Raw genomic sequence first — 115,343 nt, 5'->3', positions numbered from 1 at the left:
CACCCCGGTCGCCGGCCGGTGCGGGCGATCCAGACCGTCGCAGTAGCCGTGCTGGCGGTGCTGATCATCGCGGTGACGCTGTCGCTGACAGGATCGTTCCTGCTGGCGGCGGCGTTCGGGGTGGCGTGTGCGCTCGGCGTCGCCGCCGTCCTGCTGCTGTGGCAGGTGCTGCCGCCCACCGACGAGTGAGGCGGGGTGTCGCCCGCCCCACCGTCTACGCCGCAGCGGTCGCCGCCTCCTCGCGGCGTCGCGGCTGCAGCCGGGTGGCGGTCGCCAGGCCCGCGGCGAGGAAGCCGGCGGCGACGAACAGCGACCAGCGGGTCGCGTCGGCGAAGCCCTCGGACAGCGCGTCGGCGGTCTCGGGTCCGGCCGGCCCGAGCTTGCCGTGGTCGCCCTGTTCCCGGATCGGCGGGATGGTGCCGCCTGCCGAGTCGCGGGTGCTGTCGACCAGGCCCGACTCCACCTGCGGCGGCAGCGCGACCGGCTCGAGCCGGTCGGTGAGAGCGTGCGCGAGGCCGAGCGAGAGCACGGTGCCGAGGATCGCGGTGCCCAGCGCGGCACCGAGTTGGCGGACGGTGCTCTGCGTCGCCGACCCCTGCCCGGACTCCGACGTCGGGATGTCGACGAGAACAGTTCCGGTGAGCTGCGCCGATGCGAGACCCAGCCCCAGGCCGTAGATCGCGAGGAGCAGTGCCAGCAGCCACGCCGCCGACGACGGCCGCAGGTACAGCGCGAACGCGAGGACACCGATCACTTCGAGCGCCAGGCCGAGCATCACGGTGCGCGGGGCGCCGAACCGGGCGGTGACGTGGCGGGCCGCCGCACCGGACGCGAACGCGCCGAGCGCCATCACCGCGAGCACGTAGCCGGCACCGAGAGTGCTGAGCCCGTACGCGTTGACGAGGAACAGCGGCAGCACCAGCAGCAGACCGAACTCGCCGATCGCGACGGCCATCGCGGTGCAGTTCCCCCAGCTGAAGGTGCGGAAGCGGAACAGCGTCAGGTCCAGGATGGCCGAGTACCCGACCTGCGCCCGGTGCCGCTCCCACACCACGAATCCGGCGAGCGCGATCACCCCGACGGCGGCGACGACCGGGGTCGCCGAGACCGGTGCCGACGCGGGCCATGTCGCCCCGAAGACGTCAAGATCCGCGATGGGCTTCCACCAGCCGATGGTCTGGCCCTCGATGAGCGCGAAGATCAACGCGCCGAACCCGATTGCGCTCAGCAACAGGCCCACCACGTCGAGTCCGGGCACGGTGATCTTCGCCCGCGTCTCGGGCACGGTGAGGAAGGCGCCGATGATCACCAGGATGCCGATCGGCACGTTCACCAGGAAGATCCACGGCCACGTGAACGACGTGGTGAGCCACCCGCCCAGCAGCGGACCGACGGCCGCCATGCCCGAGATGACCGCGCCCCACACGCCGAACGCGATGGCGCGGTCGCGTCCCCGGAACGTGGCGTTGACGGTCGACAGCGTGCACGGCAGCACGAGGGCGCCACCGACGCCCTGCACCACGCGGGCGACGATCAGCGCCGTCGACGAGTCCGACGCCGCCGCCATGAGGCTGCCGCCGATGAAGACGACGACACCGGCGACGAACAGCCTCCGGCGGCCCAACCGGTCGCCGAGGCGTCCGGCGGTGAGCAGCAACGCCGCGAACACCACCGAGTAGATGCTGTTGATCCACTGGGCGTCGGTGAGGTCGAGTCCCAGTTCGTCGATGATCACCGGCAGCGAGACATTCACGATGGTGCCGTCGACGACGATGAGCGAGAGTCCGGCGGCGAGCACCCCGAGTCCGACCCACTCCCGGCGGCCCACCCGCGGTTCGTTCTCGGGCGATTCCACGGTCATTGCTGCGCCTCTCGTCCGGTGGCGCGTCTCGTACCGACGCTACCGCGATTCCACCAGAGTCGACGAGCCGTCGCCGCGCGAATCCGTTGGCGATCCGGTCATTTCCAACTTTCGGACGATTTTTCCGACGGGGCGGGGGCGGCGCTCAGGTGAACGCGATGACCTGCTCGCCCCAGGCCGCACGCAGCGGTCCGTCCAGATCCGGAACCACCGTGTCGTGCTTGTCGATCAGCAGCGTCGAGCGGCCGTCCCGGTCGTAGGCCCTCCACTCCGGCTCCCCGTCGAGGCCGTCGGGCGTTCCGGCCTTGGCGAAGGCCAGCCACCGGTGCTGCATCCGCTCCGACACCCTTCGCCCGGTGGACAATCCGCCCAACAGGTAGGTGATCTCCCTGGGCCCGTGCGCGATGTTGCCGAACACGTAGGGCAGTTCGGTAGCGTGGGTGGCGCCGATCTCCAGCGCCTTCAGCATCGGGGTCGCATAGTCGAACCGGTAGAGCCAGGTCGGGGCATAACGGCTGTGCGCCTCCACGATCCACAGCGTGGGCAACCGGAAGCCGAAGTCCCGGGTCAGTCCCATCGCGTCACTCTTGCTGGTCAGTCCCGAGTACGCCGACTCGATGCGGGCCTGGTCGGGGAACTCGACGTCCGGGTGCTCGGCCGCGATCTCCGCGAACATGCCACGGATGACGTCCGGGTCGAGCGGCATCAGCGGCGACTTCATCAGCTTGAACAGCGATGCCTCGTCCTTGTTGGTGCCGATCAGCAGCGGGACGCGGAGGGCGGTGCCGTTCCAGTACGAGTTGACCGGGTAGTCGGGCAGCAGGTCGCCGTCGACCACCGGGCCGAACGCGAGTGTCCCGGGCGTGTCGGTGGGGATCCGCGAGAACAGCGTGTCCGACGCCGCCAGCAGTTCGTCGGTGGTCGCGGTGAGCAGGCGTTCGACGGGATCGTCTGCTCCACCCAGGATTTCGAGGAAGAGCTGCGATACGTGCGCCGCCCGGTCCTGGTTGTACACCGACGTGGCCGGCGAGCTCTCCGCTATCGCCCGGTGGAACAGTCCCTGCGCCGACGGCATCGTCATCAGGGTGGTGACCGCGCCGCCGCCGGCCGACTCCCCGAACACCGTCACACGATCGGGGTCACCACCGAACGCCGCGATGTCGGCCCGCACCCAGCGCAGCGCAGCGATCATGTCCTGCAGAGCGACGTTGGTGTCGAAGCGGTGGCGATCGCTGCTCAGCGACGAGAAGTCGACGAACCCGAATGCGCCGAGGCGGTAGTTGATCGTGACGACCACGACGTCACCGTTCTCCGCCAGCGCGCGACCGTCGTACACCCGCTGGCTCGACGCACCACGGAAGTACGCTCCGCCGTGGATCCACACCATCACCGGCTTGTTCCCCGCACCCCTCGTGGGCGCCCACACGTTGAGCGAAAGACAGTCCTCGTCCTGCCGGACGTCGTCGCCGAGGGACATGCCGGGCATCGCGCTCTGCGGCCCCGCCGGGCCGAACCGGTCGGCGTCGAACACCTCGGTCCACGGCTCCGGCGGCACCGGTGCCCGGAAACGGCGGCCACCGGTCGGCGCGGCCGCGTAACGGATTCCCTTCCACACCGCGACCGGGCCGTCGTGGGTGCCGCGCACCGGTCCGTAGGTGGTCTGGATGATGGCCGTATCGATCTGGAGTGCAACGTTGGTCATGTCTCTCCTCCTTCGGTTCGATGTGCTCACGCGGTGAGCGCGGTGACGACGTGCGAGACCTGGAGGCCCGCGAGTAGAACGAACAGAACGGTCATGATGGCGGCGTTGTGCTGGATCAGTTCCTCCTTGACCACGCCCAGCGCCGCAGTGACCCGCTTCGAGGGAACGGCGGCGAGGACGGCGAGGACGATCAGGCCCGTGCCGCCGAGGACGGCGAACAGTGCCGTCAAGGCGGCCGCGTGGATCGGCGGCAAATGCCCTTCCGCGATGAGGGCGCCGGCCCTGAGCTCGAGGGGCAGGTTCTTGGCGTTCGGCACGGTGAGCAGCAGGCTCAGCACCGCGGCACGACCGGGTCCCATGGTGTCGATCTGCGCCATCCAGCTCGGCATCACCGCGGGCGCGCCGTTCCGGGGGCGTCCCCGCCAGGTGAGGACGGCCAGCACCAGGAAGGCCAGCCCGAACGTCGTGGCGAAGATCAGCTGGGTCGGGTGGGCGGCGTCGCCGGCGTGGGCGGCTCCGGTCTTGGTGGTCGCGGCGGTGACACCCACGACGACGGCCGATCCGACCACGGCGGTGGCGGTGAAGGCGAACGCGTTGGTCCTGGCGCGCGCGGACAGCAGGACCGCGATCAGGGCGGCCACCGGGATGGGGCTGACGATCAGGCCGAGTGCGAGTGGAATGATCTGCGCCGCTGCGTGTCCCATGTCGGTTGCCGTCCCTTCGCCGTGCGGGATGCGGGAACTGTCCGTCAGTTCGTCGGTCCGTTCCGGCCGGCATCCGAGAGGAACGTTAGGAGCGCCGATTCGGTGGTACGGCCGGACGTTCGGGTATTGCGACATCACGCCATGACGGCGGACACAACCGGTGCGAGGCGGTCAGTTCAGGCGAACGGAGAGCAGCACCGATCCACGCTCCTGGACCAGTTCGGCGGTGCCGACCTTCTCCGCCAGAGCGGTGAGCCCCACCCCGTCCCCGACATCGCGGGCGATCCTTCCCGGCGATCGAATCCCGATGCAGATCACCGAGGTCCGCGGATCGACGACCATCGTCAGGTGCAGCGTCCCGCCGGTGCCGTGCCGGATCGCGTTGGTGAAACCCTCGGACAGGACGTCGATCGCGTGCTCGAGCCGCACCGGGCTCGCCGACAGCAGCGGCCAGACATCGGGATCGATGTCGGTGTGCACCGGCACCGCGGACGCCCACATCGCCACCAGTTCGGTGATCTGCTGCTCGGCGTCGGAAGAGGGGATCCGGGGCCGTGTCTCCTCGCGGGCCACCTCGTCCAGCACCCGGTCGAGGATCTCCGACACCGTCGTCTCCACCGACGGGCGTCCGGACGAGCGATCCGACACCGTTGTGGCGCTGTGCATCATGAGCGCCGCGGCCACCAGTTCACCCTGCACCGACGAGTGCAGGACGTGAGCGAGCCGGCGACGCGCCGCCACCACCCGCCCGTGCACCTCCGCCGACAGGTGACTCTGTTCGGCGAGCGCCGTGGCGAGCTGCTGCTCTTCCAGCGCGCGTTGGTCGTTCGCCGCCCGGATCAGACATATCGCGAGCGCGGCGAACGGATAGAAGGCGATACCCGGGACGACGAACGCCGGGGGGAAGCCGACGCCGCCGAGGATCAGCCAGAACGCCACCGCGGTGACCGCCGCGACGGCACAGTACGCGATCGTCAGGAACAGGATCCGCGTGCTCGCGCCGCCGATCCGCACCGCCGCCATCCGCACCACCCAGTTGCCGGACACGCACACGACCAGTCCGGCGAGCACCTGCAGGACCGTCTCCCGCACGCCGTAACTACTGACGAGGTACGTGAAGACGACCACGGTGTACAGCAGCACCGGCAGCGCGAGCGGCGCGGGGCGCACCGCCTGCAGCACCCCGTGCATGCGTTCCCGAACGGTGAGCGCCGGTGGTTCGACGGCGCGTTGCGGCAGCGGGGTGACGTCGTCGAACAGGGCGTGACTCATGGGCCGGACGATGTCCTCGGAGATTCCCCGCAGCAGACGCGCGCCGCCCACGGGGTCGATGCCGGCCCGGTTCGACGTCGCGAGCGCCGAATCGATCTGCGCCGCCAGGTCGTCGGCGTAGCGCCGCCCCAGCCCGGCCAGGTAGTCCTCGTCGACGCGCCGCTGCTCGTCGAGGGCCGTGCGGGCGGCGCGCAGCCGTTGCATCATCGCGTTGTGTTCGCGAACCGAGTCCACGAGGATCGCGATCAGCGACAGCGCCACCACCGCCGTCGTCATGTTGATGAACAGCCGGACCGGGATCGGCCTGTCATCGGTGGCGAATCCGTTGAACACCAGCAGCGCATCGAGCAGGAAGGGTCGGCACGCACCCAGTCCCGCGAACACCAGCAGCGACACCACCGCGCTCCGTCGCGGGCGGTCCGGACGCAGCACCGTGAGCCACACGATCAGCAGCGCGATACCCATGATCAGATGCACCATGACCGCGACGCCGAAGTAGGCCGGCCAGTCCCGCGGGCTGCGTGCGGTGATGTAGCTACCCATCACCGTGACGGCGAACGGGGCCGTGAGTATCCACGACCAGCGGGTGACGGCGGAGCTGCCGCCGATTCGCGCCAGCCAGGGAAACTGACGGCTCAACCGGTCTCCGTCGGCAGTCCGAAGCGGCGGATGTACAGCTGCGCCGCCGCGACCCGCGGGTTCAGATCGGGGTTGTGGTTGACCCCGAGTGCGTCGAAGGTGCGGGTGACCATCTTCTCGACACTGCGCAGGCTCGATTCGCGCCGCCTGGCGATCTCCGCGTTGGACCACCCGAGCGCGATGCAGCGCAACACGTCGAGCTGGGTGCGCGTGAGGTGACCGAGGGCGGCGTCCGGACCGTCGGGCAGGCGCCGGGGTGGCAACGGTTTCTCCGCGAGCGCGGATTCCACCGCCGCCACCAGTTGCTCGACGGACTCGAGGGCCACCTTGTCGAGGAACACGGAGCCCACCGGAACGCCCTCCCCCGGAGCGATTCCCGCCCGCGGATAGTTCGTGAGGAACACCGTGGCGCAGTGCGGGGCCCGGGCCTGGACGATCGTCGCCATCTCCATCCCGTTGGGCCGGGATCCGAGGTCGATGTCGGTGACCAGGACGTCCGGGTCGATCTCGTCGAGATCGGCGAGCGCGGTCGACGCGGACGGCCGGTCGTGGACCTCGAATCCCGCGTGCCGGAGCGCATCGGCCACGAGGGAACGCATGAGCGGCTGGTCCTCGACGACCAGTGCTCGGCGCACCCACGCGGTCTCTTTCACAGGAAAGAGACTAATGGGTCGTATCGGAATGGACGAGGTAGTGCGCCTATCTAACGAACAGCGGGCGACGCCTCCCCGTGCCGACTCGGCCGAGCGGGGCGGGTCAGCGTCCCGGCACGAACTTCAGCGCCTTGATGAACGGCGGCAGGAGCTTGGCCCACACCTTGGCGGGAAGCCAGCGCGGGCCTCCGAGATTGACGACCCGCGTGGTCGCCACGGTCTGCGCCTCCGTGTACTTGAGCAGGCCCTCGGAGCCGTGCCGGCGTCCGACGCCGGACACCCCCATGCCACCCATCGGGGCCGCGGTGCTGCCCCACGTGGGGCCGTACCCCTCGTCGACGTTGACGGTTCCCGCCATGACCCGCGCCGCGATGGCCTCGCCCTCGGCGTGGCTGCCCGCCCACACGCTCGCGTTGAGTCCGTAGTCGGTGTCGTTGGCGCGCGCGATCGCCTCCTCGACGTCGGCGACCGGGTAGACCGAGACGAGCGGCCCGAACGTCTCGTTCGCGTAGCACTCCATCTCGGGCGTGACCCCGGTCAGCACGGTGGGCTCGTAGAACAGCGGACCCAGGTCGGGACGCGCCTTGCCGCCCGCGACCACGGTGGCACCCTTGGCCACCGCGTCGTCGACGTGACCCGACACGGTCTTGACCTGGTCCTCGGACACGAGGCTGCCCATCTCGATGCCGAATTCGTAGCCGGGCGCCAGGCTCATGTTCCGGACCCGCTCGCCGAACATGCGCGTGAACTCGGGCGCGACGGCCTCCTCGACGTAGATGCGCTCGACCGAGATGCACAGCTGGCCGGAGTTCGAGAAGCAGGCGCGGACCGCGGCATCGGTGACCTCGCGCAGGTCGGCGCCCTTCGCGACGATCATCGGGTTCTTGCCGCCCAGTTCGGCCGAGAAACCGATCAGCCGCCGGCCGGCCTGCTCGGCGAGCAGGCGCCCGGTCGCGGTGGAACCGGTGAACATCAGGTAGTCGGTGTTCTCGACGAGCGCCGTGCCGACGACGGAACCGGGGCCGGGCACCACCGCGAAGAGGTCGCGGGGCAGCCCCGCCCGGTACAGCAGTTCGGCGCACGCGAGCGCGCAGTACGGCGTCTGGCTGTCCGGCTTGATCACGACGGCGTTGCCGGCGAGCAGTGCCGCGATCGCGTCGGACACGGCGAGGGTCATCGGGTAGTTCCACGGCGAGATGACGCCGACGACGCCCTTCGCGTGGTGCCGGACGACGGTCTTGGTGAGCCCCGGAAGCATGCCCTGTACGCGGCTGGGGCGCAGCAACTTCGGCGCGAGCCGCGCGTAGTACCGCGAGGTCATCGCGATGTCGAGGACCTCCTCCTGCGCGGAGGCCCGGGACTTGCCGGTCTCGGCCTGCGCCATGTCCATCAACGAATCCTTGTGCGCGAGCACCAGGTCGCGGTAGCGGAGGAACACCTCGGCACGCTCCACCGGGGAACGCTTCTCCCACGCCTTCTGCGCCACCCGGGCGCGCTCGATCGCGGCGAGCGCATCGGCCGCGGTGCCGACCGGCACGGTCGCGAGTTCACGACCGCTGAACGCCTCGACGACCGGACGCGTCGGGCGGTCCGCAGCATCCGGGATGGCAATGAGATCGGCGAGGCGGGCGAACGTCGCCGCGGACGGAGCAGGCATTTTCGTACTCCTACTGGTGAGTAGATTTCGAGTTACACACAACCTACCCCGTCCGTGGTCATCGTCACAGGGATCAGGGCGCGATCCACGTTCCCGTCGGGTGGGGGTCTGGAAAAGCGACCGTCAGCGGACCGCCGGCGGATTCTGCTGCTGCAGCACGGTCCACCCGATCGCACCGATGGCCGCCGCGGCAGCGCCGGCCACGCCGACCCACATCAGCGGGGACTGCGTCGATCCGGCACCGGACGATCCGAGGCTGCCGAGCGACCCGTTGCCACCGGACTCCGGCGTCGGGAAGGTGATCTCGCCGTCGCGCCCACGCTCGACCGCGCCACTCTCGAGCGCGACGTGCGCCTGCCACGGCCCGGAGGCCAGATCACGGCTGTTCGGGATGCGGAACCGAACCTTCCCGGCGGCTCCGGCGGCGACGATCACCTCGCCCGCGTACAGCGGACCGAGGGCCCGGCCGCCGGGCCCGTCGGTCAACGTGAGTTCGCCGCCGACCTCGGCGGCCCAGCCGCCGGTGTTGCGAATGTCGGCGACCACCACGGCCTGACCGTCCGAGTCACGTTCGGTTGCCAGCCCTTCGATCGCGAAGTCCGCGGTCGTACCGGCTGCGGGTCCCACCCGCAGATTCATCCGGACGCCGACCCGGGCGGCGGTCACGATCCCACCGCCCGCGCCGGCCGCGCCCTGTGCCCAGACCACAGCATGCCGGTCGCCGGTGGGCGCGTCCGCCGGAATACGAACGGTCACCACCACGTCCTCGCTCCGGCCGGGCGCCAGGGAGATGCTCTTCGTGCTCAGGCTCGTCCACGACGTGAGCGCGTTGACGCTGCCGCGGTCCTGGACCTCGAACTCGCCGCCCCTCATCGACGCGGCGCCCGCATAGACGTCGACCGCCTTCGTCGTGGCGGCGGTGTTCGAGATCCGCACCCGGCGCACCACGGGTTCTCCGGGTGCGAAAGTGCCGACGATCTCGGTCGATCCCGCGAGTTCGATACCGATCCCACCCGAAGCAGTGTCGGCGTGGACGACCGTCGTCGACGCCGCAACGAACGACGCGACGAGGGCCAGCAGGGCGAGGAGGTTCCGCAACATGAAACGCATGGACACGCTTTCGTGAGATGCCGGTGGTGGCGGGATGCGGACTACACCGCTGAGTGGGTCAGGGTCGCGCTGTAACTGCCGAGGGTCACGCCGTCGGAGACGTCGATCCGGAGCGACGGCGTCCAGTGGAAGGTCACGTCAGGCCAGTTGTGGCGGGCGATTCCCACTACGGCCTTGGTGGAGTCCAGCGTCTGGGGACCGGTGCTCACGAACCCCATGGTTCCGCCGCTCGCCGTGTACGTCACGGCAGACCTCGGGATGACTGTCGAGCCGTTCGTGACGTCCGAGATCGAGGCGGTCACGGTGACCGATCGGCCTGTGCCGCTGCGCCGGTCACGGACGCCGGACATCGCCACGGTGCCGGTGACGTCACCCTGCCCGTTCGCCCAGATCATGGGAGCGGTTCGCGGAACCGCCAATTCGAGAGGACCGTCCTGGCCGCCCACGGTGAACGTCACATCGGTGGCGCCGTTGGTCGCCGCCTCCGCCGTTCCCGCCACCACGCCGGGCACGACCGCCCCCGCGAGGACGACGACAGCACCCGCGCCGAGCACTGCTGCCGTGCTGCGCATCCCGCTCCTCCACTGGCCTCGTACGGACGTCGAATGCTTCCGAGACGACCGTCGAGATGCGCTTCGAAGCGACTCATTTCAACAAACAATTGGACGCTTGTCCACAACGAGGTCCTTCGGGCGTGCGGGCACCCGGATCGTCCACGGCCTCAGCCCGCCGAGACGACCTCCTTGGCCCAGCGGTAGTCGGCCTTGCCGGTCGGCGACCGCCGGATGGCGGGGACGAGCACCACGGACCGCGGAATCTTGTAGCCGGCGACGTGGATCCGGCAGTGTTCGGCGATCTCGTTCGGATCGGTGTCGTCGAAGCCCGGCCGGAGCTGGACCACGGCGGCGACCTTCTCACCGAACCGGATGTCGGGCGCGCCGGCGACCAGGGCGTCCATGACTGCCGGATGGGTCTTGATCGCGGACTCCACCTCTTCCGGATACACCTTCTCGCCGCCCGAGTTGATACACGTCGAGCCGCGGCCGAGGAGGAAGATGGCGCCGTCCTCCTCCACCCGTCCCATGTCACCCAGGACGGCCAGACGCACCCCGTCGACCTCGGTGAAGGTGGCGGCGGTCTTCTCGGCGTCGTTGTAGTACGCGAGCGGCACGTGACCCTTGCGGGCGAGGAAGCCGATCCGGTCGGAGCCCGGAGCGATGGGTCGGCTGTCCTCGTCGACGAGAATCAGGTTGGGGTTGAACCGGATCCGCTTGGTGCCGTCCTCGGCGAACTCGATGATGCCGTCGTTGCCGGTCTCGGAGGCTCCGAAAGCGTCCTTGATCGTCAGGCCCGGAACCAACTCGCGCAGTTCGTCCTTGAGCGCGGGCGAGAACAGCGCACCGCCGGAGCCCATCAGCTTCAGGGTGCCGAGGTCGTAGCGATCACCGTGCTCCTTGATCGCCTCCGCGATGGGCCGGGCGATGGCGTCACCGATGACCGTGATCCCGGTGATCTTCTCGGCCTCGATCAACCGCAGCACGTCGACGGGGTCGAACGTCCGGCAGAACACGCGCGGCGCGCCCATCAGGAGTGCGGTGAGCAGCGAGTAGATGGCGCCGCCGTGCATGAGCGGCGGGATGACGAGGTAGGTCTGCGGGTCGGTGTTCGCGACGGCGCCGGCCACCACCTCCTCGACCGACCGCCGCGGCGCGCCGCCGATGTTGCCGCCGGACAGGGCCGCGAAGTAGAAGTCCTCCTGACGCCACACGACACCCTTCGGCATCCCCGTGGTGCCACCGGTGTAGATCACGAAGTGGTCGTCGTCGCTGCGGGGGCCGAACCCGCGTGCGTCGGACTGCGCGCCCAGGGCACTCTCGTAGTCGATGACGGTGGCGCCCTCGTAGCCGCCCGGCAGTCCGTCGTGGTCGCCGACCACCACGACATGGCCGACGTTCGGGCTCTTCGACAGCGCGGCCCCGGCCGCTTCGAGGTACTCGTTCTCCACGATCAGGGCGACGCTGTCGGAGTTGGTGTAGAGGTACACCAACTCGGCATCGGTGTAACGGAAGTTGATGTTGATCGAGACGGCACGGATCTTCATGCAGGCCAGCAACGCCTCGACGTACTCGATGCGGTTGCGCATGTGGATCGCAACGTGCTGGCCGGGGCGCACGCCGGCCGACTCGAGGTGGTGGGCGAGCTGGTTGGCCCGACGATCGAGCTCGGCGTAACTGCGGCGCTGGTCGTCGCACACCACGGGCACCCGATCGGGGATCGCGTCGGCGACAGCTTCGTACAGGTCGGCGATGTTCAGCGTCACGTAATTCCGTCCTCGTTCCGTAGTGACCCGCGCCACCACCCCGTTTCTTCGGGAAGCTAACACAATCGAACGCTTGATCGGGTCAAAATCGTTGTGTCGGTACTGCCGTCAAGATTCCGTCAGGATCCCGACGCAACGCTTGCCCACGCTGAACATGCGAGCAACGCTTTGAACATGTGTTCAGCCATGGCTGTTCCGGCGGATCGGGACCTGAACACCCGCGCCCGCATCCGCGACGCGGCGATCCGGGTGTTCGGTGCGCAGGGCTTCGATGCCGGCGTCCGCGCCGTCGCCACCGCCGCCGGGGTGTCACCGGGCCTGGTCAATCACCACTTCGGCTCCAAGCAGGGCCTGCGGTCGGTATGCGACGAGCACGTGCTCGCCGTCATCGTCGCCGAGAAGCGCGATGTGCTCACCGCGAGCGGTCCCGCGCGGATGCTCGCGTCGCTCGGCGAGATCGAACGGTACGCACCACTGGTCGCCTACCTCGTCCGGTCCTTCCAGGCCGGCGGGGACCTCGCCGCCGCGCTGTTCGAGCACATGGTCGCGGGCGTCGAGAGCTATCTCGAGGCGGCAGTCGTCGAGGGCCGGATCCGGCCGAGCCGCACCCCGTCGGCCCGGGCCCGATACCTCGCGATGAACAGCCTGGGCTCGACACTGCTGTACCTGCAGATGCACACCGCACCCGACGGATCGGTGGACGTCGCGAGTGCGATCCGGGAGATGACGGCCGAGATCATGCTCCCCGCCCTCGAGCTCTACACCGACGGGCTGTTCACCGACTCGACGTTGCTCGACGGATATACCCATCACGCACCCCCGGAGGAGCGGGCATGACCACGATCATCGAAGTCGCCCGGCTGGAGAAGATGTTCGGCACCACCCGCGCCCTCGACGGTCTGGACCTGACGGTCGGCGAGGGCGAGGTCCACGGGTTCCTCGGCCCCAACGGTGCCGGCAAGTCCACGACCATCCGGGTACTGCTCGGCATGCTGCGGGCGAGCGGCGGCACCGCAACGCTGTTCGGCCACGACGCGTGGCGCGACGCCGTCGCCCTGCACCGCGAGATCGCCTACGTACCCGGCGATGTCACGCTGTGGCCGTCGCTCACGGGTGGCGAGATCATCGATCTGCTGGCACGGATGCGCGGCGGGCTCGACACTGCGCGTCGTGCCGACCTGATCGAGCGCTTCGATCTCGACCCCCGCAAGAAGGCGCGGTCGTACTCGAAGGGCAACCGGCAGAAGGTGGCGGTGATCTCGGCGTTCTCGTCGCACGCCCGGCTACTTCTGCTGGACGAACCCACATCCGGCCTGGATCCGCTGATGGAGAAGGTGTTCCGCGACTGCATCGCCGAGGCGCGCGGCCGTGGGGTGACGGTACTGCTGTCGAGCCACATCCTGTCCGAGGTCGACGCCCTGTGCGAGAAGGTCACGATCATCCGGGCCGGCAAGGCGGTCGAGAGCGGCTCGATCGCGTCGATGCGCCACCTGAGCCGCACGTCCATCACGGCCGAACTCACCGGTGATCCAGGTGATCTCCGCCGGATCCCGGGTGTCGAGGACATCCGGTTCGACGGCCGGACACTGCACTGTCAGGTGGACGCCGACAGCCTCGGCACGCTCATCCGGACGCTCGGCGACACCGGCGTCCGGAGTCTGGTCAGCACCCCACCGACGCTCGAAGAACTGTTTCTGCGGCACTACGAACTCACCGAGGAGGTCCGGGTATGACCGCCACCGCGGCAACGACGTTCGCCGACGCGGCCGCACCGGTGCAGTCCCCGTTCGCCGGGACCACCGCCCTGGTACGCCTGGCCCTGCGGCGCGACCGGATCATCCTGCCGCTGTGGTCGATCGTCATCGGGGTCCTCCCGATCGTCTACGGCAGGGCGATCATGGGCCTGTACACCACCCAGAGTCAGCTCGACGCGTTCGCGACCTCGACCGCCGCCCTGAAATCCGAAATTGCCTTGGTGGGGCCGATCTTCGGCTCCAGCGTGGGAGCGCTGACGACGTGGCGCGCCGGCTATCTGTTCACTTTCCTCGCGGTCGCGGTGATCCTGACCGTCGTCCGGCACACGCGGACCGAGGAGGAGACCGGCCGCACCGAACTGCTCACCTCGACGTCGGTGGGGTGTTACGCGGAGCTGACGGCGGCGCTCGCCGTGGCCGGGTCGGGAGCCGTCGTCAGCGCGGTCGTCGCCACGGCCGGACTGACGTCGATCGGCCTCGGCGGGGCCGGTGCGGTCGCGTTCGGTGCCGCGGTGCTCGCCGCCGGTGCCGTCTTCGCCGCCGTCGCGGCCGTCGCGGCGCAGGTCAGCACGTCGGCCCGTCTCGCGCGGGGCATCTCGTTCGGGGTGCTCGCGGTCGCGTTCCTGCTGCGCGCCGTGGGCGACGCCGGATCGGGGGCGCTGTCGTGGCTGTCCCCCATCGGCTGGTCCCAGCAGTTACGCCCCTACGCCGACGAACGCTGGTGGGTGCTGCTGCTGCCGGCCGTCGTCGCCGTCGTGCTCGTCGCACTCGCGTACCGCCTGCTCGCCCGACGGGACCTCGGCGCCGGTCTCGTCGCGGAACGCCCGGGCCCCGGGTCGTCGCCACCGTCGCTGTCCGGACCGGTCGGGCTGGCGTGGCACGCACAGCGCGGACCGCTCGTGGCGTGGACGGTGGGACTGGCTGTGTTCGCACTCGTGATCGGCGGGGCCGCACACGGGGTCAGCGATCAGCTGGGGAGCAGCGAGGCGGTCCTCCAGGCGCTCGCCCGGGTCGGCGGCGCGCAGGCGATCGAGGACTCGTTCATCGCGTTGGGGTTCACCATCTTCGGACTGGTCGCCGGGGCCTACTCCATCTCCGCGACACTGCAACTGCACGACGAGGAGGAGGCGGGCCGCGGCGAGTCGGTGCTCGCCGCGGCGATCTCCCGGACCCGCTGGGCGTCGAGCCACCTCCTGTTCGCGCTGACCGGGCCGGCCGTCGCGCTCACCGTCGCCGGCGTGGCGGCCGGCATCGCCTACGGGGCGTCGATCGGCGACGTCGGCGGCCAGGTGCCGCGCATCCTCGCCGCCGCGCTGGTGCAACTGCCGGGTGTGTGGCTGCTGACCGGGATCACCGTCGCGATGTTCGGTCTCGTGCCGCGCTTCGCCCCCGCGGCGTGGGGCGTGTTCGCGGCGATGATGGCGCTCTACGTGTTCGGGATGGTCGCGGACCTGCCGCAACCGCTGCTCGACCTCGTGCCGTTCCTGCACCTGCCCCGGCTCCCCGGCGGCGAGTTCCAGCCGGCGCCGATCCTGTGGTTGCTGGCGATCGCGGCGGCGCTGCTGGCCGGCGGGCTCGCGGCACTTCGCCGGCGGGACCTGCGCTGATCGCCGGACAGGTCCGACCCTCCCCACCAGCCACGCGAACGGGAATCGACGGTACGCATTCGAGACCGAACCGTGCCGTGGATTCCCGTTCAGGGGTTGCCGTGGGGTTCCTAAACTCGGGACCATGACAGCTTCGCGCGCGTCAGACGAGGTCGTGGACTGGTCCAGGGTCGAGAACCGGGCGCCGACGGTCGCTCGGATGTTCGTCGATCGGGTGACGGCGTCACCGGGGTCCGAGGCGTTCCGCCATCCCGGGCCGGACGGCGAGGGCTGGGTGAGCGTGACGTGGTCGGAGGTGGGCGAGCGCGTCAGACGACTCGCGGCCGGCCTGATCGCGCTGGGCGTGCAGTCCGAGCAGCGGGTGGCGCTCGCCTCTGCGACCCGCTACGAATGGGTGCTCGCGGACCTCGCGGTGATGTGCGCGGGTGCCGCCACCACCACCGTCTACCCGACGACCACCGCGTCCGACGTCGCGTTCATCGTCGCGAACTCCGGCAGCCGTGTCGTCGTCGCCGAGGACGAGGCGCAGCTCGCCAAGCTGCGCGAACACCGCGACGAGATCCCCGACGTCGCTCGCGTGGTGCTCGTCGACGGTGCCGTCCCGGACGACGAATGGGTGATCGGGTTCGACGAGCTCGCCGCCCTCGGCGAGCGTCTGCTGTCCGAGCGGCCCGACGCGGTCGACGAACGGATCGCCGGTATATCCCCCGACAGCCTCGCCACGCTGATCTACACGTCGGGCACCACCGGACGGCCGAAGGGGGTGCGGCTGCCGCACTCGGCATGGACGTACGAGGCCGCGGCGATCGACGCCACCGGCATCCTCGACGCCGACGATCTCCAGTACCTGTGGCTGCCCCTGTCGCACGTGTTCGGCAAGGTGCTGCTCACGCTGCCGCTGCAGATCGGGTTCGCGACCGCGGTCGACGGCCGGGTCGACCGGATCGTCGACAACCTGGCCGTCGTCAGGCCGACCTTCATGGGTGCGGCGCCGCGGATCTTCGAGAAGGCGCACGCCCGGATCGAGAGCACGGTGCGGGCCGACGGCGGCGTCAAGGAAAAGATCTTCGACTGGGCGATCGGCGTCGGGCTGGCCGCATCCAAGGCCCGCCAGTCCGGAAAGTCCCTGTCCCGCATGCAGAAGGCGCAGTACGCGGTCGCCGGTCGTCTGGTGTTCCAGAAGATCCGGGACCGGTTCGGTGGGCGGCTGAAGTTCTTCATCTCGGGTTCGGCCGCCCTGGACCGCGATGTGGCGCAATGGTTCGACGCCGTCGGCATCGTGGTCCTCGAGGGCTACGGACTGTCCGAGACCAGTGCGGCGTCGCTCGTGAACCGGCCCTCCGCCTACCGGTTCGGCACCGTCGGCTGGCCCATCCCGGGCACGGAGGTCAAGATCGCGGAGGACGGTGAGATCCTGATCAAGGGCCCCGGCGTGATGAGCGGCTACCACGAGAACCCGCAGGCCACCGCCGACGCGCTGGAGCCGGACGGCTGGTTCCACACCGGCGACATCGGGACCGTCGACGCGAACGGGTTCCTGCGGATCACCGACCGCAAGAAGGACATGTTCAAGACGTCCAACGGGAAGTACGTGGCGCCGTCGGCGATCGCGGCGACGTTCAAGGGAATCTGCCCGTACGTCGGCGAGATCATCGTGCACGGCGAGGGAAAGTCGTACTGCGTCGCGCTCATCAGTCTCGACGGGGAGTCCATCGCCGAGTGGGCCGTCGACAACGGGATGGGCGACAGGCCGCTGCGCGAAATCGCCTCGGCGGGACCGACGGTCGCGATGATGAGCGCGTACGTCGATCAACTCAACGCCGGACTCAACCGGTGGGAGCAGATCAAGCGCTTCTCGATCCTCGAACGCGAACTCACCGTGGAGAACGGCGAGATCACCCCCAGCATGAAGCTCAAGCGCAAGAAGGTGGTCGACAACTTCTCGGACCGGATCACCGAACTGTACGGCTGAGCCACTCCACCGCGACCGCCTTCGCGGCGCGGCGATCGGTCTTGCCGCCCGGTCCGACCTCGAGCCGGTCCACGGTGACCACGTACTCCGGCAGGTACTCCGGGGTCACACCGCGGGCGCGCAGCCACCACGCGAGCGTCCCGGTATCGAGGTGACCGCCGGCGTCGGTCACGACGACGGCGCAGACACGCTCACCGAAGATCTCGTCGGGGACGCCGACGACGGCGACATCCGACACCGCCGGGTGCTCGCCGACGAGTTCCTCGATCTCGACGATCGAGATGTTCTTGCCGCCGCGGATGACGAAATCGGCTGTGCGGCCGACCACCCGGACCCGGTCCTGCTCATCGATCTCCACGATGTCGCCGAGCAACATCCAGCCGTCCTGGGTGTACAGCTCGGCGTTCGCCGCCGGATCCGCCCAGTACCCGGCGGACATCAGCGGCCCGCGGACGGCGGGCCGGCCGCGCCGCGGACGCTCCGGGGAGTCGGCCCCGGACTCGTCGAGTACCCGCACGTGCGCCGACCCGAGTACGTGACCGCACGTCCGCAGCCTCGTCTCGACGTCGTCGTCCAGAGTGGTCCGGCTGACCACCCCGGCCTCGTTGGATCCGTAGAACTGCAGCACCTTGGCACCGGTGCGTTCCTCGAACGCCCGGGCATCGCGGTAGGGCACCGGCTCACCCCCGGTGTACAGGACACGCAGGCTCGACAGGTCCCGGTGCCGGACGGCCTCCGAACGCAGCAGCATCCTGAACTGTGTACTGACACAGCACAGTACGGTGACGCGTTCGCGTTCGATCATCATCGCCATCTCGTCCACGTCGAACTTGGCGGTCACCACCACCGGGACGCCGAGCAGGGCCGGCAGGAAGTGCGCCGACCACAGTCCGAAGCCGAACGGTGCCGGGACGACGGAACAGACGACGTCGTCCGGACCGATCCGGCCGCCCAGCATCGCCTCCCGCGCGAAGGCGACCCACTTGCGTTCGTCGTGGGCCACCACCTTCGGCAGCCCCGTCGTCCCTGACGTCGAGTTGAGAATCGTCACCTCGGACGTGGTGAACGGTGTACCCGGCAGAGCCGCGTCGCCGTGCTCGACGCCACCGAGACGATGCCGACCAACGGCACCGCCGTCCTCGTCGACGACGACGACATCCGACGGGAACACCCCCTGCACACGCAACTCCTCGACGAGGCCCCGCCACGACCGGCCGCGGATCTCCGGCGCGGTCACCAGAACCGTTGCGCCGGTGCGCCGCATGATGTGCGCGATCTCCCGCACCCCGGACCGCACGCCGATCGCCGCCGCCACCCGGCCGGCACGGTAGCAACCGCACAGCGCCGCGTGGACACCCGTCGTGTCGGGCAGCAGCAGCGCTGCCCGGGAGCGGAGCCCTCCGACGGTCGCGCGAAGTTCGCGGGCCACCGCATCGGCGAGGCGGTCGTACTCGATCCACGTCGTCGTGCGGGCCGGCGTCACGAACGCCGGTCGGTCAGGGATCTGCCGCGCCCACGTCCGGATCACGTCGCTGATCGGCACGTGGGAGTACCGTTCCGGGTGGGTAGCGAACGTGCCCGAAACCAGATCATCGAGCGAATCAACGCTGTTCGTCGTCATAGGTACCTCACTCATGCAGTGCCGCGTCGATGATCGCCTCGGTCACACCCATCGACCGGCGGTACTGTCGGTCCAGTTCGTCCGCACCCGCGCAGTCGGCGACGACTCGTCCGCGTTGCATGACGTACCCGCGGTCGACGATCGGCTTCAGCGCGGTCAGCGCTGGCTCGGCGATGAGTACCGCGACTCCGGACGCCGCCAGTCCACGGACCGTCTCACGCAGGCCTGCAACGATCTTCGGCGCCAGTCCCGTGGTCATTTCGTCGAGCAGCAACACCTTCGGTTCGACAAGAAGGGCACGCGCCAGAACCAGCATCTGCTGCTCGCCTCCGCTGAGGACGCCGGCATAGCGACCGGCCCGCTCCCGCAGTACCGGGAACCTGTCCATCGCGGAATCGACAGCCGACTTCGGGGCGCCGAGCAGATCGGCTCCGACAGTGAGGTTCTCGACGACCGACATCTTCATGAACAGTTGCCGGCCCTGCGGCACGTAGGCGAAGCCCTGCCTGCCACGGGACATGGCGGACGCCCGGCTGACGTCCACGGTCTCCAAGTGGACGGTCCCCGTCGAGCGAACGGCACCGAACACGGCCGAGAACAGACTGCTCTTCCCAGCTCCGTTCGGCCCGACAACCGCCGTCACGGAACCGGATTCGGCGTTCATCGACACCGACGACACGGCCACCGCCGAGCCGTAACGCACCGTCATGTCACGCACCTGCAGTACCACGTCAGGTCTCCTCTCCGAAATACACCTCGCGCATCGCGGGGCTGCTCATGCACTCGTCCGGTGGGCCCGCGAACGCGACCTCGCCGAAGTTCAGGAGCACGACGTTGGTCGCCAGTTCCCGCACGAGATCCACGTTGTGATCGACGAGCACAACGCCGTTGCCCGATTGCTGAATGGTGCGGACCGCGCCCGCGATAGCCTCGATACTCTCCGGGTCACCACTGGCGAAGGGTTCGTCGAGAAGCAACACGGCCGGCTCACTCGCCATCGCACGGGCCACCTCCACGAGCCTCCGGGTGCCCAGGCTCGCGTCACCGCAGGGCGCCGTGACGTCAGCGATCCCGTACCGCGCCGCGATCTCGGTGGCCGCGGCGACCGCCGCGTCCGGGGTGCAGGACAGGCCCCTCCAAGCCCACTTCCACGCTGCACGGAACGAGCCGATCTCACGACCGAACAACCCCGGCACGATGTTCTCGAGGGCTGTCAGTTCCAGCGCCACCTGCGGATGCTGGAACGTGCGGGCCAGACCTTGCCGGGCACGCCGCTCGCTCGATCCGGTCAGAGTTCGACCACGGAGACGAACCTCGCCGGCGTCCGCACGCTGCGTCCCGAAAACGATGTCGATCAGCGTCGTCTTGCCCGCCCCGTTCGGACCGACCAGTGCCACCACGTCCCCCGGACGGACGTCGAACGAAATGTCCTGGACAGCTTTGACACCGCCGTAGGACTTGGACAGACCACGCACTTCGAGGAGTGGCTCGGTTGCTGTCGATGTCGTCATCGTGCACCCCCTTGGCCCGCGGAGTTCCCGCGGTTCGCTCCCATCGCGGCCCGCAACCGGGCCCAGCACCACTGCGCGTACCCGATCAGACCCCCGGGGGCGACGATGATGATCAGAAGTACGGCCAGTGCCAGCAGGAGCTCACCACTGCCCTGGTAGCCGGGCATGTTGAGCGTCACCACGACGACAACGACCGCGCCCAGGGGCGCTCCCCAGGCCGTGCCCCGGCCGCCGATGATCGGCATGAAGATCGCCAGGAAGACCAGGTTCAGGGTGAGCGTTTCCGGCGTCACTGCCTGAACGGAGCCCACGAAGAGCGACCCTCCGAATGCCGCAATGGCTGCGCCGATCGCGAGCGCGACCATGCGGAGATGCGCGGGCTTGACGCCTGCTGCCCTCACGGCGTCCTCACTTTCCCGCGACGCCTGCAAAGTGATGCCCCACACCGACTTCCGCAGCCTGTCTACCAGGACCGCGATCGCGCAGACGAAGACGACTGCCGCTGCCACGAGTGCATGTCCCGGCGGTTCCCAGCCGAACACCGAGATCGGGGGAATACGGGTGATCCCACCGGCTCCGCCGGTAATCGACCGCGCATCGATGATCCAGTACTTGAAGGCGAGACTGAACAGCAAGGTCACGGCTGCCAGGTAGAACCCGGACAGCCGCTGCGTCACCAGCCCGAGGACGAGTGCCACGAGAGCGGACAGCACCGCGCCCGCGATCCACCCCCACCACATCGACCAGTCGGTGTGTTTGGCAACGAGGGCCACCGCGTAGGCGCCGATCGCCGCGTACGCGCTGTAGGCCATCGAGAGCGATCCGGCCAGGACGAACGGAACGTACATGCCGAGCGCCACGAGGCCGTACATCGCAGCGAGGAAGACGAGATCCTGGCGATACAGGCTCGGGCCCACCCACAGCAGGACCGCCATGACGACGACCACGGTGATACCCAGCTCGCGCAGAGTCCGCGCGCCGCGGACCGGGCGTATCCGTGGCCGGTGCGAACCCAGCGCGGTATCGGTTGTCGCAACAGCCATCACACACGCACCTTTCGGGTGATCAGGCCTTCCGGCCGGAATGCGAAGAACGCCAGCGCAATGACCAGGATTGCGGTCTGCGCCGCGCTTGCCCCGAAGTAGTAGGGGGCGAAGACTTGAGCGAACCCCAGGATGAGACCACCGACCAGCGGCGCCCAGGCCCGCCCGGTCCCACCGATGACCAGAGCCAGGAACGCGGTGAGTGTCCACGACAGTCCACTGGTGAACTGAACGCCGGATTTGGGTGCGAACAGGATTCCGGCGAGCGCGGCGATGACACCGGCCACGGCGAAGGCCACCAGGCGGATACGCGCGACAGGCAGTCCGAGGATGCGCGCCGCCTCGGGATTGTCCCCGACCGCACGCAGCAACCGACCCGACGACGACAACCTCAGCCAGCCCACGGTGAGTGCGAAGACGATCAGTGCGCCGGACACGAGAGTCACCGTCGTGCCGCTCACGGTGACCCCCAGGATGTTGAACGGGCCGATGTCGAACAGACTGGTTCCGGGCATCGGTGTCCGCCCGAAGATCGTGCCGGCGAGTTGCTGGACGGCGAAGAGCACCGCCGTGACGGCCACCAGCGCCGGCAGTTCTCCGCGCCCGGATCTGCGCTGCACCGGACGGATGACTAGGAGTTCGGTGGCGACCGAAAGGACTGTTGCCAGGAGGATTCCGGCGGTCACCGCAACCCAGATCGCTGCCCCCTTCTCCACCACCAACCAACTCGTCGAGATGGCGGCAGCCATCGCATACGGCCCCATCGCGAAGTTGAAGAAGTCGGTGCCGATCACGACGAGATACATCGCCAGCGCGAGGAGCGCGAAGAAGGCACCGATCTCGACCGCGGCGATCCACAGTTGCGCGTTGCTCACTGGGCCTCCCCTGCACAGGATGGTTGGTACGAGCGCCATGGCCCCTGCGGCACGTTGTCCGGACCGAACTCCATGAGGACGAGCCCGCACAGGCTGTCCGCGGCGAGATGGTCAGTGGGGCTGTACGAGAGCGTCAGGGCCGACTGGCCGAACGACGCGGGAAGGCTCCGAACGTTCTCGAGCGCGTTTCGGACGGCCTCGCGGTCCTGTGGGTCGGCCACCGAACCGAGCGCCTCCTGCAGCAGCCGCACGGCATCGAGCGCCTGCGCATCGTAGGCGGTGGGCTGATAGCCCGAACCCTTCGCCGGCTTCAGCATCTCCGCGAGTTCGACCGTCCGCGGGTTCTCCTCCGTCAGGCTGCCCATGAACACCATCCCGTCCAGCGCCCCGCGGTCCGCGAGCGCCCACGACTTGGGTTGATTTCCGATGGACGCCAACGAGAACCGCGGTAGGTCCGGCGCGTTCTTGTGAAAGGTATCGTGCGCAAGGATCTCGAAGTGGCCGCCGACGCTCGCGACCAGGATGGCGTCCGGTTTCGTCTCGAGGAGCCGGGACACCTGCGCCGTCATGTCCGCGGCATCGACGTCGGCCTTCTCGACCTTGGTGATCTCGATGCACTCGCGCAACGGAGGCTCGAGGGTCGCCATCACGCCGTCGATGGCGGCGCTCGAATCGGCGAGTACCGCCAACCTGGTGTACTTCTCCGCCGCGAACGCCCCGCAGTAGACCTCGGCATACTGCGACAACGAATTCGCGACCATGAAGGCATACTGCTCGTCGGGTGGACGAGCGAAGCTGTCCACCAGAACGTTCGGCGACACTCCGGGAAGTCCGGAGCGTTGCAGGACCGCCTTGGCCTGCATCACCGAGCCGCTGCCCGTGGCGAGAATGACGGCGCTGGCCCCCTTGTCGACCATGCGCCGGATCACCGACGGGGTCTTCGTGGGGTCGCTCTCGTCGTTTCCCACTTCGAGGACGATCCGGCGCCCGTTGATACCGCCGTTCGCATTGATGTCCGCCACGGCTGCGCGCACCGTGTCGCCCACGATGATGCTGTAGGACGCGCCCGGACCGGTCGAGTCCTCGTCCATACCGATCACGATCGTGTCGGGGGCCGGCTCGGATACGGCCGAGCATCCCGCCACCAGAATCATTCCGGTCGCGACGATCGCGACCTGCGCACTACGTTTCTTCCGCATCGTCAACCTCTCGGTCGGGCATCAAACGTTTGCTACTGAGTGATAGGACCCACGGTCCCGGCCTTTCGGAAGAAGTTTCCGAAATAGACTGTCCGACAGTACTTTCAGTCCTCTTGCGCTCTACCTGTACTTGCGCAACTCGTGTCGCGCGACGCTCCGGATGTGCACTTCGTCCGGGCCGTCCGCGATGCCGAGGATGCGTGCGCTCGCCCACATGCGTGCGATCGGGAAGTCGTCGGTGACACCACCGCCGCCGTGGCACTGGATCGCCCGGTTCAGCACGGAGCGGGCCACCCGCGGGCCGATCACCTTCACCGCGGCGATCTCGATCTGTGCACCCTTGGCGCCGACCCGGTCGATCATCCACGCCGTCTTGAGTACCAGCAGGCGCGCCTGCTCGATCTCCATGCGGGACTCCGCGATCCAGGTGCGTACCACGCCCTGGTCGGAGATCGGACCGCCGAAGGCGTTGCGCGCCATCGTGCGTCGCACCATCAGTTCCAGCCCGCGCTCGGCCATGCCGATGCACCGCATCGCGTGGTGGATGCGGCCCGGGCCGAGGCGCGCCTGGGCGATCGCGAACCCCTCACCCTCGCCGGAGAGCATGTTGGTGGCCGGTACCCGGACGTCGGTGAACTGGATCTCGGCATGCCCCTGCTGGTCGTGATACCCGAAGATCGGCAGCGAGCGGACGATCTCGACACCGGGAGTCGCGACCGGGACGAGAATCATCGACTGCTGCCGGTGCGGTGGGGCGTCCGGGTCGGTCTTGCCCATCACCACGAGGATCTCGCAGCGCGGGTCCGCGGCGCCGGTGGTCCACCACTTCCGTCCGTTGATCACGTACTCGTCGCCGTCGCGCACGATCGACGTCGAGATGTTGCGGGCGTCCGACGACGCGACGTCCGGCTCGGTCATCGAGAAGCCCGATCGGATGCGGCCGTCGAGCAGCGGTTCGAGCCACCGCTGCTTCTGTTCGGGCGTACCGAACATGTGCAGGATCTCCATGTTGCCGGTCGACGGCGCGGAGCAATTGAGGGCCTCCGGCGCGATGTACGGCGACCGGCCGGTCACCTCGGCGATGTGGGCGTAGTCCAGGTGCGTCAATCCGGACAGCGCGGGCAGGAAGAGGTTCCACATGCCCTGCCGGCGCGCCTCGGCCTTGAGTTTCTCCACCACGGGAGGCAGCACGTGGCTGCGGGGTCCGGACGCCTCGAGTTGCTCGGCGTAGACCGGTTCGGCCGGGTACACGTACTCGTCCATGAACGCCTCGAGGCGTTTGATGATGTCCCGGGCTTCCGGGCTCGGCGACAGATCCATCCGTCAGTTCCTCCCGCTCGTGAGAATGACCTTGCCGCGCGCACGTCGACCCATCACCACGTCCAGCGCCGCGGACGCCTCCGCCAACGGGTAGGTCTCGCTCACGTGCGGACGCAGCGCGCCGCGGTCGTACCAGTCGAACAGCCGTCGCATGTTCTCGGCGTTGCGCTCCGGGTTGCGTTTGGCCCACACGCCCCACAGGACTCCGTGCAGGGCGCCGCCGCTGACCAGCAGCCGGTTCATGCCCACCTTGGGGATGTCGCCGGACGCGTACCCGATGGTGAGATAGCGCCCGCCCCACGCCAACGCGCGGACCGCGGTCTGCGCGTACTCGCCGCCGACCGGGTCGTACACGACGTCGACTCCGGCCGGCGCCACCTCCGCCAGCCGCGTCTTCAGGTCGTCGGCGGAGTAGTCGATCAGCTCGTCGGCACCGTGATCGCGACAGAGCGCCAGCTTGTCCGGGCTGGACGCCGCCGCGATCACGCGGGCGCCCAACGCCTTTCCGATCTCGACGGCGGTCAGACCGACACCACCCGACGCGCCCAGCACCAGCAGGGTCTCGCCCGCCGTGAGATCGGCTCGGTCGACGAGGCCGTGGTAGGACGTCCCGTAGGTCACCACGAAACCCGCGGCGTCGACGTACGACATCGAGTCCGGGATCGGGAACACCATCGTCGCCGGGACCGTCACCAACTCCGCGTAGCCGCCCATCCCGCAGAACGCCAGCATCCGGGCGCCGATTGCGAGGCCGGAGACGTTCGCACCGACGGCCCGGACGACGCCGGCGACCTCGGAGCCCGGCACGAACGGCAGAGCCGGTTTGGTCTGGTAGTTCCCGGACACGACGAGCCCGTCGGGGAAGTTGACGCCCGCGGCGTGCACCTCGACGAGGACCTCGCCCGGACCGGGCTGCGGATCGGCGATGTCCGTGTACTGCAACACCTCCGGGTCGCCGAGCACTTCACACAGCTGCACCTTCACGTCGCTGCCCCCGTCACGAATGTCGCCCACGCCTTGACCGCGAGCCCGCCGGTCTGACGGGCACAGTCGAGTTCGAGGTCGACCTTGGTCTCTCCGTCCTCCCCGTACTCGCGCAGGATCTGCGCGGTGCAGGTGAGTACGTCGTCGGGCCACACCTGCTCGAGAAAGCGCACGCGGAACGAGCGGACGTTCTCGGCGCCGAGCCAATCGGTGGCGTAGGTGGCCAGCAGCCCGGCCTGGAACATGCCCACCGAGAAGGGACTCTTGTAACCGGCCGCCTCCGCGTAGGTCTGGTCGTGATGGATGGGGTTCATGTCCCCGGACGCCCCCTGGTAGCGGACGAAGTCGGTGCGGGTCACCGGTCCGACGGACCAGGGCTGGGGCACGGTCAGGGTCGCGGTCATCATGCCTCCGTGGCGGGTCGGGCGGTCTCGACACCGGTCATGGTCGCGCGGGCCACGAGTGTGCCTGTGGGATCGACGAAGTCGGTGACCATCACCGCGAACGTCATCTCGCCGCCACGCCGACCCTGCTTGGTGTAGACGTCGGTGATCCGGGACGTGCACCGCAGACGCGTGCCGGCCCTCGGCGGGGGGCCGAAGAACTCGTACTGTTGCTCGGCGTGCAAGCCGCGTTTGCCGTCGAGTTCCACCGCCTTCCAGGGGTTTCCCTCCGGCGGCTGCCAGTGCAGCGTGGTGGTGAGGAAGGTCGGCGGGGACACCGCGTCCTCACGCTCGAGGTAGTCGGGATTGGTCGAGTGTGTCGCTCGTGCGAACTCGCGGACCTTGCCCCGCTCGACGTCGAGGTCGAACGGCACGCCCTCGACTCCGACGGCATCTGCATTTGCCATGTTCTCTCCAGGAAGGTTGTGTCGACGGGTACGGACTCAGACGAGTCCGCTCATCTCCTGCACCAGCTCGTCGACGGTCCAGCGGGCGCCCTTGTCGAGGACCTTCCCGTACTGCCAGCCCAGGAACTGCCGGATCTCGCCGCCCTTGGCGTAGAACACCGACCCGTTGGCCGGGCACTGTTCGGTGAGCAGGTAGGCGACGACGGGCGAGACGTTCCCGGGGTGGTAGACGTCGAACTCGTTCGGGTCGGCGGGTTTCGCGACCATGTCCTTGATGCCGGGCACGTTCTCGGTCATGCGGGTCCGGGCCACCGGCGTGATGGCATTGGCACGAATCCCGTAGCGCTCCAATTCCTGCGCCAGAATCACCGTGAGCGACGCGATGCCGGCCTTGGCCGCGCCGTAGTTGCTCTGCCCCACTGCACCGAGCAGCCCGGACGTGCTCGACACGTTCACGATCGACGCCTTCACGTCGTCTCCGGCCTTCGACCGGTCGCGCCAGTGCGCGCCGAACACGCGACACGGGGCGAACGTGGCCCGCAGCTGCCCGGTGATGACGTCGTCCCACTCGTCCTCACTCATGTTGACGAACATGCGATCTCGCAGGACGCCGGCATTGTTCACGAGCCCGTGCACCTCGCCGAAGCTGCCGAGTGCGGTGTCGAGCAGACTCTGCGCGCCCTCGATGGTCGTGACGTCCGCGGTGTTCGCGACCGCGGCCCCACCCGCCGCGGTGATCTCGTCCGCGACCTGTCGGGCGAGCGACGGATCCGATCCGGAGCCGTCGGGCCCGGCGCCGGTGTCGTTGACGACCACCCGGGCGTCCTCGGCGGCGGCCAGCAGCGCGTGCTCGCGACCGATACCGCGACCGGCGCCGGTCACCACGATCACTCGATCCTTCAGCTGGTTCATCTGATGCCTCCTCGTAGAAGTGTGGGTTCGGTTGTGCGCTAGACGCGCTCGTCGGTGGCGGCGAGCCGGTCCAGGACCGACGCCGCCTCCCGCACGATCCGGTCGATCAGTTCGGCGCAGGTCGGGACGTCGTCGATGAGCCCCACCACCTGGCCGGTGGCCATGACGCCGATGTCGGCGTTGCCATCGACCAGCGCCGACCGGTAGAGCATCGGCGCGTTCGCGGCCATGACGACCTGCCGCCAGCCGAGTTCGTGGCTCTTCTTCATCTCGAGTCCCTCGCGGATCATGTCCTTCCAGGGGGTGCCCGACAACCGCTGGAACGCAACGGCATTGCGCACGGCGCGCAGGACTCGCCGGGGACCGCGGGTGGACTCGAGCTGGTCGATCGTCCCGGCCCGCAGCACCCGCTGCGGAACCCCGTCGATCTCCAGGGTCACGACGGTGTCGTTGACCGACTTCGACAGGTAGACGTCCTTGACCGCCTGCGCCACCGGGGAATCGCTGGTCAGCATGAACCGGGTGCCCATCGCGATGCCGTCGGCACCGTACGCGAGGGCCGAGACCAGGCCGCGGCCGTCGAAGAAGCCGCCCGCGGCGATCACCGGGATGTCGACCGCATCCACCACCTGCGGCAGCAGCAGACTGGTCGGGACGGCGCCGGTGTGGCCGCCGCCCTCGCCGCCCTGCACGACGACGGCGTCGACGCCCCACTCGGCGACCTTCTCCGCGTGCCGGCGGGCACCGATCGACGGCACGACCACCAGCCCGGCGTCCTTGAGTTTCGCGATCAGGTCCCGTTTGGGAGCCAGCGCGAACGACGCCACCTTGACCCCGGACCGGATCAGCAGATCGAGTCGCTTGTCGATGTCCTCCTGGTTGGCGCGCAGATTGACGCCGAAGGGCGCGTCGGTGCGGTCCTTGACGTAGTTGATCGCCCGCTCGAGCTCGTCGTAGCTCAGCATGCCGCCGGCGATGATCCCGAGGCCGCCCGCCGCCGCCGTGGCCGCGGTGAGCCGGGCGTCGGAGACGTAGCCCATGCCGGTCTGCACGATCGGGTACTGCACCCCGAACAGGTCGCACACCCGGGTGTGCAGCGCGCTGCGGTTCGATTCGACGGTGGTCACGCCGGTACCTCCTTGTCGCGCAGGCCGCGGGGATCGATCACGGTGCGGATCAGTTCCAGTTCCTCGGTACTCGGGGTGCGCGTCTGCGACACCGAGTCCGGGATCACCAGGTCGAACCCGGTGGCCGCGACGACGTCGTCGACGGTGACGCCCGGGTGCACGGAGACCAGACGTAGCTGCCCGGTGTCCGGCGTGAAGTCGAGGACCGCGAGATCCGTGACGACCCGGCGCAATTCGTGGTACCGAGTGGCGGCCGGGCCCGCCTTGCGGGCATTGTCGTTGCCGACGCCGGACACCATGTCCACCTTCGGCACGAACACGCGGGTGCTGTGCTTGGGCACCCAGTAGCTGGTCGGGTGGTAGACGGTGTTGCCCGGCGCACCGCGGACCCCGAGCAGCTGCACGGTCGGTCGATCGTGGTCGCCGATCGCGGAGATGTTGCAGTTGCCGTACGTATCGAGCTGGGTGGGAATCATCATGATGTGGCGCTTGCCGTTCCACACCAGATCGAAGATCTGGTTGAACGGCAGCCATGCCTCGACGTCCCCGTCTGCGGCGCCCCCGACGGCCCACGTTCCCCGCACCGCACCGGCCTCGCCGTCCGAGATCACCAGGTCCGGTTCGAATGTGTGCCGCGCCAGTCGGACGCCGATCGCCGGGATGGTGCCGAACGCGCTGGCGATCACCTCGCCGTTGCCGCGATACGCCTCGGCGCACGCCACCGCACACACTTCCGCTCGCGTCGCTGCACTCATGCCGAAGCCTCCTCGCGCTCGCCGCGCACCGCGCGCTGGTACTCCGCCTCCGGGACCGCCAGGTAGCGGTCGACGAAGTCCTGCCACCGCTCCGGATCCTTTGCCGCCCCGACGTACTCGCGCTGGAAGGCCTCGTCGCGGTCATAGTCCGGCACGCACGACGTGAAGTGCGCACCACCGGGCGCGGCCACCACTCCGGATACCAGCAGACGCGGGATCCGGATGGTCGACGGATGCGCCTCGGCGGTGAGTTCGGCCGTCGGAACGACGCGTTCACACGAGACGTACACCTGGTCGGCGGCCATGCAGAACAGGTCGTCGAAGTAGAGGTCCGGTCCCAGGTACTGCGCATTGCCGTGCATGTCGGCGCGGTTCATGTGGACGAGTGCCGCGTCGAGGGGAAGGGCCGGCATCGCGACGAGGGTCTCGTCGCCGTAGGGGTCGGTGACGGTGCGCAGTCCGGGGTTGACACGCATCACGTCCGAGCCGAGGCCCGCCCGCGTCGGCAGGTACGGCAGCCTGATCCCGGCGGCGTACAGCCCCCACTGCAGCATGCCCTCGTCGTACTCGGCGACCTCGATGCGTCCGCTCTGACGGGCCGCGCGGAAGTGCGGGTCGAGCGGGATCGAGTCCAACGACACGAACCCGAAGATCACCTTGCGCACCTTGCCCGCGGCGCACAACAGCCCCACGTCGGGCCCGCCGTAGGACACGACGGTGAGATCGTCGAGGTCCGAGCGCAAGATCTCCCGCACGAGCGACATGGGTTTACGCCGCGATCCCCAGCCGCCGATTCCGATGGTCATACCGGACCGCAACCGGCTGACCACCTCTTTCTCCGACATTCTCTTGTCCGACAATTCGATCCATCCTTCTTCTACGTCCCGACCGCGCGCTTTCGTCCCTTCGGGTCCGCGCGTATCAAACATTTGCTACATACCGCCGCAGGGTCACTGCACGTACTTCCGCATCCACTCCAGTCCACGCCCCATCGCGCTCTCGGCACCCTCCGCATCGATCGCCGGACCGAGCAGTTCGAGGTCGACCAGCCCGGAATAGCCGAGCGCGCCCACCTCGGACACCATCCGGTCGAGGGGAATGCTCCCCTCCCCCGGCACCCGGCGGTTCGGCACCGACGTCGCGTCGACGTGTCGATCCCCGATCTGCACGATTCGGATCGAGTCCAGGTTGTCGCCGATCGTCTGCATCAAATCTCTCTCCTGCCACGCCGAACACAGATCGACCATGAGCCCGACCCCCAGGCGCCGGCCCAGAGCCGCGATGTCCGCGACACTGTGGGTGAAGCTCATTGCCGATCGGATCGACATCGTGTTCTCGAGCGCGAGACCGATGCCCCTCGCCCGCGCGTACTCGACGAGCGGACCGAACCTGTCCACCGCCATGTCCGCGGCCTCCTCCCAGGTGAGGCGACCGGATCCACCCGAGGTGAAAGACACCGTGGGGGCTCCGATCTCGGCCGCGGCATCGACCGCCCGCTCGAGCGAGGACAGCACGCGCTCCCATCCGTCGCCGTCGTGCATGGCACGGCACCCGCCGGCGATGAACTCCGGCCGCAGCCCGGACGACCGGATCGCGTCGACCGACGCGTCGCGGCCCGGACCTGCCATGGTCGCTGCCAACAGCCCGAAGTGGTCCGCGCCGATGCGATGCAGCATCGCCAGCGATTCCCCGAGTGGACGGTCGGCGGTCGCCGCAAGACAGACACTGAGGGTGGACCGGCGGTCCACGTCCGTGTTCTGGGGAGTGTGTTGCACGAATCCTCCTGTCGCAGTGCAGGTGACGATGTCGATATCGTGGTGCAGTCGCAATGTAGCAAATGTTTGATGCGCCGTATAGTCTCGCTCTCGTACCGGCGATTCGTGCACGACGAGCGCCGGCCTGCCCCTATCGGAAAGGCAGCCGATGACCAGCACCACCGACACCGGGATCCGCGACGACGCGCTCTCCCGGTGGTTCACCGACCACGTCGACGACGCGGCGGGACCATTCCGTTTCGAGCGCATCGCCGGCGGCCGGTCGAACCTCACCTACCTGGTCCAGGGCCCGAGCGCCCGGTGGGTCCTGCGACGTCCGCCCCTGGGGATGGCGCACTCCCGCGCCCACGACGTCCTCCGCGAAGCGGAAGTACTCGCGCGGCTCCGGAACACCCCCGTGCCGACGCCGGTCGTCGTCGGTACCTGCGCCGACGACGCCGTGACCGGCGCACCGTTCTTCGTCATGAACCACATCGACGGCGTCGTGCTCCGCGACCCCGACACCGTGACGGCCACGGTGCCCGTCGAGCGCCGCCCGGCCGTCGCGGACGAACTGGTGCGGGCCCTGGGCGCCCTGCACTCCGTCGATCCCCGCGACGTCGGCTGGGGCGGCCTCGCCGACCGGGACGACTATCTCGCCCGGCAGCTGCGACGGTGGTCGACGAACTGGGCACAGGACCGCGTCCGTGTCCTCGACGACATCGGACGCGCCCACGACCGCCTGCTCGAGCGCCTGCCCCGGCAGGGCTCCGCGCGGATCGTCCACGGCGACTTCCGCCTCGACAACTGCCTCTTCACACCCGACGGCACGATCGGCGGGATCCTCGACTGGGAGCTCACCACCGTCGGCGACCCGCTCGCCGATCTCGGCCAACTGCTGGCGTACTGGGCGCAACCGGACGACGAGGTGTGCGCGCTCGAGAACCCGCCCACCCGCGTACCGGGGTTTCCCACGCGCGAGGACCTGGTGGAGCACTACCTAGCCGCCGTCCGGCCGGACACGGTGCCCGACATCGACTTCTACATCGCGTACAACTGGTGGAAGATCGCGTGCATCGTCGAAGGCGTCTACACCCGCACATTGCGCGGCGCGATGGGCGCGAGCGACCGCTCCCCGGAGAGCTTCGGCGCCCAGGCCGAGCGGCTCGCGGCGCAGGCCTGGTGGTACGCGAGCCGACTCTGAAGGTATCCGTGCCGACCGCGCGCGGTAGCAAATGTTTGCTGCCGATAGAGTCCACGTCGACAACACGACCGCCCGGCGCGCCGGGCTGTTTCGATTTCGGAGGTAGGCATGGAGTGGTCGGAGCGCCACACCTTGATCATGGAGCAGGCCGCTGTCCTGTTCGCCACGAAGGGCATCGCCGGCACCAAGGTGCGCGACATCGCCGACGGCGTGGGCATCCTCTCCGGCAGTCTCTATCACTACTTCCCGTCCAAGGACGCGATAGCCGAACTGATCGTCACCCAGTATCTCGACGCCCTCGTCGACGAGTACAAGGCCATCCTGGCGTCGTCTAGCGATCCACGCGGACGTCTCGACGACCTTGTCAAGGCGTCCTTCCGGGTCAGCCAGGCGCATCCGCACGCATCCGAGATCTACCAGAACAATGGCGCCTACCTGCGTAAGTTGAAGTCGCACAGCAAGATTCGCGACGCCGCTCGAACCACGAAGGACGCGTGGATGACGGTCATCGAATCCGGCATCGCGTCGGGGGAGTTCCGTTCCGATCTGCCGGCCGAGGTGCTGTACGGCCTCATCCGTGACGCCGTCTGGCTGTCGTTGCGGTGGTTCTCACCCACCCGCGACTTCGGTATCGATCAGCTCGCCGACTCCGTCGTATCGGTGTTCCTGGAGGGCGTCCGAGCCCGGACCTGACCGGCCCGCCGCCCACCCGGCGCACGGGCCGAGTGGGCGGAGGTACTCGAATCAGTGGGTGGCGCGGGCGATCCGCGCGAGCTCCTGCTGTTCCTGTGGGGGACGTGGACCCTCGACATCGATCCGGACATGGTGCAGCCGGCCGTCGAACGCGAAACCGCCGAGCGAGATCTCGTCGGTGACCGGCGTGCCCCGGCTGACACCGACGTCGAGGCACTCGTTGAGGCTGAACTGGAACGGCGAGGTGGCGTCGATCCGCTGCTTGTCCACCGGCACACCGTCGACCAGCAAGGTGAGCGTGCCCCCGCTCCCCGGCCTGCCGCCGTCGTAAGCGAAGTCCGCCGTCACCTCTCGCCCACCGGGTGCGAGCGGCTCGGGAGACCTGACATAGGTCAGATCCCGACCGAACAGGTTGTAGCAGAACACGGGAATCGAATCGAGGACGTAGAGCGCGAACCCGCCGAACCGACCGCCGATACTCGTCAGCACACCGTTCGCGGGGCCGGCGCCGATCTCGACCTTCGCCGTGATCGTGTACGAGCAGCTGAAGACACGCGGCGCGGCCTTCTCCCCGATCCCGTCCATGTGCGGATACAGCGTCAGTCCGGTGCGACCGCGCAACACGTGCGGCGCCCGCGTGTCCGGGTCGAGGTTGCGGGTGTTCGTCCGGTCGTCGAGGGGAAACACCTGGTACCGGCTGCCCACGAGCAGGAACTTCTCCTGCAACTCGGCGAGCTTCTCGGGATACCGTGCCGCCAGGTCGCGCGACTGGGACCAGTCGACCGAGGTGTCGTACAGCTCCCAGACGTCGTCCGCGTAGTCCGGCGGCGGCGCCATCAACTCCCACGGCCTGCGGTGCACCGCCACCGCCGTCCAGCCACGGTCGTAGATCCCACGGTTGCCGAAGATCTCGAAGTACTGGGTCACGTGCTGGTCCGCGGCGGACGCGTCGTCGAACGAGTAGTTCATCGCGACACCCTCGAGCGGCTGCTGCGCCACACCGTCCACGGTCGTCGGGCTGGGCACCCCGACCGCCGCGAGGATGGTCGGAGTGATGTCGACGCAGTGGTGCCACTGGTTGCGCACCTCGCCGCGCGCCTCGATCCCGTCGGGCCAGTGGACCACCAGACCGTTCCGGGTGCCGCCGTAGTGCGACGCGACCTGCTTGGCCCACTGGTACGGGGTGTCCATGGCGACCGCCCACCCCGCCGGGTAGTGCGCGTAGCTGTTCTCGGTGCCGATCTCGTCGAGCCGCGCGAACATCTCCCCCGGCGTCTGCGGTGTCCCACAGAGCGTCGCGAGATAGTTGAACGATCCGTCGAGACCACCCTCGGTCGAGGCACCGTTGTCACCGACCATGTAGATGATCAGCGTGTTGTCCAGCATGCCACGGTTCTCGAGGTAGCCCACCACCCGGCCGACCTGGTCGTCGGTGTGCTCGAGGAAGGCCGCATAGGTCTCCATCAGACGTGCCGCGACAGCCTTCTGGACGTCGGACAGCGTGTCCCAGTGCGGAACACCGGGGGTCCACGGCGCCAGTGCGGTGTCCTCCGCGACCACACCGAGCTCCTTCTGCCGAGCCAGCGTGATCTCGCGTTGCGCGTCCCACCCGTGGTCGAACTCGCCGCGGTACCGGCCCTGGTACGAATCCGGGATCTGCAACGGGGCGTGGACGGCGCCGAACGGCAGATAACAGAACCAGGGCTTGTCCGGATCCATCGCATCGACGCCCTCGATCCACCGGATCGCCTGGTCGACGAGGTCCTCGGAGAGGTGATAGCCCTCCGCCGCCGTCCGCGGCGGGTCCACCATCGTGAAACCGTCGTGGAGGACCGGCGCGAACTGGTCCGCCTCCGCCCCCAGGACCCGTAGAACTTGTCGAATCCCTCGCGTAGCGGCCAGTGGTCGAACGGACCGGCCGCCGTGGTCTCCCACGGCGGTGTCTGATGCATCTTCCCGAAAGCCGCCGTCGCGTAACCGTTTCCCTGCAGCACCCGCGCGACGGTGGCGGCACTCGCCGGCCGCATGCCGTTGTATCCCGGCGAGGACGTGGAGACCTCGGCGATGTTCCCCATCCCGACACTGTGGTGATTTCGACCCGTGAGGGTGGCCGCCCGCGTCGGCGAGCACAGCGCGGTCGTATGGAACCTGCTGTACTTCAACCCATCCGACGCCAACCGATCGGCCGTCGGCGTCCGGCACGGGCCACCGAACGTGGACGAGGCACCGAAACCGACGTCGTCGAGCATCACCAGGAGGACGTTCGGAGCGCCCGCCGGGGGCCGGACCGGCTCGACCGGACGGAACTTCTCCGCCTGATCCTGGATGTGGACGGCCGGGGCGGGGTGCACCGTCTCGGGGACGATGGGTATCGAGAAACGGTCGAATGTCATACGGAGAGCCTTTCAGGTGAGATCACTTGCTCGATCCGAAACGGACAGCCGGTCACACCGGCACGTCACCGTCGATCACGACCCGATGCATCCGGCGCCGCTGCGCGTAGTCCGCGACCGCATAATGCTGTGTACATCTGTTGTCCCACAGAGCTATCGATCCCGGCTCCCACCGGAAGCGGACCTGGAAGTCCGGCGATCCGACGTGCTCGGTCAACATCGGCAGAAGTGTGCTGTTCTCGCGTTCGGTGAGGCCCTCGAGACGGGTCGTGAAGATCTTGTTGACGAACAGCGCCTTGCGCCCCGTGACCGGATGCGTTCGGACAACCGGATGTACCGAGGGTTCGAAGTGGGCGTTCGCCGCGTTTCGCGCGTGCGACGCCGAGTTCGACGAATCATGGACTGCGGTCATGCCGTCCAGCAGGCGTTGCACCCGTGACGAGAGTGCGTCGTAGGCCGCATACGTCGACGCCCAGACCGTGTCGCCACCGACATCGGGCAGTGTCACCGCCCGTAGCAGCGACCCCAGTGGCGGGCGGCGCAGGAACGTCGCGTCCGAGTGCCAGATGTCCGAGTTCGCCGTCTTCGGCCTGGAGGGATCGATGTCGATCGCGTGCACCTCGGGAACGTCCTCCGACACCGGTTGCAGGAAGGCGAAGCGTTGCAGAGGGCCGAAGTGTGCCGCGAAGTCTCGTTGTGCGACATCGTCGATGTGCTGGTCACGGAAGAACAGCACCTGGTGTTCGTGGAAGTGATCCACGACCTCCTTCACCACGGCGGGGTCGAGGGGACGGGACAGATCGACACCGGTGACCTCGGCTCCGAGAGCGTGAGTCGAGCGTCGTGCCTTCAGCGCGGATTGCGGCATCGGCACTCCCTTCTAAGACGAAGCGTCTTAACGGAGGTTAGGTGCTGCGCCTGTCCGCGTCAAGGCTCGAGACGCACTCGGGCACAATGGCTCACATGACCGAGGATGTCCGCACGAAGATCCTGCTCGCCGCAGAACGCCTGTTCGCCGAACGCGGCGTCGAGCACGTGTCGATGCGCCAGATCGGCGAACGCGCCGGACAGCGCAACAACTCGGCCGTCCAATACCATTTCGGCGACAAGAGCAACCTCATCCAAGCCCTCTACGACCTGCGGCTGCTCCCCCTCAACGCGGCACGCCACCGCATGATCGAGGACCTCGACGAGTACGGCCCCCGCGAACTGGCCGGCGCGTACGTTCTCCCGCTGGCCACCGCTGTCGTCTCGGGCGCCGGATCATCCTGTTACGCGCGGTTTCTCGACAGGTATCTGGGGCGCGGGCGCGACTTCGAGCCGTTCGACGACCGACACGGCAGCGGCTCCCGCGAGGTGGTCCGGAGAATGTCGGAACTCATGGACGGCATCGGTCCCGGGGTCCGCGAGGAGCGTCTCAGGATGGTCCAGGTACTCACGATTCGCACGCTGGCCGACCTCGAGTACCGGCTGGAGACCCGGCAAATCGACTCCACCGCAGCCGATCTGACCGTCTCCGCTCTGGTCGAGGCCGTTTCCGCACTACTCGAGGCGCCCACCTCCCTGCGTGACTGATCGTATTCCGAACCGGATACGACGAAACGTCCCGCTCAGTGGGCCGCCGCCCGCAAACCCTTCCCTGCGCAACACCGGCTTGCTACTGTCCACCGCATTGGTCGGCCCAACGTTCGTTCGACTCGAACACCTGCCCGACGCAGAACGCATAGTTCTGTCCCTCAATGCTTTCCGTAGCCCTGGTTCCGCGGTCCGTCGCAGACGCGTCGTTCCCCGGTCCCCTCCCGACAGCTGGATCTCCTCCACCCAGATTGGAGTTGTTCGGCCATGGCCGAGTTCGCGCATCCCTCCCCCACCCAGAAGTCCTCGGACACCGAATCCCGTTCCAAAGGACAATCGATCCTGATCATCGTGCTGATCGCATTGATGACCGAGATCGTCGCCTTCGAGTTCACACTCGTGGCTCCAGGGCTCACCGACATGGCGCTCGCCTTCGAGACCAATCGCATCACGCTGGTGATGACCATCCCGCTACTGGTCGGTGGCGTGGTCGTTCCCATCATCGGCAAACTCGCCGACGTGTACGGCATGAAGAAGGTTCTGCTGTCCGCCGGAACCACGTTCCTGGTGGGCACGGTCCTGTGTGCGACCGCCACGGCCTACCCGCTGTTCCTCGCCGGCCGCGGACTGCAGGCCTGCGGCCTCGCCTCCTCCGTCGTCTGCTACGGACTGATCCGTGACCTCATTCCGTCCCGCTGGGTTCCGCTCGGCGTCGGTGGCGTGGGCGTGGGTATCGGCGCATCGGCACTCATCGGCCCCATCCTCGGCGGCTGGCTCATCGAGACCTTCGGCTTCCGCAGCGCCTTCTGGTTCCTGCTCGTGTACTCGGCGATCGTCCTCGCCGCGATCGCGATCCTCATCCCCGAGACCACCGTCCGGCTCGCCCACCGGATCGACTACGTCGGCGCGGCCCTGCTCGGCCTGGGCGCGAGTGCCCTCATCCTGGGCGCCAACAACGAAGATGTGCGCGGTGTGGCGATCCTCGTCGGTGTGCTCCTGCTCGTCGTCTTCTTCCTCGCCGAACGTCGGATCGCGCAGCCGCTGATCTCCATCTCGCTCCTGGGCCGCCCCGGCGTGTGGATGACGCTGCTGATCGCCGCCGCGTACGGCGTCGTCAACGGGGCGAACGGTGCGCTCCTGCCGCAGATGCTGCGGGCGCCGTCCATCCCCGGCAACGACCAGTCCGGGCTCGGCCTGTCCGCCATCGGGTATGCCCTCCACTACGGCCTGCCCAGTGGGCTGGCATCCGCGGCGTGCGGTCTGCTCGCGGGCTGGGTCTCGCGCAAGCACTCGCCCCGGCTCGCGATGCTGATCGGCATGGTCGGCGCCTTCCTCGGGTCCCTCCTGATCGGCTTCGGCGCGGTCACCGGCCTCGGAACGACCATCCTGCTCGCGGTCTTCATGGGTATCGCCGGCGGCTGCTTCTACTCGGCCTCCCAGAATCTGCTCATCGAAGCGGTGCCCGCCGACACTCAGGCGGTCACCGGTTCGATGAAGTTCACGTCGGAGCAGGTCTCCGGCGCCCTGTCGAGTGCGTTCCTCGGAGCGCTCGTCGGCAGCTACGTGCTGATGCTCAATCCCAATACCGGCCAACCCATCCCGTCGATGCAGGGCTACCACTACGCCTATCTGGTCTGTGCTGCCGCCGCCGTCGTCGCCGCCGTCGTGACGCTGGCCATGCGGCACGGACGTACCCCGGCCACCGGCGGTGTCGTGTCCGGACAGAGCATCGCCGAATCCGACCCGCCGGCGCTACCCGTGCCCTGACCGCCCGCGCGACCGACGACGCCCGGGGAGCCGGTAGCGAAGTCGAGGAAGTTGTAGCGGTGCACCGCCACCCGACCCGAGAGGAAACCGACATGACCGAATCGACCGCGACGAGACGCACTGCCGCACCGAACGTGCTGGTGGTCCTCGTCGACGACATGGGGTTCGGTGCATCCTCCGCCTTCGGCGGGCCGATCGACATGCCCACAGCCGAACGACTGGCGGCCGGCGGAGTGCGGTTCAACCGATTCCACACCACCGCCCTGTGCTCACCGACGCGGGCGTCACTGCTGACCGGACGAAATCCCCATGCGGTGGGATTCGGCACGGTCACCAATTTCGTCAGCTCCGACCCCGGCTACAACTGTGTCCGCCCGGACAGCGCCGCGACCGTCGCGACGATCCTGAAGGACAACGGATACAACACGGCCGCGTTCGGGAAGTGGCATCAGACTCCCGGCGCGGAGACCGGGCCCACCGGGCCGTTCGACCGCTGGCCGACGGGTGAGGGTTTCGAACGCTTCTACGGATTCCTCGGCGGTTCCACCGACCAGTACCACCCGGCCCTGTACGACGGGGTGACCCCGATCGACTGCCCGAGCACCCCCGAGGAGGGCTATCACCTCTCCGAGGACCTCGCCGACAGGATGATCGACTGGATGGCCTGTCAGCACGCGACGGCGCCCGACAAGCCGTTCTTCGCGTATCTGGCGCTCGGGGCCACCCACTCCCCGCTGCAGGTCCCGAAACAGTGGCGCGACAAGTATTCCGGGAAGTTCGCCCACGGATGGAACCGGCAACGCGACATCACGCTGGACCGACAGAAGGAACTCGGGGTGGTCCCGGAGGACGGCGAGATGACGGCGTGGCTCGACCTGGTGCCCGAATGGGACACGCTGAGCGAGGAGGACCGCCGCGCGGCGGAGCTGCTGATGGAGCTGTATGCGGGCTTCGCCGAACACACCGACGCCCAGGTGGGCCGGGTCGTCGACGCGTTGGAGCGCCTGGAGTTGCTCGACGACACGCTGATCTTCTACATCCTCGGCGACAACGGCGCGTCGGCCGAGGGCGGTGTGCAGGGCACCGCCAACGAGGGCATCCTGTTCAACGGATTGCGCGACAGTTCCGCCCGGATCGTCGCGCGGGCGAACGAACTGGGTTCCCCCACAACGGCTCCCCAGTACCCCTTCGGATGGGCACTGGCCATGGACACGCCGTACCAGTGGGTCAAGCAGGTGGCGTCCCACTACGGCGGTACCCGGAACCCGCTGATCGTGCACTGGCCGGACGGGGTCGCGGCACGAGGAGGGATCCGCCCACAGTGGCACTTCGTCTCCGACATCGCGCCGACCATCCTCGAGGCCGCGGGTATTCCGGCACCGGCGAGCGTGGGTGGCGTGGAACAGCAACCCCTGGACGGTGTCTCGATGCTCTACAGTTTCGACGACGCGGACGCGGCCGACCGTCGCACGACCCAGTACTTCGAGGTGTTCGGCAACCGCGGCATCTATCACGAGGGGTGGGTCGCGTGCACCGCACACCGCGTCCCCATGCAGGCGGCGTCGACGGACGTGCCGTTCGAGGACGACGTCTGGGAGTTGTACGACACGACCGTCGACTGGACCGAGGCACGGAACCTCGCCGGTACACACCCGGACAAGCTGGCCCGGATGCAGGAGCTGTTCGACCGGGAGGCACGACGTAACCAGGTGCTGCTCGACAACACTCGGATGCAACGCATGCGTGAAGGGGTTCCCGCCCGGGACCCGGCGCGGGTGGTGACGTATCCGGGCACGATGCCGCCGCTGCTACCGGATGCCGCGGTGAAGGTGCTCAACCGTTCCCACACCATCACCGTGCAGGTGACGCTCGACGTCGCCGGCAGCAGCGGGGCGCTGGTGGCCCAGGGCGCGCGGGCCGACGGCGGGTGGTCCCTCCATCTGGACGAGGGCCGGCTCGCCTACTGCCACAACGTGGCGGACCTGCACTCGTGGCACGTCCGCAGTGATGCGGTGGTGGCGACCGGCACACACGCGATCCGCCTGGAGTCGATCTACGACGGCGGCGGGATGGGCAAGGGCGCCGTGCTCCGCCTCTTCGTGGACGGCGGACCGGTCGGCCACGGGCGGATCGAGAGTTCGACGGCGTTCTACATCGGCGGTACGGGTCTGCTGACCATCGGCCGCAGCCACGGTGTGCCGGTGACGGCGGACTACACCCGGGACAACCGGATCTCCGGCACGGTCCATTCGGTCCGTTTCGAACTCGGCGTCGAGGGGTCGCCGGCGGGGGACGCCGACCTGGCGCGGGTGGCGCTGGCGACGCAGTGACCGGGGCCCGGCCGCCCCCGGTTCCCCCGGTTCTACGCTGGACCCATGTCGGCACCTTCGCGCCCCACCTTCGGCCAGTACGTGGGCTACCAGTTCGGACGGACGCTGCCGGACTCGCTGCAGGACTGGGTCCGACAGGACCTGGTGGGTCCGGGGGCGTCGGCGCGGTACCTGATCCGCTTCACGGTCCCGGTGCTCCCGATCCTCGCGCTCTTCCTGCTCATCCCGGGGCCGATCTGGATTCCGCTCGCGATGATGGCGCTGCTGTTCATCCCGCTCGTGTACTTCGCGGTGGCCCTGATGCGGGTGTACCGGCGGCATCGCCTGCACAGCCACGGACTCGATCCGGACCTGGTGGCCGAGAAGGCGCAGCGTCGCGCCGACCGGGTACGCGACGACTACGAACGCCGGCACGGGCGCGCCTGACCGGCACAAGTTACCGGCCAGTCAACTATGGTGGACGGGCGAACCGACGAAGGGAAGAAACCATGAGTGAGCAGGTAGCGACCGCCGATCTGGCCGACGAGATCGGGCCCGACATTCGCAGCTGCGACACCCAGTTCATCCAGTTCGGGGCCCGGGCGGCCTTCTCGGGCCCGATCACCACCATCAAGTGCTTCCAGGACAACCTGCTGGTCAAGCAGACCCTCAGCGAGCCGGGCAACGGCGGCGTCCTGGTCGTGGACGGCGACGCGAGCGTCCACACCGCCCTCGTCGGCGACATCATCGCCGGGCGCGGCGTCTCCAACGGCTGGGCCGGCGTCATCGTCAACGGCGCGGTCCGCGACTCGGCGATCCTCCGCACGCTCGACATCGGCATCAAGGCGCTCGGCACCAACCCGCGCAAGAGCACCCAGACCGGCTCCGGCGAGAAGAACGTGCCGGTTTCCTTCGGCGGCATCACCTTCAACCCGGGCGAGACGGTCTACAGCGACGACGACGGCGTCGTCGTCCGCTGAGTCACACGCGTCGCAGGTGGCCGGCGGTCCAGTCGGCCACCAACGACAGCACCTTCGGATCCACCGGTTCACGCACCAGTCGCCGATAGGCGCGCAGCGACGGCGGGGCGGTGTCGCGCCGCACCAGGTGCGTCAGATCGGGCACCCGGACGGTGTCGACCTCCTCCGGCACGAGGTCGGCGATCGCCGTCAGATCGTCCGGATCCACCTGCAGGTCCTTCGCCCCGGTGATCGCAAGGACGGGTGCACGGTTCTTCTGCAGCAGCGGTTTCGGGTCGAAGTCGAGGAACTCCCGGAACCAACGGGCGTTCACCCGGCGCAGACCCACTCGAGCGGTGTCGCCGGATGTCCGGTAGAGCCTGTCGATCGTCTTGCGCTGCTTCGCCTTCACATCGATGCGCAGAAGATGCAGCACAGCGCGGACGGGCGCGGGGAGAGCATCGACGCCCTTCGCGGTCTGCCACAACAGCACCTCGCGTCCGGTCGCCGCAGGACACGCGATCAGCACGACGGCGGCGGGGTCGACCTCGCGATCGGCGCCCAGCGCCGCGGCCAGGCACGCGCCCTCACTGTGTCCGATCACCGCCACCGCGTCCCGCACGAATCCCCCTGTCGTCCGGACCCATTCGACCGCGGCCGCAGCGTCGGCCAGGTTGTCGGTCATTCCCGTCGACAGGTAGTCGCCGCCCGATGGCGGGACCCCCCGTTTGTCGTAGCGCAGCGACGCGGTCCCGTTGCGCGCCAACGCCTCCGCGAGCGCCCGGCTGATCCCGATCGGCAGCTTCGCGTGATCGCCGTCGCGGTTCATCTCCCCCGACCCGGTGAGGATCACCGCCACCGGACCCGCCTCCGCGCCCGCCGGCACCGTCAGGGTGCCCGCCAGCACCGTGCCGTCGCCGGACCGGAACGTCACCTCGCGTTCGGACATCCCCGGACGGCCGGCGTCGAGGATCCCGCGGATCCGGCCGGCGACCTCGACGGCGTCCGGGTGGGTCACGATCAGCTCGTCGAACTCCGCGCCCGCGGCCCGGCCGCCGGTGCGCACCCGAACCGCGGGCGCCCCGGCGTGCGCGACGACGAACGTGCGCACTCCCCCGCCGCGCCACGTCCCGATGCGCAGGCGTCGCCGAACCGCGAGCCCGGGCGCCCGCAGGCCCCGGGTGTTCGCGAACGCGTCGGCGACGACATCGACGTCACGGATCTGGTCGACGGGGATCGCGACATCACCGTGGAGTCCGGCGATCTTCTCGAAACGAGACAATCGCAGCACCAATCGGTCGCCCTGCACGCTCAGCTCGCCCACCGCAGCACCTCCCAGCACCGAGTATCCCGTGCGCGCACGGATCCGGCGAGAGCCGTCAGAAGCCGCGCCCCGGATTGAGGATGCCCGAGGGGTCGAAGACCGACTTGATGCCCGCCATGAGTTCGCGTTCGGTCGCCCCGACCATCGACTCCATGTACGGGGTCTTGAGCGCGCCCACGCCGTGTTCGCCGGTGATGGAACCGCCGAGCGCGAGACACGCAGCGACGAGGTCGTCGAAGGCTGCCCGGGCGCGGGCCGTCATCGCGGCGTCGGACACGTCGAACACGATGGTGGGGTGCAGGTTTCCGTCGGCGGCGTGTCCGAACGTCCCGATGAGGACGTCGTGCCGGTCCGCCGTCTCCTCGATCGCGGCCAGCATGCGCGGAAGGTGCGGGACCGGGACGGCGAGATCGTCCAGCAGGGTGCTGCCCCTTCGCTCGAGCGCGGTGAGCGCGGCCCGGCGGGCCTGCATGAACTCCTCACCCTCGACGGGGTCGGCGGTGTCGTAGACCTCCGTGGCGCCGGCCGCCGCGCACGCCGCCGCACAGCGCGCGGCCTCGGCGGCGGCATCCCCGCCGTCGCACTGCACCAGAAGCAGCGCGCCCGCCGTGTCGTCGAGGCCCATCCTCGTCATGTCGTTGACGGCGGAGATGGTGGTGCGGTCCATGAGCTCGAGCAGGCACGGATCGGCCACCTGCCGAATCGTGAGGACGGCGTCGATCGCCTGCGCGGTGGTCGGGAAACTCGCGACGACGGTGGAGGCTGCCGACGGCTGCGCCCGCAGCCGCACGGTCGCCTCCACGATCACCGCGAGCGTGCCCTCCGAACCGACAAGTACCTGCGTGAGGTTGAGTCCGGCAACGTTCTTGCGGGTGTCGGCGCCGGTGTGGATGATCCGGCCGTCCGGGAGGACGGCCTTGATGCGCGCGACGTGGTCGGCGGTGACGCCGTACTTGGCGCAGCACGTGCCGCCGGCGTTGGTGGCGAGGTTGCCTCCGATCGACGAGATGGCCCGGCTGCCCGGATCGGGGACGTACCAGAGGCCACGCTCGGCGACCGCCGCGGCAAGGTCGCCGTTGATGACGCCCGGTTGCACGGTTGCGGTGCGGGCGGCCTCGTCGATGCGCAGGATCTCGTTCATCCGTTCGAGGCTCAGCACGATGCACCCGTCGATCGCGTTGGCGCCGCCGGCCAGGCCGGTCCCCGCCCCGCGGGTGACGACGGGGACCCCGTGTCGGTGCGCGATCTGCAGCGTCACGACGACGTCGTCGGTGCTGCGCGCCCGGACGAGCGTCGACGGTTCGCCGTCCGGTGTCAGCAGGGACTGGTCGCGGCGGTACGCAAGCATCCGATCGGGGTCGGTGACGACCGCGGATCCGAGCCGCGCGACCAGCTCGGCAGCAGCGGAAGAGGTGACTTCGAGGGTCATGGAGAACCGTCCATCCGAGAACAAGACCCTTCGATTGTCAGACAAGTATTCATGCGAGTCAAGGATGGTGGATGGACACGTGTGCACGACCGACGCACCGTGGGAGGATCGACCGGAATCGAGCGAGCGGAGGATCCGGTGGGCAGAGTCGAGGCGTTGTCGATCGTCGACGCACTGGCCGCCGAACTGCGGCAACGCGTGTTCGCCGGCGACCTCACGCACGCCGCCGCCCTCACCGAGACCGAGATCGCGCGCGCCTACGAGGTCGCCCGGCCCACCGCGAAGGCCGCGATCGAGAAGCTCGTCGGCGAGGGACTGCTGCAGCGCAGCGCCCACAAGACCGCACGGGTGCTGCACCTGGGGCCGGACGACGTGCGCGACATCTACCGCACCCGGGCCGGGCTCGAATCCCAGGTGCTGCGGGAACTCGCCCGCAACCGCGTGGTGCCCCCCGACGCGGTGACCGCGAACGCCGAGATCGCCGCGCTCACCGACGGCGCTCCGCTGTCCGTCGTCGAACCGGACATGCGTTTCCACACGTCACTCGTCGACGCCGTCGGCAGCCCCCGCACCAGCCGGATCTTCCGGACGCTGGTGTCCGAGGTGCGCCTGTGCATGGTCCAGGTGCAGGGCAAACACCTGCTGACCACGTCGAGCATCGTCGCCGAGCACCAACAGATCCTCGACGCCCTCTCCGCCGGCGACGGCGGACGCGCGGTGGCGGTGCTGACGGAGCACCTGGGCCGCGCCCGGGAGCGCCTGGCCGCGGTCCTCGGCGGTGAGTCCGGCCCGGAGGCAGCGCTGCCCGACCCCGACTAGGAACCCGGCCGGCCTGTCAGGTGGTGGGCGAGACCGCAGCAGCACCGTCGGGTCCGCTGACCCGGTTCACGACACCGTCACCGTGCGCGAGTGCCATCCGCTGGCGCCGTCCGGAATCGGCGCCGCCCGCTCCTCGGTCTGGGTGTTCCCGTCGAGATCGGTGGCACGCACCTGGAGGCTGTGCACACCGGGGGGCGCGTCCCACTGCCACGTCCACTGCCGCCACGTGTCGATCGAGTACTGCGGCGCGAGGGTCGCGGTCCGCCACACGCCGGTGTCCACCCGCACCTCGACCGTCGCGATGCCGCGGTGCTGCGCCCACGCGGTGCCGGCGACGATCGTGGGACCGGCGGGGATCTTCCCGAAGGCGGCGGGCACGTCGATGCGCGACGCGGTCTTGATCGGCGCCCGCTCCGCCCAGCCGCGTCGGGTCCAGTACGCCTCGGCGCGGTCGAAGCGGGTCAGTTCCCAGTCGACCACCCACTTCGTCGCGGACACGAACCCGTACAGCCCGGGCACCACCTGGCGCACCGGGTAGCCGTGCTCGAACGGCAGCGGTTCGCCGTTCATCGCGACGGCGAGGATCGCGTCGCGGCCGTCGCGGAGCACCTCGACCGGGGTGCCGACCGTGAAACCGTCGGCGCTGGTGGACAGCAGCATGTCGGCGTCGGGCGCGACGCCCACCTCGTCGAGCAGATCCTTGATCCGATAGCCGATCCAGGTGGCATTGCCCGCGAGGTCGCCGCCGACCTCGTTGGAGACACAGGTGAGCGTGATCGCCCGTTCGATCGGCGTCCGCGCCGTCAGATCGTCCCAGCCCAGGGTGATCTCGCGGTCCACCATGCCGTGGATCCGCAGGCTCCAGTCGTCCGTCGTGAGCATCGGCACCTGGAGCGCAGTGTCGATGCGGTAGAAGTCGCCGTTGCGCGTCACGAACGGGGTGGCGCCCGGGACGGAGACGTCGGTGCCGGCCGCGATCGTCGGCGCCTGCTCGGCGGCGGTCACCGCCGGCAGCCTGAGACCGTCGCGGTTGCGGACCGCCCCCGCGACCCGGTCGGCGAGATAACGGCCGGCGGCCCCCGCTGCGGCCGCCACCGCGGCGGCCGACGCGGCCAGCACCAGGAACCGGCGACGCGGCAGCCCCGACGGGTCGCCCCCGGACCCGGCCGCGACCGGCGCGCGAGCGGTGAGCACCCGCAGCGTGACGACTCCGGCCGCGACCCCGACGAGCGTCGGTAGGGCGTACAGCGCCGAGGCGCCCGGCCGGTTCACGGCCGCGTACACCCCGACCACCCCGAGCGCCAGCAGAATCGCGCTGCCGTACGGGCGGCGCGGCCGCTCGACGATGCCCGCCACGGCGGCCAGCACCACGATCAGCACGGTCATGCCGAGGAACAGGGCGGGTTTGTCGTTGGTGCCGAACGTCGTGATCGCGAACTCGCGCGCCCACGCCGGGCTGCGGTCGACGGTGGTGGATCCGACCGCGAAGAACGGCGACGCCGCGCGGGCGATCGGCACCGACACCAGTTCGCCCACCCCGAGCGCGACGGCTGCCGCGAGAACGCCCGACAGTGCTCGCGCCGGAACGCTGCGCCGCGGCGTCCCGGTCGTATCCTCGCGCGCCGTCATCTCGTCCCCGCTTCCTTCCGGCTACGTCCGAGTATTCGGCGCCGGCGGGGGCCGCGGATGGGTTCGGTTCGGAGACCGCGCGGACCGCTAGGACACGGGGGCGCTCACCCGCGCCGACATCCCACCGATCTCGACGACGTCGCCGTCCCGCAACTGCCGTCCCCGTCGGATCTCCACCTCGCCGTTGACGTTGACGAGACCGTCGGCGACGACGACCTTCGCCTCGGCGCCGGACTCGATGAGATTGGCGAGCTTGAGGAATTGACCCAGACGGATCGATTCGTCGCGGATCGGGACCTCGTGGGCAGCGTCAGACATGCCTCCATCTTCCTCCTTCACCCCAAACGGCCCTTCGACGCCTCACACTGGACTCGGAGAGGCGACAGTCACTGGAAGGACGTCGATGGCCACGAGTACCGGTAGCCCTGTGGACACCACGGACAAGCGGGAACACCACCCCACCCGGGTCACGCCGAAACGCGGACGGCTGTCGGAGGTTCCGCACATCGCGGGCCTCGTTCTCGGCGTCTTCTCGGTGCTGGTGTTCCTGTGGAGCCTGTCGCCCGCGCTGCGCTACCTGGTGCACACACCACGCCTGTACGTCGAGAACTACTACTTCGACGCCCCCGACACGAGCCTGTCCTGGGCCGTCGTGGTCGGTCTGGTCGCGGCCGCCCTCGCGAGCCGCAAACGGATCGCGTGGTGGCTGCTGACGATCTATCTGATTCTGTTCGCGATCGTCAACGCCGTCGAAGCGGTGGCCGACAAGAACATCAACGCCGCGGTCGCCTTCGTGGTCCACCTCGTCGTGGTCGGCGTTCTCGTCGCCGCGCGCAAGGAGTTCTACACCCGGGTCCGTCGCGGCGCCGCATGGAAGGCGTTGGGCGTCCTCGTCTCCGGTCTCGTGGTGGGCACGCTGCTGGGCTGGGCGCTGGTGGAACTCTTCCCCGGAACACTGCCGTCGGGCCAGCGGTTCCTGTGGGCACTCAACCGCGTCACCGCGCTCGTCGTGGTCGAGAACGAACAGTTCGACGGTCACCCGCACGTCTTCGTCAACACCATGCTCGGCCTGTTCGGCGCGCTCGCGCTGCTGGCCGCGGTGATCACGCTGTTCCGCTCGCAGCGGGCGTCGAACGCGCTGACCGGTGACGACGAATCCGCGCTGCGCGGTCTGCTCGACAACTTCGGCGCCGACGATTCGCTCGGCTACTTCGCGACCCGTCGCGACAAGGCCGTCGTGTTCGCACCCAGCGGCAAGGCCGCCGTCACGTACCGCGTGGAGATCGGCGTGTGCCTGGCCAGCAGCGACCCGATCGGCAACCCGGAGGCGTGGCCGCACGCGATCGACGCGTGGCTCGACCTGTGCTCGAAGTACGGCTGGGCGCCCGCCGTGATGGGGGCGAGCGAGGCCGGGGCCACCGCGTACAAGCGGGCCGGTCTGTCGGTGCTGCAACTCGGCGACGAGGCGATCCTCGAGACCCGCGACTTCAACCTGAACGGCCGCGAGATGCGCCAGGTCCGCCAGGCGGTCCACCGGGTCCGCAAGCAGGGCGTGACCGTCCGGATCCGGCGTCACCGCGACATACCGCCCACCGAGATGGCCGAGGTCATCGCCCGCGCCGAGGCGTGGCGCGACACCGAGACCGAACGCGGATTCTCGATGGCGCTCGGGCGGCTCGGCGATCCGCTCGACGGCGACTGCCTGTTGGTCGAGGCACTCGGCGGGGACGGAACGGGCGGGAACGGCGCCGAGGTGATGGGCATGCTGTCGCTGGTGCCGTGGGGGCCCAACGGGGCATCGCTGGACCTGATGCGCCGGAACCCGCAGGCCCCCAACGGCGTCGTCGAGCTGATGGTGACCGAGCTGATGACGCGCGCCGACGAGTTCGGCGTCGTCCGGGTGTCGCTCAACTTCGCGGTGTTCCGCTCCACGTTCGAGGAGGGGGCGCGCATCGGCGCCGGCCCGATCCTCCGGGTGTGGCGATCGATGCTGTTGTTCTTCTCCCGGTGGTGGCAGCTCGAGGCCCTGTACCGCTCGAACGTGAAGTACCAGCCCGAATGGGCGCCGCGGTACCTGTGTTTCGACGACAACCGGCAGCTGCCACGCGTGGGCATCGCCTCGGCCATCGCCGAGGGATTCCTGACGCTGCCCACGTTCGGGCACCGCGCCCAGGCCCCCACCCACACCGGGACCCGCACCGCGGTGCCGGAGGCGCTCGCCGTGTCCGGCGTCCTGCATGCGGACGGCAGCGCCCCGGATTCCGCCCCGGCCGCCGACGCCGCCACGAGCGGAACCGGCACGGTGGCCCCGGGATCGGTGGGACCGCGTCGACCCGAACAGGTTCGCGTGCGCATGGACAAGCTCACGCGCCTCGCCGACGAGGGCATCGATCCGTACCCGGTCGCGTATCCGCCCACGCACACCGTCGCCGCAGCGGCAGCCTCCCCCGAGGGCACCCGCGTGCGAATCGCGGGGCGGCTGTTACGGATCCGCACGTACGGCGGTGTCGCGTTCGCGGTGCTGCGGGACTGGTCCGGCGACATCCAGGTACTCATCGAACGCACCACCGTCGGCGACCGCCTCGAGGAGTTCTCCACCGACTTCGACCTCGGCGACCTCATGGAGGTGAGCGGCACCATCGGCCGCAGCCGCAAGGGTGAACTGTCGCTGCTGGCGACGGAGTGGCGCATGAACGGCAAGTGCCTGCACCCGCTCCCCGACAAGTGGAAGGGTCTGACGGACGCCGAGACCCGCGTACGGCAGCGCTACGTCGACCTCGCGATCAACCCCGAGTCGCGGCGGCTGCTGGCCGCGCGCACCGCGATCGTGAAGTCGTTGCGCGACACCCTGTCCGGCCGCGACTACCTCGAGGTGGAGACGCCGATCCTGCAGCGCATCCACGGTGGCGCCAACGCCGCCCCGTTCGTCACCCACATCAACGCCTACGACCTCGACCTGTACCTGCGGATCGCACCGGAGCTGTTCCTCAAGCGGCTGTGTGTGGCCGGCATGGAGAAGGTGTTCGAGATCGGGCGGGTGTTCCGCAACGAGGGCGTCGACTTCAAGCACAACCCCGAGTTCACGATCCTCGAGGCGTACGAGGCGCACAGCGACTACGAACGCATGATGGTGCTGTGCCGCGAGCTGATCCAGTCCGCCGCCGTCGCCGCGCACGGCAGCCAGACGATCATGCGTCCGGGGCCCGACGGCGAACTCGTCGCCGTCGACATCTCGGGCGAATGGCCGGTCAAGACGATGCACGGCGCGGTCGCCGAGAAGCTGGGCGTCGACGTCACCCCCGAGACGCCGCTCGACGTGCTGCAGAAGCTGTGCGACGAGAACGACGTCGAGTACCAGAAGAGCTGGGATGCCGGCGCCGTCGCGCAGGAGATGTACGAGCAGCTGGTGGAGGGGCAGACCGAGTTCCCCACCTTCTACACCAACTTCCCGACGTCCATGTCGCCGCTGACCCGTCCGCACCCCACCATCCCGGGTGTGGCCGCGAAGTGGGACCTGGTGGCGTGGGGCGTCGAACTCGGTACCGCCTACAGCGAACTCACCGATCCGATCGATCAACGACAGCGCCTCACCGAGCAGTCGCTGCTCGCGGCCGGCGGCGACGCCGAGGCGATGGAACTCGACGAGGACTTCCTGCAGGCTCTCGAGCACGCGATGCCGCCCACCGGCGGTCTCGGCATGGGCGTCGACCGGATCGTCATGCTCATCACCGGTGGCAGCATCCGGGAGTCGCTCGCGTTCCCGTTCGCCAAGCCGCGCAACTGAGGTCGCCGTGTCGGAGACGCAGACACAGGCTGTGCGGCGTTGTGCAATCGCCGGACTACTCATCGCCGGTGCGGTGCTGTACTCGTCGTGGGTGCTCGCGTTCTTCCTGAACTCGGGTGAGGGCGGGTTCGAGGGGTTCGCGAGCCAACTCGCGGCCACCGATCAGCGGTACGGAATCCTCTATCGCAGCGGCGATCTGCTGACCGGCATCGTGCTCTTCGTCGCCGCGGTGCTGGGCCTGACCCTGACGCCGCGGCGCTTCCTCACCACCGTCGGTTGGGGCGCGCTGGGAGTCTTCGCGGTCGGCACCGTCGCCGATTCCCGGCTGCCGCTGCGCTGCTCGAAGCCCGCCTGCGAGGCGGCGCAGGCGCCGCTGACCCACCAGTGGCACGCCCTCACCAGCACGGTGTCGGTGACGGCCGCGGTGGTCTCGGCCGTCGCATTCATCATCGCGATCTTCGTCTACCGGGCGCCGCGGGCGATGTGGTGGTCCGGGCTCGCCGTCGTCGTGCTGTTCCTCGTCGGCACGCTGTGGATGCTCGTCGGGGTCGACGACCCGTCGGGCAGCCACAGTTGGCTCGGCTTCGCGCAGCGCGTCGAACTGCTGTCGATGAGCGGATGGATGGTGCTGGTCGCGGCCACGTTGCTCAGCGACCGGGCGTGGCGGGACGTGCACGGAGTGACCGCGGCGTCCGCTCCCGCCTCCCCCTGACCCGCGTTTTGCGCACTTGTCGCGAAATTCCGGGGGCCCAGAGCGCGACAAGTGCGCAAAACGCGAGGGCGGGTGGGTGGGGACGGGTCAGGAGACGGGGCGCAGCGGGTGGATGCCCGGGGCCGCGGCGAGGTGGGCGCCGAACGCGCCGGCGGCCTCCCGCATGTGGTCCGACTTCATGTGCGTGTCGAGCGCGTGCTGGTCCTGCCAGATCTCGACGACGACGAACGTGCCGGGTGCCGACGTGGACTCGTACAGGTCGTAGGACACGCAACCGTCCTCCTTGCGGCTCTCCTCCGCCAGCGCGGTGAGGGCGGCGCGCACCGTGTTCTCGGAGCCGGCCTTGGCCGGAATTGTCGCAACGACATGCAGATTCGACATCGGATCCCTATTCTGTGAGCGCCGCCACAGTATGCGGCTTCTCGACGGTACCCTGGTCAGGGCTGCAAACGCCGCAGATACGCCTGCGCCCGTTCGTAATTCCAGCCGAACACTTCGCGAAGTCCGTTCGCCATCGTGTCCAGGTAGGCCGCCGACGGCGCGGTCCGGACGACGTCGCCGCACCCCACGGTGGCCGTGAAGGTCCGCATCGGCACCCCGTCGTGCACCCCCAGATCGAGGACGCGGTCGTAGCAGGGCGGCTCCTGAGCGTGGATGTCGTCGAACTGCTCGGCCGTCACCAGATACGCACACGCGGCGGTGTCGCCGGGCAGGTCCGGGTCGTAGAATGCCCGCCCGCCGCCCCACACCAGCGACTCGCCCGCGAAGTAGACGGTGCCGGGCAACCGCAGCCCTGCCCGACCGGCCGGCGGATGCGGGTTCCGCGCGCCCGTATACGTGCGCCCGCCCCCGGCCGGACAGCCACCCGCCAGATAGCAGTCGAGGCGGGCCGGCGACAGGTTCGATCCGTAGCTCACGTACCAGATCTGCACCATTTCGACGCTACGCCGGGATTCGTCGGATACAGTTTTGTATCGAGAGGGATCCGACACGGAAAGCAGGCGGTGACCAGTGCAGACGGCCGAGACGCCGCAACCCAAGCGCGTCACGAAACGGCGCGCCGAGACGCGGCAGCGCCTGCTCGACGCGGCCGGCGCAGTGTTCGCCGACGAGGGCTTCGGGCGCTCCACCGTGGAGCAGGTGTGCGAGCGCGCCGGCTACACGCGCGGCGCGTTCTACTCGAACTTCACCTCGCTCGACGAGTTGTTCCTCGCGATGTGGGAGCAGCGCTCGGCGACCATGCTCGACGGCATCCGCACCGCCCTCGCCGACCGGCCGTCGGCGCTCACCCTCGAGGCCGCCGTCGAACGCGTCCTGGCGGCGATCCCCGTCGACGACGCGTGGTACCGGATCACCGCCGAGTTCACCGCGCACGCGCTGCGCAACCCCGCGCTCACGCGCGTCATGGCGGCCCGGGAGGACGCGATCCTCGGGACCATCCTCCCGATCGTCGAGGACGCCCTCACCGCGGCGGGCCGGCACGTCACCGATCGCGAGGCTCTCGGGCGGGCACTGGTCGCGATCCACGACGGCACCTCCGTGCAGGTGCTGATGGAACCCGGGAACGAGGCGGTCCGACAGGCACGTCAGCGTCTGTTCGTCACCGTCGTGAGCAGTTACAGCAGCAGTATCTGACGGACAGGAGACAGGCAGTGGCAACGGAAGCCGACGTCATCGTTGTCGGAGCGGGACTGGCAGGTCTGGTCGCGACCCACGAACTGGTCAAGGCCGGCCGCAAGGTCGTCGTCGTCGACCAGGAGAACGTGGAAAACCTGGGCGGACAGGCCTTCTGGTCGCTCGGCGGCCTGTTCCTGGTGGACAGCCCCGAACAGCGCCGCATGGGCATCAAGGACTCGCGCGACCTGGCGCTGCAGGACTGGCTGGGCAGCGCCGGCTTCGACCGCGACCGCGAGGACCACTGGCCCCGGCAGTGGGCCGAGGCCTACGTCGACTTCGCGGCCGGCGAGAAGCGCGCCTACCTGCACGACCTCGGCCTGCGGGTGATGCCGAACGTCGGCTGGGCCGAGCGGGGCGGCGGGCTGGCCACCGGCCACGGCAACTCGGTTCCGCGTTTCCACATCACGTGGGGCACCGGCCCCGAGGTGGTTCGCGTGTTCCGCGAGCCGGTGCTCGACGCCGCCGCCCGCGGGCAGGTCATCTTCCGCTACCGGCACCAGGTGGACGATCTGATCGTCGAGAACGGCGCGGCCGTGGGCGTCCGCGGCACGGTGCTCGAGCCGTCGATCGAACCGCGCGGTGTGAAGTCGTCCCGCACGCCCGCGGGCGAGTTCGAGCTCCGTGCACAGGCGGTGGTGGTGACGTCCGGCGGCATCGGCGGCAACCCCGACCTCGTGAAGAAGAACTGGCCCGTCGACCGACTGGGCCGCGTGCCCGAACACATGATCACCGGCGTACCCGCGCACGTGGACGGCCGCATGCTGGAGATCACCGAGAACGCGGGCGGCAACATTGTCAACCGGGATCGCATGTGGCACTACACCGAGGGCATCGTCAACTGGGATCCGATCTGGCCCGATCACGCCATCCGGATCATTCCCGGACCGTCGTCGCTGTGGCTCGACGCCACCGGCAAGCGCCTGCCGGTGCCGCTCTTCCCCGGCTTCGACACCCTCGCGACGCTGAAGCACATCCTGGGCACCGGGCACGACCACACGTGGTTCGTCCTCACCCAGTCGATCATCGAGAAGGAGTTCGCGCTCTCGGGATCCGAGCAGAACCCCGACCTCACCGGCAAGGACATGAAACTCCTGCTCGGCCGCGTGAAGAAGGGCGCCCCGGGGCCGGTCGAGGCGTTCAAGCAACACGGCATCGACTTCGTGGTCCGCGACAACCTACGGGACCTGGTCGACGGCATGAACGCGCTCACCCCCGAGGCCAAGCTCGACCACGCGCAGGTGGAGCGCGAGATCGTGGCCCGCGACCGCGAGATGGAGAACACCTTCTCGAAGGACATGCAGGTGATGGCGATTCGCAACGCACGAACCTATCTGCCCGACAAGGCGATCCGCGTCGCCAAACCGCACCGCCTGCTCGACCCCGCGCACGGCCCGCTGATCGCCGTCCGGCTGAACCTGCTGACCCGCAAGACCCTCGGTGGCCTCGAGACCAACCTGGACTCGCAGGTGATCCGGCCCGACGGCAGCGTGTTCGACGGGCTGTATGCCGCCGGTGAGGTCGCCGGTTTCGGCGGCGGCGGTGTCCACGGCTACAACGCCCTCGAGGGCACGTTCCTCGGCGGCTGCATCTTCTCCGGCCGCGCGGCCGGGCGCGCACTGGGACGGAGTCTCGGATGAGCCGTACGGCGCTCGTGACGGGCGCGTCGTCGGGCATCGGCCTGGAAGTGGCCCGGGCGCTCGTGTCGCGGGGTTACCGGGTCCTCGGAACCACACGGAATCCCGCTGCGCTGCCGGAGGGTTCGCGAGTCACCGGTGTCGAGTACCTGGCGCTCGATCTCACCGACCGGGCGAGTATCGAGGCGTGCGCCCGCGCGGCGGGGGACGTGGACGTCCTGGTCAACAATGCCGGCGAGAGCCAGATGGGGCCGCTCGAGGAGCTGCCACTCGACGCGATCGACCGCCTGTTCCAGGTGAACGTGCTGGGCGCGATCCAGCTGACGCAGCTGCTCCTGCCCGGCATGCGCGAGCGCGGCTTCGGCCGCGTGGTGATGGTGGGCTCGATGCTCGCGAGTTTCCCGCTCGCGTTCCGGTCGTCGTACGTGGCCGCGAAGTGCGCACTGAAGGGCTTCGCGACGGCGGCCCGGCGGGAGCTGAGCCCGTTCGGGGTGTGGCTCACCACCGTCGAGCCCGGCACCATCGCCACCGGTATCGGTGACCGCCGCACCCGGTACATCTCCGACGGCTCACCGTACACGCGAGACTACGAGACGGTCTCGAAGGCCATGCAACGCAACGAGGACCGCGGTATCGAAGCATCGACGGTCGCCGCACTGGTGGTGAAGGCGATCGAGGCGGACAAGCCCGTGCCGCTCTACGCGGTAGGGAACAAGGCGCCGCTGGTGTTCACTGTCCGGCGGCTCGCGCCGCGGGCGTTCACCGAGAAGATGATGGCCCGGTTCCACGGGTTGAAATAGACGTGACGGGTGTCCTGCCGACCCCCCGACGGATCGGCAGGACGCCCGGATCATGGGCGGATCAGCTGCCGCTGGAACCGCTCGAGCCGCTCGAACCACTGGATCCGCTCGAACCGTTGCCGTCGTCAGAACCGTCCAGGGGATCCGTGCCACCCGCCGCCGACTCGGTCAAGAAGCCCGAAGACTTCGTCTTCAACGACGTTCCGGATTCCGCAGGAACCTTGGCCCGCCAGTTCACGATCGGGTTCAGAATCCCGAACGGACCACAGCCGGTGGCACCCGGAAGGGTGAAATTGGTTGCCGTGTTCTGAATGTTTCCGGCCTTGATACCCGGGTACGTAGCGTAGTCCCACACGACCGGGTCGTCGTCCGGATTGGTCAAGTCCAAGTCGAGCACCACGGGGTTGGATTCCGACCCGATGTAGCAGTTGTCACCGAGGAACGGATTGTCGATCTTCATCCGCGTATTCAGCGTCATGTCGAAGTCGAAGAGGTTACCGTTGAACACCGGAACCTCCACGGCCTCGACCGTCGCGGTCACCGCGGCCAGGCCGAACAGGTTGTTGAACGGGAGATCGACCCCGAGCACACCGCCGGGCACCGTCAACGGCTTGGCGTAGACGCCGTTGTGGCCGTCGTCGCGGGGAATGAATTTGTCGTCAGGGGCGTTGCCCGCGATGATCATGTCGCCGAGCCCGATCGGCAAGTTGAAGCCATTATTCGCGAACGTACCGCTCTCGACGAGCACCGTGAGGCAGCCTTCCGCGATGGCGGGATCGCACACGCCACCACCCGGCACCGGGGCGGGCGTCGGAGCTGCCGACGCCAAAGGAGCCAGCAGGGCCATCGAGGCACCGATCGCGCCCCCGACAACGGCGACACGGGTTGCAGCGCGACGCCGCGAGACCCTCGAATCGTTCTTCACGCATCCTCCTCAGTTATCGAGCATTCGATGTACGGCTCCACGTTTGTGGTCGTACAGAGGGGTGAGCAACGGCGAACGCCTCATCGCCGCGAACTTCGTTCGATCGAGCTGTGCCACGGCGGCACCCCACCGTCCGCAGCACCGGAGCCCAACCGATGAATGACTCTTACCTGGACATTCACTGTGGACTCGACACGCCTTCGACTGTTACGCCAGGTAACAGCTGGAGTGGTTTATATCACAGCGCGATGCCGCTGAATACGAAACTCGCGACTTTTCGCCCCCGGCCTTTTTGGGGTCTACCGGTCAGTAGTTCAACATGCCAGACTGTTTGGTCATGACGAGCACACGTGCAGTTACCGCCGTGGTCGCGGCAGCAGGAGCACTGCTTCTCACCGCGTGCGGCGGGCAGGATTCGACGCCCGAACACACCGGGCACAGCGCTTCCGCCACCTCCGCGGGCGCCACCACGTCGACGGCGGCACAGGGATCGACCACCCCGAGTCAGGCCGCGCCGGTCCCCGCGGTGGAATCGTCCACTCCCCCACTCACGTCGACCATGACGGTCGCGCCCCCGCCCCCCGCAGCGACCGTCCCGCCTCCTGCTCCGCGCCCTGCCGCACCCGCGGGCGGCGAGATCGACGCGCGGTCCCCGGAGCAGATCGTCGCCGAGTCGGGCGAGCGTGGGCAGCGCTACCTCGGCGCGCTGCGCGGCGCGGGCCTTCCACCGACCGGCATGGATGCCGTCGAGGTGCTGTACGCGCAGGGCACGTGCGAGGCCCTCGCGCGCGGCGATTCGCGTGCGAGCGTGTTGGCCGAATTCGATTCGGTGGGTGCGGCGTACGCGCAGTTCCTGCCGATGCCGGCGGACCGGATCGCGGAGATCTACGTGTCGACGGCCGAGAACACGTACTGCTGACCGCGACTCGGGATCGAGGGGGCCGCCGGCGCCGTCACGCCATGGAGCGCAACCAGTTCGTGAGCCACGACGTCGCCGTGGCACCGTTCCGGTCGACGACGTAGGTCGAGTAGTCCTGGTGCACCTGCGACTCGTAGAACTGGCGGAGCTTCTCGGCACGGTCGTGGTTGGCACCGTCCGACGACTGCGATTCGAGGGTGGGCACGCCGCCCGCGGCGATCACGTCCTGTGCGATGGACAGCGCCTCCTGCGCGTACCGGCCACTGAGCGGCGCGAGCGGCGACGAGTTCTGGGCCATGAACCCGGCCAGGCGGGTCACGAAGTCGTCCTTCGGGGTGGAGCAGTACAGGTCACCCGCGGCGCAGAAAGTTCGCGTCTGCGGATTGACCAGACCGAAGCCGCCGATCCGCGGTCCGCCGGCGCCGTTGCCGATCACCTGCGGGCCGACGATGTTGTCCCCCTCGGAACGGCGCGGATCGGACAGCAAGCCCACCGCGGCAATCCGATTCGGCGGAATGACGCCGAGTCCGGTGCCGATGTCGGCTGCCAGATCACCCGCCGCGTCCGCGCCCTGGCTGTATCCGATCAGGGCGAAGTTCGTGTTGCCGCATCGTCCGGCGATGTCCGCGATGATCCCCCGGGCGTTGTCGACGGCCTGCCGCTTGGACGCGCCGTACACCTCCGTCTCCCACGGGAACGCCGTCGCCACGTAGGTCACGTAGTCGACACCGACCGACGACGGAAGCCGGTTGGTCACCGCCGACAGCAGTCCCGGTCCGCGACTCGCACCCGGATCGGTGGTGGTCTCCCAGGTCCCCGGAATGGCCACGACATGCAGGTTCGGACACGTGGGTGCGGCCTGCGCCACCCCGGCCCCGATCGAGACCGTCGTTCCGAGAACCATTGCCGCGCTTGCCCCGAACGCGACCAGCGTCTTCTTCAGGCGCATCGACCCACCCCACTCATTCTGTCCAGGTGGCCACTTCCCCATGGCCACATGCCGTGACGTCCCCTCCCGTGACAACGCCTGCGGGTGACGCGACAGGTAGATCTTTACAGCCCTACGTGTCGATACGGTGCACGATCGGTAAACGCACGTTACCGGAGGCGGGCGCCGCGGTGGGCTTCTTCGTTTCGTCCTCTTCGCGCCCAAGGAAATTGGGCCCCCTCGCGGTGCGCGAGGGGGCCCAACCGACGACTCGGATCAGCCGCCCAAGCTACCGAACAGTCCCGAGAGGCCGGCGAGGCTGCCGCCGCCATCCGGATTCGGAATCGTGTCCGGATCACCGGTCACGGTGACGTTCACCGGGTTCGCCGCCGAGTCGATGAACCCGGCGTCGGCGGTGTACTGAGCGGTGACGACGAACTCGCCCGGGTTCTGGAAGAACGTCGTCAGCGTCGCAACGCCGTTCGCGTCCACCCGCACCGGTCCGCCGAGCAGCACGTCACCGAGCTTGAACTGCACCGTGCCCCGGGCGTCGGCCGGATCGAGACGCGCGGTGAGCGTCACCGGCGAGCCCTTGGCGGTCGAGGCCACCGGATCGACGGTGATCGTGGTGGCCACGTCGGCGGCCGGCGCTTCCGTGACACTGACGGGGTACTGCAGCGAGACCGACGGGGAGATCCCCTCGGCACCCGAGTACCGCGCGATCACGCGATGCGTGCCGTTGGTGGTGAAGGTGTGCGGGAGCACCGCGGCTCCATCGTCCATCACGTCTGCCGTGCCGACCGGAGTGCCGTCGACCTCGAAGGCGACCGTGCCGCCGGAGACTCCCGGCTCGACCTTCGCGGTGAGGTTCACCGGCTGGTCACGGTAGGCGTCGTGACCCGGTCCGGTGACGGACGTGGTGGTCTGGATGTCCTGCGAGGTCACCGTGACCGTCTTCGCGGCGGACGACGGATTGAAGAACTCCGCGCCCAGGAACTTCGCCTCGTAGGCGTAGTCGCCGTCGGTGTCGAGCATCTCCGTCAGCGACGCCTTGCCGTTCACGACGTCGACCGGTGTGCCGACGTCCTCACCGTCACGGGTGAACTGCACCTGCCCACTGTCCGGGGTCGGCACGACCGTGGCGTTGAGGGTGAACTGGCCGCCGTTGGTCACTGCGCTCGGACCGTCCAGGTAGGTCACGGTCGCGACCGCCTGCCGCAGGATCTGGATCGTGGCCAACGGGCCGGCTCCGGCATTGAGCCCGGCGCCCGCGGAGTCACGCGGTGAACACTGGGTGGGGGCCCAGACGGTACCGACGATCGGCGCGCTGGCACGGGGCAGGAACGTCAGGAAGTTCGCGTCGTTGCCGAACTGACCGGCGTTTCCTGCGGTGCGCAGCTTCATCGAGATCTCACCGGCCGCACCCGCCTTGAGCGTGGCCTTGACCTGCGGCAACTGGAAGGAGGTGGTGCTGCCCGACGCATTCGCCTTGATGCCGCCCTCGGAACTCTTCGAGGACTTCGGTCCGTTGCCGATCGTCTCGTTGTTTCCGGACAACCGGATGATCGAGCCGTTCGCGTCCGGGTTTCCGCTCTCGTTGACGACGATGACGTTGGGCGCGACACCCGTGATACCCGCGGACGTCCCGGCCACCACCTCGGCGCCGACGAACTGCGCGTTCTCGGGCATCGCGACGTCGATCTTGAGCCGCGAGATGTTCGACAGGCTCGCGCCGGAACCCAGATCGTTGGGTACCGAGATCGGCGGCGGCGAGATCGTCACCACGAACTCCTCACCGGGCGCGACTGATTCGGGGGCGTCGACCGTCACCGACGCCGCCTGCACCTGAGTCTGCGGCCCACCGGCCAGACTCGACGACGGCGTCGCCTGACACGCGTTGTTGAACGGTGTGGTCGTCGTGGCGGCGGAAGCGGATCCCACACCCAGGACGCCGGCACCAGCGACCACCGTCGCGCCCACGGCGACCGGCGCGAGGTAGCGGTACAGCTTGGAACTCATCGATCCTCCTGCACTCATCTCGTCAGCCCCCGATCGATCCGGCGAGCAGCCCGCCCAGCGGGCCTTCCAACAGCGCACCGAGGCTGCCGGCACCCGTGTCGGGCGTTTCCGGCGCCGCAGACACGTTCAGCACCACGGGATTCGAGACGGTGTCGCGGAAGCCCTCGCCACCGACGAACTTCGCGGTGAGCAACTGCGTGCCCTCGAAGTCGAGCGTGGTCGTGACGGACGCCTTGCCGTCGACGACGGTCACGGGAGCGCCGACCGCCTCCGTGCCCTTGTAGAATTGGACGGTGCCCTGAGCGTCACCGGGGGCGACGTCCACGGTGAGGGTGACCGTCTGGCCGACCACCGACAGACCCTGGACCTTCAGGTCCGCGGTCACGGCAGTGAGGACGGGCGCGGTCGGGGCGACCGTCGCGGTGAACGGCGCGGACGTCGAGGCCGAGAAGCCCTCGGCGCCTGCGAAGTCGGCGACCACCTGGTAGGTGCCGGCGGTGTCGAACGTGTGCTCGAGGGCCGCGACACCATCGGCAGTGCCCAGGTCGACGGTGCCGACCTCGGTGCCGTCGACGGAGAAGGTGACGGTGCCGCCGGTCGGGATCGGGCGGACGGTGGCCATCAGGTTGGTCGGGCTACCGGCCTCGGCGGTCACCGGCTCGACGACCACCGTGGTGGTCTGCCAGGCGCCGTAGGAGACGGCGATCTGCTGCGCCGTCGCGGCCGAGCCTGCGACTCCGAAGCCGCCGACGAAGTTCGCCGTCACCGAGAAGTTGCCCGGATCGTCGAAGCGGTGGTTCAGCGTGGCCGTGCCGCCGCTGACCTGGACCGGGCTACCGACGTCGGTGCCGTTCACGGCGAACTGCACCGTGCCCTGCGCGTCGGCCGGGGTGACGGTGGCCTGCAGCGGCACCGTCGCGCCCGCCTCAGCCGTGGCCGGTACGGTCACGGTGGTAGCCGTCTGGACGGGGCCGACCTCGGCCTCGACCGGAGTCGACTCGGAATCATGGAACAGACCCGTGGCCGTGTACTTGGCCGAGATCGAGTAGTTCCCCATCTCGGCGAAGGTGTGCGCCAACGTGGCGGATCCACCGCTCACCGTGACAGGGGTCCCGATCGGGTTCGAGCCGTCGAAGAACTGCACGGTGCCCGTGGCACCGGACGGCGAGATCGTGGCCGTCAGATCCGTCGAGCTACCCATGGCGACCGTGCCGATCGGCGACATGGTGGTGGTCGTCTCCGCCTTGTTGTCCATGACTCGGACCTTGGCGCCGGAGGCGTTGGAGCCCTGCTGGCTGCTGAAGGAGTAGACGTCGAAGACGAACCCGCTGTCGTAGTCGCCGGGCGCGAAGTTCTCCGGAATCTTGTAGTTCACGGTGAAGGTCAGCACGGTGCTGCCGATGACCTTGAATCCGTCCGTACCGAGCACAGGAACCGAGTTGCACCCGTTGCCGGCGCAGACCGCCTTGACGCCGGCGGCCCCCTCGTTCGTCACGGTGCCGTTCGGCGAGGTGTTCCCGTTGAGGAACTGGAATCCGGCCGGCGCCGTGTGCCGAATGGAGGTCATGTACCGGCCCAGGTTCAGGAATCCGCCGGCTTTCGAGTTCTCCCAGATACTCGACCGGTAGGTGACCGTGTCACCGGGGTTGGCGACGTTGCCTGCCACACCGTTGACGCTCAGGACCTCGGTCTTCCAACCGAGATTGTCGGCCGTCAGATTGCCGGTCGACGCCGGTGGCGGCGGGCCGGTGGGGCTCGCCGCCGCGGCCGTACCGGCCATGGTCAAGGTCAGCGCTGCCGCGCTGGCCAAGGCCACGAGCGGGCCGGCCGCTCTACGAAGTTTCGACGAAAACACTGCTCCTCCTCGGGTAGGTCCGCCTTTCCCCCGACTCGGCGGTCATGTGTCACTCATCACATGCGGCAGACCATAGCCGTTGCAAGATCGTTGTAGAAGCGTTTTCTGGTCGAACGTCCAGAAAACACCCCACAGCTCAGCCTGATTTCGGACCGAAAAAGGGCGAAGGCCCCGTCCCACGCGAGGCGATGCGTGGAACGGGGCCTTCGGGCTTCGAAGGACGCGATCGGCGGGGAACGTCGTTGGTCCCCGCCGGACCGCGTCAGCGCTGGGGAGCGCTGGTGGTGCGGATCGGCGACGGCAGCGACGTCGATCCTTCGAGGAACTTGTCGACCGCGGACGCGCACGAGCGGCCCTCGGCGATGGCCCACACGATCAGCGACTGACCGCGGCCCATGTCGCCGGCGACGAAGACGCCGTCGACGTTGGTGGCCCACTCCGACGAGCGGGCGACGTTGCCGCGCTCGTTGAGGTCGACGCCCAGGTCGGTGAGGAGGCCCGGCTTCTCCGGTCCGACGAAGCCCATCGCCAGGAACACGATGTCGGTTTCGAGCTCGAATTCCGAGCCCTCGACCTTCTCGAAGCGGCCGTTCACCATCGTGACCTCGTGCGCCTTGAGCGCGGTCACCTTGCCGTCGACACCGACGAACTCCTCGGTGTTGACCGAGAACACGCGCTCGCCGCCCTCCTCGTGGGCGGACGACACGCGGTACATCAGCGGGTACGTCGGCCACGGGGTGGAGTCGGCACGCTCGGCCGGCGGCCGCGGCATGATCTCGAACTGGTGCACGCTCTCGGCGCCCTGGCGATGGCTGGTGCCGAGGCAGTCGGCACCGGTGTCGCCGCCGCCGATGATGACGACCTTCTTACCCTCGGCCGTGATGGTCGGCTCCGCGAGGTCACCCAGCTGGACGCGGTTGGCGATCGGCAGGAACTCCATCGCCTGATGGATGCCGTCGAGCTCGCGGCCCGGGATCGGCAGGTCGCGGGCCTCGGTGGCACCACCGGCGAGGACCACCGCGTCGAACTGCTCACGCAGCTGCTCGGCGGTGATGTCGACACCGACGTCGACGCCGGTGCGGAACACCGTGCCCTCGGCCTCCATCTGCGCCAGACGGCGATCGATGTGGCGCTTCTCCATCTTGAACTCGGGGATGCCGTAGCGCAGCAGGCCGCCGATGCGGTCGTCGCGCTCGAACACCGTCACCGAGTGGCCGGCCCGCGTGAGCTGCTGTGCCGCAGCCAGACCGGCCGGGCCGGAGCCGACGACGGCCACCTTCTTGCCGGTGATGTGCGACGCGCGCACCGGCTGGACCCACCCCTCGTCGAAGGCGCGGTCGATGATCTCGACCTCCACCTGCTTGATGGTGACCGGGTCCTGGTTGATACCGAGCACGCACGACGCCTCACACGGCGCCGGGCACAGCCGGCCGGTGAACTCGGGGAAGTTGTTGGTCGCGTGCAGCCGGTCGATACCCTCGCGCCACCGATCCTTGTGGATCAGGTCGTTCCACTCGGGAATCAGATTCCCGAGCGGGCAACCGTTGTGGCAGAACGGGATACCGCAGTCCATGCACCGGCTGGCCTGGGTCTTGAGGGTGTCCGAGGAGAAATCCTCGTACACCTCCTTCCAGTCCATCAGGCGCAGCGGCACCGGACGGCGGATGGGCAGCTCGCGCGACGTGTGCTTCAGGAAGCCGTTCGGATCACCCACGAGCTGCCTCCATGATTGCGTCGTCCACGTTCGTTCCGTTCTTCTTCGCGGTCTCGATAGCGACGAGGACCTTCTTGTAGTCGCGCGGCATGACCTTCGCGAAATGTGCCTTCTGGTGCGACCAGTCGGCGAGGATCCGAGCCGCAACCTCGGATCCGGTCTCGTCGCGGTGACGCTCGATGGCGCCGTGCAGCCACTCCAGGTCCTCGACGCTGAGGTCCTCGAGATCGACCAACTCGGTGTTGAGGTTGGTCCCGAAATCACGGTCCGGGTTGAAGATGTACGCCACACCACCGGACATACCGGCGCCGAAGTTGCGTCCGGTCTTACCCAGGATGACCACCTTGCCGCCGGTCATGTATTCACAAGCGTGGTCGCCCACACCCTCGACGACAGCAGTGGCGCCGGAGTTGCGGACGGCGAAACGCTCGCCGACGATGCCGCGGACGAGAGCCTCACCCGCAGTGGCGCCGAACAGGAGCACGTTGCCGCCGATGATGTTGTCCTCGGGCACGAAGCCCTCGGCCGTCTTCAGCGGAGGGCGGACGACGATGCGTCCACCGGACAGGCCCTTGCCGACGAAGTCGTTGGCATCACCGTGCAGCCGCAACGTCATGCCCTTGGGCACGAACGCGCCGAAGCTGTTGCCGGCCGAACCCGTGAAGGTGATGTCGATCGTGTTGTCCGACAGCCCTTCCGCGCCGTAGGCCTTCGTCACCTCGTGGCCGAGCATGGTGCCGACCGTGCGGTTGACGTTGGTGATCTCCGACGCGAACGCGACGGCCTCGCCCTTGTCGAGGGCCGGACGCGCCAGCTCGATCAGCTGCTGGTCGAGCGCCTTCTCCAGGCCGTGCTCCTGCGTACCCGAGCAGTACAGGTCCTGGTCCGCGAACGCGGACTCGACCTTGTGCAGGATCGGGGACAGGTCCAGCTTGGACGCCTTCCAGTGCTCGAGCGCCGCGGTGGTGTCGAGGACGTCGACCTGGCCGACCGCCTCCTGCAGGGTGCGGAAGCCCAGCTCGGCGAGCAGCTCGCGCACCTCCTCGGCGATGAACATGAAGAAGTTCTCGACGAACTCCGGCTTACCGGCGAAACGCTTGCGCAGTACCGGGTTCTGCGTCGCGACACCCACCGGGCAGGTGTCGAGGTGGCACACGCGCATCATGATGCAGCCCGAGACCACCAGCGGCGCGGTCGCGAAACCGAACTCCTCGCCACCGAGCAGCGTCGCGATCACGACGTCACGGCCGGTCTTCATCTGACCGTCGACCTGGACCACGATCCGGTCGCGAAGACCGTTGAGCAGCAGCGTCTGCTGGGTCTCGGCCAGGCCGAGCTCCCACGGTGCACCCGCGTGCTTGAGCGACGTCAACGGCGACGCGCCCGTGCCACCGTCGTGACCCGAGATCAGGACCACGTCGGCGTGCGCCTTGGAGACACCCGCGGCGACGGTGCCGACACCGATCTCCGAGACCAGCTTGACGTGGATCCGCGCCTGCGGGTTCGCGTTCTTCAGGTCGTGGATCAGCTGGGCCAGATCCTCGATCGAGTAGATGTCGTGGTGCGGCGGCGGCGAGATGAGGCCGACGCCCGGGGTGGAGCCACGCACCTCGGCGACCCACGGGTACACCTTGTGCGGCGGCAGCTGGCCACCCTCACCGGGCTTGGCGCCCTGCGCCATCTTGATCTGGATGTCGGTGCAGTTGCTCAGGTAGTGCGACGTGACACCGAAGCGCCCCGACGCGACCTGCTTGATCGCCGACCGGCGCCAGTCACCGTTCTCGTCCGGCGTGAAACGCGACGGATGCTCTCCGCCCTCACCGGAATTCGAGCGGCCACCGAGACGGTTCATCGCGATCGCGAGGGTCTCGTGCGCCTCGGCGGAGATCGAGCCGTAGCTCATCGCACCCGTCGAGAACCGCTTGACGATCTCGCTGGCGGGTTCCACCTCGTCGATCGAGATGGGCTCGCGCACACCGGTCTTGAACTTGAACAGGCCGCGCAGCGACGCCAGGCGCTCCGACTGGTCGTCGACGAGCTTGGTGTACTCCTTGAAGACCTCGTACTGTCCGGTCTTGGTGGCGTGCTGGAGCTTGAACACCGTGTCCGGGTTGAACAGGTGGTACTCGCCCTCGCGACGCCACTGGTACTCGCCACCCACCTCGAGCTCGCGGTGTGCCCGCAGCTCCGGCCGGTCCAGGTACGCCTCGGCGTGGCGGGCAGCGACGTCCGCGGCGATCTCGTCCAGGCCGATGCCGTCCAGGTTCGAGTGCAGACCGGTGAAGTACTCGTCGACGAGCTCCTGCGACAGGCCGATCACCTGGAACAGCTGGGCACCGGTGTACGACGCCAGCGTCGAGATGCCCATCTTCGACATCACCTTCAGCACACCCTTGCCGGCGGCCTTGATGTAGTTCGTGACGGCCTTGTCGAGCGACAGACCGGCGAGCTGGTTCGACTGCAGCAGCTCGTCGATGGTCTCGAACGCCATGTACGGGTTGACCGCGGAGGCGCCGAAGCCGAGCAGTGCCGCCATGTGGTGGACCTCGCGGGCGTCACCGGACTCGACGACCAGACCCACCTTGGTGCGGGTCTTCTCGCGCACGAGATGGTGGTGCACCGCGGCGGTCAGCAGCAGCGACGGGATGGGCGCGTACTTCTCGTTGGACTCGCGGTCCGACAGCACGATGATGCGGGCGCCGCCGGCGATGGCCTCGGAGACTTTGTCGCGCACCGTGTCCAGAGCCTTGCGCAGGCCTTCGCCACCCTGGGCGACCGGGTACACGCCGCGGACCACGACGCTGCGGAAGTGCGGGAACTTCGCGTTGTCGTTGAGGTGGATCAGCTTCGACAGGTCGTCGTTGTGCAGGATCGGCTGCGGCAGCACGATCTGCCGGCACGACGCGGCCGACGGCGTCAGCAGGTCGGCCTCGGGACCGATGGTGCCGCCCAGGCTGGTGACGATCTCCTCGCGGATGGCGTCGAGCGGCGGGTTGGTGACCTGAGCGAACAGCTGCTGGAAGTAGTCGAACAGCATCCGCGGACGGGCCGACAGCACCGCGATCGGGGTGTCGGTGCCCATCGAGCCCAGAGCCTCACCACCGGTGACGGCCATCGGCTTGACGAGCAGGTTCACCTCTTCGTTGGTGTACCCGAAGATCTGCTGGCGCAGCACGACCCGGTCGTGGGTCATGTAGGTGTACTTGCTCTCCGGCAGGTCGTCGATCTGGACGAGGCCCTCGTCGATCCACTGCTGGTACGGGTGCTCCGCGGCGAGCTCCGACTTGATCTCGTCGTCCGAGATGATGCGGCCCTGTGCGGTGTCGACCAGGAACATGCGGCCCGGCTGCATGCGCATGCGGCGCACGATCTTCTCCGGGGCGATGTCCAGGACGCCGACCTCGGACGCCATGACCACCAGGCCGTCGTCGGTGACCCACACGCGCGACGGACGCAGACCGTTGCGGTCGAGCACGGCGCCGACGACGGTGCCGTCGGTGAAGCACACCGACGCCGGGCCGTCCCACGGCTCCATGAGCGCCGAGTGGTACTCGTAGAACGCCTTGCGGGCCGGGTCCATGCTCTCGTGACGCTCCCAGGCCTCCGGGATCATCATCAGCACGGCGTGCGGCAGGCTGCGCCCGCCCAGGTGCAGCAGCTCGAGCACCTCGTCGAAACGCGCGGTGTCCGAGGCGCCGGGGGTGCAGACCGGGAAGATCTTCTCGAGCGCACCCTCGCCGAACACGTCGGACTTGATGAGCGCCTCGCGGGCCCGCATCCAGTTCTCGTTGCCGCTGACGGTGTTGATCTCACCGTTGTGCGCGACCCGTCGGAACGGGTGCGCCAGCGGCCACGACGGGAACGTGTTGGTGGAGAAGCGCGAGTGCACCAGGCCCAGCGCGCTCTCGACGCGGTCGTCCTGCAGGTCGAGGTAGAAACCCTTGAGCTGCGGGGTGGTGAGCATGCCCTTGTAGACGAACGTCTGGCCGGACAGGCTCGGGAAGTACACCGACTCGCGGCCCGGGCCGTCCTCGCCGGCACCACCGTTGCCGAGCTCGTGCTCGACGCGCTTGCGGATGACGTAGGCGCGGCGCTCGAGGTCCATGTCGGTGACGGCGTCACCGGCCGAGCCGATGAACACCTGACGGAACGTCGGCATCGCGGCCTGCGCCAGCGAACCGAGCGAGGAGTCGTCGGTGGGGACCGCGCGCCAGCCGAGAACCGTCAGGCCCTCCTCGGCGACGATCTTCTCGACGCCCGCGGCGGCCTCGTCGGCAGCCGTGTCGCCCTGCGGCAGGAACGCGATACCGGTGGCGTACGCGCCCGCGGCGGGCAGGTCGAAGTCGACGACGGCGCGCAGGAAGCGATCCGGCACCTGGAGCAGGATGCCGGCGCCGTCACCCGTGTTGGGCTCGGAGCCCGCGGCGCCGCGGTGCTCGAGGTTGACCAGCGCGGTGATCGCCTTCTCGACGATGTCGCGACTGCGACGACCGTGCATGTCGACGACGAACGCGACGCCACACGCGTCGTGCTCGTTCGCCGGGTGGTAGAGCCCCTGGGGCCCGGGAAGATGCTTCATACCTACTGCCTTCGTATGCGTAGATGCACCGACGACCAGCAGCGCTGATGGCCATACAACTGCAGAGCATGTACCTGCACGACACTGTGCGGCACCGACCGAGAAGGGCTCCTCGTTGAGCCTCGGCACGGGACTGACGTCCGCCCCGGCGACGTTGCTCTGGGGCGTTTCAGACGGTTATGAGTCCACCGTGTTGAGAAAAGGTTAATTCACGCACCCGGGAGAAACGCAAGCAAGGCTCCCCTCTCCACTCCGTGACCTGTGGTTTTACTCCCCATTGCTGGGAAAATGAAGTGCACGTCACAGCCTAGGGCGATTGTTTCGCGCCCGACGGCCGGACGAGTTGCAGCATCGACACGATCGTTCGCCGATGCGTCGCCGTCGTGTCACGGCACGATACCGAGCACCGACACCGAGTCACCGTCGTAGTTCGTCACGTACGCGCGAGACCCGTCCGGGGTGATCGCCACGGCGGACGGACTGTCGCCGACGGTGACGGTCGCGACGACGGCATCGGCCGCGGTCCCGATCACCGACACCGTGTCGCTCGCGTAGTTCGTCACGTAGGCGCGGGCCCCGTCCGGGGTGACGGCGGTGCCGAACGGACTGTCCCCGACCGGGACGGTCGCGACGACGGCGTTCGCCGGCAGCCCCACCACCGACACCAGGTCGCTGTCCCACGCGGTGACGTAGGCCCGGGCGCCGTCCGGGGTGATCGCCACCCCGAACGGCCCGTCGCCGACCGGAACGCTGCCGACGACAGCGGCGGTCGCGGTGTCGATCACGGCCACCGCGTCGCTGCCCTGTTCGGCGACGTACACGCGGGTGCCGTCCGGGGTGATCGCCACCTCGGAGGGCAGGCTGCCGACCTGGACCGTGGCGGTGACGGCGTTCGCGCGGACGTCGATCACCGACACCGTGCCGCCGTCGTAGTCGGACACGAAGGCCCGCGCGCCGTCCGGGGTGACCGCGATCCCCTCCGGACCGTCGCCGACCGGGACGGTGGCCACCACGGCCCCGATCGCGGTGTCGATCACGGACACCGTGCCGTCGTCGGAGTTGGTCACGTAGGCCCGGGCGCCGTCGGGTCCGATCGCGACGTCGGTGGGATACCCGCCCACCGCCACCGTCGCGGTGACGGTGTCCGTCGCCGTGTCGATGACCGCGACCGTGGCGTCGAAGTAGTTCGTGACGTACGCACGGGAACCGTCGGGGGCGATCGCAACCTCGGTGGGACCGGCACCGACCGGGACGGTCTCGATGACGTTGTCCGCGTGGGCTGTCGGCGCGGAAAGGACGAGCCCCGCCACCGACACCGCCACCAGGGCCGCCGGCCTGGACATCGCGAGCATGCGCTTTCCCTTCTCCAAGAGGGCAAATCGCCGGAGTCGGACAGCGCTCACACACCGTCCACGGCGGCGCATCTTCGTTCCACTCCATTGGACGCCGCGCACGCGGGCCTGTAAACACCCGCGGTGAGCAGCCTCGCCGAATCGATGCCCGGAAGCGCCGCCGGACGTCGGGTACGGTCCCCACATGGCTGGCAAGGCAGCGATCCTCGGTGGCGGCATCGGAGGGCTGACGGCCGCCAACGTCCTGATTCGTCACGGGTGGGACGTGTCGGTCTTCGAGCGTTCCCCCGCGCCACCGACGACGGGCACGGCACTCGGCATGTGGCCGCAGGCAATTGCCGCGGCGGACGCGGCCGGCGTCGGCGATTCGGTGCGGGACATCGGCGCCCGGCAGCAGCGCGCGGCCTTCCTCCGGCCGGACGGGTCGGTGATCGGCCGCGTCGACAGCGCGCGACGCACCGCCTACCTGCTTTCCCGCCCGGCGCTGCTGGGCATCCTCGTCGACGGACTTCCCGCCGGCACCGTCCGATTCGGCGAGCCCGCACCCGATCTCGGCACCCTCGCCGGCTTCGATGTCGTCGTCGCGGCGGACGGCACCAGCAGCGCCACCCGCGACGTGCTCTTCGGGTCCCGCTACCGGCCCGTCTACACCGGCATGACGGCCTGGCGCGGGTGGATTCCCGGCGAGACGGCGTCGGTGACCGAGACGTGGGGTCCCGGCGCACTCTTCGGCATCACTCCACGCGAGGGCGGTCTGGTGAACTGGTTCGCGGCGGTCCGCTCCCCCGCCGATACCGCGGGCGGAGTCGACTTCCTCCGCACCCGTTTCGGCGACTGGCACCAGGACGTGCGGAAGATCCTCGAGCAGATCGACCCCGACACCGTGCTGCACCACGACCTCCACGAGTCGCCGGCGCTGCCGTCGTACGTGCACGGGAACGTCGCGCTGATCGGCGACGCCGCACACTCGATGGCGCCGAACCTGGGTCGCGGTGCGTGCGAGGCGATGGTCGACGCCGTCACCCTCGCCCGCCTGCTCGGCGAACATCCCGTACCCGACGCGTTGCGCCGCTACGACCGGAACCGACGCCGCTCCACGCGGCGCCTGGTGCGGGCGTCGCGCCTGGCGGGCCGGATCGCGACCGCCCGGCGCTGGATCGGTGCACGCGACGTCGCCGTCGGGCTGGGCTCACGTTTCGCGTGAAACATCGGATCCGCTCGGGATCCGGGTGCGAAAATAGCTACTGGCCGCAGCGAGTAGACAGCTGCGGCCAGTGCAGGACGAACATTAGCACCTGTTGAACGTTTGTCTCACAGGGATCGAACTTCTTGTCGGAGTGGGTGATCCCGCGATCCAAATGCCCTGGTCAGACCTTCGTCACGACAGGTGCGTCGGTCTCGATCGGCGACGGCGCGGGCTTGCGGCCGGGGATCGCCGCGGCGATGGCGGCTGCGACCAGCGCCACACCGCAACCGATCAGCAGGCCGGTGCGGAACCCGGCCTCGGTCGGGATGGTGTGACCGCCACCGATCGTGGTGCTCATCTGGGCGAGGACGACGCCGACGACAGCGGCGGCGACGGACGTGCCGACCGAGCGCATCAGCGTGTTGAAGCTGTTGGCGGAGCCCGTAGCCGACGGCGGCACCGCGCCCATGATCAGTGCGGGCATCGAACCATAGGCCAGGCCCACACCCGCGTTCGAGATACAGACGACCACCAGCAGACCCCAGGTGGAGCCGAGGAGCAGCATCGACGACCCGTAACCGAGCGCGATGACCAGTGCACCGAGGACCAACGTGACCTTGGGGCCGCGCGCTGCCGACAGCTTGGCGCCGACGGGCGAGACCGCCATCATCACGAAGCCGCCGGGCAGCATCCACAGACCCATCGCCAGCATCGACTGCCCCAGGCCGTATCCCGTGGACTCCGGCAACTGCAGCAGCTGCGGGATGATCAGCGACTGCGCGTACATCGAGAAGCCGACGACGACCGAGGCGGCGTTGGTCAGCAGCACCTGCCTGCCGGCGGCCAGGCGCAGGTTCACCAGCGGGTCGCGGGTACGCAGCTCCCACCAGCCCCAGGCCAGCAGCACGTTCACCGACACCGCGAACAGTCCCAGGATCTCGGCGCTGCCCCAACCCCAGACAGCGCCCTTCGACACCGCGAGCAGCAGGCTGACGAGCCCGATGCCGAGTCCGACGGCCCCGACGTAGTCGAAGCCTCCGGTGGCCATCGCCGGCGTGGCCGGGACGAGCCGCCAGATCAGGATGCCGATGAAGACGCTCAGGACCGCGCAGCCCCAGAACAGCACGCGCCAGCTCGTGTTCTGGGTGACCGCAGCGGAGATCGGCAGGCCCAGCGCCCCGCCGATACCCAGGGTGGCGCTGATGAGCGCGATCGAGGATCCGAGCTTCTGCGGCGGCACCAGCTCACGCAACGCGCTGATGCCGAGCGGCACCATGCCCATGCCGAGGCCCTGCAGGCCGCGACCGATGACCATCGGCGCGAGCGACGTCGCCAGTGCACAGGTGACCGAGCCGATCACGAGCGGCACCGAGCAGAAGAGCAGCATCCGCCGCTTGCCCAGCAGGTCGCCCAGGCGCCCGGTGACCGGGGTCGCCACGGCGCCCACCAGCAGCGTGATGGTGACGACCCAGGACGCGTTGGACGCCGTGGTGTCGAGGATCCGCGGCAGGTCGCCGATGAGCGGAACCACGAGGGTCTGCATGAGTGCTGCCACGATGCCGGCGACCGCCAGCACGGTGACGATGCCCCCCGAACGGGTGGCAGGCGCGGAGTTGTCCACGCGGGTCTCCCAACTTCTCGATCAATGGATTTCGTTACGCAAAGTAGTTGCAGCATACAACCAAGTTGTATCGCGCAATCAAGTTGCATTACGCAAAAACCCAGTTCGGAGTGATATGTCCGTTTTGGACGGGCACAATGGGAGGGCATCGAGTACCGATGCGGCTTGTGAGAGGACCGGTATGGAGAAGCCCACGCACCTGATCGACTTCGAGACGATGCTGCTCGGCCGACACGTCCACCACAACAGCCCACGCCCGCGCCGCAGCGGCGGACAACTCGACAGCAGCGCCTACGTGCTGCTCAGTCGCATCGACATCGAGGGCCCGATGTCGATCGGACAACTCAGCGACGCCCTCGGACTCGACACCTCGACCCTGCACCGACAGACCACCTCGATGCTCGGTCGCCGCCTTCTCGAACGTATCCCCGACCCCGACGGTGGGATGGCCCGCAAATTTCGCATCACCGACGAGGGCAAGGCCCTTCTCGACGGCGAACGGTCCGGGAGCATCGCCGCACTCGACACGATGATGGCGGACTGGACCGCCGAGGACGTCGCCGCCTTCGCGGCCTATCTCAAGCGCTTCAACACCGATATCGAACGGATGGGTGGACGCCCCTGGCCGCGGCCGTGACGTCGTGGGAACGGCGATGGCCGCGGAACGCTCGTGCGCCCCGCGGCCATCGCCGTCCGGTCTAGGCGGACAGCCGTTTCACCGGGTCGGGGTCTCCGAGCTCGGCGGGCTGCTCGTCGGCCTGCAGTTCGCCCACCTCGCTCTTGAGGATTCGCAGCGAACGACCCAGTCCACGGGCCGCGTCGGGCAGCTTCTTGGACCCGAACAGCACCAGCAGCACCACCGCCACGATCGCCCAGTGTCCGGGACTCAGCGCGCCCATCAGGACGGCTCCTTGCCGTCCGGGTAGACCGCGTCCACCTCGACCTCGACCAGCCAGCCCGCAACCGGCAACGTGCCGACCTCGAGCGCGAAACGGGTGGGGCGAGCGCTGTTCCGTTCGATCGGGGCGGCGGGCGCCGCGGTCCCCAACGGCACCAGCTCGGTGTCGCCGGTCTCGAGGTTGGTGTTGGCGAAGAACTGCCGGTACGCGCGGTTCCAGCCCGCGTAGTCGGCGCGGTCGGTGCCCGGCGCATTGTCGAGGAACACCCGCATCGTCACGACGTCCGCGAGCGTCAGGCCCTGCGCCTCCAGATTCTCCCGAATCTTCTTCAGTACGTTGATGCCCTGCGCCTCGGTCACCGTCACACCGGCCGGGAGCACACCTCCACCGAACTGGCTGTCGATGTACGACTCCGGCGTGCCCTCGGGCGCGGCCTTGTTGGACGCCGCCGGTCCCAGCCCGCTGGTCTTGTAGACGGCCGCGCCGCCGCCGATCGCGACGCCCTGCGCGATCATCGGATTCGCCTGGCCCGCTTCCAGAATCGACTTGGAGACGAACGTCGACTCGGGTGCGGGATCAGCCTCCGCGGTGTCGGACGTGCAGCCGGTGGCGGTCAGGATCAGAGCCGAGCCGGCGAGGGCCGCGGCGATCGCCTTGCGAGAAACGGAAGTCATGATGCTCCTTCGAATCGTGAACGGGCTCAAGCGGCCTGCGCGACGCGCTGGTGGATGTCGGTGACGACGTCGCGCGCGGAGGTGAAGGCACCGTGCTGCCACGCGATCGCATTGGACAGGTGGTCCCCGGCGAAGTAGATGCGGTCCACCGGCTCGAGCAGCTTGGTGTACTCGGGGGTCGCGGCGCCGCCGTGCGAGTCGCCGGCCCCCGCCCACGACGCCCACGCCGACTCCGAGTACTTGGTGCGCCGCCACGAACCCGAGAACGACGACGAGATGTCGCGGTTGTACTTGTCGCCGTGGATCTCCGAACCCTCGGCGAGCGCCTTCGCGAGTCGCTGTCGATGCGTCAGCGACTCGAAACCGAGCTGACGTCGACCCGAGCTGTAGTACGCCACCACCACGCCGCGATCGGAGTTGTAGTGGTCGTACGGGAACATGATCTGCGAGATGTCCCGGTCGGTGTTGGACGCGCCGCCGTAGATGCGGTCCTCGATCTCCCACCAGCGGCGCGAGTACTCGATGCCGAGCTTGCCGGACGACGACGGCGTCGCGGCCCGCAGTGCGGTGACGACGTCCGCCGGCAGGTTGTTGTCGAGTCGCTCGATCAGGTGCGGCGGGATGGTGCAGATCGCGTACTCGGCGGTGACGGACTTGCGCTGACCCCCCACCCGGTACTCGACGGTCACCCCGTCGGTCGTGTTCTTCATCGACGTGACCTCGGCGCCGTAGACCAGGCTGTCGCCAATCTCCTCCGCGAAGCGGTAGTAGATCCGGTCCATGCCGCCCACCGGGGTCAGCATCGTCATCGCCTGGTCGTACTCGAAGTCGAACGCGAAGTTGCGGCCGATGCCACTGCGGATGACGTCGGACATCGGCAGCGGCGGCTTCTGGGTGCCGAAATTCAGGCCGGCCCCGGGCTCGGAGTCGTAGCCGCGGCGGGGCGAACCCAGGTAGCGGCCGTCGTCGGACAGGTCACCGAAGCTGCTGAGGAACTCCGACAGCGCGTCCTTGTCCTCCTTGCTCAGGACGCTGTCCAGCGCGCCCTGGTTCGTCGCCTTCTGCAACAGCTCCGAGACGTACCCGAAGGTGTCCGCCTTCGCGGCACGGTAGGTGATCGACTGCCCGGCCAGCGGTTTGGTGCCGGTGTAGTTGACCATCGTGTTGGCATTCTGGTTTCCGAACATCTGCAGTTCGACGCCCAGCTCACGGCAGTAGTCGAGCGTGACGTGCCCCTGCGGGATGCGGGTGGCCCCGAGGTTGAAGAAGTGCCCCTCGGAGAACGTGCACTTCTGGGTCTCACCGTTGAGATCGGTCTCCTCGGTGCCGGCCCGGACCGACCACACCCGCCCGCCCGGCCGGGTCCGCGCCTCGAGCACCGTCACCTTGTAGCCGGCCTTGCGCATCTCGTACGCCGCGCACAGGCCCGCGGGTCCACCGCCGAGGATCACCACCGAGTGATCGCCCTCGACCGAACCGACGAAATCACCGGTCGACAGCGACTGGAAGCGCTTGGGGACGCCGGCGGTGGCCGGGGCCATGCCGATCGAGGACATCGCCCCGTACGCCAGGCCCGCGCCTCCCGTGACGCCGAGGGCCTGCATGAAAGTCCTACGTGTGAATGCCATTTCACGCTCCAAAGGTCAGCCCGGCGATCCGGGTGATCGGTTCGGATCTCATCCTGGGGACAGCTCGCGTCGCGGAGTTGTCGCCGGGGAAACGGTTTCGCGGACTCGACTGAGAACAGGCGAGCCGCCATCGCCACGCCTTCTCAGGCGGGTGCGATCAGTGGAAGCACGCACGCAATATCGTTGTTACACACGCTGACTAGCGTCACGCGCGTGTCCGCACTCACCGACGCGATCGCGCGCTCGTTCACCACCGGGGAACCGGAGCGTCCCGCGCTGTCGTCGATGCGTGCCCTCGGGCGGCGGCAGCTGTCCGGTGTCGAGGTACTGGCCCAGTCCGTAGCCACCACCGCACCGGCCGTGTCCATGGTGGTGCTGCCGCTCACGATGCTCACCCACGGCCGACTCGTGAGCGGCATCGTGACGATCCTGGTCGCGACGATCGCCGTCACCCTCATCGCGTTCTGCGTCTCCCAGTTCACCCGGCGCATGGCGGCGGCCGGCGGTCTGCACAGCTTCGCGTTCCGGGGATCCGGGAGCCGCGCGGCGCTCACCGCCGCCGTCGCGATGCTGGTGAAGTACGTCGGCAGCGCCGTCATGACGCTGTATCACGGCGGTCAGGCGGTGATCGCCCTGTGCGGGCTCGCCGGGTTCTCCCCACCTGCACCACCGGTGTACCTCGCGCTGGCGGTGGGCATCCTCTGCTGCCTCGTGCGCGGGGTCCGCTTCGCGGCCGTGACGATCCTGGCGGTGGAAGTGTGCTCCCTCGCCTTCATCGTCGGGCTGATGTTGTTCGGCGACAGCTCGTCACCGCCCGTGCTGATCCCGCCGACGTCCGGGCACGGCATGCTGACCCTCGCCCTCGCGGCACTGTTCGCGCTCGCAGGTTTCGAGAGTGCCGCCTTCTTCGGACCCGAGTCCCGGCGGCCGCTGGTCACCGTCACCCGCACCGTGCTGTTCACACCGATGATCTGCGGATCGCTGTTCGTGTTCGCCGGCTGGGCAGCCTGGACCGGCCGCAGCAACACCCTCGTCGACGCGTACTTGCACGGCACCGCCACCGGCGTCAGCCCGGTCATCGTCGTGGCGTTGAACGTCGGACTTAGCTGTTCGTGGCTGGCGTCGTCGATGGCATCGTCGAACGCCGCGTCCCGCCTGGTGTATTCCCTCGGCGTCGAGGGGGCGCTACCCCGCTGGTGCGGGCGGGTGCACGCCTCGTTCCGCACCCCGGACGCGGCCCTGGCACTGGTGGTCGGCGTGGTCGTGCTCGGCGCCGGGGCGTTCGCGGTGCTCGGAACCGGTGTCGTGTTCGGCGACCTCAGACTGGTGGTGCGCGGCGCCGTGATCGTCGCCTACGTGGTGGTCGCGATCGCGTCGGTGCGCTTCCTCGGCCGCATCGGAGAACAGACCCCCGGCGTGCTGGCCGCGAGCGCACTCGGCAGCGTCACCGGAGCGTCGGTGCTCGGATACCTGGTGTACGTCAACGTGATCGACGCGTCGTACGTCGTTCCGGTCGCGGTGGCCGCCGTGCTGATGTCGGGCGTGGTGTGGGGCACCGGGCTGCGCAGACGACGACCCGACGCCCTGCTGCGCATGGGCGCCTTCGACAACGCCGAATCCGCGGACGTCCTGCCTGGCGCGGGTGTGTTCGCCGCCGACGCGTCCGGCCGCACCGTCCTGGTCGGCCGGGACGCCCGCTGATGGCCCCCGCGCGGGACCTCGGCGGCAACGAACCACGCGCCGTGCAACGGGCACTCGCGCTGCTCGAGGCGGCCGCGCAACTGGGATCGGGGGCCTCGGCGAAAGAGATCGCCGCCCTCGCCGACATCCCGCAGGCGACGGCCTACCGACTGCTGAACCTGCTCGTCGCCGACGGCTATCTCGTCCGCGTCGCCGACCTCTCCGGCTTCACCCTGGGACGGCGCACCCGCGAATTGGCCGGGGCCGCAGAACAGCCCGTCGACGTCGGCGCGATCCTCGAGGAGTTGCGCTCCCAGGTCCGCTACGGCGTGTATCTCGCGTCGTACGAGAACGGGCGGGTGCGCCTGATCGACCGCGACCCCGATCACGAACTCGCCGGCGAGCGCACGCTCGTGACCGCCCCACACGCGTCGGCGATCGGCAAGGTGCTGCTCGCGTCGCGCCCCGATCTCGCAGCCGGGCCGCTACGCAAGGTCACCGCCCGCACCATCACCGACCCCGACGCGCTGGAGGTGGAACTGTCGATGATCCGCCGCGGCGAACCCGCCCGCGAGATCGACGAGATCCGGGTGGGCCGCTCCGCCGTCGCGGTTCCCGTCCACGACAACCGACGTGCCGTCGTCGGCAGCCTCGCCGCGATCGGTCCCACCGGGCGACTGTCCGTTCATGACCCCGACCTGGTGAACCTCCTGCGCGAATACGCGGGCCGGGTGGTGCCGAGCGGTGTCCGGACGTCGGCATGAGCAGGTCAGCCGATGTCCTGAAGTCGAGGCCACCGCGGTCTGCGACTGACCCCGCTATCGTGGTGCCGATGGAGTCATTCGTCGAGGCGATCGGCCGCTTGCGCTCGGCGGGTTGGTCTTTCGAGCCGGGTTCGCAGCAGGCCTCGACGCCCGCAGCGTTGGAGTCCGTCCCGTCGAGCCAGGTGGCCTGGGCGTCGGCGTTCTCCCAGCTGTCCAGCCCCGACGAGACGACGTGGTTCCTCGCGCTCGGCGACTACGTGGAGCCGTCCGACGATGCGTTCGCCTGGAACGAGTTCGAGAACATGAGCCGGGACGCGGCCATGAGCGCCGAGGACGAAGCGGCGGTCACCGCGTTCTGGAACCGACACTGTCCGATCCTGCTCTCGGTCCGCGACGGGTACTCGTACCTGGCGATCCGCGACGACGGCGCGATCGTGCACGGCGTCGAACCCGAGTTCGAGATCACTGCCGACGTCGCGCCCGATCTCGCGGCACTGCTGAGCACCATCAGCGACCCGCCCACGCCGGGCATCGGTCTCGTCGAGACGTTGCTGTTCGGTCGGGCGTAAAAGGACCGACATCTTCGGAAACGTCGAAGGCCGCGAGTTCCGGAGAGTTGGCCACCCGGTCGCAAGGAGGCGGGCAAGCGGACCTCACCGGGCACGAGGCCGTTTCACGGGTCGACCGTCGAGTGCGCGCGCACTTCATAGAAAAGGGTTGTGACCCAGTCTTTTTCGTCTACCGATTGGATCCGCTGAGTACGCCGGTGACAAGCAGTTGCACCAGGCGGTAGGCGTCGTAGGCGGGATCCGCGGCCGCCCCGATGCACAGGTTTCCGATGCCCTTCATCAGGTTGTATGCGTCGACCGGCGGGACGTGCCGGGCGCCGGTACGCCCGAACGCCGCCTGGAGGAGCGACCCGCAGACCGGGACGAGGCGATCGACGAAGTAAGCGTGCAGCGCATCGGAGCCGGCGCTGTCGCCCTGCAGTGCGCCGGCGAGACCGTGCTTGGTGACCAGGAACTCCACGAACAGTGCGACCCACGCCCGCAATGCCGCCTCCGGCGTCGGGCTTTCGTCGAGCAGCCTCGGGCCGGCGTCCGCGCACGCCTCGACCTGGTGGCGGTACACCGCCACCACAAGTTCCGGACGCGTCGGGAAATGCCGGTAGATCGTCCCCATCCCGACCCCGGCCCTCGCCGCGATCTCCCGCACCGGCGCGTCGACGCCAGATGTGACGAACACCGCCGCCGCCGCGTCGAGAAGGGCCTGCTCGTTCCGGCGCGCGTCGGCGCGCTTCGTCCGGCGCTCGCTCTCATCGGTCACAGAACACACTCCTCCACGTCGTCACGGGTTGCTATCCGGAACACCGCTCCGTATTGTTCGGAGCAGTGTTCCGCTTTCCATTATGGCAGGGCACAGCCCCTCGAAAGGACCCCCGTCTTGACCTCTTCCGTCCAGACTTCTGCACTCGTGGCCACCCTCGACGATCGCGTCGGCGTCGGCACTCCCGTCGCCTCCGTCTCCCCCGTCGAACTGCCCGCCCCGGGCCGCGCGCTGCCGCTCGAGGTGCGGGTCTCCGCGCCGATCACCGGATCAGACCTGCCGATCGTGCTGTTCTCGCACGGCAATGGGTGGCACCACGACGGCTACGCGCCGCTGGCCGCGTTCTGGGCCTCCCGCGGCTTCGTCGTGGTCCAGCCCACCCACCTGGATTCCCGGCGCTACGGGATCGGATTCGACGACCCCCGCTTCCCGGACATCTGGATCGAGCGGATCGCGGACCTGGGACGCATCCTCGACCAGCTCGCCGCCATCGAGGCCTCCATCCCCGGCCTGACCGGGCGGGTCGACCACACCCGCATCGCCGTCGCCGGTCACTCCTGGGGCGCGCAGACCGCGCAGGCACTCCTCGGCGCCCGAATCCTGGACAAGGACGGGCAGGTCGGGGAGGACATGTCCGACCGCCGCGTCGCGGCCGGAATCCTCCTGTCCGCAACCGGCGTCGGCGGGGAGGACCTACACCCGTTCGCGCAGGCCAACTTCCCGTTCATGTACCCGTCGTTCCGTGAGCTCACCACGCCGACACTCGTCGTCGCAGGTGACCACGACCAGTCCCACATGTCCAGCCGCGGCCCCGACTGGTTCACGGACGCATACATTCTCAGCCCCGGCGCCACCGACCTCCTCACCCTGCACGACGCCGAGCACGCCCTCGGCGGGATCCCCGGATACGAGGTCGCAGAGACCACCGACGAGAACCCCGAACGCGTGGCCGTACTACAGCGGATGAGCACCGCATACCTCCGCACCGCGCTCCAGCTCGATGCCGACGGCTGGGCCGCTGCCCGGGCAGCTCTGGCGGACAGCGCCCACCCGATCGGTCACGTCGACAGCAAGTAACCAGGACCATTCACGAGCTGCGGGCCGAACCCACCACTACGTCCGGTGGCAGTTCACACCAACCCGGCCAACGAAAACGAGGTCACGAACTCTTTCGAGTTCGTGACCTCGTTCTGTGCAGTTCGTGGAACTGCTCGTTGTGGGCGAAGGGGGACTTGAACCCCCACGTCCCGAAGGACACTGGCACCTGAAGCCAGCGCGTCTGCCATTCCGCCACTCGCCCGAGCGACGTGGGAAACACTAGCACGCAGTTTGCAAAAACGACGATTCGTGCTGGTAGAGGCGCAAAAACGGGTTCGGAGAACGGCTAGTCGGACACCCCGGACAGGGTGTCCGGATATCATGCAGGGGCAGCGGCCGGGTTGATTGCAGCCGCGACACGCAGACTGACCGCGAACAGACAACAGCAAGGTTCATGCCGTGGGGATCGTTCAACGTTTCGAGCGCAAGCTTCAGGGGGCCGTCGGTGACGCCTTCGCGCGCGTCTTCGGCGGGGGCGTCGTACCTCAGGAAGTGGAGGCCGCGCTACAGCGCGAGGCCACCGACCGCGTCCAGGAGCTGGATGGCGGGCACTACCTCGCTCCCAACAGTTATGTCGTCACGATCAACGAGTCCGATCACGCGAAGTTGGCGTCGGATCACGAACTGACCGTGAAATCTTTCGCGCGACACCTCGAGGGATACATCCGAGAACAGGGCTGGCAGACCTACGGTGACATCGACGTCCGATTCGAGCCGTCACCGACACTGCACACCGGGCAGTTCCGGACCGCCGGGTCAGTCGACCCGGATGCTCACCGCGGCGACGCCGGCGCATCCGGATCCGATCCGCGGGCCCGGCGCGCCCCGACACCCGTTTCACCGACCCCAGGAGCAGGCCCCATGACCCAGAACTCCGGCAACGAGCCCGGTCGCGAGCAGCGCGACGACCGCGGCACGCGCAACGGCAGCGCCCACCCGGATCAGGCACAGGGCCCCGCCGATGAGAGCGGCTACCAACAGGACTACCCGCAGGGCTACGCGCAGCCGCGCTACGACCAGCAGCAGGCGTACGGCGGAGCGCAGGGCGGCTACCCGCAGGACGCGGGCTACCCGCAGGACGCGGGCTACCCCCAGCAGGGTGGCTACGACCAGGGCTATCAGCAGCAGGGCTACCAGCAGCAGGGCGACTACCAGCAGGGATACGACCAGCAGCAGCCGTACCCGGGCCAGTACCCCGGCTACCAGCAGGGATACAACCAGGGCTATCAGCAGCAGGGCGACTACCAGCAGGGATACGACCAGCAGCAGGGATACGCCGAGTACGACTACCAGCAGGGCGAGTACCAGCAGGCCGAGTACCAGCAGGGCGACTACGACCAGGCCGGGTACAACCAGGCGTACAGCCAGCAGGGGTACGACCAGAATTACCAGGACCAGGGTTACCAGCAGCAGGGCTACGGCCAGGGCTACCAGGCCGGATACACGCCCGAGGCCGGACGCACCTTCACCGCGACCCTGCAGCTCGAGGACGGCAGCGGACGCTTCTACCAGCTGCGCGACGGCAACAACATCGTCGGACGTGGTCAGGACGCACAGTTCCGCCTGCCCGACACCGGCGTCTCGCGCCGTCACTTCGACATCCGGTGGGACGGTCAGGTCGCGATGCTGTCGGATCTGGGCTCCACCAACGGCACCACCGTGAACGGCTCGCCCGTGCAGGACTGGCAGCTCGCCGACGGTGACGTGATTCGCGCCGGCCACTCGGAAATCCTGGTGCGCATCCTCTGACCACGGCAGACGCCGAACTCCGCCCACGAAGGCCGCATCCCGGACACGGGGTGCGGTGCAAGATCATGATCACCGTCGCCGGCTTCCACATATGATGCAGCCAGCTGAAAATGCCCCGGTTGCGCATCCGCGCCGCCGTGCTCCCGAAGGAGGTGTCGAGCAGTGCAGGGACTGATACTCCAGCTGACGCGAGCAGGCTTCCTGCTGCTGCTCTGGCTCTTCGTCTGGGCAGTGATCAAGACGCTGCGCAGCGACATCTATGCGGGCGCGGGCGGTGCCCGTCCCGCTCCGCGCTTCACGCGCACGTCGTCGGTGCTGCCGTCGCTCGGTCGGACGAAGGTGGCGAAGAACCTCGTCGTGACGCAGGGCGCGCTCGCCGGCACCCGCATCACCCTCGGAACCCAGCCGGTCCTGATCGGGCGTGCGGACGACTCGACGCTGGTGCTGACCGACGACTACGCGTCGACGCGGCACGCCCGGCTGTCCCCGCGCGGCACCGACTGGTACGTCGAAGACCTGGGCTCCACCAACGGCACCTATCTGGACCGGGCCAAGGTCACCACGGCCGTCCGGGTGCCGCTCGGCACGCCGGTTCGCGTCGGCAAAACCGTGATCGAGCTCCGCCCGTGACCCTTGTCCTCCGCTACGCGGCCCGAAGCGACCGCGGTCTCGTCCGCGCGAACAACGAGGATTCCGTGTACGCGGGTGCGCGGCTGCTGGCGCTCGCCGACGGCATGGGCGGGCACGCGGCCGGGGAGGTCGCGTCGCAGCTGATGATCGCCGCGCTCGCGCACCTCGACGACGACGAGCCCGGCGGCGACCTACTCGGCAAGCTCGAGGCCGCCACCCACGAGGGCAACGCGACCATCGCCGACCACGTGGAGGAGGACCCCGAGCTCGAGGGCATGGGCACCACGCTCACCGCCATCCTGTTCGCGGGCAGCAAGCTGGGCCTGGTCCACATCGGCGATTCGCGGGCCTACCTGCTGCGCGACGACCAGCTCACCCAGATCACCCGCGACGACACGTTCGTGCAGTCCCTCGTCGACGAGGGACGCATCACGGCCGAGCAGGCGCACACGCACCCGCAGCGTTCGCTCATCATGCGGGCGCTCACCGGCAACGAGATCGAGCCGACACTCACCGTGCGCGAGGCCCGCGCCGGCGACCGCTACCTGCTGTGCTCGGACGGGCTGTCCGACGTCGTGAGCGACGAGACCATCGCCAACACGATGCGCGAGGGCACCAACGACGAGTGCGCCGACCGGCTCATCGAACTGGCGCTGCGCAGTGGCGGACCGGACAACGTCACCGTCATCGTCGCCGACGTCATCGACCTCGACTACGGGCAGAGTCACCCGATCGTCGGCGGCGCGGCATCCGACGAGGAGGAGGACACGCCTCCGCCGAACACCGCGGCCGGACGGGCCGCGGCGATGCGCCCACCGCGCGCGGCGCCCAAGCGGGTCGCGGCGACGCCGGAAGCGCCGCCGAAGAAGTCCCACAAGCTGCGCTGGACGCTGCTCGCGCTCGGCCTGGTGGCGCTGATCGTCGTCGGGCTCTTCGTGGGCCGGAACATGATCCGCAACTACTACTACGTCGGGACGTCCGACGACCGGGTGACGGTGCTGCAGGGCATTCCCGGCTCGTTCCTCGGCTACTCGCTGCAGGAGAGCGCGCTCATCGGCTGTGTCGCCGACGACGGCAAGCTGACGCTCGTCGAACCGGATGCCGCGCCCAGTGGCTGCCACGTGCTGACCGTCGACGACCTGCGGCCGTCCGCGCGCGAGCAGGTGCGTGCGGGGTTGCCGTCCGGCACGAAGGACGACGCGACCGAACAGATGCGCCGACTCGCCTCGAGTGATCTGCTGCCGCTGTGCACGCCCGAGCCGACGCCGAACGCGACGCCGACGCCCAATCCGAACCCGACACCGACGGCCGAAGCGCCCGCCCCCACCACGGAAGCGGCCCCGCCCGCGCCCGAGGGGGCGGCGCCGACCACCGCGGCTCCCCCACCGACGCCGACGCCCACGCCGGTCGAACAGGTCCCCGGCCAGAACTGCAGGACCGGTAGCTGATGTCCACGTCCGACGCACCGTTCCCCAGCCCGCCGGGCGGTTTCGCTCCCCCACCGACGCAGTCGACGCGTCGGAACACCGAACTGCTCCTGATCTGCTGCGCCATCGCGATCACCACGATCTCGCTCGTGCTGGTCGAGGCCAGCCAGGAACAGACCATCACGTGGGATCTCGCGAAGTACGGGCTCACGTACGCCGCTGTGTTCCTCGTCGCGCACCTCGCGGTGCGCCGATACGCGCCGTACGCGGACCCACTGCTGCTGCCCATCGTCGCGCTGCTCAACGGCCTCGGGCTGGTGCTGATCCACCGACTCGACCTGGCCGACGCCGAGAACGCGGTGTACCAGGGCCTGCCGATCCCGTCACCGGACGCGAACCAGCAGGTGATGTGGACGGCGCTGGCCATCGGCGGCTTCGTCGCGGTGCTCATCCTGTTGCGGGACTACCGCCTGCTCGCGCGCTACAGCTACACCGTCGGGCTCGCCGGCCTGGTGCTACTCGCGATCCCGGCGCTGCTGCCGTCCCGGTTCTCCGAGGTCAACGGCGCCAAGATCTGGATCCGGCTGCCCGGGTTCAGCATCCAGCCGGGCGAGTTCGCGAAGATCCTGCTGATCATCTTCTTCGCGGCGGTGCTGGTCGCCAAGCGCGATCTGTTCACCACCGCCGGTCGGCACTTCCTCGGCATGGACCTGCCCCGAGCGCGCGACCTCGGCCCGATCCTCGTAGCCTGGATCGTCTCGGTCGGCATCATGGTGTTCGAGAAGGACCTCGGCACGTCGTTGCTGGTCTTCGGCACCGTGCTGGTGATGCTCTACATCGCGACCGAACGGGCGGGCTGGCTGCTGATCGGCGGCGCCCTGCTCGTCGTCGGATTCTTCCTGGCGTACCAGATGTTCGGGCACGTCCGGGTGCGCGTGAACACGTGGCTCGACCCGCTCGGCGACTACCAGAACACCGGCTACCAGATCTCGCAGTCGCTGTTCGGCCTGGCCACCGGCGGCATCGCCGGCACCGGCCTCGGCAGCGGCCGCCCGTCGCAGGTGCCGTTCGCGAAGACCGACTTCATCGTCGCCGCGATCGGTGAGGAACTGGGTCTGATCGGACTGGCCGCGGTGCTCATGCTGTTCCTGATCCTGGTGGTCCGCGGCCTGCGCACCGCGCTCGCAGTGCGGGACAGCTTCGGCAAGCTGCTGGCGGCAGGCCTGTCGTTCACGATCGCGATTCAGGTCTTCGTGGTCGTCGGCGGCGTCACCAAGCTGATCCCGCTCACCGGCCTGACCACGCCGTTCGTGTCGTACGGCGGGTCGTCGCTGCTCGCGAACTACCTGCTGTTGGCGCTGCTGATGAAGATCTCCGATGCCGCCCGCACCCCCGCCGCGCCCAAGAAGAAGGGGCCCGCGCCCATCGCGGACGCCCCGACGGAAATGTTGGGTCGCCAATGAACACTCCCCTCCGCCGCGTCGCGCTGGCCGTCATGGTGATGGTCGCAGCGCTGCTCGCGAACGCCACCTACGTGCAGGTGATCAAGGCCGACGACCTGCGGGGCGATCCGCGCAACTCGCGGGTGCTGCTCGACGAGTACTCGCGTCAGCGCGGGCAGATCTCCGCGGGCGGGCAGGTACTCGCGTCGTCGGTCCCGACCGACGACCGCTACAAGTACCTGCGGGTGTACCCGCCGAATCCGGCCGCACCGTCGAGCCCGTTCGCGAACGCGCCCGTCACCGGCTTCTACTCGATGCAGTACGGCACCGCCGGGCTCGAGAAGGCCGAGGACCCGGTCCTCAACGGCTCCGACAACCGCCTGTTCAGCAAGCGGTTCTTCGACCTGGTGTCGGGTCGCGATCCGCGCGGCGGCAACGTCGTCAGCACGATCGATCCGGTGATGCAGCAGGTCGCGTACGACGAGCTGACCGCGAAGGGCTACACCGGGTCGGTGGTCGCGATCGAACCGAGCACCGGCAACATTCTCGCGATGGCCAGCACGCCCAGCTACGACCCCAACACGCTGTCGAGTCACGACGGTGCCGAGACGTCCGCGGCGTGGGACGAACTGAACTCTGACCCGGACCGGCCGATGCTCAACCGCGCGGTGTCCGCGACGTACCCGCCGGGCTCGACGTTCAAGGTGGTCGTGACGGCGGCGGCGCTGGAGAACGGCGCCAACCCGGACGAGCAGCTGACCGCGGCACCGAACATCACACTGCCGGGCACGTCGACGACGCTCGAGAACTACAACGGCTCGACGTGTGGCGGCGGGGCGACGGCGTCGCTGCGGGAGGCGTTCGCCCGCTCGTGCAACACCGCGTTCGTCGAGCTCGGCATCAAGACCGGCTCCGACGCGCTGGCCGACCAGTCGAAGGCGTTCGGCATCGGGCCGGGCACCCCGGGTATCCCGATCCCGGTCGCGGACAGCACGATCGGCTCGATCCCGGACGACGCGGCGCTCGGTCAGTCCAGCATCGGCCAGCGTGACGTCGCGCTGACGCCGCTGCAGAACGCGGAGATCGCCGCGACCATCGCCAACGGCGGCATGCGGATGGAATCGCACCTGGTCTCGCAGCTGCAGGGGCCGGACCTGTCGAATCTGGCGACCACGACACCGAAGTCGCTGGGCCGGGCCGTCTCGCCCGAGGTGGCGGCGACGCTGACCCAGTTGATGATCGGCTCGGAGAACAACACGGCGGGCCAGGGCAAGATCCCGGGCGTGCAGATCGCGTCCAAGACCGGCACGGCCGAACACGGCAGCGACCCGCGCAACACCCCACCGCACGCCTGGTACATCGGTTTCGCGCCCGCGCAGAACCCGACGGTCGCGATCGCGGTCATCGTGGAGGACGGCGGGGACCGGGCCCTCGCCGCGACCGGTGGCTCCGTCGCGGCACCGATCGGACGAGCCGTCATCGCGGCCGGATTGCAGAGGGGTTGAGCCATGTCGTTGACGAACGGGTCGGTCATCGGCGGCCGCTACCGCCTGCAGCGGCTGATCGCGACCGGCGGCATGGGCCAGGTGTGGGAGGCGACCGACAGTCGTCTGGACCGCCGGGTCGCGGTGAAGGTGCTCAAGGCCGAGTTCTCGTCGGATCCGGAGTTCCTCGAACGGTTCCGCATCGAGGCCCGCACCACCGCGCAGCTCAACCATCCGGGCATCGCCGGGGTCTACGACTACGGCGAGACCCGCGACGAGGCCGGCGCCAACCTCGCCTACCTGGTGATGGAACTGGTCGCCGGTGAGCCGCTCAACGCGGTGCTCGCTCGCGTCGGTCGGCTGTCGATTCCGCATGCCCTGGACATGCTCGAACAGACCGGGCGCGCCCTGCAGGTCGCGCATTCGGCGGGCGTCGTGCACCGCGACGTCAAGCCCGGCAACATCCTCATCACCCCGACGGGGCAGGTGAAGATCACCGATTTCGGCATCGCGAAGGCCGTCGACGCGTCGCCGGTGACCCGGACCGGGATGGTGATGGGCACCGCGCAGTACATCGCGCCGGAGCAGGCGCTGGGCCAGGAGGCGACCGCCGCCAGCGACGTGTACTCGCTCGGCGTCGTCGGCTACGAGGCCCTGTCGGGTCGGCGGCCGTTCGGCGGCGGCGGCACGCTGACGGTGGCGATGAAGCACGTGCAGGAAGCGCCGGAGCCGATGCCCACGGACCTGCCCGCGCCGATCCGCGAGCTGATCGACATCACGCTGACGAAGGATCCGGCCGGCCGCTACTCGAACGGCGGCGAGTTCGCCGACGCGGTGGCCGCGGTCCGGGCGGGCCGTCGGCCGCCACCGCCGGGCCGCGTGCCCACCGCGCCGTCGCGGATGGTTCCGCCCGTGGCTGCGGGCGCCGCGACGGCGATGATGTCGACGCAGCAGCAGCGCAGCTTCGACGGCGACGATGGTGACGGCGCCGGCGACGCCGGTCAGGGCGGCGGCTGGACCAGCGGACAGAAGGCGGTCGCGTGGGCCGGCGGCGGCCTGCTGACCCTCGCGGCGATCGTCGCGCTGGGACTCTGGCTGTTCGGCGGCGGATCGGACGGCCCGTCCACGCCGCCGGCCCTGACGACGACGTCGAAGGCACCGGTGACGACCACTCGGACGACACCGCCGCGGACGACGACCACCACGGTGCCGCCGACGACCACCACCACGACGCTGCCGCCGACCACGACCACCACCACGACCGAGGCGCCGACCACCACGACGACCACCACACCGCCGCGGACGACGACGACCACGACCACCCCGCCGACGACGACCACCACGACGGCCGAGACCACGACCACCACGGCCACGCAAGGACAGCCATGACGACACCGCGCAATCTCTCTTCCCGGTACGAGCTGGGTGAGATTCTCGGCTTCGGCGGCATGTCCGAGGTGCACCTGGGACGGGACCTGCGGCTGAGCCGCGACGTGGCGATCAAGGTGCTGCGCGCCGACCTGGCCCGCGACCCCACGTTCTACCTGCGGTTCCGCCGTGAGGCGCAGAACGCGGCCGCGCTGAACCATCCGGCGATCGTCGCGGTGTACGACACCGGGGAGGCCGAGACCGACGCCGGTCCGCTGCCGTACATCGTGATGGAGTACGTCGACGGCGACACGCTGCGCGACATCATCCGCAGCGAGGGCCCGATGGCGCCACGGCGGGCGATGGAGGTCATCGCCGACGTCTGCGCGGCGCTGGACTTCAGCCACCGCAACGGCATCGTGCACCGCGACATGAAGCCCGCCAACATCATGATCAACCGCGCAGGTGCGGTGAAGGTGATGGACTTCGGCATCGCGCGGGCGATCTCGGACAGCTCGAGCCCCATGACGCAGACCGCCGCGGTGATCGGCACGGCGCAGTACCTGTCGCCGGAGCAGGCCCGCGGCGAGCAGGTGGACGCCCGCTCCGACGTCTACTCGCTGGGCTGCGTCCTGTACGAGGTGCTCACCGGTGAGCCCCCGTTCAAGGGCGATTCCCCGGTGGCCGTGGCCTACCAGCACGTGCGGGAGGATCCGCGGCAGCCGTCGCAGGTCAATCCGGCGGTGCCGCTGGCGCTCGACTCGGTGATCCTCAAGGCGATGAGCAAGAACCCGGCGAACCGCTACCAGAGCGCCGCCGAGATGCGCAGCGACCTGGTCCGGGTGCTCGGCGGGCAGCGTCCGAGCGCGCCGATGGTGATGTCCGACGAGGACCGCACCACGATGTTCGGTCCGATGGACGGTGGTGCCGGTACCGCATCGGGTTACAGCCCCGAGCCCGCGCGGACCTCGACGGTGACCGCCGCCCCGGCGGCCGTTCCCGCGACGGCGCCGGCGAAGAAGCGCAACACCGCCCGCTACACGATGCTCGCCGTCGCGGCGGTCGTCGTGGTCGGCATCATCGGCGCGTTCATCTGGTCGCTGGTGGCCAACCCGGCGACGGTCCAGGTCCCGAACGTCGCCGGCATGACGGCGCAGGCCGCCGAGGCACAACTGCGGGGGATGAACCTCGACACGAGCATCCAGACGCGTCCGGACGCGGTGGTCGCGGAGGGCAACGTCATCGCGACCACGCCGTCGGCCGGATCGTCGGTGAGCGAGAAGAGCACCGTCACGCTGCAGGTGTCGTCGGGTCCGGAGCAGGTGCAGGTGCCGAAACTGTCGGGGCTGTCGCAGGACGAGGCCGCGCAGGCGCTCAACGCCGTCGGACTGCGCCTCGCCCCCGATGTCGAGCGTGCCCCGTCCGATCCGGCCCAGCTCGACAAGGTGACCGTCCAGGACCCGTCCGCGGGCGCGAAGATCAACCTCGACTCCACGGTGTCGATCACGCTGGGTTCCGGCCCCGAGCAGGTGCGGGTGCCGAACGTCATCGGGCAGACGATCGACGTCGCGCAGCCCAACATCGAGGGTGCCGGCTTCAAGGTGCAGGTCGCGACCGTCGACTCCGGCAAGCCCGAGGGACAGGTCATCTCGACGTCGCCGGCGGGTGGCTCCACGGCCGCCAAGGGTGACGTCATCACCGTGCAGGTGTCCAACGGCAAGCAGTTCACGATGCCCGACCTCACCGAGATGTCGGTGTCGCAGGCGGTGGAGGCCCTGCGCAAGGCCGGGTGGACGGGCTCGTCGAACCAGCTGACGCAGACGCGTCAGTCGACGCTCGACGCCAGCCTGGTCGGCAAGATCGTCGGGCAGCAGCAGCCCGCGGGCAGCGACGTCGCGAAGAACGCGCCGCTCACCGTGATCGTCGGCGAACTCGGCATCCCGCGCTGACGGGCGGGTCCCGGTCGTTCGGGAGTCAGCGCGTGAGCGCGTCTCCCAGCGACCGGGCCACCTCGTCCTCGAGGGTCGCGACGAGCGTCTCGCTCGGGGCCTGACCACACACGCCGAGCCAGTTCGCGAGCATCCGGTGGCCGCCCTGCGTCAGCACCGACTCGGGGTGGAACTGCACCCCGTGGATCGGCAGTTCGCGGTGTCGCATCGCCATCACGATGCCGCTGTCGGTCCGGGCCGTGACCTCCAGCTCGTCCGGGAAGGTGTCCGCGAGGACGGTGAGCGAGTGATAGCGGGTGGCCGTGAAGGGATCCGGCAGCCCGGCGAGGACGCCGACGTCGTTGTGGTGGACCAGGCTGGTCTTGCCGTGGAGCAGTTCCGGGGCGCGATCGACGGTGGCGCCGAAGGCGGCGCCGATCGCCTGATGTCCCAGGCACACGCCCAGCAACGGGGTCTTCGCCTCCGCGCAGGCGCCGACCAGCGGCATCGTCGCGCCGGCCCGCTGCGGCGTGCCCGGGCCGGGGCTGAGCAGGATGCCGTCGAAGTCGGCTGCGGCGGCCGCGATCGCGGCGTCACCGGTCAGTCGCGGATCGTCGTTGCGCCACACTTCGGCGTTCGTCCCGAGCTGGCCCAGGTACTGCACCAGGTTGAACACGAAGCTGTCGTAGTTGTCGACGACCAGAATGCGCATGAGATGAAGGGTAATGCGCAGTACGTTCCCGCTACACGACCGGTCGCGCGTACTCGGTGTGCAACTGCCCGGTGTAGGCCGGGACGGTGAGCCGGTCGGACTGCTGCTGGGTGTACCCCAGTCCGTAGCGGACCGCGTACTGCTTGAACATCTTGATGCCGGGCTCGTTCGCGAGGGTCGCCGCGAGCCGCGCCGGATCGCCGATCGCGGTCACCACGTACGGCGGACTGTAGGTGCGGCCGTGCAGCAGCAGCGTGTTGCCGATGCAGCGTGGTGCCGACGTGTTCACGATCCGCTGGTCCTGCATCGCGACCGCCTCGGCGCCGCCGGCCCACAGCGCGTTGAGCACGCTCTGTACGTCCTGCTGGTGGACGACGAGGTCGTCGGGCGACGCTCCTGCCGGATACTTGCCGTCGGCATCGCGTGGGGCGTCGGTGAGGGTGACGACGACCCCCGGACCGGTGAGCTCCGTCAGCCCGGCCGCATCCGCGAGCGCCCGGGCCTCGCCCAGCACCTCCGCCACCCGGGTGTCCGTGCCGGCGGCCGTCTCCTGCAGCTCCTCGACCTGGGCCGCCAGGTCGTCGCGGGTGCGGGCGGCACGGTCCACCTCGGTCTGCGCCTGCCGGACGAGATCGGACAGGCGGGTCGAGTCGGCGGCACGGATCTCGTTGCCGTGCGACACCTCGCGGGTGGTGGCGATCAGCAGGCCCGCGACCAGACAGACGACCACGACGGCGATCGACCAGAAGCCGAACGGCGGCCGGGCGCGCTGCGGCTCGTCTCCGACGTCGGACACCGTCGATCACCACTCCTCACCGCGGACAACAGGTCCTGGCCGCGTCGGTTTGAGTTAGCGTGTACTCACAGCAGGTTAGGTGCGAATCTACCCTGGCCGCCCGGACGGATCCGGGCATCGTGCTCGCGTTATCCATACACACGAAACAAGGACGTCATGCCGAAGTCGAAGGTCCGGAAGAAGACCGACTACACGATCAATCCCGCGAACCGCACCCCGGTGAAGGTGAAGGCGGGTCCGTCGAGCGCCGTGTACGTGTCGGTGATGCTCGGTTTCATGCTCGTGGGCCTGGCATGGCTGATTGTGTATTACTTGGCCGGCGAGGACCTCGGTTGGATGAACGACCTGGGGGCATACAACTTCCTCATCGGCTTCGGATTCATGGTCGTCGGCCTGATCATGACGATGCGATGGCGGTGACCTGCACATTCGCCGGGCTCACCGAGTTATCCCCAGCCGCCAATTACACACGTGTCATTCATCCCCAGTGTGGATAACACCTGTGGATAACGAGGGTAGTTGTACACATGCCTGAGGATGAAGTTGATCATGAGCCGTCGCTCGAGTGGTCCACACCACTCGGTGCGGTGGTCGCTCTCGCCGCGGGCGGGGTCGTCATGGTCGGTGCCGCACTGCTGCTCGGACTGGACGCTCCCGGACGTTTCCTCGCGGGTCTCGCCGCGCTCGGAATGGTCGCGCTCGCGTTCCTGGGCGGTCGGCAGCGCCCCAAGCTGGCGATCGTGCAGGACGGGCCGGCGGCGGCGCTCGCGGCGACCCGTCTGACCGGGCGCCGGGTCTACGGACGCGACAGCATCGAACGAGTGCGGATCGTCCCGTACCCGCGGTTGGGCCGCCGGGTGCCGATGCTCGAGATCGACGCCGTCGACCCCGACGGCACCGAGCGCCTGCTGATCTTCGGACGCTGGGACCTCGGGGTCGATCCGGTGGTGGTGTTCGACGCGCTCGCCGTGCACGGACTGGTGCCGGCCGAGAACTGATCGATCGCTAGCCGATGGGCAACTGGTCGCGCAGCATCACGGTGCGCAGCGCGATCAGTCCGATCACGACGACGGCGACGGTCGCCAGACCCGCCCAACCCAGCTGGCGGGCGCGGGCGACATCGGCCGGGGTCCGTCGGCCCGTCGGGGCGTACACCAGCACCGCGGTCGCGGCGGCGCCCGCGACGAGGCCGCCGAGGTGCCCCCACAGCGAGATGCCGGGCACGGTGAGGCTGATGACGACGTTGATGCCGATCACCGTGAGAACCGGGGTGGCGCTGCGGCGCATCCGCAGCAACAGCACTGCCTGAGCGCCCATGATGCCGAAGATCGCACCGGACGCACCGGCGGTGAAGGCGCCGGGCGATTCGAACATCAGCGCCGATGCGGATCCGCCGAGCAGCGAGATGAGGTACACCGCGAGGTAGCGGCTGCGACCGAGCACGATCTCGGTGTCGCGGCCCAGCACCCACAGCGCGAACATGTTCACGGCCAGGTGGATGAGGCCGAAGTGCAGGAAGCCGCTGCCGACGACCCGGAACCATTCGCCCTGCGCGACGGCGAACGAGTCGAGGACCATCCAGCCGAACAGCGGGGAGTCGAACGTCGCGACGCCGGTGAACCGATTGACGACGCCACCGCCGTTGTCCATCAGCGACCGCGCCTGCAGCGCGGTGATCGCGAAGATCACCACGTTGAGTGCGATCAGCGCGTAGGTGACGACGGGTGTCGGGAGCTGGGATTGCACCGCGGCCCCGGCAACGGTGCGCGCCTGAGGCGTGTTCCGTTGGTCGGCGGCGATGCAGTCGACGCACTGGTGGCCGACGGAGGCGGACCGGAGGCAGTCCGGGCAGGCCGGGCGGCCGCAGCGAGTGCAGGAGAGGGCAGTGGGGCGATCGGGGTGTCGCACGCACCTCGGCTGAGGTGGCGGGGTGCCCTCGCTCGCCGCACCACCCCAGCCGGGGTTCGTCATTCGAGAGTCCTTACTTACGCGATGGTGATGCTGTTGATCACGACGTCGTCGACCGGGCGGTCGCCGCGATCGGTCGCGGTGGTGGCGATGGCGTCGACGACCTTCTTCGACTCCTCGTCCAGCACCTCGCCGAAGATCGTGTGGCGACGGTTCAGGTGCGGGGTCGGGCCCACGGTGATGAAGAACTGCGAGCCGTTGGTGCCCGGGCCGGCGTTCGCCATGGCCAGCAGGTAGCCGCGGTCGAACTGCAGCTCGGGGTGGAACTCGTCACCGAACTTGTAGCCCGGGCCGCCGCGACCGGTGCCGGTCGGGTCGCCGCCCTGGATCATGAAGCCGTCGATGACGCGGTGGAAGACCGTGCCGTCGTAGAACGGGCCGGAGGCGCCGCCCTGGGCGTTCTGGCTGGAGTACTCCTTGGAACCGTCCGCCAGGCCGACGAAGTTCTCGACGGTCTTCGGCGCATGGTTACCGAACAGGGCGATCTTGATGTCGCCGCGGTTGGTGTGCAGCGTTGCGGTAGCAGTCTGTGAAGTCACCCCCCTATCGTGCCATTGCGTTCGGAGCGGCGTGTGCGTGCTGTGCAAGAGTGGAGCCATGACGCGTGCGACCAAGAGTGCTTCCGTCCCGACGTCCGCAGGCGGGCGCCGACGTCTGCTCATCGGTGTCGGGGCGGCCGTCGCCGCTGCCGGTGCCGCGGTGTTCGCGCTCACCCGCCGGCCGGAGATGCCGCCGGTGGCCTCCGAGCCGCCGTCGCTGTCCGATCCGCGTCCGTAGTTCTCACAGCGTTCCGCAGGAGTTCGGTGCCGGTACGCCGGCGAACCGATCCGTCACCCAGGTGAGCGATTCCCCGACACCGAGTGGGTACGGCAGCGCGTGGTTGAGCCCGGTTCCCGGACTGATCGGCGGGGCGGTGTTGTCACTGAGTTGCACGACGGCGCCGCGGCCGCACCAATCCTTCGCCAGCTGACGCACCTGTCCGTACGGGACCGTGTCGTCGTTGACGCTCGCCTGGATCAGGACGGGCGCCTGCGGGGTCCGAGTACCGATCCGTTGCTCCGCGAACAGTCGGGACGCGACCGGATACCGGCCGAGCACCGTGGAGAGCGGTTCGCCGGACCCGGTGAACGCCGACGAGCGCTTCATCCCGTACTGCAGTCGGGTCTCGCCGACGCACTGGTCCTGCACGTCGGCCAGCAGTTGCCGGCCGCGTTCGTTCAACTCGGCCTCGATCATCGGCCGCGCCTCGGGGTACGCCTGCGCCATGCCGTTCAACGTGTAACCGATCGCCCCGAACAGCGACGCGCCGTCGATCCTGTCCAGTGTCGCGGCCAGGTCCGCGGGCGGGGCGCCGGCGAACGCGCCGCGCACGTCGAGTTCGGGCGCGTACTCGGGTGCGAGTTCCGCCGCCGCCGCGGACGCCCCGCCGCCCTGCGAGTAGCCCCAGAACGCGACGGGACCGTCCGGCGTGATCCCGGTACCCGGCAGGCGTTTCGCCGCCCGCGCCGCGTCGAGCACCGCGTGCGCCGACGCCGCCCGGTTGACGTACGTGTGCGCACCCGGAGTACCGAGACCCTCCATGTCGGTGAGGACCACCGCGATGCCGCGGGAGAGCAGGGCGCCGACGAACACCGCCTCGTACGAGACGATCACATCCGACGGCGGGGTGAACTGCAGCACCGTCCCGATGGTCCGCGACGGTGCACACTTGTCGCCCTGGCCCTGGGTGCCCGCCGCCATGCTCACCAACGGCCGGGGCCCCGGCCCCGTCCACGGCAGCGCCGGATCGAAGAAGACACCGGTGACGGCGTTCGCGGAATCGTGAGTATCGTTGCTGCGATACATGATTCGTGTAGCAGTGGCGGGTAGCGAGCCCGCCTGCCACGCCAACGGGAGCGGTTCGGTCCGGATCACGTCCCCGGCCCGACCCGGGAGGGCCGGCGGCGGTTGGTAGAAGTCCGGGCTCGCGGGGGCCGCAGCCACCGCGGGGCCCGCGGCCACCACCACACCGATCACTGCCGCCGCTGCGGCACACCATCTTCCGATCACACCGACCTCCCCAGCTCTGGTGACCCGACCTGTCCTCTACTTCGGCGACGCGCCCCACAGGACGGTCTCGAGGTTGTACCGCGTCAGCCGCTCGACCGACACCCGCGGCAGGGTGTGCGTCGACCACAGGATCTCGCCCAGGCACTGGAACACGAGGCGGCTCGAACCCGGCATGGTGATGCTGCCGTCGCGCACACCGGCGGCGAAGGCGCGGTCCCACACGCGTAGCAACTTCCGGCCGTCGATCTTCAGGAAGTCGTAGTGTTCCTTGCTGGTGAGCATCGCCCACGACTTGAGGATGGTGACCTCGTCGGCGAACCGTTTGCCCGCCGCGCTCCGCATCCGGATCAGCGCGTCCACCGTCTCGAGCGGCGTTCCGCCCGCCTCACCGATCGCTTCGTGCGCCTCCCGCATCCGGGTGGAGAAGATCTGCAGGACGGCGACGAGGATGGCCTCGCGCGACTCGAAGTGGTGGTAGAGACTGCCCTGCGTGAGGCCCACCGCGTTCGCGATGTCGCGGGTGGTCGTCGCGTCGAAACCCCTCTCGGCGAACACGACCCGCGCAGCATCGAGGATGCGGTCCTGCCGGTCCGACAGGCTCACCTGATCGGGACGATCCCACGACGCGATGATCTTGCGGGCCGCCTTCGCGGGTTTCGACTCGGAGAGGTCACCGTCGGCAGGCTTGCTCGACAGCCCGGCGAACATCAGATCGATGGTGCAGTTCACTACCTTGCGCGCCGAGAAGCCGGTGGGCGCGAGGGTGGCGCTGTGCGTGGTCGCGACCCGCAGCACCTCGCGAAGGATGCGGGTGTCCACCTCGGGCCGAAGGCAGCCCGCGTCCTCCGCGGCCCGTACCAGCGTCTGCCACTGCCGGTCCGCCCACCGCGGCTCGGCGGCGAGCAGCGCGGCCAACTCCGCGTCCTGCGTCTCCGGAATCCCCAGGCACACCTGCAGTGCGCCGGGGTGCCGGGCAGACGCGTCCGCGACCGCGAGCGCGAACCTACGGAGGGCCTCGATCGGCGTGTCCGAGGGATCCGCTTCCTGCTGCGTCGCCGCGAGAATGTCGTCGCGCAGGTCGGCCACCATCGTCGCGGCCAGCGCTTCCTTCGAGTCGAAGTGGTAGTAGAGGCTGCCGGCGAGCATGCCGGTGTCGCCGGCGATGTCACGCATCGAGGTACCGGTGTAACCCTTGGCGGCGAACAACTCCGACGCCGCGGCAAGGATCTCCGCGCATTTGTCGGAACGTCCGCGGCGGGTTTCGTTCCCATCCGGAATCGTCTGTCTACCAATCCGGCTCATGTCATTTCCCCCTGTTCGAAAAACTGATCTCCATCAGGACCGCCGTCGGAAAGCGTCACTGCTCTCGACCGGCCGTTCCCGCGCGGATCGCCCGTCCCGTCACCAGTGGACGGACAACCAGCGGTATCCAGCGCCGTGTCCCCGGCCCGACCTCGACGCCCCCGAACGTCACCGAGATCGACACCAGCGTACGGCGGTCGCAGCGGCATTCCTGCGTGAACACCGACCACGACCCGGCGAGTCGAACCCGCCGCTCCGCCTGGACTGGATCGTCCGAGCGTACGTGCTCGCACAACCGGAAACGGCCGTTCGGACGACGCGACCCGCGGACGATCTTCGCGAGGAAGACGTCCGGATACGGTGGCGTGACACTGGCCCACGGCGGGCAACGGTTCGTACACTGCGGCGCCGGTCCGCTCCCCGGCCGCCGCGATGCCGCCGGAGACGTCCGGAGCGGCCTGCGCATCAGTTCGTCGACACCCACGGAACCATTTCAGCGTCAAACGGACGTTCGTGTAGCACTTTCACCTGGAATGGACCGGCGTACAAATTGACGGGCACCAGCAGCGTGTTTCGATGACTTTTCAGAAGCCGTTGAGCATCAGCGGTTTACAACCGACTCGTCGAATCGACACACACCGCGTTCACCCTCGATCTCACCCCGCCGCACGTTCCCGCGGATCGGACGGACCGGGGCCGCCGCACTCCGCACCCTCCCTGTCGATCAACACCTTTCGCTCCCGCGCCCGTACCGCACCGATGTCGCCCGATGTCGCCCGCCCGGATTCCGACCACATGCCGCCGCCGCTGGGATACCCTCGCGACTGAAACAGGTTCTACTTTGGAGGAGCAGCATGGCCGCGTCACCCGAGAGCATCCGCAACACCGTCGAGAGCTACATCAAGGCCGTCGCCACCGGCACCGCCGACGACGTCCTGGCGCTGTACGCGGAGGGCGCCACCGTCGAGGATCCCGTGGGCACGCCGGTCCGCACGACGCGCGAGTCGATCCACGAGTTCTACGCGATCATCGAGCCGTTCGATCAGGAAGCCGAGCTGGTGACGCTGCGCATCGCCGCGAACACCGCCGCCTTCCACTTCCGCCTGATCACGAAGATGGGCGACCAGACTATCGAGATCGCCCCGATCGACATCATGGAGTTCGACGACGACGGCAAGATCGTCAGCATGCGCGCGGTGTGGGGCCAGGAGGACATGATCACCGGCTGAGCCGGCCCCGAGCGCCGCTGCGCGCAGCTTTGCGTCCCGCGCGTGCAATTGCCCGCGCGGGGCGTCGTTTCGCGCGCGGCGTGGCCCCTGCCCCGCCATCCACCCGCACAAACAGAAAGACGCCGTCCCGACCGGGATGGCGTCTTTCGAATGTGGAGCCTAGGAGATTCGAACTCCTGACATCTGCCTTGCAAAGGCAGCGCTCTACCAACTGAGCTAAGGCCCCGTTTGCACTGTTTCCGTCACCGGATTCAGCGATTTGTGACCTCGTGCCAGACATCGGCGCCGCGCCGCTTGTTCAGCAGCTTGGCAAGGCCGAGCGCCACCAGCAATCCGGCTCCTGCGAACAGGACGACCTTCATGTCGGTGACCCTTCGTCGGCACGTGGGAGTGGGCCTAGGAGGACTTGAACCTCCGACCTCTTCGTTATCAGCGAAGCGCTCTAACCGCCTGAGCTATAGGCCCTTGAACCAGGCAGAACAGTACCCCACCGTGGCGCCGTACACCAAAACGGGTGCGGCGGGGCACTGTTTCACCTGGTCAGTCGGGGTCTGCCAGCGTGACCTGCACACCGCCGACCAGGTCGGAACACAGGTTGTAGATGAACGAACCGATCGTCGCGAGGGCTGTGAAGAGCACCACATTCATCACGCCGATCAGTGCCGAGTAACCGAACACCTGACCGGACGTCACGAGGCCGCCGCCACTCGAGTCGGTGGTGAACTCGGTGAACGCGTTGTTCAACCGATCCCACACCCCCATGCCGTCGAGCACGAGGTACAGCAGCCCGACGGCCACCATCCACACGAAGAACAACGCCACCGAGATGACGAGCGACACCTTGAGCGTCGACCACGGGTCGATGCGGCGCAGCTGCACCGTTGCCCGCAGCGGCTCACCCTCTTCCGTGACGGCGGCGGTGAGGGCCGTCGGTGACGCCTTGCGCGCGGAACCGGCTGCGGGCCGCTGCCGCGGGACCGCGGACAGATCCGGCATGTCCTTGGCCAGATCGGAACGAGCGATGCTGCGGGTGGGGCCGTCGATGGCCGCGGCCTTGGCCTTGGCCGTGTCCCGACGCTCGGTGGCGGGCGGCTTAGGGGCCGCCGTGCCCGTGACGACGGGGCGCGCGGGCCGGGCGTCACCCTGAGGCGGCTTGGGAGCCGCCGTCCCGGTGACGACGGGCCGCCCCGACTGCGGCTTGCCGGGTTGCGATGCCGCCGGGGGCTTGCCGGGTTGCGATGCCGCCGGGGGCTTGCCGGGTTGCGATGCGGCCGGGGGCCTGGCCGGCCCGTCCGGTCGACCTGCCCCGTTCGCGGCCGCCCCCGACTGCTTCTGCTGTTGTCCCCGCTGCCACGGCGGCGTCTGCACGGGCTTGGTGCCCGGCTTCTGCCCGGCCGGAGCCGGTGCGGGAGTGGACGCATCCGCAGGCTTCGCACCGGCGGCGGGCTTCGCTCCCGCCCCCGACTCGGGCGCCGGCGCACCCTTGGCGGGCTTACCGGCGGCCGGGACCTTGGGCGCGCCCTGACCGTTTCCCTGCGGGCCCGGAGACGACTTCTGCGCCGGCTGCTCGGGCTTTCCCGGTTGCGCGGGCGTCCCTGCCGCCCCCGGCCGCTTGTCGGCGGCCGGAGGCGGCGAAGACTGCTGCTTGCCGTCGCCGGGCTCGTGGGGAGTGCTCAACTAGGACTCCTTCGCTCCATCGGAACCCGGAGCACCTGCAGCGCCCTCCTCGGGTTCGTCCGCATTGCGTGCGATCGCCAGCAGGGTGTCGCCCTCGCCCAGGTTCATCAACCGCACGCCCTTCGTCTGGCGGCCGGCCTTGCGAACCTGCTTGGCTCCGGTCCGAATGACACCGCCGCCCGACGTGATCGCGTACAGCTCGTCGTCGTCGTCGACGATGACCGCACCGACCAGGGTGCCACGTTTCGGGTCGTACTGGATGGTGAGAACACCCTTTCCACCGCGACCCTGTGCGACGTAGTCCTCGATGGGGGTGCGCTTGGCGTAACCGCCCGACGTCGCCACCAGCAGGTACGTCTCCTCGCGAACCACGTTGAGCGACAGCAGTTCGTCGTCCTGGTTGAACCGCATGCCCTGGACGCCGGACGTGGCGCGGCCCATCGGGCGCAGTGCCTCGTCGGTCGCGGCGAAGCGGATCGACTGGCCCTTGGCGGAGACGAGCAGCAGGTCTTCGTCGGCGGAGCACAGCACGGCGCCGACCAGTTCGTCCTCGTCGCGCAGGTTGATGGCGACGATGCCGCCGCTGCGGTTGGAGTCGAAGTCGGCGAGCCGCGACTTCTTCACCAGGCCGTTGCGGGTCGCGAGCACCAGGTACGGCGCGTCCTCGTACGACTTGATGTGGATGATGCTCTGGATCTTCTCGTCCGGCTGGAACGCGAGCAGGTTCGCCACGTGCTGGCCGCGCGCGGTGCGGTTGGCCTCGGGCAGCTCGTAGGCCTTGGCCCGGTACACGCGGCCCTTGGTGGTGAAGAACAGCAGCCAGTCGTGGGTGGAGCAGACGAAGAAGTTCTTGACGATGTCTTCCTGCTTGAGCTCGGCGCCCTTGACACCCTTGCCGCCGCGCTTCTGCGAGCGGTACAGATCGGTCCGGGTCCGCTTGGCGTAGCCGGTCTCGGTGATCGTGACGACCACGTCCTCGCGGGCGATGAGGTCCTCGTCGGTGACGTCGCCGTCGGCCGCGATGATGCGGGTGCGACGGTCGTCGCCGTACTTCTCGACGATCTCGAAGAGCTCGTCCTTGACGATCTGGCGCTGACGCTCGGGCTTCTCGAGGATGTCCTTCAGGTCGGCGATCTCGCGCTCGATCTCGGCCAACTCGTCGACGATCTTCTGGCGCTCGAGGGCGGCCAGGCGACGCAACTGCATCGCGAGGATCGCGTCGGCCTGGATCTCGTCGACCTCGAGCAGCTCCATCAGGCCGGTGCGGGCGATGTCGACGGTCCGCGACGCGCGGATGAGCGCGATGACCTCGTCGAGGGCGTCGAGCGCCTTGACCAGGCCGCGCAGGATGTGGGCCCGCTCCTCGGCCTTGCGCAGTAGGTACCGGGTGCGCCGGACGATGACCTCGAGCTGATGCGCCACGTAGTAGCGGATCATCTGGTCCAGGCGCAGGGTGCGCGGAACGCCGTCGACGATGGACAGCATGTTCGCGCCGAAGCTGGTCTGCAGCTGCGAGTGCTTGTAGAGGTTGTTGAGCACCACCTTCGCGACGGCGTCACGCTTGATGACGACGACGATGCGCATGCCCACACGGTCGGACGACTGGTCCTCGATCTTGGAGATGCCGGCGATCTTGCCGTCGCGCACCTGCTCGGCGATCGAGGTGATCAGGTTGTCCGGGTTGACCTGGTACGGCAGCTCGGTGATGACGATCTGGGTGGCGCCGCGATCGGATTCCTCGATCTCGACGACACCGCGCATGCGGATCGAACCGCGGCCGGTGCGGTAGGCGTCCTGGATGCCCTGGCCGCCGACGATGAGGCCGGAGGTCGGGAAGTCCGGCCCCTTGACCCGCTCCATGACGGCCTCGAGGGTGGCTTCCTCGTCGGCCTCGTGGTTGTCGAGCGCCCAGTAGATGGCCTCGGCGACCTCGCGCAGGTTGTGCGGCGGGATGTTGGTGGCCATGCCGACGGCGATGCCGCCGGAACCGTTGACGAGCAGGTTCGGGATACGGCTCGGCAGAACCGTCGGCTCCTGCGTCTTGCCGTCGTAGTTCGGAACGAAATCGACTGTGTCGTGGTCGATCTCGCGCACCATCTCCATGGCGAGCGGGGTCATCCGGCACTCGGTGTAACGCATCGCGGCCGCGCCGTCGTTGCCGCGGGAACCGAAGTTGCCCTGGCCGTCGACGAGCGGGTAGCGCAGCGACCACGGCTGCGCCATGCGCACGAGGGTGTCGTAGATCGAGCTGTCGCCGTGCGGGTGGTAGTTACCCATCGTGTCGGCGACCGGGCGCGCGGACTTCACGTAGCCGCGATCCGGACGATAACCGTTGTCGTACATCGCGTACAGCACGCGACGGTGCACGGGCTTGAGGCCGTCGCGCACGTCGGGGAGCGCGCGGCCCACGATCACGCTCATCGCGTAATCGATGTAGCTGGACTGCATCTCCTGCTGGATGTCGACCGGTTCGATCCGGTCGTGCGACGGTTCCTCGGGGGGCAACGTCGTGTCGGTCATGAGCTCACTTTCTGATCAAAATCGTTGGGCCGCTGCGGGGCCCGTGCGCGCGATCCGGAGAGGCGCACGGGCCCGCCGGCCTACACGTCGAGGAAGCGGACGTCCTTGGCGTTGCGGGTGATGAAGCTGCGGCGCGCCTCGACGTCCTCGCCCATGAGCACGCTGAACAGCTCGTCCGCGGCGGCGGCGTCGTCGAGCGTGACCTGACGCAGGACGCGCACGCTCGGGTCCATCGTGGTCTCCCACAGCTCCTTGGCGTTCATCTCGCCCAGACCCTTGTAGCGCTGGATGCCGTCGTCCTTGTTGATCTTCTTGCCCGACGCCAGACCGGCCTCGAGCAGGCCGTCGCGCTCGCGGTCGGAGTACGCGAAGTCGGGGGCCGCGCCCTTCTGCCACTTGAGCTTGTACAGCGGCGGCTGCGCCAGGTACACGTGACCCTGCTCGACGAGCGGACGCATGAAGCGGAACAGCAGCGTGAGCAGCAGCGTCGCGATGTGCTGACCGTCGACGTCGGCGTCGGCCATCAGCACGATCTTGTGGTAGCGCAGCTTGCTGATGTCGAACTCGTCGTGGATGCCGGTGCCGAACGCGGTGATGATCGACTGGACCTCGGCGTTCTTGAGGACGCGGTCGATGCGGGCCTTCTCGACGTTGATGATCTTGCCGCGCAGCGGCAGGATCGCCTGGTACATCGAGTCGCGGCCGGACTTGGCCGAGCCGCCGGCGGAGTCGCCCTCGACGATGTAGATCTCGCACTTGCTCGGATCGTTCGAGCGGCAGTCGGCGAGCTTGCCGGGCAGGCCGCCGATGTCGGTGGCGCTCTTGCGGCGGACCAGTTCGCGGGCCTTGCGGGCCGCGGTGCGGGCCTGCGCCGACGACACGGCCTTGGTGACGATGGTCTTGGCGTCCGCGGGGTTGGCCTCGAACCAGTGCGCGATGTTCTCGTTGCAGGCCTTCTGCACGAACGACTTGACCTCGGTGTTGCCGAGCTTGGTCTTGGTCTGGCCCTCGAACTGCGGCTCGGCGACCTTCACGGAGATGATCGCGGCGAGGCCCTCGCGGATGTCGTCGCCGGTGAGCTCCGGGTCCTTGTCCTTGACGAGCTTCTTGTCCTTCGCGTACCGCTTCACGACATTGGTGAGCGCCGCGCGGAAGCCCTCCTCGTGGGTGCCACCCTCGTGGGTGTTGATGGTGTTGGCGAAGGTGTGCACGGACTCGGAGTAGCCGGAGTTCCACTGCATCGCGATCTCGAGCTCGTGGCCGGTGCCCTTGGAGGTGAAGCCGACGACCGAGTTGTGGATCGCCTGCTTGGTGCGGTTGATGAACCGCACGTAGTCCTCGAGGCCGCCCGGGTAGTGGTAGATGCGGGACTTGACCTTCGGAGCCTTGGGCGCCGCGGCCTCCTCCTCGGTCTCGGTGGCCGTCTTGGGCGCCTCGGCCGTGACGGGGACGACGTCGTCGGTGACCTCGTCCTCGGCGACACGCTCGTCGGTCAGGGTGATGGTCAGGCCCTTGTTCAGGAACGCCATCTCCTGCAGGCGGCGCGCGACCGTCTCGAAGTTGTAGGTGGTGGTCTCGAAGATCTCGGGGTCGGCCCAGAACCGGACGGTGGTGCCGGTCTCGGTCGTGGGCTCACCCTGGACCAGTGGGCCGGGCTTGGCGTGGTCGTACGTCTGCGACCAGCGGTAGCCGTCGACCTTGATGTCGACCTCGACCTTGGTGGACAAGGCGTTGACGACCGAGATACCGACGCCGTGCAGACCGCCCGACACCGCGTAGGCGTCGGAGTCGAACTTGCCGCCGGCATGCAGCTGGGTCATGACGACCTCGACGGTGGGGGCACCGGAGGCGTGCATCGCGACCGGGATGCCTCGGCCGTCGTCGACGACCTGGATGCCGCCGTCCTCGAGCATGGTCACCTCGACCTTGCTCGCGTAGCCGGCCATGGCCTCGTCGACCGAGTTGTCGACGACCTCCCAGATCAGGTGGTGCAGGCCGCGTTCACCGGTGGAACCGATGTACATACCGGGACGCTTGCGGACGGCTTCCAGTCCCTCGAGGACGGTGATGGAGGAAGCGCCGTATGTGTTGCTCTTGTCTGACTTCTGGGCAGCCACGGGTGGGTAGCTCTCCTTCTCCGTACTGTGCCGACACGGCTCTACACTGCGCTCCGTAGGAGAGTGGCCGAATTCAATCGCAGCCACGCACAACGAGGCACCGCGAGCGGTGTGTCGAGATTCGCCGCTAGTTACTCGACCATCTTACGTGTCCTCACCGACATACAAGGCACCTAACACAGCCCTGATTGGCTCACAGACGAATTTTCTCGGCCCTCGAAGGGTGAAACCCTACGCAGAACCGACCGCATCACCCTCCGGTGCACTCTCGGGGCGCAGAGCGCCGACGAACGCGGCCGTCAGACGGGCGACGTCCCGGCCGTGCGAGATCGGGGACCAGTGGCCCGCGTCCAGCTCGCTGCGGCGCAGGTCGGAAACCCACCGTTCGGTGTCCTCGTAGCCGACCGGGCGCACCGCGAGATCGCGGCGGTTGAGGACCAGCTGGACGGGGACGGCGGTGCGGCGCTCGCGCGGGCTGCGCAGCCGCGGCCGGATGTTGGCGCGATAACGCTTGAGGCCGGTGATCATGTCCCGACGCAACGTCGGCGCGGGATGCACGAGCGACGGGTCCAGCCGGTCGAAGAACCGCAGGAACGTCGGCCAGATCCGCGAGAGCCCGAGCCGGAACGGCAGCGTGCCGACGACGGGGATCTGGAACAGCACGGTGTATCCCGACGCGGCGGCCTGCGCGAGCGGCCCGGCCGGGCGCCGCTCGGCGAGCCGACGCCGCAGCCACGCCCCGAGATGATCGAGGTTCGGTCCCGAGATCGACGTGTACGACGCGATCCGCTCCCCCGCGTCCGGTTCGCACACCGCCTCCCAGGTCTCCACCGCGCCCCAGTCGTGCGCGAGCACGTGCACCGGGGCGTCGGGGCTGACCGCATCGATCACCGCGAACAGATCGCGCGCCAGCTCGGGCAGCGCGTACGCCGACACCGCGGTCGGGGCGGTGCTGGCACCGGCGCCGCGCGTGTCGTAGCTGACGATCCGGAACCGGTCCGCCAGGTGCGGGATCACGTGCCGCCACAGATCGTGGGTGTCGGGCCAGCCGTGCACCAGCAGGAGCGTCTCGCCGGCCGGGTTGCCCTGTTCGTACACCGCGAGCCGGACGTCGCCGCGCACGACGACGCGCGGTTCTGGAAGCGCGCTCATGAAAGTTCCTCCCGGTCAGCTGTTTTCAGAGGTCGAGGATCAGCCGGCCACCGTCGGCGCGGGAGACGCAGATCAACATGTGGTCCTCCCGCTCCTGCGGCGTCAGCCGGCTCTCGCGGTGGTCCGGCGTGCCGGACAGCACCCGGACCTTGCAGGTGCCGCAGAAGCCCTGTCGGCACGAGTACCCGACGCCGGGCCGGCTCTGCCGGATCACCTCGAGCGCGGACTCGTCGGCGGGCACCTCGAGTACCTCGCCGGAGCTCACCAACTGCACCTCGAACGGCGCGCCGCCGAGCACCGGCGGCGGACCGAACCGTTCGAAGTGCAATGCGACGGCGCCGGTGTCGTCGAACCCGGCGCGGACGGCGTCGAGCATCGGGGTGGGACCGCAGCAGTAGACCGCGCCCCCGGCCGGCGCCCGGCCGAGCAGGTCGTCGGCGGTGGGCACGCCGAACTCGTCGTCGGGGCGCACGAACACCCGCTCGGGTTCCCACGACTCGATCTCGTCGAGGAACGGCATCGATTCACGAGAACGCCCGGAATAGACGAAGCGCCAATCCATTCCGGCTTCGCGAGCGGCCCGTACCATCGCGACGATCGGCGTGATCCCGATGCCGCCGGCGACGAACAGCGCGCTGCCCTCGGGCACGAACGGGAAGCCGTTGCGGGGACCACGAACCGTGACGGTGGTGCCCGGCGACAGCCCGTGCATCTCGATCGATCCGCCGCCGCCGTCCGGGATGGACCGCACCGCGATCCGGTAGTGCCGCCGGTCGCCGGGATCGCCGCACAGCGAGTACTGGCGCCGCAGGCCGGACGGCAGGTGGAAGTCGAGGTGGCACCCCGGCTGCCACGCAGGCAGATCGCCGCCGTCGACGGCCTCGAACGTCAGGGCCGCGACGTTCTCGTCCGCCGCGACGATCGTGCGCTCGGTGACGATCAGCGTCATCGCGGTGTCCGGGTTGTGGCCGGCGACGACGGGGTCGTAGTCGTACGACGTCAGCACCCGCAGGTACTTGTCCGCCACCGCCTCGACGATGGTCATCGCACGGTCCGGCCGGTCGCGGCCCTGCAGATCGGCCGGCGGCGCCGGGCGCGTCAGTTCCTCCTGGCGCGTCAGCAGATCGCGCACGCGGGGCAGCTTCACCGGGCCGCCGCCCGGGCCGCCGGGGACGACGCCAGGTACGCCACCGCCTGCGCGGTCGATCCCTCCTTGCCGGGGTGGTAGTCCCGCCGGAAGTACGTCGACATACGTCTGCCCAATTCCATTGCGGTGGGCAGGGTTCCGCGGCGTCCAGCGGCACGGAAGTCGGAGAAGTGCGGACGCCGGCGACTCGGTGCCCAGTTCTGCAGTTCGGGGTCGTTGCGCATCAGGAAGCGGGTGCCGCGTACCCACAGCCACACGATCATCGGCGTCACGATCAGCTGAGTGCGGATCCGCCGCGACTCACGCTTGTCGAAGTAGCGCATGACGTCGTACGCGACGCTGCGGTGCTCCACTTCCTCGGCCCCGTGCCAGCGCAGCAGGTCCAGCATGGTCGGGTGCATCCCGGCGCGGTCGAGACCGTCGGCGTTGAGCACCCAGTCGCCGAGGAACGCGGTGATGTGCTCGACGGCCGCGATGATCGCCAGCCGCTCCACCAGGTGGTTCTGCGCGCGCCGACCGGAAAGCGGCTTGGGGCCGAGCAACTTCCGGAAGGCCCAGTGCATCTGCTCGGTGTACGGAGTGGGATCGAGGCCGTTGGACTTCAGGTGCTCGAGGACGCCGGTGTGGGCACCCGCGTGCATCGCCTCCTGGCCGATGAAGCCGACGACGTCCTCGCGCAGCTTCTCGTCCTCGATCAGCGGCAGCGCCTCCTTGTAGGTGGCGACGAACCACTCCTCCCCCGCCGGCAGCAGCAGATGCAGGACGTTGAGGACGTGCGTGGTGAACGGGTCGCCCGGCATCCAGTGCATCGGCAGGTCCGACCAGTCGAACTCGACGTTCCGGGCCTGCAACAGTATGTGATCCGGTTCGATCCCGGCAGGGGGCGTGGTGGAGGTGACCGACATGACTGCTCCAGCTACTCGTGTAGGCCGGACCCGCCTCGACCGGCGGCGCCGTGACCCAGTTCACTCGACGAAGTAGCCGTAAATGTAACACCCGGTAATAGGTAAATCCAGGGGTCAGCCGTACGTGTCCCGCGGCCCCCGGCCCGAGATGTGTCGTTCGCCCTTTCGCCAGCTGGGCGCGGTGGGACCGGTGATGCGTAGCGACTTCACGACCCCGTGCCCCACCGCGGCCGCGATCTTCGCGAGGATCTGCGCCTGCATCATCCGCAGCTGTGTCGCCCACGCCGTCGACTCCGCCGACACGCTCAGCACGCCCTCGCGCAGACCCGTCGGTTCGGCGTGGGACGCGATGTCCGCGCCCACGACGTCGGCCCAACGCCCCAGCACGGTGCCCTCCGATACCTGCGTCGACCAGCCACGTTGCTTCGACACCGCGCTCACGAGTGCGCCGAACGGTTGCGGATCGCGGTCGTCCGGTCCGGCCCCGGACCAGGACCGTCGGCGCGACCGCAGCGACCGGACGCCACCCCGCGGGGACTTGCGCCCCTGCCCCACGGACTTGCCGTTCGCCTTCGCCGCGGCGCGGGCCTCCTCGAGCGCCCGCCGGGCCAGGTCGATGCCCTTGAGTTCGGGCTGCGGCTCCGGCCGGGATTCGGGTTGTTCGGTGGTCATCGGTCCCCTCCCGTCGTGGTGATGCGGCCGAGCGCGGTGAGCTGCGAGAGCCGCCCCCGCTCGGTGTCGTGTGCCTCGACGCCGAAGCGTGTCGCGGACAGCTCGACCGGCACGTCCTCCGCGACCGCCGCGGTGATGAGGACCTGTTCGGCCTCCGCGGCCACGCCCGCGAGGGCGGTCCGGCGCTTGCGGTCCAGCTCGGCGAACACGTCGTCGAGCATCAGCACCGGGTCGCTGCCGTCGTCCCGCAGCAGGAAGAACGCGCCCAATCGCATCGACAACGCGAAGGACCACGATTCACCATGGCTGGCAAAGCCTTTCGCGGGCTGATCGCCGAGGATCAGTTCGAGGTCGTCGCGGTGCGGACCGACCAGGCACACCCCGCGCTCGATCTCTCTCTGCCGCATCTCCGACAGCTCGTTCAGGAAGCTCACCTCGAGCAGCTCGACGTCGTCGGGCGCGGGTTCCCTTGTCGGGTCCAGCAATTCGGGTGGAAGCGAGGTGCCGAGGCTGCTCTTGTATCGCACCGACGCCGGACGCGACTCCGGCGCCAGGGACCGGTACGACTCCACGAGGTGCGGCGCCAGGTCGTGCACCAGCCGCAGCCGCGACGCGAGCAACTGCGCGCCGTGTGCGGCGAGGTGACCGTCCCAGATGTCGAGCGTTGCAAGCGCACTCGCACCGTCCGACGATCGAGTGCCGCGCCGGAGCGCGCCGCCGGCGGTCTTGAGCAGTGCGGAGCGCTGCCGCAGGACCTTGTCGTAGTCGGCCCGGACCCCCGCCATCCGCGGCCGCCGCGCCGTGAGTAGTTCGTCGAGGAAACGGCGCCGGTCGCCCGGATCTCCGCGCACCAGCGACAGGTCCTCGGGTGCGAACAACACGGTCTGCAGGATCCCGACGATCTCCCGCGGCCGCCGCGCCGGGGACTGATTGATCCTGGCGCGGTTAACCTTTCCGTCGTTGATCTCGATGTCGATGCCCAGCTCTCGACCGTGGTTGGCGACCAACGCGCCCGCGTACGCCTGCGGAGCGCCCGCCCGGATCAGCGGCGCGTCCGTGGACACGCGGTGCGACGACAGCGTCGACAGGTAGCCGAGAGCCTCGAGCAGATTGGTCTTCCCGTGGCCGTTGCGTCCGACGAAGACGGTGCACCCGGGCTCGAGATCGACGGTGACGGCGTCCCACGAGCGGAAGTCGCGGAGAGAGAACTTGCGGACGAACACTAGGTTCCCGACTGTCCGGGCGGCCGGACGGTGCCGGATTGTCCGGCTCGCCGGACGGCATGCCCGCCGAACTGGTTGCGCAGGGCCGAGACGGCCTTCATCGCGGGCGAATCGGCCTGACGCGACGCGAACCGCGCGAACAGCGCCGCGGAGATCACGGGGGCCGGAACCGCATGGTCGAGCGCCTCCTGGACCGTCCACCGTCCCTCACCGGAATCCTCGGTGTAGCCGGAGATCTCGGCGAACTCGGGATCCTCGGCGAGTGCCTTCGCCAGCAACTCGAGCAGCCACGACCGCACGACGGTGCCGTGCGTCCAGGCCTGCAGGACGCCCTGCACGTCGGTGATGAGCGCCTCGGCCTCGAGCAGCTCGTAGCCCTCGGCGTACGCCTGCATCAGCCCGTACTCGACACCGTTGTGCACCATCTTGGCGTAGTGCCCGGCACCGACCGGCCCGGCGTGTACGAAACCACCGGCCCGCGGCCCGTCGGGACGCAGCGCGTCGAAGATCGGCATCGCACGGGCGACGTCGGCGTCCGCGCCACCGACCATCAGTCCGTAGCCCTCCTCGAGCCCCCAGATGCCGCCCGAGACGCCACAGTCCAGGTAGGCGATGTCGTGCGCGGCGAGGAGATCGGCATGGCCGCGGTCGTCCGTGTAACGGGAGTTGCCACCGTCGATCACCAGGTCGCCGGGCTCGAGCACGGACGCCAGTTCGGCGATCGTGCTGCGGGTGATCTCACCCGCCGGCACCATCACCCAGACGGCCCGGGGCGCCGCCAGCGACGCTGCGAGGTCCGCGAGCGATGCCACGTCGGTGACCTCCGGGCGTGGGTCGAACCCGACCACGTCGTGGCCGCGCTCGCGCAGTCGCGCGCGCATGTTGAAACCCATCTTGCCGAGTCCGACCAGTCCGAGCTGCATCCTGGGATGTCCCTCCGCTAGTTGGTGATTCGAGCTGGGCTCCGTTTCCGAAGGCGCCGGCTGCGGGCGTGGATCAGCCCGGGAGCCGCACCGGCATCAGCAGGTAGATGTAGTCGCTCTCGGGCGCCGCGAAGGTGCCGGACTCGCCGCGCTCGAGTTCTTCCTCGCCGGCCGGACGCAGCACCGCGGGACGGCTCGGGGTGGTGAATCCGAACGTGACGCGCTCGGAGTGCAGCGAGTTGAGGCCGTCGATGAGGTAGCCGGGGTTGAACGCGATGACCAGCGGCTCGCCCTGGAAATCGGCCTCGAGGGCCTCCTCGGCCCGGCCGGCGTCGTCGCCACCCGCGGACAGGACCAAGCCCTCGCTGTTGAACTCGAGCCGCACCTGGGCACCGCGCTCAGCGACGAGAGCCACACGCTTGATCGCATCGACGAGCGGGGCGACCGTCACCGTGGCCATCGCCGTGTGCTCGGCCGGCAGCAGCTGGCGGAACTTGGGGAACTCGGCGTCGAGCAGGCGAGTGGTGGTGCGACGGCCGTCGGCCACGATGCCGAGCATGCCCTCGGTGCCGACCGACGCACCGGCTCCGAGCGCCAGCTCGACCGGGGAAAGGGTGTTGCCGCCCAGCGTCTTCGCGGACTCCGACAGCGTGCGGGCGGGCACCAGCACGGCGGCCGTGACGTCACCGGCGGTGGGCATCCACTCGAGCTTGCGGACCGCGAGGCGGAACCGGTCGGTGGCCGCGAGCACGACGTCGGTGCCCTCGATCTCGACGCGGATACCGGTGAGCATCGGCAGGGTGTCGTCCTTGCCGGCCGCGACGGCTACCTGGCTGACGGCTTCGGAGAACAGGTCCACCGGCAGCGAACCCGTCTGCTGCGGCAGCGTCGGCAGCTGCGGGTAGTCCTCGACCGGCATCGTGGGCAGGGAGAACTTGGCGCTACCGCAGGCGATGAGCACCCGGGTGCCGTCCACGGTGACGTCGACGGGCTTGTTGGGCAGCGCGCGGGTGATGTCGGCGAGGAGCTTGCCGGACACCAGGACCTGGCCGGTGGTCGTGACCTCCGCGGAGACCCGGACCTGGGCGGAGACCTCGTAGTCGAAGCCGGAGACCGTCAGTCCCTGCTCGTCCGCACCCAGCAGCACACCGCCGAGGACGGGGACGGGTGGCCGGGACGGCAGGCTGCGCGCGACCCAGGCGACGGAGTCGGCGAAGTCCTCCCGAGCAACGCGAAACTTCATACTTCCAAGCTCCATCGCTCGGGTGTTCCTCTCGGTAGGCGCGGACGGTCGGCGGCCGCAGTGCACACGGCTGCGCTAGCAGTCTGACACAGCGGACAGGGGACACCGTATGCGTTCGGACGCCATGTTGGAAAGCGGACAGACGCGTCTCGAGACACCTCGAGGCGGGGTGTGAACAGGAGGCCCGGGCCGAGATGTTCACAGGTCCTGTTTTAGAAGAACTTCTCTCGAGAAGACTTCAATCACAGTAATAGGCACTGTGGAATCTGTGGATGAACGACCGAAGCCGCTGGTCCGGGTTCCTCGAGGCGTGGGGACTTCTCGAGGACGTACTCGAGGATGAATCGAGGGACGTTGTGGACACCTCGAGGATGTCCGGAACTGTCCCACGGTTCTCCACAGCGATTACACCTTATACACATACCTATCCACAGGTGTTAATCCTTTGGGTTTGGTGTCTCGAGTTACCCCTGGAAACACGACATCCGCACGGCGTGAACCGTGCGGATGCGGGGTGTGCGGGACGACCGGGGGTCAACTCTTGGAGCGCTGCTTGATGCGCGCGGTGAGTTCCTGGACCTGGTCGTACACCTTGCGCCGCTCGGTCATCTCCTTGCGGATCTTCTTGTCCGCGTACATGACGGTGGTGTGGTCCCGGCCGAACGTCTGCCCGATCTTGGGCAGCGACAGATCCGTCAGCTCGCGGCACAGGTACATCGCGATCTGACGGGCCTGCGCGAGCGGACGGGCCTTTCCGGGGCCGCACAGGTCGTCTATCGAGGTGTTGAAGTACTCCGCGGTGACGGCCATGATCGTCGCCGCGTTGATCTCGAGTGCGGCCGAATCGGGCATCAGGTCGCGCAGCACCACCTCGGCGAGCTTGAGGTCGAGCGCCTGGCGGTTCAGCGAGGCGAACGCGGTCACACGGATCAGCGCACCCTCGAGTTCGCGGATGTTGCGTTCGATGCGGCTGGCGATCAACTCGAGGACGTCGTGCGGGACGTCCAGACGATCCATCCGCGCCTTCTTCGACAGGATGGCGATGCGCGTCTCGAGCTCCGGCGGCTGGACGTCGGTGATCAGGCCCCACTCGAAGCGCGTCCGCAGACGCTCCTCGAGCGTGGCCAACTGCTTGGGCGGGCGGTCCGACGACACCACGATCTGCTTGTTCGCGTTGTGGAGGGTGTTGAAGGTGTGGAAGAACTCTTCCTGGATACCTTCCTTGCCCTCGATGAACTGGATGTCGTCGACGAGCAGGATGTCGGTCTCGCGGTAGCGGCGCTTGAACGCGACCTTGCGGTCGTCACGAAGACTGTTGATGAAGTCGTTCGTGAACTCCTCGGTCGAGACGTACTTGACGCGCATCCCGGGGAACAGTCGCTGCGCGTAGTGGCCGGCCGCGTGCAGCAAATGGGTCTTGCCGAGGCCGGACGCACCCCAGATGAACAGCGGATTGTAGGCCCGCGCGGGGGCCTCGGCGATCGCGACGGCGGCGGCGTGAGCGAAGCGGTTCGACGCGCCGATGACGAACGTGTCGAACGTGTACTTGGCGTTGAGGCTGTTCCCGCCCGACGACGAGGTCGTGGTGCTGGCCGGTGGTTTCGTGAAGTACGACGGCCACGACTCGTGGACGCTCGCGAGCGCCTCCCGGTCGTCGTCGACCTCCTCGTGCTCGGCCAGGTCGGTGGCCACGGACTCGGCCGCGCCCATCGCGAGGTGCCGGCGGCGCACGGGGCCGGCACCGTTGTCGAGATAACTCGAGTCCGCGAAGTCGCGTTCGGTGTCTTCACCTGCCGCGGTGTCGGCGGGTTCGCCGACGCGATCGTCGGACGGGGCCGCGATCCGCACGCCGAGACCCTCGACCTTCTGGCCGAGATGACGGTTGAGGGCCCGCAGGATCGGCTCTCGCAGATCGCGCTCGATCGCTTCCTGGGCCAGGGGTGACGGCACCGACAGCAGCGCGAAACCCTGCGCATACGTCAGGGGCCTGACCAGGGCGAGCCACGCCTTCTGGGCCTTCGTCAGCTTGGGGCTGTCGGTGGCGTCGGAGGTCAGTTCTGCAACGACGTCGCGCCAGACATTCGCCAAGGCGTTCGGATCGTCGTTCACTCTGTGTCCTCCCCATCTGCGGGTCTGCTCGGCAGGTTGCCGTGGTTGTCTGTTGAGCTCCCCCGGGTGAGGCTGAACCCCTGAACTGCTGGGCACCGAATATGCCACCTGATCACTGTTTCCACACAATTATCCACAGATGTGGACAACGCTCGAGTGTGGCCCCGGCGACGGAAAGTGTGGATCCGTGCCGGGTCCTCGAGGCTCTCACCAGGTGGAATGGATTCCGGGGAGGCGGTGCGCCTACCTGCGCGTGCTCGGACTCGGGCCGCGGGCCGGGGTGTTAGATGTCTTACAGTCCTGCTTCTCGAGCATTGCGCGATCGCGCAGCCGGCTCCGTCCGGTTCTCGAGACGTGCGGGCACTTCGACAGAACCATGCACGGACGGTAACAACCGATAGGTCGGTTCACAGCGATTCGATGGATTCGGGCGCCCGAATCTCACACGCGCTGCGCGTCGCGCAAGCCGGCACCGACCCCGGTTTGACCTCGCC

General features: G+C 68.8%; 96 protein-coding genes, 3 tRNA genes and 1 pseudogene (1 of these 100 running past the window's edge). 36 read left to right on the top strand and 64 right to left on the bottom strand.

The genetic code is table 11. The annotated features are described in order from the left end of the window. Window positions 1-189: the 3' portion of a hypothetical protein gene (locus ABEU20_RS08160; protein ID WP_420163882.1), read on the top strand. Its footprint begins 9 nt before the window's first position; the window shows 189 of its 198 coding nt (coding positions 10-198); its start codon lies beyond the left edge, outside the window; the stop codon is at window positions 187-189. Between the two features lie 25 nt (window positions 190-214). Here ABEU20_RS08160 and ABEU20_RS08155 read toward each other — a convergent pair whose 3' ends face one another. From ABEU20_RS08155 to ABEU20_RS08115, 9 genes are all read right to left on the bottom strand, one after another. After that, a complete protein-coding gene (locus ABEU20_RS08155; RefSeq protein WP_420163881.1) occupies window positions 215-1,861 on the bottom strand; it encodes a DHA2 family efflux MFS transporter permease subunit in 1,647 nt (548 codons plus the stop codon). 145 nt (window positions 1,862-2,006) lie between these two features. Next, on the bottom strand, window positions 2,007-3,563 hold the full coding sequence (locus ABEU20_RS08150) for a carboxylesterase/lipase family protein (protein ID WP_420163880.1): 1,557 nt from the start codon (window positions 3,561-3,563) through the stop codon (window positions 2,007-2,009). A 26-nt stretch (window positions 3,564-3,589) separates the two neighbouring features. Beyond that, complete coding sequence (locus ABEU20_RS08145) at window positions 3,590-4,267, bottom strand: GAP family protein (RefSeq protein WP_420163879.1); 678 nt, start codon at window positions 4,265-4,267, stop codon at window positions 3,590-3,592. A gap of 171 nt (window positions 4,268-4,438) precedes the next feature. Then, the gene (locus ABEU20_RS08140; protein ID WP_420163878.1) at window positions 4,439-6,178 is read right to left on the bottom strand and encodes a hypothetical protein; all 1,740 of its coding nucleotides are present in this window, start codon (window positions 6,176-6,178) and stop codon (window positions 4,439-4,441) included. Further along, window positions 6,175-6,831, bottom strand: a complete 657-nt coding sequence (locus ABEU20_RS08135; RefSeq protein ID WP_420163877.1) for a response regulator — start codon at window positions 6,829-6,831, stop codon at window positions 6,175-6,177. Before ABEU20_RS08135 ends, ABEU20_RS08140 begins: the two co-directional genes overlap by 4 nt. 103 nt (window positions 6,832-6,934) lie before the next feature. Next, window positions 6,935-8,530 carry a succinic semialdehyde dehydrogenase gene (locus ABEU20_RS08130; RefSeq protein WP_420163876.1) on the bottom strand — a complete coding sequence of 532 codons (1,596 nt, stop codon included), beginning with the start codon at window positions 8,528-8,530 and terminating at the stop codon, window positions 6,935-6,937. An 81-nt stretch (window positions 8,531-8,611) separates the two neighbouring features. Next, complete coding sequence (locus ABEU20_RS08125; protein WP_420163875.1) at window positions 8,612-9,589, bottom strand: hypothetical protein; 978 nt, start codon at window positions 9,587-9,589, stop codon at window positions 8,612-8,614. A 50-nt stretch (window positions 9,590-9,639) separates the two neighbouring features. Continuing rightward, a complete protein-coding gene (locus ABEU20_RS08120) occupies window positions 9,640-10,170 on the bottom strand; it encodes a hypothetical protein (protein WP_420163874.1) in 531 nt (176 codons plus the stop codon). A 149-nt stretch (window positions 10,171-10,319) separates the two neighbouring features. Further along, window positions 10,320-11,918, bottom strand: coding sequence for an acyl-CoA synthetase (locus ABEU20_RS08115; RefSeq protein WP_420163873.1), 1,599 nt, complete (start codon window positions 11,916-11,918; stop codon window positions 10,320-10,322). Window positions 11,919-12,104: 186 nt separating this feature from the next. Between ABEU20_RS08115 and ABEU20_RS08110 the strand changes: the two genes are divergently transcribed. The 4 genes from ABEU20_RS08110 (at window position 12,105) to ABEU20_RS08095 (ending at window position 17,251) form a co-directional block, all read left to right on the top strand. After that, complete coding sequence (locus tag ABEU20_RS08110; protein ID WP_420163872.1) at window positions 12,105-12,755, top strand: TetR/AcrR family transcriptional regulator; 651 nt, start codon at window positions 12,105-12,107, stop codon at window positions 12,753-12,755. Further along, on the top strand, window positions 12,752-13,651 hold the full coding sequence (locus ABEU20_RS08105; protein ID WP_420163871.1) for an ABC transporter ATP-binding protein: 900 nt from the start codon (window positions 12,752-12,754) through the stop codon (window positions 13,649-13,651). Before ABEU20_RS08110 ends, ABEU20_RS08105 begins: the two co-directional genes overlap by 4 nt. Further along, complete coding sequence (locus ABEU20_RS08100; protein WP_420163870.1) at window positions 13,648-15,279, top strand: ABC transporter permease; 1,632 nt, start codon at window positions 13,648-13,650, stop codon at window positions 15,277-15,279. Before ABEU20_RS08105 ends, ABEU20_RS08100 begins: the two co-directional genes overlap by 4 nt. A 124-nt stretch (window positions 15,280-15,403) precedes the next feature. After that, the gene (locus ABEU20_RS08095; RefSeq protein WP_420163869.1) at window positions 15,404-17,251 is read left to right on the top strand and encodes an AMP-dependent synthetase/ligase; all 1,848 of its coding nucleotides are present in this window, start codon (window positions 15,404-15,406) and stop codon (window positions 17,249-17,251) included. On the opposite strand, the gene ABEU20_RS08090 is transcribed toward ABEU20_RS08095, so the two are convergent. The 15 genes from ABEU20_RS08090 to ABEU20_RS08020 all read right to left on the bottom strand — a co-directional run bounded on the left by ABEU20_RS08090 (window position 17,232) and on the right by ABEU20_RS08020 (window position 31,223). Beyond that, window positions 17,232-18,872 (bottom strand): class I adenylate-forming enzyme family protein, encoded by a 1,641-nt coding sequence (locus ABEU20_RS08090; RefSeq protein WP_420163868.1) that lies wholly within the window; start codon window positions 18,870-18,872, stop codon window positions 17,232-17,234. The two genes, ABEU20_RS08095 and ABEU20_RS08090, sit on opposite strands and share 20 nt — an antisense overlap. A 7-nt stretch (window positions 18,873-18,879) precedes the next feature. Continuing rightward, window positions 18,880-19,581 (bottom strand): ABC transporter ATP-binding protein, encoded by a 702-nt coding sequence (locus tag ABEU20_RS08085; protein ID WP_420163867.1) that lies wholly within the window; start codon window positions 19,579-19,581, stop codon window positions 18,880-18,882. 22 nt (window positions 19,582-19,603) lie between these two features. After that, window positions 19,604-20,383: an ABC transporter ATP-binding protein gene (locus ABEU20_RS08080; RefSeq protein ID WP_420163866.1), complete on the bottom strand. Its 780-nt coding sequence runs from the start codon at window positions 20,381-20,383 to the stop codon at window positions 19,604-19,606. Then, window positions 20,380-21,426: a branched-chain amino acid ABC transporter permease gene (locus tag ABEU20_RS08075; protein WP_420163865.1), complete on the bottom strand. Its 1,047-nt coding sequence runs from the start codon at window positions 21,424-21,426 to the stop codon at window positions 20,380-20,382. Before ABEU20_RS08075 ends, ABEU20_RS08080 begins: the two co-directional genes overlap by 4 nt. Then, window positions 21,426-22,301: a branched-chain amino acid ABC transporter permease gene (locus tag ABEU20_RS08070; RefSeq protein ID WP_420163864.1), complete on the bottom strand. Its 876-nt coding sequence runs from the start codon at window positions 22,299-22,301 to the stop codon at window positions 21,426-21,428. Before ABEU20_RS08070 ends, ABEU20_RS08075 begins: the two co-directional genes overlap by 1 nt. Further along, the gene (locus ABEU20_RS08065; protein WP_420163863.1) at window positions 22,298-23,500 is read right to left on the bottom strand and encodes an ABC transporter substrate-binding protein; all 1,203 of its coding nucleotides are present in this window, start codon (window positions 23,498-23,500) and stop codon (window positions 22,298-22,300) included. The genes ABEU20_RS08070 and ABEU20_RS08065 overlap by 4 nt, the downstream gene beginning before the upstream one ends. 120 nt (window positions 23,501-23,620) lie before the next feature. Beyond that, window positions 23,621-24,820, bottom strand: a complete 1,200-nt coding sequence (locus ABEU20_RS08060) for an acyl-CoA dehydrogenase family protein (protein ID WP_420163862.1) — start codon at window positions 24,818-24,820, stop codon at window positions 23,621-23,623. 3 nt (window positions 24,821-24,823) lie between these two features. Beyond that, the gene (locus tag ABEU20_RS08055) at window positions 24,824-25,834 is read right to left on the bottom strand and encodes an NADPH:quinone oxidoreductase family protein (protein WP_456300331.1); all 1,011 of its coding nucleotides are present in this window, start codon (window positions 25,832-25,834) and stop codon (window positions 24,824-24,826) included. Further along, window positions 25,801-26,211, bottom strand: coding sequence for a MaoC/PaaZ C-terminal domain-containing protein (locus ABEU20_RS08050; RefSeq protein WP_420163861.1), 411 nt, complete (start codon window positions 26,209-26,211; stop codon window positions 25,801-25,803). Before ABEU20_RS08050 ends, ABEU20_RS08055 begins: the two co-directional genes overlap by 34 nt. Next, window positions 26,208-26,654, bottom strand: a complete 447-nt coding sequence (locus ABEU20_RS08045) for an FAS1-like dehydratase domain-containing protein (RefSeq protein WP_420163860.1) — start codon at window positions 26,652-26,654, stop codon at window positions 26,208-26,210. The genes ABEU20_RS08050 and ABEU20_RS08045 overlap by 4 nt, the downstream gene beginning before the upstream one ends. A 36-nt stretch (window positions 26,655-26,690) precedes the next feature. Further along, window positions 26,691-27,566, bottom strand: coding sequence for an SDR family oxidoreductase (locus tag ABEU20_RS08040; RefSeq protein ID WP_420163859.1), 876 nt, complete (start codon window positions 27,564-27,566; stop codon window positions 26,691-26,693). Between the two features lie 38 nt (window positions 27,567-27,604). Beyond that, complete coding sequence (locus ABEU20_RS08035) at window positions 27,605-28,693, bottom strand: NAD(P)H-dependent flavin oxidoreductase (protein WP_420163858.1); 1,089 nt, start codon at window positions 28,691-28,693, stop codon at window positions 27,605-27,607. Continuing rightward, on the bottom strand, window positions 28,690-29,448 hold the full coding sequence (locus ABEU20_RS08030) for a CoA-transferase subunit beta (protein WP_420163857.1): 759 nt from the start codon (window positions 29,446-29,448) through the stop codon (window positions 28,690-28,692). Before ABEU20_RS08030 ends, ABEU20_RS08035 begins: the two co-directional genes overlap by 4 nt. Continuing rightward, window positions 29,445-30,308 carry a CoA transferase subunit A gene (locus tag ABEU20_RS08025; protein WP_420163856.1) on the bottom strand — a complete coding sequence of 288 codons (864 nt, stop codon included), beginning with the start codon at window positions 30,306-30,308 and terminating at the stop codon, window positions 29,445-29,447. Before ABEU20_RS08025 ends, ABEU20_RS08030 begins: the two co-directional genes overlap by 4 nt. 90 nt (window positions 30,309-30,398) lie before the next feature. Further along, the gene (locus ABEU20_RS08020; protein WP_420163855.1) at window positions 30,399-31,223 is read right to left on the bottom strand and encodes a sugar phosphate isomerase/epimerase family protein; all 825 of its coding nucleotides are present in this window, start codon (window positions 31,221-31,223) and stop codon (window positions 30,399-30,401) included. A gap of 148 nt (window positions 31,224-31,371) precedes the next feature. Between ABEU20_RS08020 and ABEU20_RS08015 the strand changes: the two genes are divergently transcribed. Both ABEU20_RS08015 and ABEU20_RS08010 read left to right on the top strand, forming a co-directional pair. After that, a complete protein-coding gene (locus ABEU20_RS08015) occupies window positions 31,372-32,406 on the top strand; it encodes a phosphotransferase family protein (protein ID WP_420163854.1) in 1,035 nt (344 codons plus the stop codon). A 108-nt stretch (window positions 32,407-32,514) separates the two neighbouring features. After that, a complete protein-coding gene (locus tag ABEU20_RS08010) occupies window positions 32,515-33,099 on the top strand; it encodes a TetR/AcrR family transcriptional regulator (protein ID WP_420163853.1) in 585 nt (194 codons plus the stop codon). 51 nt (window positions 33,100-33,150) lie between these two features. On the opposite strand, the pseudogene ABEU20_RS08005 reads toward ABEU20_RS08010, so the two are convergent. Continuing rightward, window positions 33,151-35,492, bottom strand: a pseudogene (locus ABEU20_RS08005) (arylsulfatase). Window positions 35,493-35,544: 52 nt separating this feature from the next. After that, complete coding sequence (locus tag ABEU20_RS08000; protein ID WP_420163852.1) at window positions 35,545-36,360, bottom strand: TauD/TfdA dioxygenase family protein; 816 nt, start codon at window positions 36,358-36,360, stop codon at window positions 35,545-35,547. A 95-nt stretch (window positions 36,361-36,455) separates the two neighbouring features. On the opposite strand from ABEU20_RS08000, the gene ABEU20_RS07995 reads away from it, so the two are divergent. From ABEU20_RS07995 to rraA, 5 genes are all read left to right on the top strand, one after another. Beyond that, the gene (locus tag ABEU20_RS07995; RefSeq protein WP_420163851.1) at window positions 36,456-37,067 is read left to right on the top strand and encodes a TetR/AcrR family transcriptional regulator; all 612 of its coding nucleotides are present in this window, start codon (window positions 36,456-36,458) and stop codon (window positions 37,065-37,067) included. A 267-nt stretch (window positions 37,068-37,334) separates the two neighbouring features. Next, on the top strand, window positions 37,335-38,834 hold the full coding sequence (locus ABEU20_RS07990) for an MFS transporter (RefSeq protein ID WP_420163850.1): 1,500 nt from the start codon (window positions 37,335-37,337) through the stop codon (window positions 38,832-38,834). 92 nt (window positions 38,835-38,926) lie between these two features. After that, complete coding sequence (locus ABEU20_RS07985; protein ID WP_420163849.1) at window positions 38,927-41,164, top strand: sulfatase-like hydrolase/transferase; 2,238 nt, start codon at window positions 38,927-38,929, stop codon at window positions 41,162-41,164. A gap of 45 nt (window positions 41,165-41,209) precedes the next feature. Further along, window positions 41,210-41,590, top strand: coding sequence for a DUF5313 family protein (locus ABEU20_RS07980; RefSeq protein ID WP_420163848.1), 381 nt, complete (start codon window positions 41,210-41,212; stop codon window positions 41,588-41,590). Between the two features lie 62 nt (window positions 41,591-41,652). Next, window positions 41,653-42,123 (top strand): ribonuclease E activity regulator RraA, encoded by a 471-nt coding sequence (gene rraA, locus ABEU20_RS07975; protein WP_420163847.1) that lies wholly within the window; start codon window positions 41,653-41,655, stop codon window positions 42,121-42,123. A 1-nt stretch (window position 42,124) separates the two neighbouring features. Here the strand turns inward: rraA and ABEU20_RS07970 are convergent, their stop codons facing one another. Beyond that, on the bottom strand, window positions 42,125-43,426 hold the full coding sequence (locus ABEU20_RS07970; protein WP_420163846.1) for an alpha/beta hydrolase: 1,302 nt from the start codon (window positions 43,424-43,426) through the stop codon (window positions 42,125-42,127). A 55-nt stretch (window positions 43,427-43,481) separates the two neighbouring features. Continuing rightward, window positions 43,482-44,855: an FAD-binding oxidoreductase gene (locus ABEU20_RS07965; RefSeq protein ID WP_420163845.1), complete on the bottom strand. Its 1,374-nt coding sequence runs from the start codon at window positions 44,853-44,855 to the stop codon at window positions 43,482-43,484. A gap of 138 nt (window positions 44,856-44,993) precedes the next feature. Here ABEU20_RS07965 and ABEU20_RS07960 point away from each other — a divergent pair, with 138 nt between their 5' ends. Continuing rightward, entirely contained in the window at window positions 44,994-45,674 is a 681-nt protein-coding gene (locus ABEU20_RS07960) for a GntR family transcriptional regulator (protein ID WP_420163844.1), read from the top strand. Window positions 45,675-45,740: 66 nt separating this feature from the next. On the opposite strand, the gene ABEU20_RS07955 is transcribed toward ABEU20_RS07960, so the two are convergent. Both ABEU20_RS07955 and ABEU20_RS07950 read right to left on the bottom strand, forming a co-directional pair. Beyond that, window positions 45,741-47,303, bottom strand: a complete 1,563-nt coding sequence (locus ABEU20_RS07955; RefSeq protein WP_420163843.1) for a molybdopterin-dependent oxidoreductase — start codon at window positions 47,301-47,303, stop codon at window positions 45,741-45,743. A gap of 87 nt (window positions 47,304-47,390) precedes the next feature. Then, on the bottom strand, window positions 47,391-47,621 hold the full coding sequence (locus ABEU20_RS07950; protein WP_420163842.1) for an RNA-binding S4 domain-containing protein: 231 nt from the start codon (window positions 47,619-47,621) through the stop codon (window positions 47,391-47,393). Between the two features lie 85 nt (window positions 47,622-47,706). On the opposite strand from ABEU20_RS07950, the gene lysX reads away from it, so the two are divergent. Both lysX and ABEU20_RS07940 read left to right on the top strand, forming a co-directional pair. Next, window positions 47,707-51,087 carry a bifunctional lysylphosphatidylglycerol synthetase/lysine--tRNA ligase LysX gene (gene lysX / locus ABEU20_RS07945; protein ID WP_420163841.1) on the top strand — a complete coding sequence of 1,127 codons (3,381 nt, stop codon included), beginning with the start codon at window positions 47,707-47,709 and terminating at the stop codon, window positions 51,085-51,087. Window positions 51,088-51,118: 31 nt separating this feature from the next. After that, window positions 51,119-51,799 carry a DUF998 domain-containing protein gene (locus tag ABEU20_RS07940; RefSeq protein WP_420163840.1) on the top strand — a complete coding sequence of 227 codons (681 nt, stop codon included), beginning with the start codon at window positions 51,119-51,121 and terminating at the stop codon, window positions 51,797-51,799. 87 nt (window positions 51,800-51,886) lie between these two features. On the opposite strand, the gene ABEU20_RS07935 is transcribed toward ABEU20_RS07940, so the two are convergent. Together ABEU20_RS07935 and ABEU20_RS07930 are read right to left on the bottom strand one after the other, a co-directional pair. After that, complete coding sequence (locus tag ABEU20_RS07935; protein ID WP_420163839.1) at window positions 51,887-52,180, bottom strand: putative quinol monooxygenase; 294 nt, start codon at window positions 52,178-52,180, stop codon at window positions 51,887-51,889. A gap of 56 nt (window positions 52,181-52,236) precedes the next feature. Beyond that, window positions 52,237-52,731 (bottom strand): hypothetical protein, encoded by a 495-nt coding sequence (locus ABEU20_RS07930; protein WP_420163838.1) that lies wholly within the window; start codon window positions 52,729-52,731, stop codon window positions 52,237-52,239. Window positions 52,732-52,810: 79 nt separating this feature from the next. On the opposite strand from ABEU20_RS07930, the gene ABEU20_RS07925 reads away from it, so the two are divergent. Genes ABEU20_RS07925 through ABEU20_RS07915 form a run of 3 tightly spaced genes read left to right on the top strand, consistent with a single transcriptional unit; the run spans window position 52,811 to window position 55,910 of the window. After that, complete coding sequence (locus ABEU20_RS07925) at window positions 52,811-53,434, top strand: TetR/AcrR family transcriptional regulator (RefSeq protein WP_420163837.1); 624 nt, start codon at window positions 52,811-52,813, stop codon at window positions 53,432-53,434. A 17-nt stretch (window positions 53,435-53,451) separates the two neighbouring features. Further along, on the top strand, window positions 53,452-55,113 hold the full coding sequence (locus ABEU20_RS07920; protein WP_420163836.1) for an FAD-binding dehydrogenase: 1,662 nt from the start codon (window positions 53,452-53,454) through the stop codon (window positions 55,111-55,113). After that, window positions 55,110-55,910, top strand: a complete 801-nt coding sequence (locus ABEU20_RS07915; RefSeq protein WP_420163835.1) for an SDR family oxidoreductase — start codon at window positions 55,110-55,112, stop codon at window positions 55,908-55,910. The genes ABEU20_RS07920 and ABEU20_RS07915 overlap by 4 nt, the downstream gene beginning before the upstream one ends. A 61-nt stretch (window positions 55,911-55,971) precedes the next feature. Here the strand turns inward: ABEU20_RS07915 and ABEU20_RS07910 are convergent, their stop codons facing one another. Beyond that, complete coding sequence (locus tag ABEU20_RS07910) at window positions 55,972-56,835, bottom strand: hypothetical protein (RefSeq protein WP_420163834.1); 864 nt, start codon at window positions 56,833-56,835, stop codon at window positions 55,972-55,974. Between the two features lie 337 nt (window positions 56,836-57,172). Here ABEU20_RS07910 and ABEU20_RS07905 point away from each other — a divergent pair, with 337 nt between their 5' ends. Then, window positions 57,173-57,754 carry a DUF732 domain-containing protein gene (locus tag ABEU20_RS07905; protein WP_420163833.1) on the top strand — a complete coding sequence of 194 codons (582 nt, stop codon included), beginning with the start codon at window positions 57,173-57,175 and terminating at the stop codon, window positions 57,752-57,754. 34 nt (window positions 57,755-57,788) lie between these two features. Here ABEU20_RS07905 and ABEU20_RS07900 read toward each other — a convergent pair whose 3' ends face one another. The 6 genes from ABEU20_RS07900 to ABEU20_RS07875 form a co-directional block, all read right to left on the bottom strand. Beyond that, window positions 57,789-58,703 carry a cutinase family protein gene (locus ABEU20_RS07900; protein WP_420163832.1) on the bottom strand — a complete coding sequence of 305 codons (915 nt, stop codon included), beginning with the start codon at window positions 58,701-58,703 and terminating at the stop codon, window positions 57,789-57,791. A 255-nt stretch (window positions 58,704-58,958) separates the two neighbouring features. After that, on the bottom strand, window positions 58,959-60,701 hold the full coding sequence (locus ABEU20_RS07895) for an Ig-like domain-containing protein (protein ID WP_420163831.1): 1,743 nt from the start codon (window positions 60,699-60,701) through the stop codon (window positions 58,959-58,961). Between the two features lie 22 nt (window positions 60,702-60,723). Then, entirely contained in the window at window positions 60,724-62,517 is a 1,794-nt protein-coding gene (locus ABEU20_RS07890) for an Ig-like domain-containing protein (RefSeq protein WP_420163929.1), read from the bottom strand. Between the two features lie 301 nt (window positions 62,518-62,818). Next, window positions 62,819-64,270, bottom strand: a complete 1,452-nt coding sequence (locus ABEU20_RS07885) for a glutamate synthase subunit beta (protein ID WP_420163830.1) — start codon at window positions 64,268-64,270, stop codon at window positions 62,819-62,821. Next, window positions 64,263-68,849, bottom strand: a complete 4,587-nt coding sequence (gene gltB / locus ABEU20_RS07880) for a glutamate synthase large subunit (protein WP_420163829.1) — start codon at window positions 68,847-68,849, stop codon at window positions 64,263-64,265. Before gltB ends, ABEU20_RS07885 begins: the two co-directional genes overlap by 8 nt. A gap of 386 nt (window positions 68,850-69,235) precedes the next feature. Beyond that, window positions 69,236-70,201, bottom strand: a complete 966-nt coding sequence (locus ABEU20_RS07875) for a beta-propeller fold lactonase family protein (RefSeq protein WP_420163828.1) — start codon at window positions 70,199-70,201, stop codon at window positions 69,236-69,238. Window positions 70,202-70,385: 184 nt separating this feature from the next. Here ABEU20_RS07875 and ABEU20_RS07870 point away from each other — a divergent pair, with 184 nt between their 5' ends. After that, window positions 70,386-71,405, top strand: coding sequence for an FAD-dependent monooxygenase (locus tag ABEU20_RS07870; RefSeq protein WP_420163827.1), 1,020 nt, complete (start codon window positions 70,386-70,388; stop codon window positions 71,403-71,405). A gap of 163 nt (window positions 71,406-71,568) precedes the next feature. Here the strand turns inward: ABEU20_RS07870 and ABEU20_RS07865 are convergent, their stop codons facing one another. After that, window positions 71,569-73,008 (bottom strand): MFS transporter, encoded by a 1,440-nt coding sequence (locus tag ABEU20_RS07865; RefSeq protein ID WP_420163826.1) that lies wholly within the window; start codon window positions 73,006-73,008, stop codon window positions 71,569-71,571. Between the two features lie 181 nt (window positions 73,009-73,189). Here ABEU20_RS07865 and ABEU20_RS07860 point away from each other — a divergent pair, with 181 nt between their 5' ends. Then, entirely contained in the window at window positions 73,190-73,645 is a 456-nt protein-coding gene (locus ABEU20_RS07860) for a MarR family winged helix-turn-helix transcriptional regulator (protein WP_420163825.1), read from the top strand. Between the two features lie 61 nt (window positions 73,646-73,706). Here the strand turns inward: ABEU20_RS07860 and tatA are convergent, their stop codons facing one another. From tatA to ABEU20_RS07845, 3 genes are read right to left on the bottom strand one after another with little or no spacing between them, the layout of a single operon-like run. Then, the gene (gene tatA / locus ABEU20_RS07855) at window positions 73,707-73,907 is read right to left on the bottom strand and encodes a Sec-independent protein translocase subunit TatA (protein ID WP_420163824.1); all 201 of its coding nucleotides are present in this window, start codon (window positions 73,905-73,907) and stop codon (window positions 73,707-73,709) included. Next, window positions 73,907-74,581, bottom strand: coding sequence for a Rid family hydrolase (locus ABEU20_RS07850; RefSeq protein ID WP_420163823.1), 675 nt, complete (start codon window positions 74,579-74,581; stop codon window positions 73,907-73,909). Before ABEU20_RS07850 ends, tatA begins: the two co-directional genes overlap by 1 nt. 26 nt (window positions 74,582-74,607) lie before the next feature. Continuing rightward, window positions 74,608-76,185 (bottom strand): flavin monoamine oxidase family protein, encoded by a 1,578-nt coding sequence (locus tag ABEU20_RS07845; RefSeq protein WP_420163928.1) that lies wholly within the window; start codon window positions 76,183-76,185, stop codon window positions 74,608-74,610. A 237-nt stretch (window positions 76,186-76,422) separates the two neighbouring features. On the opposite strand from ABEU20_RS07845, the gene ABEU20_RS07840 reads away from it, so the two are divergent. From ABEU20_RS07840 to ABEU20_RS07830, 3 genes are all read left to right on the top strand, one after another. After that, entirely contained in the window at window positions 76,423-77,910 is a 1,488-nt protein-coding gene (locus ABEU20_RS07840; RefSeq protein WP_420163822.1) for an APC family permease, read from the top strand. Further along, complete coding sequence (locus ABEU20_RS07835) at window positions 77,910-78,653, top strand: IclR family transcriptional regulator (RefSeq protein WP_420163821.1); 744 nt, start codon at window positions 77,910-77,912, stop codon at window positions 78,651-78,653. The genes ABEU20_RS07840 and ABEU20_RS07835 overlap by 1 nt, the downstream gene beginning before the upstream one ends. A 68-nt stretch (window positions 78,654-78,721) precedes the next feature. Next, on the top strand, window positions 78,722-79,222 hold the full coding sequence (locus tag ABEU20_RS07830; RefSeq protein ID WP_420163820.1) for a hypothetical protein: 501 nt from the start codon (window positions 78,722-78,724) through the stop codon (window positions 79,220-79,222). A 169-nt stretch (window positions 79,223-79,391) separates the two neighbouring features. Here ABEU20_RS07830 and ABEU20_RS07825 read toward each other — a convergent pair whose 3' ends face one another. Next, entirely contained in the window at window positions 79,392-79,979 is a 588-nt protein-coding gene (locus tag ABEU20_RS07825) for a TetR/AcrR family transcriptional regulator (protein ID WP_420163819.1), read from the bottom strand. 117 nt (window positions 79,980-80,096) lie between these two features. Between ABEU20_RS07825 and ABEU20_RS07820 the strand changes: the two genes are divergently transcribed. Further along, window positions 80,097-81,056 carry an alpha/beta hydrolase family protein gene (locus ABEU20_RS07820; protein WP_420163818.1) on the top strand — a complete coding sequence of 320 codons (960 nt, stop codon included), beginning with the start codon at window positions 80,097-80,099 and terminating at the stop codon, window positions 81,054-81,056. Between the two features lie 140 nt (window positions 81,057-81,196). Here ABEU20_RS07820 and ABEU20_RS07815 read toward each other — a convergent pair. Further along, a tRNA-Leu gene (locus tag ABEU20_RS07815) sits at window positions 81,197-81,279 on the bottom strand. Between the two features lie 197 nt (window positions 81,280-81,476). Here ABEU20_RS07815 and ABEU20_RS07810 point away from each other — a divergent pair. The 7 genes from ABEU20_RS07810 to pknB all read left to right on the top strand — a co-directional run bounded on the left by ABEU20_RS07810 (window position 81,477) and on the right by pknB (window position 91,126). Then, on the top strand, window positions 81,477-82,826 hold the full coding sequence (locus ABEU20_RS07810) for a DUF3662 and FHA domain-containing protein (protein WP_420163817.1): 1,350 nt from the start codon (window positions 81,477-81,479) through the stop codon (window positions 82,824-82,826). Window positions 82,827-82,988: 162 nt separating this feature from the next. Beyond that, on the top strand, window positions 82,989-83,456 hold the full coding sequence (locus ABEU20_RS07805; RefSeq protein ID WP_420163816.1) for an FHA domain-containing protein FhaB/FipA: 468 nt from the start codon (window positions 82,989-82,991) through the stop codon (window positions 83,454-83,456). Continuing rightward, complete coding sequence (locus ABEU20_RS07800; RefSeq protein ID WP_420163815.1) at window positions 83,453-84,904, top strand: PP2C family protein-serine/threonine phosphatase; 1,452 nt, start codon at window positions 83,453-83,455, stop codon at window positions 84,902-84,904. The genes ABEU20_RS07805 and ABEU20_RS07800 overlap by 4 nt, the downstream gene beginning before the upstream one ends. After that, the gene (locus ABEU20_RS07795; RefSeq protein WP_420163814.1) at window positions 84,904-86,346 is read left to right on the top strand and encodes an FtsW/RodA/SpoVE family cell cycle protein; all 1,443 of its coding nucleotides are present in this window, start codon (window positions 84,904-84,906) and stop codon (window positions 86,344-86,346) included. The genes ABEU20_RS07800 and ABEU20_RS07795 overlap by 1 nt, the downstream gene beginning before the upstream one ends. After that, entirely contained in the window at window positions 86,343-87,830 is a 1,488-nt protein-coding gene (locus tag ABEU20_RS07790) for a peptidoglycan D,D-transpeptidase FtsI family protein (RefSeq protein ID WP_420163813.1), read from the top strand. Before ABEU20_RS07795 ends, ABEU20_RS07790 begins: the two co-directional genes overlap by 4 nt. A gap of 3 nt (window positions 87,831-87,833) precedes the next feature. Then, window positions 87,834-89,198: a serine/threonine-protein kinase gene (locus tag ABEU20_RS07785; RefSeq protein WP_420163812.1), complete on the top strand. Its 1,365-nt coding sequence runs from the start codon at window positions 87,834-87,836 to the stop codon at window positions 89,196-89,198. Beyond that, window positions 89,195-91,126, top strand: coding sequence for a Stk1 family PASTA domain-containing Ser/Thr kinase (gene pknB / locus ABEU20_RS07780; protein WP_420163811.1), 1,932 nt, complete (start codon window positions 89,195-89,197; stop codon window positions 91,124-91,126). The genes ABEU20_RS07785 and pknB overlap by 4 nt, the downstream gene beginning before the upstream one ends. Before the next feature lie 25 nt (window positions 91,127-91,151). Here pknB and ABEU20_RS07775 read toward each other — a convergent pair whose 3' ends face one another. Together ABEU20_RS07775 and ABEU20_RS07770 are read right to left on the bottom strand one after the other, a co-directional pair. Further along, window positions 91,152-91,817: an aminodeoxychorismate/anthranilate synthase component II gene (locus ABEU20_RS07775; protein WP_420163810.1), complete on the bottom strand. Its 666-nt coding sequence runs from the start codon at window positions 91,815-91,817 to the stop codon at window positions 91,152-91,154. 31 nt (window positions 91,818-91,848) lie between these two features. After that, a complete protein-coding gene (locus ABEU20_RS07770; RefSeq protein WP_420163809.1) occupies window positions 91,849-92,613 on the bottom strand; it encodes a DUF881 domain-containing protein in 765 nt (254 codons plus the stop codon). A gap of 156 nt (window positions 92,614-92,769) precedes the next feature. On the opposite strand from ABEU20_RS07770, the gene crgA reads away from it, so the two are divergent. Both crgA and ABEU20_RS07760 read left to right on the top strand, forming a co-directional pair. Next, entirely contained in the window at window positions 92,770-93,033 is a 264-nt protein-coding gene (gene crgA, locus ABEU20_RS07765) for a cell division protein CrgA (RefSeq protein WP_420163808.1), read from the top strand. A gap of 107 nt (window positions 93,034-93,140) precedes the next feature. After that, the gene (locus tag ABEU20_RS07760) at window positions 93,141-93,611 is read left to right on the top strand and encodes a PH domain-containing protein (protein ID WP_420163807.1); all 471 of its coding nucleotides are present in this window, start codon (window positions 93,141-93,143) and stop codon (window positions 93,609-93,611) included. Window positions 93,612-93,618: 7 nt separating this feature from the next. Here the strand turns inward: ABEU20_RS07760 and ABEU20_RS07755 are convergent, their stop codons facing one another. Together ABEU20_RS07755 and ABEU20_RS07750 are read right to left on the bottom strand one after the other, a co-directional pair. Next, the gene (locus ABEU20_RS07755) at window positions 93,619-94,584 is read right to left on the bottom strand and encodes a rhomboid family intramembrane serine protease (RefSeq protein ID WP_420163806.1); all 966 of its coding nucleotides are present in this window, start codon (window positions 94,582-94,584) and stop codon (window positions 93,619-93,621) included. 14 nt (window positions 94,585-94,598) lie between these two features. Beyond that, window positions 94,599-95,120, bottom strand: a complete 522-nt coding sequence (locus ABEU20_RS07750; protein ID WP_420163805.1) for a peptidylprolyl isomerase — start codon at window positions 95,118-95,120, stop codon at window positions 94,599-94,601. Window positions 95,121-95,178: 58 nt separating this feature from the next. On the opposite strand from ABEU20_RS07750, the gene ABEU20_RS07745 reads away from it, so the two are divergent. Continuing rightward, window positions 95,179-95,358 (top strand): hypothetical protein, encoded by a 180-nt coding sequence (locus tag ABEU20_RS07745; RefSeq protein ID WP_420163804.1) that lies wholly within the window; start codon window positions 95,179-95,181, stop codon window positions 95,356-95,358. A gap of 3 nt (window positions 95,359-95,361) precedes the next feature. Here ABEU20_RS07745 and ABEU20_RS07740 read toward each other — a convergent pair whose 3' ends face one another. After that, window positions 95,362-96,630 carry a lipase family protein gene (locus tag ABEU20_RS07740; RefSeq protein ID WP_420163803.1) on the bottom strand — a complete coding sequence of 423 codons (1,269 nt, stop codon included), beginning with the start codon at window positions 96,628-96,630 and terminating at the stop codon, window positions 95,362-95,364. A 36-nt stretch (window positions 96,631-96,666) separates the two neighbouring features. Further along, window positions 96,667-97,932 carry a TetR/AcrR family transcriptional regulator gene (locus tag ABEU20_RS07735; protein ID WP_420163802.1) on the bottom strand — a complete coding sequence of 422 codons (1,266 nt, stop codon included), beginning with the start codon at window positions 97,930-97,932 and terminating at the stop codon, window positions 96,667-96,669. 854 nt (window positions 97,933-98,786) lie between these two features. On the opposite strand from ABEU20_RS07735, the gene ABEU20_RS07730 reads away from it, so the two are divergent. Then, complete coding sequence (locus tag ABEU20_RS07730; protein WP_420163801.1) at window positions 98,787-99,161, top strand: nuclear transport factor 2 family protein; 375 nt, start codon at window positions 98,787-98,789, stop codon at window positions 99,159-99,161. Window positions 99,162-99,314: 153 nt separating this feature from the next. Here the strand turns inward: ABEU20_RS07730 and ABEU20_RS07725 are convergent. The 13 genes from ABEU20_RS07725 to dnaA all read right to left on the bottom strand — a co-directional run bounded on the left by ABEU20_RS07725 (window position 99,315) and on the right by dnaA (window position 114,849). Further along, window positions 99,315-99,387 (bottom strand) — tRNA-Ala (locus ABEU20_RS07725). Window positions 99,388-99,552: 165 nt separating this feature from the next. Continuing rightward, a tRNA-Ile gene (locus ABEU20_RS07720) sits at window positions 99,553-99,626 on the bottom strand. Between the two features lie 75 nt (window positions 99,627-99,701). Next, window positions 99,702-100,838 carry a DUF3566 domain-containing protein gene (locus tag ABEU20_RS07715; protein WP_420163800.1) on the bottom strand — a complete coding sequence of 379 codons (1,137 nt, stop codon included), beginning with the start codon at window positions 100,836-100,838 and terminating at the stop codon, window positions 99,702-99,704. Then, complete coding sequence (gene gyrA / locus ABEU20_RS07710) at window positions 100,839-103,358, bottom strand: DNA gyrase subunit A (RefSeq protein ID WP_420163799.1); 2,520 nt, start codon at window positions 103,356-103,358, stop codon at window positions 100,839-100,841. It abuts the gene before it with no gap. 80 nt (window positions 103,359-103,438) lie between these two features. Further along, complete coding sequence (gene gyrB, locus ABEU20_RS07705; RefSeq protein WP_420163798.1) at window positions 103,439-105,475, bottom strand: DNA topoisomerase (ATP-hydrolyzing) subunit B; 2,037 nt, start codon at window positions 105,473-105,475, stop codon at window positions 103,439-103,441. A 231-nt stretch (window positions 105,476-105,706) separates the two neighbouring features. Further along, window positions 105,707-106,627 (bottom strand): alpha/beta fold hydrolase, encoded by a 921-nt coding sequence (locus ABEU20_RS07700; RefSeq protein WP_420163797.1) that lies wholly within the window; start codon window positions 106,625-106,627, stop codon window positions 105,707-105,709. Window positions 106,628-106,652: 25 nt separating this feature from the next. After that, complete coding sequence (locus tag ABEU20_RS07695; protein ID WP_420163796.1) at window positions 106,653-107,774, bottom strand: PDR/VanB family oxidoreductase; 1,122 nt, start codon at window positions 107,772-107,774, stop codon at window positions 106,653-106,655. Further along, window positions 107,771-108,679, bottom strand: coding sequence for a metal-dependent hydrolase (locus ABEU20_RS07690; protein WP_420163795.1), 909 nt, complete (start codon window positions 108,677-108,679; stop codon window positions 107,771-107,773). Before ABEU20_RS07690 ends, ABEU20_RS07695 begins: the two co-directional genes overlap by 4 nt. Before the next feature lie 114 nt (window positions 108,680-108,793). Next, a complete protein-coding gene (locus ABEU20_RS07685; RefSeq protein ID WP_420163794.1) occupies window positions 108,794-109,351 on the bottom strand; it encodes a DUF721 family protein in 558 nt (185 codons plus the stop codon). Next, complete coding sequence (recF, locus tag ABEU20_RS07680; RefSeq protein WP_420163793.1) at window positions 109,348-110,574, bottom strand: DNA replication/repair protein RecF; 1,227 nt, start codon at window positions 110,572-110,574, stop codon at window positions 109,348-109,350. Before recF ends, ABEU20_RS07685 begins: the two co-directional genes overlap by 4 nt. Continuing rightward, a complete protein-coding gene (gene gnd / locus ABEU20_RS07675) occupies window positions 110,574-111,497 on the bottom strand; it encodes a phosphogluconate dehydrogenase (NAD(+)-dependent, decarboxylating) (protein ID WP_420163792.1) in 924 nt (307 codons plus the stop codon). Before gnd ends, recF begins: the two co-directional genes overlap by 1 nt. Window positions 111,498-111,570: 73 nt before the next feature. Further along, window positions 111,571-112,755, bottom strand: a complete 1,185-nt coding sequence (dnaN, locus tag ABEU20_RS07670) for a DNA polymerase III subunit beta (protein ID WP_005516611.1) — start codon at window positions 112,753-112,755, stop codon at window positions 111,571-111,573. Between the two features lie 519 nt (window positions 112,756-113,274). Further along, a complete protein-coding gene (dnaA, locus tag ABEU20_RS07665; protein ID WP_420163791.1) occupies window positions 113,275-114,849 on the bottom strand; it encodes a chromosomal replication initiator protein DnaA in 1,575 nt (524 codons plus the stop codon). Between the last annotated feature and the right edge of the window lie 494 nt (window positions 114,850-115,343).

The organism is Rhodococcus parequi (assembly GCF_046042785.1).
Classification (GTDB): Bacteria; Actinomycetota; Actinomycetes; order Mycobacteriales; family Mycobacteriaceae; genus Prescottella; species Prescottella parequi.
This window is presented reverse-complemented; position numbering and strand designations above follow the sequence as displayed.

Excerpts from the sequence above, each read along its gene's own strand:
- ABEU20_RS08155 (WP_420163881.1), bottom strand. The coding sequence starts at position 1,861 with ATGACCGTGGAATCGCCCGAGAACGAACCGCGGGTGGGCCGCCGGGAG.
- ABEU20_RS08150 (WP_420163880.1), bottom strand. The coding sequence starts at position 3,563 with ATGACCAACGTTGCACTCCAGATCGATACGGCCATCATCCAGACCACC.
- ABEU20_RS08145 (WP_420163879.1), bottom strand. The coding sequence starts at position 4,267 with ATGGGACACGCAGCGGCGCAGATCATTCCACTCGCACTCGGCCTGATC.
- ABEU20_RS08125 (WP_420163875.1), bottom strand. The coding sequence starts at position 9,589 with ATGTTGCGGAACCTCCTCGCCCTGCTGGCCCTCGTCGCGTCGTTCGTT.
- ABEU20_RS08120 (WP_420163874.1), bottom strand. The coding sequence starts at position 10,170 with ATGCGCAGCACGGCAGCAGTGCTCGGCGCGGGTGCTGTCGTCGTCCTC.
- ABEU20_RS08110 (WP_420163872.1), top strand. The coding sequence starts at position 12,105 with ATGGCTGTTCCGGCGGATCGGGACCTGAACACCCGCGCCCGCATCCGC.
- ABEU20_RS08105 (WP_420163871.1), top strand. The coding sequence starts at position 12,752 with ATGACCACGATCATCGAAGTCGCCCGGCTGGAGAAGATGTTCGGCACC.
- ABEU20_RS08100 (WP_420163870.1), top strand. The coding sequence starts at position 13,648 with ATGACCGCCACCGCGGCAACGACGTTCGCCGACGCGGCCGCACCGGTG.
- ABEU20_RS08095 (WP_420163869.1), top strand. The coding sequence starts at position 15,404 with ATGACAGCTTCGCGCGCGTCAGACGAGGTCGTGGACTGGTCCAGGGTC.
- ABEU20_RS08090 (WP_420163868.1), bottom strand. The coding sequence starts at position 18,872 with ATGACGACGAACAGCGTTGATTCGCTCGATGATCTGGTTTCGGGCACG.
- ABEU20_RS08085 (WP_420163867.1), bottom strand. The coding sequence starts at position 19,581 with ATGACGGTGCGTTACGGCTCGGCGGTGGCCGTGTCGTCGGTGTCGATG.
- ABEU20_RS08080 (WP_420163866.1), bottom strand. The coding sequence starts at position 20,383 with ATGACGACATCGACAGCAACCGAGCCACTCCTCGAAGTGCGTGGTCTG.
- ABEU20_RS08075 (WP_420163865.1), bottom strand. The coding sequence starts at position 21,426 with ATGGCTGTTGCGACAACCGATACCGCGCTGGGTTCGCACCGGCCACGG.
- ABEU20_RS08065 (WP_420163863.1), bottom strand. The coding sequence starts at position 23,500 with ATGCGGAAGAAACGTAGTGCGCAGGTCGCGATCGTCGCGACCGGAATG.
- ABEU20_RS08060 (WP_420163862.1), bottom strand. The coding sequence starts at position 24,820 with ATGGATCTGTCGCCGAGCCCGGAAGCCCGGGACATCATCAAACGCCTC.
- ABEU20_RS08050 (WP_420163861.1), bottom strand. The coding sequence starts at position 26,211 with ATGATGACCGCGACCCTGACCGTGCCCCAGCCCTGGTCCGTCGGACCG.
- ABEU20_RS08045 (WP_420163860.1), bottom strand. The coding sequence starts at position 26,654 with ATGGCAAATGCAGATGCCGTCGGAGTCGAGGGCGTGCCGTTCGACCTC.
- ABEU20_RS08040 (WP_420163859.1), bottom strand. The coding sequence starts at position 27,566 with ATGAACCAGCTGAAGGATCGAGTGATCGTGGTGACCGGCGCCGGTCGC.
- ABEU20_RS08030 (WP_420163857.1), bottom strand. The coding sequence starts at position 29,448 with ATGAGTGCAGCGACGCGAGCGGAAGTGTGTGCGGTGGCGTGCGCCGAG.
- ABEU20_RS08015 (WP_420163854.1), top strand. The coding sequence starts at position 31,372 with ATGACCAGCACCACCGACACCGGGATCCGCGACGACGCGCTCTCCCGG.
- ABEU20_RS08010 (WP_420163853.1), top strand. The coding sequence starts at position 32,515 with ATGGAGTGGTCGGAGCGCCACACCTTGATCATGGAGCAGGCCGCTGTC.
- ABEU20_RS08000 (WP_420163852.1), bottom strand. The coding sequence starts at position 36,360 with ATGCCGCAATCCGCGCTGAAGGCACGACGCTCGACTCACGCTCTCGGA.
- ABEU20_RS07995 (WP_420163851.1), top strand. The coding sequence starts at position 36,456 with ATGACCGAGGATGTCCGCACGAAGATCCTGCTCGCCGCAGAACGCCTG.
- ABEU20_RS07990 (WP_420163850.1), top strand. The coding sequence starts at position 37,335 with ATGGCCGAGTTCGCGCATCCCTCCCCCACCCAGAAGTCCTCGGACACC.
- ABEU20_RS07985 (WP_420163849.1), top strand. The coding sequence starts at position 38,927 with ATGACCGAATCGACCGCGACGAGACGCACTGCCGCACCGAACGTGCTG.
- ABEU20_RS07980 (WP_420163848.1), top strand. The coding sequence starts at position 41,210 with ATGTCGGCACCTTCGCGCCCCACCTTCGGCCAGTACGTGGGCTACCAG.
- rraA (WP_420163847.1), top strand. The coding sequence starts at position 41,653 with ATGAGTGAGCAGGTAGCGACCGCCGATCTGGCCGACGAGATCGGGCCC.
- ABEU20_RS07965 (WP_420163845.1), bottom strand. The coding sequence starts at position 44,855 with ATGACCCTCGAAGTCACCTCTTCCGCTGCTGCCGAGCTGGTCGCGCGG.
- ABEU20_RS07955 (WP_420163843.1), bottom strand. The coding sequence starts at position 47,303 with ATGACGGCGCGCGAGGATACGACCGGGACGCCGCGGCGCAGCGTTCCG.
- ABEU20_RS07950 (WP_420163842.1), bottom strand. The coding sequence starts at position 47,621 with ATGTCTGACGCTGCCCACGAGGTCCCGATCCGCGACGAATCGATCCGT.
- lysX (WP_420163841.1), top strand. The coding sequence starts at position 47,707 with ATGGCCACGAGTACCGGTAGCCCTGTGGACACCACGGACAAGCGGGAA.
- ABEU20_RS07935 (WP_420163839.1), bottom strand. The coding sequence starts at position 52,180 with ATGTCGAATCTGCATGTCGTTGCGACAATTCCGGCCAAGGCCGGCTCC.
- ABEU20_RS07915 (WP_420163835.1), top strand. The coding sequence starts at position 55,110 with ATGAGCCGTACGGCGCTCGTGACGGGCGCGTCGTCGGGCATCGGCCTG.
- ABEU20_RS07905 (WP_420163833.1), top strand. The coding sequence starts at position 57,173 with ATGACGAGCACACGTGCAGTTACCGCCGTGGTCGCGGCAGCAGGAGCA.
- ABEU20_RS07900 (WP_420163832.1), bottom strand. The coding sequence starts at position 58,703 with ATGCGCCTGAAGAAGACGCTGGTCGCGTTCGGGGCAAGCGCGGCAATG.
- ABEU20_RS07895 (WP_420163831.1), bottom strand. The coding sequence starts at position 60,701 with ATGAGTTCCAAGCTGTACCGCTACCTCGCGCCGGTCGCCGTGGGCGCG.
- gltB (WP_420163829.1), bottom strand. The coding sequence starts at position 68,849 with ATGAAGCATCTTCCCGGGCCCCAGGGGCTCTACCACCCGGCGAACGAG.
- ABEU20_RS07875 (WP_420163828.1), bottom strand. The coding sequence starts at position 70,201 with ATGCTCGCGATGTCCAGGCCGGCGGCCCTGGTGGCGGTGTCGGTGGCG.
- ABEU20_RS07870 (WP_420163827.1), top strand. The coding sequence starts at position 70,386 with ATGGCTGGCAAGGCAGCGATCCTCGGTGGCGGCATCGGAGGGCTGACG.
- ABEU20_RS07860 (WP_420163825.1), top strand. The coding sequence starts at position 73,190 with ATGGAGAAGCCCACGCACCTGATCGACTTCGAGACGATGCTGCTCGGC.
- tatA (WP_420163824.1), bottom strand. The coding sequence starts at position 73,907 with ATGGGCGCGCTGAGTCCCGGACACTGGGCGATCGTGGCGGTGGTGCTG.
- ABEU20_RS07850 (WP_420163823.1), bottom strand. The coding sequence starts at position 74,581 with ATGACTTCCGTTTCTCGCAAGGCGATCGCCGCGGCCCTCGCCGGCTCG.
- ABEU20_RS07845 (WP_420163928.1), bottom strand. The coding sequence starts at position 76,185 with ATGCAGGCCCTCGGCGTCACGGGAGGCGCGGGCCTGGCGTACGGGGCG.
- ABEU20_RS07835 (WP_420163821.1), top strand. The coding sequence starts at position 77,910 with ATGGCCCCCGCGCGGGACCTCGGCGGCAACGAACCACGCGCCGTGCAA.
- ABEU20_RS07830 (WP_420163820.1), top strand. The coding sequence starts at position 78,722 with ATGGAGTCATTCGTCGAGGCGATCGGCCGCTTGCGCTCGGCGGGTTGG.
- ABEU20_RS07795 (WP_420163814.1), top strand. The coding sequence starts at position 84,904 with ATGTCCACGTCCGACGCACCGTTCCCCAGCCCGCCGGGCGGTTTCGCT.
- ABEU20_RS07790 (WP_420163813.1), top strand. The coding sequence starts at position 86,343 with ATGAACACTCCCCTCCGCCGCGTCGCGCTGGCCGTCATGGTGATGGTC.
- ABEU20_RS07785 (WP_420163812.1), top strand. The coding sequence starts at position 87,834 with ATGTCGTTGACGAACGGGTCGGTCATCGGCGGCCGCTACCGCCTGCAG.
- pknB (WP_420163811.1), top strand. The coding sequence starts at position 89,195 with ATGACGACACCGCGCAATCTCTCTTCCCGGTACGAGCTGGGTGAGATT.
- ABEU20_RS07775 (WP_420163810.1), bottom strand. The coding sequence starts at position 91,817 with ATGCGCATTCTGGTCGTCGACAACTACGACAGCTTCGTGTTCAACCTG.
- crgA (WP_420163808.1), top strand. The coding sequence starts at position 92,770 with ATGCCGAAGTCGAAGGTCCGGAAGAAGACCGACTACACGATCAATCCC.
- ABEU20_RS07760 (WP_420163807.1), top strand. The coding sequence starts at position 93,141 with ATGCCTGAGGATGAAGTTGATCATGAGCCGTCGCTCGAGTGGTCCACA.
- ABEU20_RS07755 (WP_420163806.1), bottom strand. The coding sequence starts at position 94,584 with ATGACGAACCCCGGCTGGGGTGGTGCGGCGAGCGAGGGCACCCCGCCA.
- ABEU20_RS07745 (WP_420163804.1), top strand. The coding sequence starts at position 95,179 with ATGACGCGTGCGACCAAGAGTGCTTCCGTCCCGACGTCCGCAGGCGGG.
- ABEU20_RS07735 (WP_420163802.1), bottom strand. The coding sequence starts at position 97,932 with ATGAGCCGGATTGGTAGACAGACGATTCCGGATGGGAACGAAACCCGC.
- ABEU20_RS07730 (WP_420163801.1), top strand. The coding sequence starts at position 98,787 with ATGGCCGCGTCACCCGAGAGCATCCGCAACACCGTCGAGAGCTACATC.
- gyrA (WP_420163799.1), bottom strand. The coding sequence starts at position 103,358 with ATGACCGACACGACGTTGCCCCCCGAGGAACCGTCGCACGACCGGATC.
- ABEU20_RS07700 (WP_420163797.1), bottom strand. The coding sequence starts at position 106,627 with ATGAGCGCGCTTCCAGAACCGCGCGTCGTCGTGCGCGGCGACGTCCGG.
- ABEU20_RS07690 (WP_420163795.1), bottom strand. The coding sequence starts at position 108,679 with ATGTCGGTCACCTCCACCACGCCCCCTGCCGGGATCGAACCGGATCAC.
- ABEU20_RS07685 (WP_420163794.1), bottom strand. The coding sequence starts at position 109,351 with ATGACCACCGAACAACCCGAATCCCGGCCGGAGCCGCAGCCCGAACTC.
- gnd (WP_420163792.1), bottom strand. The coding sequence starts at position 111,497 with ATGCAGCTCGGACTGGTCGGACTCGGCAAGATGGGTTTCAACATGCGC.
- dnaN (WP_005516611.1), bottom strand. The coding sequence starts at position 112,755 with ATGGAGCTTGGAAGTATGAAGTTTCGCGTTGCTCGGGAGGACTTCGCC.